The sequence below is a fragment of the Rhodoferax sp. GW822-FHT02A01 genome, from assembly GCF_038784515.1.
Classification (GTDB): Bacteria; Pseudomonadota; Gammaproteobacteria; order Burkholderiales; family Burkholderiaceae_C; genus Allorhodoferax.
In genome coordinates this window covers 2048488-2163830 of the sequence record NZ_CP152376.1, presented here as the reverse complement: position 1 = coordinate 2163830, position 115343 = coordinate 2048488, and the positions used below count along the sequence as shown (strand labels likewise).

Annotated in this window: 99 protein-coding genes, 1 tRNA gene and 2 pseudogenes (2 of these 102 only partly in view); 42 read left to right on the top strand and 60 right to left on the bottom strand. The window is 55.1% G+C overall.

The window, feature by feature from the left end:
• Positions 1-1772: the 3' portion of a diguanylate cyclase gene (locus AAGF34_RS10165; RefSeq protein ID WP_342620486.1), read on the top strand. It extends 1018 nt beyond the left edge of the window; 1772 of the gene's 2790 nt are visible here — the last part of the coding sequence; the start codon falls outside the window, past its left edge; the stop codon is at positions 1770-1772.
• Positions 1773-2115: 343 nt separating this feature from the next.
• On the opposite strand, the gene AAGF34_RS10160 is transcribed toward AAGF34_RS10165, so the two are convergent.
• The 4 genes from AAGF34_RS10160 to AAGF34_RS10145 all read right to left on the bottom strand — a co-directional run bounded on the left by AAGF34_RS10160 (position 2116) and on the right by AAGF34_RS10145 (position 7415).
• Positions 2116-4566 carry an EAL domain-containing protein gene (locus AAGF34_RS10160; protein ID WP_342620485.1) on the bottom strand — a complete coding sequence of 817 codons (2451 nt, stop codon included), beginning with the start codon at positions 4564-4566 and terminating at the stop codon, positions 2116-2118.
• A 92-nt stretch (positions 4567-4658) separates the two neighbouring features.
• Positions 4659-6407, bottom strand: a complete 1749-nt coding sequence (locus tag AAGF34_RS10155; RefSeq protein ID WP_342620484.1) for a methyl-accepting chemotaxis protein — start codon at positions 6405-6407, stop codon at positions 4659-4661.
• 2 nt (positions 6408-6409) lie between these two features.
• Entirely contained in the window at positions 6410-6976 is a 567-nt protein-coding gene (locus AAGF34_RS10150) for a chemotaxis protein CheW (RefSeq protein ID WP_342620171.1), read from the bottom strand.
• A gap of 37 nt (positions 6977-7013) precedes the next feature.
• A complete protein-coding gene (locus AAGF34_RS10145) occupies positions 7014-7415 on the bottom strand; it encodes a response regulator (RefSeq protein ID WP_342620170.1) in 402 nt (133 codons plus the stop codon).
• Positions 7416-7764: 349 nt separating this feature from the next.
• Between AAGF34_RS10145 and AAGF34_RS10140 the strand changes: the two genes are divergently transcribed.
• The 4 genes from AAGF34_RS10140 to AAGF34_RS10125 all read left to right on the top strand — a co-directional run bounded on the left by AAGF34_RS10140 (position 7765) and on the right by AAGF34_RS10125 (position 17272).
• Positions 7765-7986 (top strand): hypothetical protein, encoded by a 222-nt coding sequence (locus AAGF34_RS10140; protein ID WP_342620169.1) that lies wholly within the window; start codon positions 7765-7767, stop codon positions 7984-7986.
• 645 nt (positions 7987-8631) lie between these two features.
• The gene (locus AAGF34_RS10135; RefSeq protein ID WP_342621073.1) at positions 8632-10446 is read left to right on the top strand and encodes a PAS domain-containing protein; all 1815 of its coding nucleotides are present in this window, start codon (positions 8632-8634) and stop codon (positions 10444-10446) included.
• A gap of 171 nt (positions 10447-10617) precedes the next feature.
• Positions 10618-12864 carry an EAL domain-containing protein gene (locus AAGF34_RS10130; protein ID WP_342620483.1) on the top strand — a complete coding sequence of 749 codons (2247 nt, stop codon included), beginning with the start codon at positions 10618-10620 and terminating at the stop codon, positions 12862-12864.
• A 769-nt stretch (positions 12865-13633) separates the two neighbouring features.
• Positions 13634-17272 carry an EAL domain-containing protein gene (locus tag AAGF34_RS10125; protein ID WP_342620482.1) on the top strand — a complete coding sequence of 1213 codons (3639 nt, stop codon included), beginning with the start codon at positions 13634-13636 and terminating at the stop codon, positions 17270-17272.
• A 58-nt stretch (positions 17273-17330) separates the two neighbouring features.
• On the opposite strand, the gene AAGF34_RS10120 is transcribed toward AAGF34_RS10125, so the two are convergent.
• From AAGF34_RS10120 to AAGF34_RS10105, 4 genes are all read right to left on the bottom strand, one after another.
• A complete protein-coding gene (locus AAGF34_RS10120) occupies positions 17331-18194 on the bottom strand; it encodes an HDOD domain-containing protein (protein WP_342620481.1) in 864 nt (287 codons plus the stop codon).
• 180 nt (positions 18195-18374) lie between these two features.
• The gene (locus AAGF34_RS10115) at positions 18375-20537 is read right to left on the bottom strand and encodes an EAL domain-containing protein (RefSeq protein ID WP_342620480.1); all 2163 of its coding nucleotides are present in this window, start codon (positions 20535-20537) and stop codon (positions 18375-18377) included.
• 2 nt (positions 20538-20539) lie between these two features.
• On the bottom strand, positions 20540-21841 hold the full coding sequence (locus AAGF34_RS10110; protein ID WP_342620479.1) for an HD domain-containing phosphohydrolase: 1302 nt from the start codon (positions 21839-21841) through the stop codon (positions 20540-20542).
• Complete coding sequence (locus AAGF34_RS10105; RefSeq protein WP_342620478.1) at positions 21841-23346, bottom strand: ATP-binding protein; 1506 nt, start codon at positions 23344-23346, stop codon at positions 21841-21843. Before AAGF34_RS10105 ends, AAGF34_RS10110 begins: the two co-directional genes overlap by 1 nt.
• Before the next feature lie 690 nt (positions 23347-24036).
• Between AAGF34_RS10105 and AAGF34_RS10100 the strand changes: the two genes are divergently transcribed.
• The 8 genes and pseudogenes from AAGF34_RS10100 to AAGF34_RS10065 all read left to right on the top strand — a co-directional run.
• A complete protein-coding gene (locus tag AAGF34_RS10100; RefSeq protein WP_342621072.1) occupies positions 24037-25047 on the top strand; it encodes a substrate-binding domain-containing protein in 1011 nt (336 codons plus the stop codon).
• The gene (locus tag AAGF34_RS10095; RefSeq protein ID WP_342620477.1) at positions 25007-26779 is read left to right on the top strand and encodes an ATP-binding protein; all 1773 of its coding nucleotides are present in this window, start codon (positions 25007-25009) and stop codon (positions 26777-26779) included. Before AAGF34_RS10100 ends, AAGF34_RS10095 begins: the two co-directional genes overlap by 41 nt.
• A gap of 127 nt (positions 26780-26906) precedes the next feature.
• Positions 26907-27770, top strand: coding sequence for an HDOD domain-containing protein (locus AAGF34_RS10090; RefSeq protein ID WP_342620476.1), 864 nt, complete (start codon positions 26907-26909; stop codon positions 27768-27770).
• Positions 27771-28356: 586 nt separating this feature from the next.
• Positions 28357-31206, top strand: a complete 2850-nt coding sequence (locus AAGF34_RS10085) for an EAL domain-containing protein (protein WP_342620475.1) — start codon at positions 28357-28359, stop codon at positions 31204-31206.
• 458 nt (positions 31207-31664) lie between these two features.
• Positions 31665-32630, top strand: coding sequence for a substrate-binding domain-containing protein (locus AAGF34_RS10080; protein ID WP_342620474.1), 966 nt, complete (start codon positions 31665-31667; stop codon positions 32628-32630).
• Between the two features lie 57 nt (positions 32631-32687).
• Positions 32688-34694 (top strand): EAL domain-containing protein, encoded by a 2007-nt coding sequence (locus tag AAGF34_RS10075; protein ID WP_342620473.1) that lies wholly within the window; start codon positions 32688-32690, stop codon positions 34692-34694.
• Between the two features lie 580 nt (positions 34695-35274).
• The gene (locus AAGF34_RS10070) at positions 35275-36003 is read left to right on the top strand and encodes a transporter substrate-binding domain-containing protein (RefSeq protein WP_342620472.1); all 729 of its coding nucleotides are present in this window, start codon (positions 35275-35277) and stop codon (positions 36001-36003) included.
• A gap of 150 nt (positions 36004-36153) precedes the next feature.
• Positions 36154-36881 (top strand): annotated as a pseudogene (locus tag AAGF34_RS10065) (IS6 family transposase); the annotation flags it as partial.
• A 589-nt stretch (positions 36882-37470) separates the two neighbouring features.
• On the opposite strand, the gene AAGF34_RS10060 reads toward AAGF34_RS10065, so the two are convergent.
• From AAGF34_RS10060 to AAGF34_RS10050, 3 genes are all read right to left on the bottom strand, one after another.
• Positions 37471-38985: an IS66 family transposase gene (locus AAGF34_RS10060; RefSeq protein WP_342621033.1), complete on the bottom strand. Its 1515-nt coding sequence runs from the start codon at positions 38983-38985 to the stop codon at positions 37471-37473.
• 81 nt (positions 38986-39066) lie between these two features.
• Positions 39067-39399 (bottom strand): IS66 family insertion sequence element accessory protein TnpB, encoded by a 333-nt coding sequence (gene tnpB / locus AAGF34_RS10055; RefSeq protein ID WP_342616766.1) that lies wholly within the window; start codon positions 39397-39399, stop codon positions 39067-39069.
• Entirely contained in the window at positions 39396-39803 is a 408-nt protein-coding gene (locus tag AAGF34_RS10050; RefSeq protein WP_342616765.1) for a transposase, read from the bottom strand. Before AAGF34_RS10050 ends, tnpB begins: the two co-directional genes overlap by 4 nt.
• A gap of 697 nt (positions 39804-40500) precedes the next feature.
• Between AAGF34_RS10050 and AAGF34_RS10045 the strand changes: the two genes are divergently transcribed.
• The 3 genes from AAGF34_RS10045 to AAGF34_RS10035 all read left to right on the top strand — a co-directional run bounded on the left by AAGF34_RS10045 (position 40501) and on the right by AAGF34_RS10035 (position 46333).
• Positions 40501-41541, top strand: a complete 1041-nt coding sequence (locus tag AAGF34_RS10045) for a GGDEF domain-containing protein (protein WP_342620471.1) — start codon at positions 40501-40503, stop codon at positions 41539-41541.
• Between the two features lie 77 nt (positions 41542-41618).
• Positions 41619-45140 carry an EAL domain-containing protein gene (locus AAGF34_RS10040; protein ID WP_342620470.1) on the top strand — a complete coding sequence of 1174 codons (3522 nt, stop codon included), beginning with the start codon at positions 41619-41621 and terminating at the stop codon, positions 45138-45140.
• A 533-nt stretch (positions 45141-45673) separates the two neighbouring features.
• Positions 45674-46333: an adenosylcobinamide amidohydrolase gene (locus AAGF34_RS10035; RefSeq protein WP_342620469.1), complete on the top strand. Its 660-nt coding sequence runs from the start codon at positions 45674-45676 to the stop codon at positions 46331-46333.
• 194 nt (positions 46334-46527) lie between these two features.
• Here the strand turns inward: AAGF34_RS10035 and AAGF34_RS10030 are convergent, their stop codons facing one another.
• Entirely contained in the window at positions 46528-47787 is a 1260-nt protein-coding gene (locus AAGF34_RS10030; RefSeq protein WP_342620468.1) for a trypsin-like peptidase domain-containing protein, read from the bottom strand.
• A gap of 501 nt (positions 47788-48288) precedes the next feature.
• Between AAGF34_RS10030 and AAGF34_RS10025 the strand changes: the two genes are divergently transcribed.
• Positions 48289-49341, top strand: a complete 1053-nt coding sequence (locus AAGF34_RS10025) for a hypothetical protein (RefSeq protein WP_342620467.1) — start codon at positions 48289-48291, stop codon at positions 49339-49341.
• Here the strand turns inward: AAGF34_RS10025 and AAGF34_RS10020 are convergent.
• Positions 49338-50402 (bottom strand): GGDEF domain-containing protein, encoded by a 1065-nt coding sequence (locus tag AAGF34_RS10020; RefSeq protein WP_342620466.1) that lies wholly within the window; start codon positions 50400-50402, stop codon positions 49338-49340. The genes AAGF34_RS10025 and AAGF34_RS10020 overlap by 4 nt on opposite strands.
• Before the next feature lie 338 nt (positions 50403-50740).
• Between AAGF34_RS10020 and AAGF34_RS10015 the strand changes: the two genes are divergently transcribed.
• From AAGF34_RS10015 to AAGF34_RS10005, 3 genes are all read left to right on the top strand, one after another.
• Positions 50741-51004, top strand: a complete 264-nt coding sequence (locus AAGF34_RS10015) for a KTSC domain-containing protein (protein ID WP_342620465.1) — start codon at positions 50741-50743, stop codon at positions 51002-51004.
• 525 nt (positions 51005-51529) lie between these two features.
• Positions 51530-52936, top strand: a complete 1407-nt coding sequence (locus AAGF34_RS10010; RefSeq protein ID WP_342620464.1) for an AAA family ATPase — start codon at positions 51530-51532, stop codon at positions 52934-52936.
• Entirely contained in the window at positions 52933-54438 is a 1506-nt protein-coding gene (locus AAGF34_RS10005; protein WP_342620463.1) for a VWA domain-containing protein, read from the top strand. The genes AAGF34_RS10010 and AAGF34_RS10005 overlap by 4 nt, the downstream gene beginning before the upstream one ends.
• A 605-nt stretch (positions 54439-55043) precedes the next feature.
• Here AAGF34_RS10005 and AAGF34_RS10000 read toward each other — a convergent pair.
• Both AAGF34_RS10000 and AAGF34_RS09995 read right to left on the bottom strand, forming a co-directional pair.
• Entirely contained in the window at positions 55044-57992 is a 2949-nt protein-coding gene (locus AAGF34_RS10000) for a PAS domain S-box protein (RefSeq protein ID WP_342620462.1), read from the bottom strand.
• A 595-nt stretch (positions 57993-58587) separates the two neighbouring features.
• The gene (locus tag AAGF34_RS09995; protein ID WP_342620461.1) at positions 58588-59007 is read right to left on the bottom strand and encodes an Lrp/AsnC family transcriptional regulator; all 420 of its coding nucleotides are present in this window, start codon (positions 59005-59007) and stop codon (positions 58588-58590) included.
• Between the two features lie 140 nt (positions 59008-59147).
• Between AAGF34_RS09995 and AAGF34_RS09990 the strand changes: the two genes are divergently transcribed.
• Positions 59148-60221 carry an ornithine cyclodeaminase gene (locus AAGF34_RS09990; RefSeq protein ID WP_342620460.1) on the top strand — a complete coding sequence of 358 codons (1074 nt, stop codon included), beginning with the start codon at positions 59148-59150 and terminating at the stop codon, positions 60219-60221.
• A 2-nt stretch (positions 60222-60223) separates the two neighbouring features.
• Positions 60224-61165: an arginine deiminase-related protein gene (locus AAGF34_RS09985; RefSeq protein WP_342620459.1), complete on the top strand. Its 942-nt coding sequence runs from the start codon at positions 60224-60226 to the stop codon at positions 61163-61165.
• Positions 61166-61335: 170 nt separating this feature from the next.
• Here the strand turns inward: AAGF34_RS09985 and AAGF34_RS09980 are convergent, their stop codons facing one another.
• Positions 61336-62148 carry a hypothetical protein gene (locus AAGF34_RS09980; protein ID WP_342620458.1) on the bottom strand — a complete coding sequence of 271 codons (813 nt, stop codon included), beginning with the start codon at positions 62146-62148 and terminating at the stop codon, positions 61336-61338.
• Between the two features lie 584 nt (positions 62149-62732).
• Between AAGF34_RS09980 and panD the strand changes: the two genes are divergently transcribed.
• Positions 62733-63113: an aspartate 1-decarboxylase gene (gene panD, locus AAGF34_RS09975; protein WP_342620457.1), complete on the top strand. Its 381-nt coding sequence runs from the start codon at positions 62733-62735 to the stop codon at positions 63111-63113.
• A gap of 516 nt (positions 63114-63629) precedes the next feature.
• On the opposite strand, the gene AAGF34_RS09970 is transcribed toward panD, so the two are convergent.
• The 5 genes from AAGF34_RS09970 to AAGF34_RS09950 all read right to left on the bottom strand — a co-directional run bounded on the left by AAGF34_RS09970 (position 63630) and on the right by AAGF34_RS09950 (position 66868).
• Positions 63630-64028 carry a phage holin family protein gene (locus AAGF34_RS09970; protein WP_342620456.1) on the bottom strand — a complete coding sequence of 133 codons (399 nt, stop codon included), beginning with the start codon at positions 64026-64028 and terminating at the stop codon, positions 63630-63632.
• A 31-nt stretch (positions 64029-64059) separates the two neighbouring features.
• Positions 64060-64269, bottom strand: a complete 210-nt coding sequence (locus AAGF34_RS09965; protein ID WP_342620455.1) for a hypothetical protein — start codon at positions 64267-64269, stop codon at positions 64060-64062.
• Positions 64270-64509: 240 nt separating this feature from the next.
• Positions 64510-65295 (bottom strand): hypothetical protein, encoded by a 786-nt coding sequence (locus AAGF34_RS09960; RefSeq protein ID WP_342620454.1) that lies wholly within the window; start codon positions 65293-65295, stop codon positions 64510-64512.
• 3 nt (positions 65296-65298) lie between these two features.
• Positions 65299-66561 (bottom strand): MFS transporter, encoded by a 1263-nt coding sequence (locus AAGF34_RS09955; protein ID WP_342620453.1) that lies wholly within the window; start codon positions 66559-66561, stop codon positions 65299-65301.
• Between the two features lie 28 nt (positions 66562-66589).
• Positions 66590-66868 carry a hypothetical protein gene (locus tag AAGF34_RS09950; RefSeq protein ID WP_342620452.1) on the bottom strand — a complete coding sequence of 93 codons (279 nt, stop codon included), beginning with the start codon at positions 66866-66868 and terminating at the stop codon, positions 66590-66592.
• Positions 66869-67209: 341 nt separating this feature from the next.
• Between AAGF34_RS09950 and AAGF34_RS09945 the strand changes: the two genes are divergently transcribed.
• The 4 genes from AAGF34_RS09945 to AAGF34_RS09930 all read left to right on the top strand — a co-directional run bounded on the left by AAGF34_RS09945 (position 67210) and on the right by AAGF34_RS09930 (position 70792).
• A complete protein-coding gene (locus AAGF34_RS09945; protein WP_342620451.1) occupies positions 67210-67398 on the top strand; it encodes a hypothetical protein in 189 nt (62 codons plus the stop codon).
• 36 nt (positions 67399-67434) lie between these two features.
• Entirely contained in the window at positions 67435-67656 is a 222-nt protein-coding gene (locus AAGF34_RS09940) for a hypothetical protein (protein ID WP_342620450.1), read from the top strand.
• A 160-nt stretch (positions 67657-67816) separates the two neighbouring features.
• The gene (locus AAGF34_RS09935; protein WP_342620449.1) at positions 67817-69295 is read left to right on the top strand and encodes a sensor domain-containing diguanylate cyclase; all 1479 of its coding nucleotides are present in this window, start codon (positions 67817-67819) and stop codon (positions 69293-69295) included.
• A 180-nt stretch (positions 69296-69475) separates the two neighbouring features.
• Positions 69476-70792, top strand: a complete 1317-nt coding sequence (locus AAGF34_RS09930; RefSeq protein ID WP_342620448.1) for an HD domain-containing phosphohydrolase — start codon at positions 69476-69478, stop codon at positions 70790-70792.
• Positions 70793-70915: 123 nt separating this feature from the next.
• On the opposite strand, the gene AAGF34_RS09925 is transcribed toward AAGF34_RS09930, so the two are convergent.
• The 24 genes and pseudogenes from AAGF34_RS09925 to AAGF34_RS09810 all read right to left on the bottom strand — a co-directional run bounded on the left by AAGF34_RS09925 (position 70916) and on the right by AAGF34_RS09810 (position 84829).
• Positions 70916-71455, bottom strand: coding sequence for a hypothetical protein (locus AAGF34_RS09925; protein WP_342620447.1), 540 nt, complete (start codon positions 71453-71455; stop codon positions 70916-70918).
• A 10-nt stretch (positions 71456-71465) separates the two neighbouring features.
• Positions 71466-71726 carry a hypothetical protein gene (locus AAGF34_RS09920; protein ID WP_342620446.1) on the bottom strand — a complete coding sequence of 87 codons (261 nt, stop codon included), beginning with the start codon at positions 71724-71726 and terminating at the stop codon, positions 71466-71468.
• Positions 71727-71737: 11 nt separating this feature from the next.
• Positions 71738-73045: a metallophosphoesterase gene (locus AAGF34_RS09915; RefSeq protein ID WP_342620445.1), complete on the bottom strand. Its 1308-nt coding sequence runs from the start codon at positions 73043-73045 to the stop codon at positions 71738-71740.
• Positions 73046-73222: 177 nt separating this feature from the next.
• A pseudogene (locus tag AAGF34_RS09910) lies at positions 73223-73398 on the bottom strand (IS3 family transposase); the annotation flags it as partial.
• A gap of 572 nt (positions 73399-73970) precedes the next feature.
• A tRNA-Met gene (locus AAGF34_RS09905) sits at positions 73971-74047 on the bottom strand.
• Positions 74048-74065: 18 nt separating this feature from the next.
• Entirely contained in the window at positions 74066-74464 is a 399-nt protein-coding gene (gene rplQ, locus AAGF34_RS09900; protein ID WP_342620444.1) for a 50S ribosomal protein L17, read from the bottom strand.
• A gap of 124 nt (positions 74465-74588) precedes the next feature.
• Positions 74589-75578, bottom strand: coding sequence for a DNA-directed RNA polymerase subunit alpha (gene rpoA, locus AAGF34_RS09895; RefSeq protein WP_342620443.1), 990 nt, complete (start codon positions 75576-75578; stop codon positions 74589-74591).
• A 106-nt stretch (positions 75579-75684) separates the two neighbouring features.
• On the bottom strand, positions 75685-76308 hold the full coding sequence (rpsD, locus tag AAGF34_RS09890) for a 30S ribosomal protein S4 (protein ID WP_342620442.1): 624 nt from the start codon (positions 76306-76308) through the stop codon (positions 75685-75687).
• An 81-nt stretch (positions 76309-76389) separates the two neighbouring features.
• Complete coding sequence (gene rpsK / locus AAGF34_RS09885) at positions 76390-76794, bottom strand: 30S ribosomal protein S11 (protein ID WP_342620441.1); 405 nt, start codon at positions 76792-76794, stop codon at positions 76390-76392.
• A 19-nt stretch (positions 76795-76813) separates the two neighbouring features.
• Positions 76814-77179: a 30S ribosomal protein S13 gene (gene rpsM / locus AAGF34_RS09880; RefSeq protein ID WP_342620440.1), complete on the bottom strand. Its 366-nt coding sequence runs from the start codon at positions 77177-77179 to the stop codon at positions 76814-76816.
• A 24-nt stretch (positions 77180-77203) separates the two neighbouring features.
• Positions 77204-77317: a 50S ribosomal protein L36 gene (gene rpmJ, locus AAGF34_RS09875; RefSeq protein ID WP_012348927.1), complete on the bottom strand. Its 114-nt coding sequence runs from the start codon at positions 77315-77317 to the stop codon at positions 77204-77206.
• A gap of 59 nt (positions 77318-77376) precedes the next feature.
• Complete coding sequence (gene infA, locus AAGF34_RS09870; protein ID WP_342620439.1) at positions 77377-77595, bottom strand: translation initiation factor IF-1; 219 nt, start codon at positions 77593-77595, stop codon at positions 77377-77379.
• 18 nt (positions 77596-77613) lie between these two features.
• Positions 77614-78924, bottom strand: coding sequence for a preprotein translocase subunit SecY (secY, locus tag AAGF34_RS09865; RefSeq protein ID WP_342620438.1), 1311 nt, complete (start codon positions 78922-78924; stop codon positions 77614-77616).
• A 23-nt stretch (positions 78925-78947) separates the two neighbouring features.
• Positions 78948-79379: a 50S ribosomal protein L15 gene (rplO, locus tag AAGF34_RS09860; RefSeq protein WP_342620437.1), complete on the bottom strand. Its 432-nt coding sequence runs from the start codon at positions 79377-79379 to the stop codon at positions 78948-78950.
• Positions 79380-79389: 10 nt separating this feature from the next.
• A complete protein-coding gene (gene rpmD / locus AAGF34_RS09855; RefSeq protein ID WP_342620436.1) occupies positions 79390-79572 on the bottom strand; it encodes a 50S ribosomal protein L30 in 183 nt (60 codons plus the stop codon).
• 15 nt (positions 79573-79587) lie between these two features.
• Complete coding sequence (gene rpsE / locus AAGF34_RS09850) at positions 79588-80112, bottom strand: 30S ribosomal protein S5 (protein ID WP_342620435.1); 525 nt, start codon at positions 80110-80112, stop codon at positions 79588-79590.
• An 18-nt stretch (positions 80113-80130) separates the two neighbouring features.
• Complete coding sequence (gene rplR, locus AAGF34_RS09845) at positions 80131-80496, bottom strand: 50S ribosomal protein L18 (RefSeq protein ID WP_342620434.1); 366 nt, start codon at positions 80494-80496, stop codon at positions 80131-80133.
• 11 nt (positions 80497-80507) lie between these two features.
• Entirely contained in the window at positions 80508-81041 is a 534-nt protein-coding gene (rplF, locus tag AAGF34_RS09840) for a 50S ribosomal protein L6 (protein WP_342620433.1), read from the bottom strand.
• 22 nt (positions 81042-81063) lie between these two features.
• The gene (gene rpsH / locus AAGF34_RS09835) at positions 81064-81459 is read right to left on the bottom strand and encodes a 30S ribosomal protein S8 (protein WP_342620432.1); all 396 of its coding nucleotides are present in this window, start codon (positions 81457-81459) and stop codon (positions 81064-81066) included.
• Positions 81460-81477: 18 nt separating this feature from the next.
• Positions 81478-81783: a 30S ribosomal protein S14 gene (gene rpsN, locus AAGF34_RS09830; protein ID WP_313874944.1), complete on the bottom strand. Its 306-nt coding sequence runs from the start codon at positions 81781-81783 to the stop codon at positions 81478-81480.
• An 8-nt stretch (positions 81784-81791) separates the two neighbouring features.
• Positions 81792-82331, bottom strand: coding sequence for a 50S ribosomal protein L5 (gene rplE / locus AAGF34_RS09825; RefSeq protein ID WP_342620431.1), 540 nt, complete (start codon positions 82329-82331; stop codon positions 81792-81794).
• A gap of 2 nt (positions 82332-82333) precedes the next feature.
• Positions 82334-82654: a 50S ribosomal protein L24 gene (gene rplX / locus AAGF34_RS09820; RefSeq protein ID WP_342620430.1), complete on the bottom strand. Its 321-nt coding sequence runs from the start codon at positions 82652-82654 to the stop codon at positions 82334-82336.
• 9 nt (positions 82655-82663) lie between these two features.
• Positions 82664-83032, bottom strand: a complete 369-nt coding sequence (gene rplN / locus AAGF34_RS09815) for a 50S ribosomal protein L14 (protein ID WP_007861702.1) — start codon at positions 83030-83032, stop codon at positions 82664-82666.
• Positions 83033-83221: 189 nt separating this feature from the next.
• Positions 83222-84829, bottom strand: coding sequence for a glycerol-3-phosphate dehydrogenase/oxidase (locus tag AAGF34_RS09810; RefSeq protein ID WP_342620429.1), 1608 nt, complete (start codon positions 84827-84829; stop codon positions 83222-83224).
• A 52-nt stretch (positions 84830-84881) separates the two neighbouring features.
• Between AAGF34_RS09810 and glpK the strand changes: the two genes are divergently transcribed.
• The 3 genes from glpK to AAGF34_RS09795 all read left to right on the top strand — a co-directional run bounded on the left by glpK (position 84882) and on the right by AAGF34_RS09795 (position 87578).
• The gene (gene glpK / locus AAGF34_RS09805; RefSeq protein WP_342620428.1) at positions 84882-86372 is read left to right on the top strand and encodes a glycerol kinase GlpK; all 1491 of its coding nucleotides are present in this window, start codon (positions 84882-84884) and stop codon (positions 86370-86372) included.
• Between the two features lie 29 nt (positions 86373-86401).
• Positions 86402-87220, top strand: coding sequence for a pyrroline-5-carboxylate reductase (gene proC / locus AAGF34_RS09800; RefSeq protein ID WP_342620427.1), 819 nt, complete (start codon positions 86402-86404; stop codon positions 87218-87220).
• Positions 87221-87299: 79 nt separating this feature from the next.
• Positions 87300-87578 carry a hypothetical protein gene (locus AAGF34_RS09795; RefSeq protein ID WP_342620426.1) on the top strand — a complete coding sequence of 93 codons (279 nt, stop codon included), beginning with the start codon at positions 87300-87302 and terminating at the stop codon, positions 87576-87578.
• On the opposite strand, the gene AAGF34_RS09790 is transcribed toward AAGF34_RS09795, so the two are convergent.
• Complete coding sequence (locus AAGF34_RS09790; RefSeq protein ID WP_342620425.1) at positions 87575-88504, bottom strand: LysR family transcriptional regulator; 930 nt, start codon at positions 88502-88504, stop codon at positions 87575-87577. The genes AAGF34_RS09795 and AAGF34_RS09790 overlap by 4 nt on opposite strands.
• A gap of 2 nt (positions 88505-88506) precedes the next feature.
• Positions 88507-89700, bottom strand: a complete 1194-nt coding sequence (locus tag AAGF34_RS09785; protein WP_342620424.1) for a CaiB/BaiF CoA-transferase family protein — start codon at positions 89698-89700, stop codon at positions 88507-88509.
• Positions 89701-89824: 124 nt separating this feature from the next.
• On the opposite strand from AAGF34_RS09785, the gene AAGF34_RS09780 reads away from it, so the two are divergent.
• Positions 89825-92053: a malate synthase G gene (locus AAGF34_RS09780; protein ID WP_342620423.1), complete on the top strand. Its 2229-nt coding sequence runs from the start codon at positions 89825-89827 to the stop codon at positions 92051-92053.
• A 3-nt stretch (positions 92054-92056) separates the two neighbouring features.
• Here the strand turns inward: AAGF34_RS09780 and mmuM are convergent, their stop codons facing one another.
• The 4 genes from mmuM to AAGF34_RS09760 form a co-directional block, all read right to left on the bottom strand.
• Complete coding sequence (mmuM, locus tag AAGF34_RS09775; RefSeq protein ID WP_342620422.1) at positions 92057-92998, bottom strand: homocysteine S-methyltransferase; 942 nt, start codon at positions 92996-92998, stop codon at positions 92057-92059.
• A 130-nt stretch (positions 92999-93128) separates the two neighbouring features.
• Complete coding sequence (locus tag AAGF34_RS09770; protein ID WP_342620421.1) at positions 93129-93818, bottom strand: ABC transporter permease subunit; 690 nt, start codon at positions 93816-93818, stop codon at positions 93129-93131.
• A gap of 3 nt (positions 93819-93821) precedes the next feature.
• Complete coding sequence (locus AAGF34_RS09765; protein ID WP_342620420.1) at positions 93822-94493, bottom strand: ABC transporter permease subunit; 672 nt, start codon at positions 94491-94493, stop codon at positions 93822-93824.
• Between the two features lie 52 nt (positions 94494-94545).
• A complete protein-coding gene (locus tag AAGF34_RS09760) occupies positions 94546-95331 on the bottom strand; it encodes a transporter substrate-binding domain-containing protein (RefSeq protein ID WP_342620419.1) in 786 nt (261 codons plus the stop codon).
• 302 nt (positions 95332-95633) lie between these two features.
• On the opposite strand from AAGF34_RS09760, the gene AAGF34_RS09755 reads away from it, so the two are divergent.
• Positions 95634-96101, top strand: coding sequence for an Lrp/AsnC family transcriptional regulator (locus AAGF34_RS09755; RefSeq protein ID WP_342620418.1), 468 nt, complete (start codon positions 95634-95636; stop codon positions 96099-96101).
• Positions 96102-96134: 33 nt separating this feature from the next.
• Here the strand turns inward: AAGF34_RS09755 and AAGF34_RS09750 are convergent, their stop codons facing one another.
• A complete protein-coding gene (locus AAGF34_RS09750) occupies positions 96135-96392 on the bottom strand; it encodes a hypothetical protein (protein ID WP_342620417.1) in 258 nt (85 codons plus the stop codon).
• Positions 96393-96590: 198 nt separating this feature from the next.
• Here AAGF34_RS09750 and AAGF34_RS09745 point away from each other — a divergent pair, with 198 nt between their 5' ends.
• Positions 96591-97502, top strand: a complete 912-nt coding sequence (locus tag AAGF34_RS09745) for a diacylglycerol kinase family protein (protein ID WP_342620416.1) — start codon at positions 96591-96593, stop codon at positions 97500-97502.
• Here the strand turns inward: AAGF34_RS09745 and AAGF34_RS09740 are convergent.
• Positions 97493-98203: a transporter substrate-binding domain-containing protein gene (locus AAGF34_RS09740; protein WP_342620415.1), complete on the bottom strand. Its 711-nt coding sequence runs from the start codon at positions 98201-98203 to the stop codon at positions 97493-97495. The genes AAGF34_RS09745 and AAGF34_RS09740 overlap by 10 nt on opposite strands.
• Positions 98204-98415: 212 nt before the next feature.
• Between AAGF34_RS09740 and AAGF34_RS09735 the strand changes: the two genes are divergently transcribed.
• The 7 genes from AAGF34_RS09735 to AAGF34_RS09705 all read left to right on the top strand — a co-directional run bounded on the left by AAGF34_RS09735 (position 98416) and on the right by AAGF34_RS09705 (position 105980).
• Complete coding sequence (locus AAGF34_RS09735) at positions 98416-99909, top strand: AMP nucleosidase (RefSeq protein WP_342620414.1); 1494 nt, start codon at positions 98416-98418, stop codon at positions 99907-99909.
• 15 nt (positions 99910-99924) lie between these two features.
• The gene (locus AAGF34_RS09730; protein WP_342620413.1) at positions 99925-100848 is read left to right on the top strand and encodes an ATP-binding cassette domain-containing protein; all 924 of its coding nucleotides are present in this window, start codon (positions 99925-99927) and stop codon (positions 100846-100848) included.
• Positions 100845-101651 carry an ABC transporter permease gene (locus AAGF34_RS09725; protein WP_342620412.1) on the top strand — a complete coding sequence of 269 codons (807 nt, stop codon included), beginning with the start codon at positions 100845-100847 and terminating at the stop codon, positions 101649-101651. Before AAGF34_RS09730 ends, AAGF34_RS09725 begins: the two co-directional genes overlap by 4 nt.
• Before the next feature lie 72 nt (positions 101652-101723).
• Complete coding sequence (locus AAGF34_RS09720; RefSeq protein WP_342620411.1) at positions 101724-102476, top strand: metallophosphoesterase family protein; 753 nt, start codon at positions 101724-101726, stop codon at positions 102474-102476.
• Entirely contained in the window at positions 102473-103960 is a 1488-nt protein-coding gene (locus AAGF34_RS09715; protein ID WP_342620410.1) for a bifunctional serine/threonine-protein kinase/universal stress protein, read from the top strand. The genes AAGF34_RS09720 and AAGF34_RS09715 overlap by 4 nt, the downstream gene beginning before the upstream one ends.
• 127 nt (positions 103961-104087) lie before the next feature.
• Complete coding sequence (locus tag AAGF34_RS09710) at positions 104088-105101, top strand: serine/threonine protein kinase (protein WP_342620409.1); 1014 nt, start codon at positions 104088-104090, stop codon at positions 105099-105101.
• A gap of 9 nt (positions 105102-105110) precedes the next feature.
• The gene (locus AAGF34_RS09705) at positions 105111-105980 is read left to right on the top strand and encodes a Rossmann-like and DUF2520 domain-containing protein (RefSeq protein ID WP_342620408.1); all 870 of its coding nucleotides are present in this window, start codon (positions 105111-105113) and stop codon (positions 105978-105980) included.
• On the opposite strand, the gene AAGF34_RS09700 is transcribed toward AAGF34_RS09705, so the two are convergent.
• Positions 105899-106693: a phosphatase PAP2 family protein gene (locus AAGF34_RS09700; protein ID WP_342620407.1), complete on the bottom strand. Its 795-nt coding sequence runs from the start codon at positions 106691-106693 to the stop codon at positions 105899-105901. The genes AAGF34_RS09705 and AAGF34_RS09700 overlap by 82 nt on opposite strands.
• A 22-nt stretch (positions 106694-106715) precedes the next feature.
• Positions 106716-108281 (bottom strand): glycosyltransferase family 39 protein, encoded by a 1566-nt coding sequence (locus tag AAGF34_RS09695; RefSeq protein WP_342620406.1) that lies wholly within the window; start codon positions 108279-108281, stop codon positions 106716-106718.
• A 68-nt stretch (positions 108282-108349) separates the two neighbouring features.
• Here AAGF34_RS09695 and AAGF34_RS09690 point away from each other — a divergent pair, with 68 nt between their 5' ends.
• Positions 108350-108541 carry a 4-oxalocrotonate tautomerase gene (locus AAGF34_RS09690; protein WP_342620405.1) on the top strand — a complete coding sequence of 64 codons (192 nt, stop codon included), beginning with the start codon at positions 108350-108352 and terminating at the stop codon, positions 108539-108541.
• A 31-nt stretch (positions 108542-108572) separates the two neighbouring features.
• Complete coding sequence (locus AAGF34_RS09685) at positions 108573-109355, top strand: class II glutamine amidotransferase (RefSeq protein ID WP_342620404.1); 783 nt, start codon at positions 108573-108575, stop codon at positions 109353-109355.
• Positions 109356-109359: 4 nt separating this feature from the next.
• Here AAGF34_RS09685 and gshB read toward each other — a convergent pair whose 3' ends face one another.
• The 5 genes from gshB to AAGF34_RS09660 all read right to left on the bottom strand — a co-directional run.
• Positions 109360-110304 carry a glutathione synthase gene (gshB, locus tag AAGF34_RS09680; protein ID WP_342620403.1) on the bottom strand — a complete coding sequence of 315 codons (945 nt, stop codon included), beginning with the start codon at positions 110302-110304 and terminating at the stop codon, positions 109360-109362.
• 22 nt (positions 110305-110326) lie between these two features.
• Positions 110327-111538, bottom strand: coding sequence for a benzoate/H(+) symporter BenE family transporter (locus AAGF34_RS09675; protein ID WP_342620402.1), 1212 nt, complete (start codon positions 111536-111538; stop codon positions 110327-110329).
• 11 nt (positions 111539-111549) lie between these two features.
• On the bottom strand, positions 111550-113418 hold the full coding sequence (locus tag AAGF34_RS09670) for a potassium transporter Kup (protein WP_342620401.1): 1869 nt from the start codon (positions 113416-113418) through the stop codon (positions 111550-111552).
• Positions 113419-113551: 133 nt separating this feature from the next.
• A complete protein-coding gene (gshA, locus tag AAGF34_RS09665; protein WP_342620400.1) occupies positions 113552-114841 on the bottom strand; it encodes a glutamate--cysteine ligase in 1290 nt (429 codons plus the stop codon).
• Positions 114842-114931: 90 nt separating this feature from the next.
• A protein-coding gene (locus tag AAGF34_RS09660; protein WP_342620399.1) for a glutamate-5-semialdehyde dehydrogenase crosses the window boundary here: on the bottom strand, positions 114932-115343 show its 3' portion. The gene runs 869 nt beyond the window's last position; the window shows 412 of its 1281 coding nt (coding positions 870-1281); the start codon falls outside the window, past its right edge — the gene reads right to left on this strand; the stop codon is at positions 114932-114934.

Sequence of the window (115343 nt, the reverse complement as noted above, 5' to 3'; positions counted from 1 at the left end):
GTATGCGCGCATTGATCGACGCAACCAACGAGTCCGTCCTGCTGCTGGATCCGGAAGGCAGGATTCTTGCCATCAACGCATTTGGCGCGAGCCGGTTTGGACAATCCCCGGAAGAAATCAATGGCAAGAATTTCTTCGCGCTCATGCCGGAATCCCTCGCAGATAAGCGAAGAGTCCTGGTGCAGCAAGTCTTTACAAGCGGGCAACCTCAACACTCACAGGATAGACGGGGCTCGGTGTTCTTCAGCAACAGCCTCTACCCGGTCAAAGATGCTTCGGGCACGGTGGAAAGTGTCGCCATCTTTGCAAAGGATGTAACTGAGCAGCACCGAACCAAGGAAGTGGATACCATTTTCAGCGCATTGGACAACGTCCTATTGAAGTGGCAGACGAATTTGGAGTCCATTGCGCAGATGTTTTGCGAAGAGATTCTGCCCGTCTTCGATCTGATGGCGGCTTGGGTTGGTCGTGCAGACAAGGACGGCAAACTTGTGATGTTGGCCAGCGCGGAAGGGGACGAAAAGGGCATGCTTAGCTCCTTGCGTTCAGGCAGCATGCGCTGGAAGGGCGATCCATCTTGTTGTGCCTTCGCTGGAGAAGTAATCCAAAGCGGGAACTGGAAGATCGTGATGTCCGATGATCCGCAATGCCAGTCCTGCAGTTCGCGCATTGCCTCCGAGCAGACACGCTCCGTGATTATTCTTCCGGTGACCTTGCGTGGCGCAACCTGGGGCGCGCTTGCCCTGTATGGGCGTGATGCTCACCACTTCGATGGTGAGGAGTTGCCGCAGCGCCTGGCGACCATCGCCACGCGTTTGGGCTACGCACTGGAATCTGCGATGCAGCAGGAATGGCTGACATTGATGGATACGGCTCTGGCTGGTGTGGGCAACTCCGTCTTCGTCACCGATGCCAAGGCCAACATACTGTGGGTCAACCGGGCCTTTACCGAGCTATCGGGCTTTTCGAGCGAGGAAATACTCGGCAAGAACCCAAATGTGCTGAGCTCGGGCGCCCAGGACGCTGCCTTCTATCAGCATTTCTGGCAAACCATCAAGGCCGGAACGACGTGGCATGGAGACGTTGTCAACGCCCGTCGTGATGGAACCCGATACACCGTCAGCCAGACAGTGACACCTTTGCTCAACGCGGAGGGACAAGTCAGCCACTATGTTGCCATTCTGGAGGACATCACCCAACGTCGGATAGAAGAAGAGCGCATAAGACATTCGGCCAACTTTGATCTGCTGACCGACCTACCTAACCGCAGCCTGTTTTTCGATCGCCTAGGACAAGCCATGGCACACGGTCGACGAGATGGCACACCAGGCGCTTTGATGTTCCTGGACCTTGATCACTTCAAGGAAGTGAATGACCAGCTCGGCCACGCTGCCGGAGATAGTCTGCTAGTGGCGGCTGCTAAACGCCTGCGCGAGCAAGTACGGGAAAGTGACACAGTGGCACGCCTGGGGGGTGACGAATTTACCGTGATATTGCCAAGCTTGCGTGACGATACGGATGCTGTGCGAGTGGCCGACAATATTATTGAAGCCCTGCGCAAGCCTTTCGAGATTGCAGGTACGCAGGTGCTGATTGGAGTCAGCATTGGCATCGCGCTTTTTTCAAAGCATGGCAACACGGTCGAACGCGTTCTCAGTGCTGCCGACCACGCCATGTATTTGTCGAAAAATGCCGGACGCAACCGCTACTCATTTGCCACGATCGAAGCTGCATCTTCAAAAATGAAGCATGAGTCGAATCAGCAAAGCTGAAGGTTGACTGTTCAAAGTGAGGTCATCTCACTTGCGAATCGCCAGCTAACGACCACGAGCAGGCTCTTGTGAATGACTGGTTTCGACGTTCCTCTTGGCTGTTTGTTCTTGGTTATACGCAAGTCACGAATGTTGCCTCGAAGTGGCGCTTCTTCGACTCAAGAAAACCAATCACAAAACATTTCCAATTGCTCACATTTTTCTTCAACCAAGTCACCGTCAACGCACCTTAAGCACTTGGTTGAGTAGTTGAACGTTACCGGTTTGAGCAAGGAATTGATACGCGTTCCGATTTTTTGTTGATCGATTCTGCGACCACCAATAGATGCCGTTGACAGCGAGGTCAGACGGATGAAACATCAATACTATTCGCAGTCAGATCCTCGACGGCCCACAGCAGGGCTTCAAACTCATCAATGGGCAGAGGCTTGCCAAATAAATAGCCCTGAAAATTGACGCACCCCTTGTCCAACAACATACGCTGGTGGTCAATGGTCTCAACCCCTTCAGCAATTACACCCATGTCCAGGCTCGAAGCCATGGCGATGATGGTGTGAACAATTGCGCGGTCTTGTACGTCCGATACGATGTCACGAACAAATGACTGGTCGATCTTGAGTTGCTCAAGCGGCAAGCGCTTGAGATACTGCAGCGATGAATATCCCGTACCAAAATCATCGAGAGAAAACATTACCCCCAACTTGTTCAATGTCTTCATTTTTGAAATTGTGTCGTTGATATCTTCGAGCAGCATGCTCTCCGTCAATTCCAACTTCAATCTCTGTGGATTGATTCCGTGGCGCTGCATCGCCTGCACCACTTGATCAACGAAATCGGCTTGTTGGAACTGCTTGGCACTGACGTTGATGGCCAATGCAAGGCCTTGTGTGAGTTCGATCTTCTCCCAAGCTTTCAGTTGAACACAGGCCATGTCCAACACCCATTGGCCGATTGGAAGAATCAACCCGGACTCTTCGGCAATGGGAATGAATTGGGCGGGTGGCACCAACCCCTTTTGCGGATGAACCCAACGGATCAATGCCTCGGCGCCGAGTGCACAGCCTTCGCTGTTCACTTGAATCTGGTAGAACAGCTGAAATTGGTTCTTCAATAGCGCTTGACGAAGTTCTCCTTCAAGGCTCACACGGGCACTGATGCTCTCTTGCATCTTCCGATCAAAGAACCGCAGTCTATTTCGCCCTGCCTTCTTGGCTTGGTACATGGCAATGTCGGCTTGCTTCAGCAGCTCTTCTACTCCCTGGTCAAGGTTGCTGAATAGCGCAATGCCCATGCTGGCAGTGCTGTGGTGCGAGGCATCTCCCAGATCATAGGAAATGCTGAGGCCATCCAGAATCTTCTGACCAATACGCCCGGCTTCAGACGCTGCTTCGACTGCGTCGGCGCTCAGGTCCTCCAGCAGCACCACGAATTCGTCGCCTCCGAATCGCGAAACCGTATCACACGCCCGTACACCCCCACTGATGCGGGCGGCCACCTGCCGCAACAGCAGGTCTCCCATTTCGTGCCCCTGGGAGTCATTGAGATCCTTGAAGTTGTCCAGGTCGATGAACAGCAATGCACCGGTGTGTCCGTTGCGGGCGCTGGATGCCAAAGCCTGCTGCAATCGGTCAATCAGAAGGCGCCGGTTGGACAAGTTGGTGAGTGAATCGTAAAACGCAAGCCGCTGGATCTCCTCTTCCGCAGCCTTATTCTTGGTGATATCAACCGAATTGCTGACGTAGTTGACGATGCGGCCATTTGAGTCCTTCACTGCGGTGATAGTCAGCCGTTCCAGAAAAGCCTGGCCATTCTTGCGGCAATTCCAAATCTCACCAGTCCAACTCCCAGTCGTGTGGACCTTACTCCACATTGCTGCAAAGAAGGCAGCGTCGTGTCGACCCGAATTCAGGATTCTCGGGTTCTGACCAATGACTTCCTCTTCCATGAAGCCAGTGACTTTTGTGAATTCTTCATTCACTCTGAGAATCTTCCCGTCAGCATCTGTGACAAGAATGCACTCCTGGACATTGAATGCCGTTGCCAATATGCGCATTTGATTGTCGAACCTGGCGTCAAGCAGCGACGTGATAAGCGTTGTGACGAGAAAACCAAAGGCAACCGCGCCCACCACATAGCCGAATCCACCCGTGCCATAGCCGTTGGCCGATCGACATATGCTGCCCAACGGAAACTGGGCAGCAGCCATTCCTGTGAAGTGCATGGTGAAAATGGCAAGACCCATCACTATCGAAGACAGTATTTGCCATTGCAGCACCCGCTCCTGCTGATGTGAACGCATCCAGAAAAAAATCCGCAGCGCCACAAAGGATGCGCCGATTGCAATGGCGATTGAAAGCACAACAAGCCATGGGTTCCAGACTATTGCCGGATCCATTTGCATTGCGTACATCCCGACGTAATGCATAAGCGAAATGCCAAGGCCCATGATGGTTCCGCCGACGAATAGCTGTCTGGAATTCAGTGCCTTGGTGCTGGCGATATAGAGTGCCACACCGGAGACGGTTATTGCAGCAATCCACGAAACCAGGGTAATGGACCAGTCGTAGCCCAAAGGAATAGGCAAACTGAAAGCCATCATTCCAACAAAGTGCATGGCCCAAATGCCCGACCCCATGACCAGTGACCCACCGGTAAGCCAGACAATTGCGCCTTTTCCACTGTGCTGAGCAACCCGTCGCGACAGGTCAAGGGCTACATAGGAGGCGAATACGGCGACGAGCAATGACAACGCAACCAACTGTGGGTCGTAACTGCTAACCAAGAAAAGTGGCATTTTGGACGCCCTTCCAACGATGAAGTCTCTGTTTCCCTGATTTTTATTTATTCACTTGCCGCAGCGCCTGTCGGATTCTGGCACGCCGTGCATCAAAAGCTGGACCAATCGCCTTCGGCTTCGGCTGTGGCAACGACCTTTTTCTTGGCCTGAGCTGCAATCCGGGGCGCTTGGCTGGCTGAGACGGCTGCCGACTGCTTGGCGCCGACTGCGCGTGCATGTTCCACGTGTCGCACGGGCGCCCGCTGCACTGCAGCAGTCCGGAAGTGTTGCTCGCTTTGGCCGGCCAGTTGGAACACGCTGACTGCCTGCACCAGGTCCTGCGCCTGACCCTTCAGGCTCGACGCCGCCGCGGCCATCTCTTCCACCAATGCGGCGTTCTGCTGCGTTGCCTGGTCCAGCTCCGTCACCGCCTCGCCCACCTGGCCGACGCCCGCAGCCTGCTCTGCACTGGCCGCGCTGATCTCCCCCATGATGTCGGTCACCCGGCGGATGGAGCTCACCACTTCCGTCATGGTCTCACCAGCCTGATCCACCAGAATCGTGCCCTGCTCCACCCGTTCCACGCTGGCATTGATCAGCATCTTGATTTCCTTGGCCGCTTCGGCTGAGCGCCCGGCCAATGAGCGCACTTCGCTGGCAACCACCGCAAAGCCGCGACCCTGGTCACCTGCGCGCGCAGCTTCCACCGCCGCGTTGAGCGCCAGGATGTTGGTTTGAAAGGCAATGCCGTCGATCACGCTGATGATGTCGCTGATCTTCTTGGAACTGTCGTTGATGCCCTTCATGGTGTCCACCACCTGAGCCACCACCTCACCACCTTGGACAGCTACGGTCGAGGCGTTTTGCGCCAACTGGTTGGCCTGGCGCGCGTTGTCGGCGTTTTGCCTGACCGTCGAGCCAAGCTCCTCCATGGATGCAGCAGTTTCCTCCAGCGCGCTGGCTTGCTGCTCGGTGCGGGCGGAGAGGTCGTTGTTGCCCGAGGCAATCTCGGCACTGGCGCTGGAAACGCCTTCGGAGCCGGAGCGAACCGTTGCCACCACGTGGGTCAGCGCGGTCTGCATGCGGGCCACCGCAGCCATCACACTGACGGTGTCGCCACTACGCACCTGCAGTTGGCTGGTCAGATTGCCGTCGGCCACCTTGCCCACCACCTCGCACAGCACGTCAGGCTCCCCCCCCAAGGCACGTGTCAGACTGCGAATGATCAGCACGCTGGCCACCCCGGAACCTATCAGCGCCACACAACATGCCAGGATCAGGTAGTTGCGCTGGGCCGCATAGTCCTGCGCGGCCGCTTGCACCAATTTGACCGCGTGATCGGCCGTGTAGCTGGAATACTCATCCGAGACCTTGACCAGCTTGGCCAGGAGCGGGCGGCATTCGGTGTTCATTTTGGCAATGGCCTCGTCCTTCTTGCCTTGCAGCGCCATGTCGACAATGGACAGGGCCACCGGCGCGTAGGACTGCTCGATCTTGTCGATCTCCCCAATCAACCGGCGCGCCTCCTCGGAGACGCCTGGGGCTTCGGCCAACTTCTTGAGCTTGGTCATATTGGTTCCCACATCGGCGTGCGCCTTGGTGACCACTTCTTTTTCTACCGCGAGGTCTTCGGGCTTGGTTACCAATACCAGATTGCGTGCGGCAACCGCACGCAGGTCTATTGCTTCCCGCACAAGGTGTGCCGTGTTGGCCCGCGCGCCGATGCCGTTGACGTAGTTGTCAAAGCGCTCCTTGGCGTCTCCCAGTGTGATGATGGCCATGCCGGCGATCAGCAGCACCAAGGCGCCCAGGCCACCAAATGTCAAGGTGAGCTTGGCTCGTACAGTTAAATTATTCATGATCATTGTCTCCTTGTGTCTATCGATCCAACGTTTGCTGAAACCAGCCCCATCTCTTGGCTGCTCATGAGCTTGTCTATGTCGATCAACATAAGCAAGCGTTTTGACAGTGTCCCTATCGACAACAGGTGTTCACTGCCGACACCAGACGAGAACTCCGGTACTGGGCGCATCTGCTCCGGGGTAAGCGTCACCACGTCCGACACACCGTCCACCACCATGCCCACGGTCCTGTGCCCGATGCTCAGCACTATGCACACGGTGAGCTCACCGTACTCCACCCGCTCCAGATTGAACTTCACCCGCATATCGAGCACCGGCACGATCACGCCACGCAGATTCAGCACCCCCAGCACAAAGGCTGGCATGTTGGTCATGCGGGTGGGCTTTTCAAATGAACGGATTTCCTGCACGCTAAGGATGTCGATACCGTATTCCTCGTCGCCCAGCTTGAAGCTGAGCCACTCGCTCGGGACGCTTGGTCCTTCATTGGACTGTGCACTCCGTCCGCCGCGCAGCGATGGTCGTGCAGCAGAAGAGTCGGGTGATGTGGTTGATGGTGTTTGCATAAAGTCTTGTTGGAAGAAAGTTGGGCGTTGCTGGAACTCACGATGGGTTGCTTGAGGTAACCGAAAACGGGCTATGAACCAGTTGATGTGCAAGCGAAATTAAGCGCACGGGGCTGAATGGCTTGACCAGATAGGCACTGGCGCCAGCCTTGAGCCCTTCCTGTACTTCCAGGTCGTCCCCGCGGTCGGAAAGCATGACCACCACAGTCTTGTTAAGCTGAAAGTCCAGGCGAATCAATTTGCAAAGTTCAATGGCCTGAATTCCGGTGATGCCACATCCCACCAACACCAGATCGGGACACAGGGAATACACAAGCTCCAGCCCGGCTGGGCCTTCGCACGCTTCGGCGACAGAAAAGCCGCTGAACTCCAGGGCCATGCGGATGAACCACCGTGTGGAAGGGCAGCTCTCTATGGAAACGGCGGTAAATGATTGCATGCCCGAATAGTGCAGGAGGCCCGCGTAAACCACCATCGGAATGGGCTGTATCGAAGACAGAAATTTCCGTCAATGATCGGAATTTTCCGAACCATGATGCCTGGACAGCTTGGAGACAGTGTCCACATTGCTTAGCAGCGAAGGTACATTCTTTATGCTGGCTTCTCTCTTCCTGAATCTATATATTCCTGCAATCAGTTGAGTGAACTTTCCTTAGTCAGACAAACCAGCTGGACTTGTCTTCGTGAGCATCCAGGGGTTTCTGCCCGCAATCAAAAATACTTCAGCACTTGAGGCCTGACGGTAAGGCTACATATGCCCAATAGAATCCCACAATTGCCGACCACAAATGTCTGAAGGAGTTAAACAAATGAGACATACAGATGCGAGGATAGAACTTAACTCAATAGCGGAGGCTCTTGCCCAATTAAGGGACACATTGGTCGAACTTTCCCTTGCTCTCAAAGATCAGCTGGCGGACTCGCCATCAGCTTGGCGCGAGGAAGTTACAACTCAAGCGGATTTGCAGCTTGCAGATATTTTGAAAAATGTGCGCAGATCCGATAATTAGATGTTGGGAAAATTGCTTTTTTTACAATTAAGCTATTGGAAGTAATTAAAACGACGTCATCGAATCAAGTATCTTAAAAGAATGAATCGCGCAATCGCATTGTCGAGTAACCGCCACAACTTGGCTTTCAAAATTCATTTTTGAAGGCCCAGTTCATTAAGTGCGCGCCCAAACTCTTTCAAGTCAATTCGAATATAGAAAACCATAAGTTGCCCGCGCAAGCGGGCCATCATCCTCTCGCTAGCCGCTTGTGTAGCGCTCGTTCCATTGCTTTACCCATTCGGCAACGGCTTCGCCAGACAATTCAACAACGTCTAAGTGCTCCTGACCAGAAGTTTCACAGTGGATATTGTTGCTACGTAGGCACAAGTCATATTCCAACGTTTTGATGATTTAACGAGATGGAGTATTGACAATGCACATCTCCTCTGTGCAAGCGACAACTGTCCATATAACCTTGGGGCTATCGCTGACCTTTGAATTCGTTTGATGTCGCTATGCCCTAATGGGTATTCGTACCGTGCTTGTTGCTGTGAAGGCCCCTCAGCGATACATTTCCTACAGGAAGTGGTGCGTAAAGAGCAAAGAAGTTCAGGCTGATTTTCAAAGACTCAAAACTGCAAGGAGGTTGCCATCGTGAGTAGCATGATCCCCCGTGACAAAAAGCCAACGCCAGGCGACTCATCCCGGTCGACCAAATCGCCTTCCGACCAATTAATTCCCCAAGAATCGGAAATAGACGAACGAGACTTGCTTCGAGCGCTCCTGGAAAACTCTCCGGATCACATCTACTTTAAAGATACCCTCTCGCGCTTTATCAAATGCAGTCGAGCGCAAGCCCTCGAATTTGGAGAGCAGTCCCCTGATGATTTGATCGGAAAGACGGATTTCGATATATTTTCAAAGGATCACGCTACTCCTGCATTTGAAGATGAACAAGAGATCATTCGGACCGGTCAACCAATAGTTGGCAAAGTGGAGAAGGAAACCTGGCAGGATGGCCGTCAGGAAACGTGGGCCTGGACAACAAAAATGCCTTTGCGAAACAAGGATGGAAAGATTGTTGGCACGTTTGGCATATCAAAAGACATAACAGAATTCAAAAACACTGAAGCGGAGCTGGCCTACCAAAGAGATCTCTTTTCCATTTTGATGGATAACACGCCAGACTCCATTTTCTTCAAAGACACGCAGTCACGGTTCGTCAAAATCAGTAGATCCGAAGTCAACAATTTGTTGCGCCTTGCCACCAGCCGATACTTGGCAGCACGCACGGGCGACGAAGCGAATGCTTTACCAGTGCACCTGACCAGTGCAGAAGAGTTTGAAAAATATGTCATCGGCAAGACCGATGCGGATATTTATGGCACGGAAAGAGCTGCAGAGTTTGGCAACGACGAAGCGGAAATTCTTCGCACTGGAATTTCAATTGTCGAAAAGAGCGAGAAAACAGAACATCCCGATGGGCGCGTCGTCTGGTATCTCACCACAAAAGGGCCATGGCGGGATAAAAGTGGCAAAATTATCGGCACGTTTGGTACATCCAAGAATATTTCGGAGTTAAAAGCTGCACATGCACGCATTGAAGAGGTGCAGGCCCAATTGTTGGATTCAGCGCGGATAGCCGGCATGGCAGAAATCGCCATCAATGTTTTGCACAATGTTGGGAACGTTCTCAACAGCATCAATGTCTCCGCAGGACTTATAAGTACCCAGCTGGCCAGTTCCAAAATCATTGGATTGGAGCGTGTCGCAAATCTGATGGAGGAGAACGCCAGTCATCTCGGGGATTTCATTGCGAATGATGCGCGAGGCAAATTGCTGCCAACCTATTTTCGACAACTTACGGAGACGTTGCGACTAGAACACGACGCCATATCCAATGAGCTCAACTCGTTGCTGAAAAATGTGGAACATGTCAAACAGGTGATTGCAACGCAACAGTCCTATGCCAGTTCAAAACGCATGGTTGAAAGCACAAATCTAATCGATCTAATCGAAGATGCTTTGCGCATGAATTCTGTATCTCCATCGCACCTTAAGACTGAAGTAGTCAGGGAGTACTCTGAACTTCCCGCTTATGCCCTTGATCGACACCGTGTGCTACAAATTCTGGTAAATCTAATAGCCAATGCCAGGCAGGCCCTTAGTGCAGATGGGGTGGTACATCCAACTATGACCCTGCGCACCTATATGGAAGAAGGAAAAGGTAGGCTTGTACTGCATATTCAAGTCAGGGACAATGGAGAAGGAATTGCACCCGAAAACTTGAAACGGGTGTTCTCTCATGGTTTCACCACTCGACCAAACGGACATGGTTTTGGATTGCATAGTTGTGTTGTAGCCGCTCAGGAAATGGGCGGAACGCTCAGTGCGCAAAGTGATGGTGTCGGCAAAGGAGCGTCATTCACTCTGAGCATTCCCATTCGATCATCTGAATTTGAAAAATCCGGCAACTAGAGCAATAAATCAACAATATCTCACGTATACAGGGGCAGTTCTAGTCGAGCAACATCTGCGAATACATCATGTGAGCATGGTTAATTTGAATTGATATTATGGTGATATGGACGGGTGGATCGGGTACATCTGGAGACCTGCACTTCCTAAGTAATATAGCAAGGACACATCATGAAGATTACAGAAAATAGAAGAATTCTTCTAGCCGATGACATGCCATCCATTCACGAAGATTTTCGAAAAATACTGTGTCCAATTCTACGTACGAACAACCTCACAGATATAGAAGATGCATTGTTCGGGCCAACTGAGAAGCCCACGGTTTTGGAGTTCACGCTGAGTAGCGCATTCCAGGGGCAAGAAGCAGTTTCTATGGTTGAAGAGTCGCTGCGTCAGAACACCCCCTACGCTATGGCTTTCATTGATATGCGTATGCCTCCGGGATGGGATGGAGTCGAAACAATCGAACGAATTTGGCAATTGGATCCGAAATTGCAAATTGTGATTTGCACAGCGTACGCGGATCAGTCATGGATTGAAGTCTTCAGTCGACTGGATGCACGGGATCGTCTATTGGTGTTGAAGAAACCATTCGATCCAATTGAAGTTAGTCAACTCGCGAGTACGCTGTCCAAGAAATGGCAGGTTACGGAGGAAGCTGAGTTCAAAATGAATGATCTTGAACAGGCTGTTGAGGAACGGACAAGAGAATTGTCGGACGCCAACATCATTGTGCAAAATAGTCCTACGATTCTCTATCGACTTCGTGGAGAGCCAACTTTTCCGCTCATTTATATTTCTCACAACATTACAAAATTTGGCCACAACGCTTCTGCGCTGCTACAAGTGTCCGATTGGATGGATATCTTGGTCAACGACGCTGATCGATCCAAGGTGGTAACTTCGATGGCTCGAATGTTGGAGAAGGATGCACAAGGCGCCTCAATCGAGTTCAGAATGCACACAGGTGATGGTGGCCAACGATGGGTGGAAAATCGCTACATTCCGGTGCGCGATGGCGAAGGCAAGCTCATTGAAGTTGAGGGGATCATTCTTGACATCACTGAGCGCAAGGCTGCAGAAGAAAGAATTGCACAGCTGGCCCGTACTGACAATCTGACAGGCTTGGCAAATCGTGCCACGTTTACTGAGCGCCTGCACCAAGCTTTTGCAGCTGCACGTCGCGGTGCGACACCATTTGCGATTCTCTATATTGATCTGGACCACTTCAAACCTGTCAACGACACCTATGGCCATCCGGTCGGTGATTCGCTGCTGAAAGAGGTCTCTCAGCGACTTCGAGCCTGTACCAGGGATTCTGACCTCGTCGCCAGGCTGGGGGGGGACGAGTTTGCCATTTTGCAAGGGGAAATCAGTGAGCCGGCCAACGCTGGTGCATTGGCCACAAAGATATTGAGTAACGTTGCGCTGCCTTTTGTACTGAATGGCATCGAAATCAGAATCTCCGCGAGCATTGGCATCTGTCCATTCCTGAATGAAAGCGCAGGTGCTGACGCCATGGTTGTACAGGCCGATTTGGCGCTTTACCGATCCAAGGAGGAAGGGCGCAATCAGTACCGATTCCATTCCAATGAACTGGACTTGGCCGTTCAAGAGCGAGTTTCAATCGGAGAGGATTTGAAAAATGCCATTGAGCACAACGAACTCGAGCTCTACTATCAACCTCAGATTGAGTTATCGACAAACAAGATTGTTGGAGTAGAGGCGCTAGTCCGGTGGAATCACCCGACGCGCGGACTCCTCAATGCAGGCTCCTTCATTGCCATCGCAGAAAAGACAGGTTCAATCGTTGCTTTGGGGCAATGGGTATTGAATCAGGCCTGTAAGCAAATGCGCTTGTGGCGTGACTCCAATTTGGCACCGCAGGTTATGGCCATTAATCTGTCCCTTGTACAGCTCGAACGAGGCAAGGAACTAGTGCGTAACGTGATCGAGACGCTAGAAAGATGGCATCTCAATCCCGGTGACTTGGAGTTCGACGTTACCGAGGCGATGCTGGCCCAGATGACATGGACGCGCAATGGCGTCATTCCGCAGCTACGGGAGCTGGGTGTAAAGATCGCCATTGATGACTTTGGTACTGAATACTCCTCCTTCAACTACCTTCAGGCTTACCGAGTAAACCACTTAAAGATCGCACAATCGATGCTTAGGGATGCCTCAATTGATCCAACAAGTGCCAATACTATTCGCGCGATTATCAATCTCGCAAGAGAAGCAAAAATTGGTGTGATCGTTGAAGGTGTGGAGACAGAGGCACAACATTCATTTCTTAGTTCCACCGGTACCGCAACCCAGGCTCAAGGGCACTATTTCAGTAAAGCGGTGAACGTTGCTGAATTCAGCGAACTTTTGCAGCAGGAAATTGATGCCCACGTTAACTACATTTCGAAATGAACAGTGAGATGCCTAAACTGCTGTGTTTCAACGTGACCCGTTATGACCTATAACGTTGGCATTGCGTGCGCCTTCCAAGCGAATCCTGACTTGAACATCAGCCGTTGAATGGCGGATTCAACCGATTGCAGATTTGCAATGAGAAGAGAACTTGGCAGACGTGGTCAATAAGACGGAAGGAATCCAGACGATGGCAATTTGTCGCTATCGTGTAACACTTTGTACACGGACGTAAGTACGTTTCAAGCAATTCAATTGCACATGATGGCAAATCGGCATGTGACTGACCGACTTGATTCACCTATTCAATGTCAACCTGCCAACCGCTAGTGAGCGGTCGTGCTCAGATGGTGCAAGGACATAAGACTGGCCGATCACCTGTGTCCCCCTGTAAGTACGACGGGACAAGTCTGTAAGTGCCCATTCAGAAACCACTGGATTCCCGTTGCAATGTGCTTTTCAAGCCCGAATCTTGCTCCATCAGCACGGAATCGAACACTGCGTTCATTTCAATGACTGCCTTGCCGCTCATTGCTATTTTTTCACATATATGGAATTTCACCTTTTCCACGAAGGAACAAATGAAATTGTTGATTTGCCATCAACATCTATCTATCCATTAGACATAAGCCGTTTGGAGAGATCGAAGTTGCCCATACGCTATTCGCAGAGATCACTTGACTTATGACGACGAGGCCTATTCAATCAACTCTTGACTAAAGTCAATTGTTGGTGCAAACATTTGTCACTCATTGCCGAGGCTATAAGCATGAATGAGGTCGGCGAGAATTACATCTCGACCAAATTGGCAGACCGGAAAGAACGCCGTCTGCTGCTAATCTTTGTCCTGGTCTCCGCTGGCATATTCGCTGCAGCGGCACCTTTTGCCAAAGTTGCACTGCCCCCCTTCCCTACTTTCATCGCGCTGTATCTCTCAGCGATGTGCATTGTTGATTTGATTACTGCTGTTCTGCTGCTAGGACAGTTCATCATGCTTCGTCAGCGCTCGTTGCTGGCCCTGGCTTGTGGTTACTTATTCAATCTGATCATGGCGATTTCACAGGGACTCAGTTTTCCTGGTCTTTTCGCGCCACAGGGGCTGATTGGAAACGGTTCACAGACGACCGCGTGGCTTTACTTTTTTTGGCACGCTGGTTTCCCGTCCTTTGTGGTCATTTATGCCGCCTTGAAGAAGCAAATAACAGCCTTGGATTTCACGACCAGCAAGATTTCGTCGTTTCAGATCAGAACAGTAGTCACAAGTGCCGCGATCACGGTGGGTGTTGCCTTGTCGTTGGTTTTTCTAGCAACTCACAGTGCAAGCGCACTTCCCGCGCTTATGCTGGGGAATGATGATGCCTCCACAAAGGTGGTAGTTGCAACGATCACTTGGCTAATGGCCGCCGTCGCGCTTTTTGCGCTTTGGGTACGCCGTCCACACATGACATTTGATCTTGGACTGATGGCCGTCAATTGGGTGTGGATATTTGATATAGCATTGGCGTCCGTTCTCAACCATGGTCGGTACGACCTGGGCTGGTATGTTGGTCGAATCTACGGATTGGTTGCATCTAGCTTCGTACTGATGGTGTTGTTAGCAGAGAATGGAATTCTCTATGCGCGACTTGCAGAATCGCATGGCCGAGAATTGAAGGAACGGCAACGGGCGCAGAGTAAATCCGAGCAATTGGCGTCTTTGAATGCAACACTCCGAATGCTGTATCGGGTGGCTGGTGATCTGAACAGGGGAGTTGGCGAAGCTGAGGTTTGCAAGCTTGCTCTTCTGGGAATTCTGGAGCTCCCAGAGTTCCGTTCTGGCTGGATTTCCCTCGATGAAGATGGCACACGTGCACGCAACTTTGGGGCTCCGGAATCGGCAAACGTGCAGGAGGATAGTCTGTCGTATCCTGTGACGCGTCTCCCTCTTCTGGCAAATGGACACAAGCTGGGTTCCATCAACTTGATCGGCATGGAAAGCGTGGAACTGTCTGATGAGATCCTGGGCATGCTGCATGCGATTGCAAATCAGTTAACCGTCGCTCTGCAACGCTGCGAACTACTTCTGCATCTAGAGACCCAGGTAGCGCAACGCACAGAGTCCTTGCAATCTGAGATACAAGAACGCATCAAGACGGAACAAAAGGTTATCAACCTGAATCGGCTGTATGCTGTACTGAGTGGCATTAATTCCACTATCGTGCGTAGCCATGATCGACTGGAACTCTTCGATGAGGCCTGTCGGATCGCCGTTGCGCTAGGCAAGTTTGAGCTGGCGTGGATTGGTACCGTGGAGTCCGAAGGCAGTCGCGTGCGACCGGTAGTCTGGAAAGGTTATCATGCCGTGCCCGATGACTGGGAAAAGGCTTTTGCGGCGGCACAGATTGAAACCGTTGACGCTCATATCGGCTGGATTGGTCAAGCACTTAGCGAACGTGGTGTAGCGCTGTGCAATGACTTAAGTGCTTCAAGTGAGGACACTTTCCCTCCGAATTTAGTTGCCAATGGTTGTCATTCTCTTGCTGTTCTTCCAATGCGGGTCGGAGGAGGTGTAGCCGGAATACTGGTACTTTGCTCAAGCGAGCCTCAATTCTTTGCCGATGCAATGGAGCTCGATCTTCTCAAAGAAGTTGCCGGCGACATTGCATTTGCACTTGAATACATTCAAAAAACCGAGCAGTTAGATTATCTGGCCTACTATGATGCGATCACAGGGTTAGCTAACCGGGCATTATTTCAAGACCGAATCACTCAACTGCTTCTGGATAATTCCCGTGCAGACGGGGAAAGATCATCCTTGGGGTTACTGCTGATCGATATTGAACGTTTCAAGGACATCAACGACACGTTTGGACGCCATGTTGGAGATGTTCTCATCAAGAGAGTGGCCGGCCGCCTCGCTGAAGCACTCAATGGAACTGACCGATTGGCGCGACTTGGAATCACCCACTTTGCAGTCATAGCAAGCGGGCTGAAAGAGGAATCTGACATTGCACATTTATTAGACAATACGATTCTTCCACAATTGAATCTCGCTTATTCGATTGACGGGAAACAATTGCATCTTACGTTTCGCACAGGTGTTTCCCTATTTCCAAACGACGCAGAGAATGTGGAAACCATGTTTGCCCATGCGGAAACAGCGCTCCAAATTGCGAAGTTGAATGATGAGCGATACATGTTCTACGCATCGCCCATGAATGCTCGCGTTTCGCAACAGTTGCTGCTTGAAAATCGTTTGCGCCGTGCGTTGGAACAGGGTGAATTTGTTTTGTACTACCAGCCCAAAGTCAGCATGTCCGATGGAAATGTTGTCGGATTGGAGGCTTTGATTCGTTGGCAAGACCCTGAATATGGCCTGATTCCACCTGGCGAGTTCATACCGGTCCTGGAAGAGACTGGAATGATTGTGGAGGTTGGCAGATGGGTTTTGCAAAAAGCTATGACCGACATAGAAACCTGGATAAAAGACGGAATAACGCCTCCTCGGGTAGCCGTCAATGTGTCCAGCATGCAGTTGCGACGTAAAGACTTTGTAGAGACGCTAAAGGACGTATTGACTGGACGTCGCTATACAGGGAACCTACTCTACTTGGACCTGGAACTTACGGAAAGTGTTCTCATAGCCGATGTCGAGACAAGCATACAAAAACTTAACGCGATTCGCGACATGGGCATGAAGCTATCGATAGATGATTTTGGAACGGGGTATTCATCTCTCAGCTATCTAAAACGCCTTCCCATTGACTATTTGAAAATCGACCAAAGCTTTGTGCGCGACATTACTACCGACCCAAGCGCTGCGTCCATTTGCATTTCCATCATCGATTTGGCCCACAACCTGAAGATGCGTGTTGTTGCCGAGGGGGTGGAGACAGAAGCTCAAATGAACTATTTGCGTCGTCATCATTGTGACGAAATGCAAGGGTACTTATTTAGTCGACCCATCTCGTTCAAAGAGTGCACCCAGTTGATGATTGAACAAAGAAAATACGAATTTCCGCTTCAATCGGTTGATGAGCGTAGAACTCTGCTGATCATTGATGATGAGGCGAGTATATTGGCCGCACTAAAACGACTCCTGCGCCGAGAAGACTACAATATTTTGACCGCAGACAACGCTTCACTGGCGTTCAATCTGCTGGCCACGCACAATGTGCAGGTGGTAGTTTCGGATCAACGTATGCCTGAAATGAACGGCACGGAATTTCTGTCGCGAGTCAAGGAACTCTATCCACATACCGTTCGAATTGTTCTTTCAGGATATACGGATTTGGATTCCATTACCAGTGCAGTGAATCAGGGAGCAATATACAAGTTCTTTACCAAACCTTGGAATGATGACACCATGCGCGAAAACATTCGCGAGGCTTTCGTAGCATACGAATCAAGGCTAGGTCGCAAACTGTAAGCCACTGAAAGTGGCCTTCTTGAATCGGCGAAAATGCAAGTCCATTGAAAAGCACCTGTCACAGGTTGACTAACATTGCGAGCTTGTTGTACATGCCTTGCATGTCCGCAAAATCCTTCACCAGTTTCTCCTTTGTACCTGCTAAATTCGTCCAGGCAGCTTCGGAAATTCTTGGCACAGAGGACTGCATATCGGATTCCAGATTGAGTGCATGCGCAACAGCATTTGCCAGATGCACCACCTCCATCAGTGGCGTGCTGGTCGTAGGAACCTGCGCAGACTCGGCATAGTCCGCTAGCCTGTGATGACCACCAATAGCATCACAGATTTCCTTCGGAAAATGCCAATGACTACACAGTGCTTCCCCAATAGCGGCATGGTCGAATCCAAAAATACGCTGCTCCGCGTCCATCATCAAGATGTCTTCCTTTTGATGCAGCATTCTGGCTTCAGCATATAGTTCAGGGTATGAAGATGCCAGCGCCAGCTTGCCCACATCATGCAATATTCCAGCCAGAAAAGCCTGATTTGGATTGATCTGATTGCGGCGACCTAAAACATAGGCACATATCCCGACAGAAATACTGTGCCGAAACAAAGTCTGCATCAACAATTGATCTTGTTTTCCAGGGAACTTTTGTGAAGTTAGTAATATGGCCACCACGATCATGCGTAGGTTGGATATGCCCAGAACTACAACTGCTTCGTGAATAGACTGAACTTGATTCGCTCCTCCATAAAATGGGGAGTTTGCCAACTGGAGCAAGCGTGCGACCAAAGCCTGATCGCGAGCGATTGCACGCTCCAGGAGAGATTGCTCCGCATATTCGTCGTCCAGATAGCCTAGTACTTGTTGTACCGCCTCAGGTATGCTGGGCAATTGGCGGACCATTTGAATGGCCTGTTCGAGATTGGGGGGCATCAAGACCTCAACTGAGTTAGGTACACGGTCAAAGCATTCATCAAAGATGTGCTTGCGGACCCCGTACCAGCGAGTCGAAATCGAAATTCGATTTGATCTGTAGACGGACCGGCTTCGTCACTCCTAACTTCAGGTAGGGAAGCCAATTCCGAAAGATCTGTAATCGCTTTGCTCTCAGAATCATTCATGGCGGTCATTTATAGAAAGGAAGGCAAACACAGTGCCTCTGTGTTGCTTTTGTGTTACCAGGTGACGGCCCACGACGCGCCAGCCCGCACCGTTGGCGTCAATCAGTTCGAACTGATGAGCAGATCCATTTGGCCATGCAGGTAGCTTGGGAAGCAGCAAGCTTGCAATGTCTGACTGGAAATTGAGTTCTGCAAAGGCGGCATTGCGCAGAACAATCAACCCTTCGGAATCCACTCCAACAATGGGTACCGGAATCCAGTGCAAGGTTTCCTGCGACGCGGACAGCGCAGCCAATCCCACAACGGACTGATGCGATTGTTCGTCAAGTAACCTCGCAAGAGTTTGGTTTTTGAAGAGAAGTTCTTGATTCTTGGATGCCACCTCCGCGGTCAGGCGATGGTTTTCGTCACTCATCTCCTTATGTCGAAAGGCCTCTGCTATACACTCTCTCAATAGCTGCTCATCCCACGGTTTACTCATGAATTTGTAAATGGCACCTTGATTGATTGCATTGGTTATCGACTCCATGTCCGCGTAACCTGACAGAACCAAGCGCATGGTTTCTGGGTACAGGTCTTTGGTCCGACGCAGAAACTCTTCACCTGTCATGTTTGGCATTCGTTGATCGGAAACGATGACGTCCACATCGTTGGCAGCCAGGATCTCCAAACCCTGTGCGCCAGAATTTGCACTCAAAATACGATAGCCTTCTCGGCGCAATAGCCTCTTCAGCGCCGATAAGATGCTGTCTTCGTCATCTACCAGCAGCAATGTTCTGGTTTTGGCGGGTCTACCTAAAGTTGATGCCGCTAGAACCCAACCAGATTGGAGTAGCGCAAGAGCATCGTGTGAAGGCATGGGCTTCCCAATGAAGTATCCCTGTACCATGTCGCAATGCTGATTAATGAGAGTGGACAACTGCGCATCCGTCTCGATCCCCTCCGCAACCACAGCCATCTTCAAACTATGTGCCATGCTGATGATGGCCCGTGTAATCGAAGCGTCGTCCGGGTCGGTCGTGATGTCCTGCACAAACGCTCGGTCCACTTTGACTGTATCGATAGGCAGTCTTTTCAAATAAGCCAGACTGGAGTATCCCGTACCGAAATCGTCAATGGACAATTTGACGCCGATTTTCTTCAGTCGGAACAGCTGGGATTCCGTACGAATCACATCGTGCATGAGCATGCTTTCAGTTAGCTCCAGCTCCAGTCGATCTGCGGTAAGGCCCGTATCGGCCAAAATGGTGGCTACCAATTCTGGAAACAGAGGATCATTAAGTTGGCGCAGTGAAACATTCACGGCCATTTTCAGACGCTCAAAATCAAACGCATCCCAATCCTTGAGCTGCTGGCACGCCGCGCGAAGCACCCAGGCGCCGACTCGCTCAATAAGCCCCGTGTTTTCTAAGGTTGGGATGAATTCCGATGGAAGGATTACACCTTTTTCTGGATGCTGCCAGCGTATCAATGCTTCAAAACCACTTATTTCTCCGGTTTTGCACGAAGCCTTGGGTTGGTAGTAAACAAGAAATTGATGCAGTTCTATGGCCTGGTAGAGTTCGGACTCCAGATTCAATCGTCCGCTAAAGTTGCGATTCATATCGGGCGCGTACGATATCCAACTGCCACGCGATGTCAATTTTGCACGGGCCAATGCAGCTTCGGCGTGTCGTAGCAATGAATACTGGAGTTGAGGGCCATCAGGGCTCTCATGCGCCACGGCATGACTTTGTTGAAAGGCCAAGCCAATGCTTGCTCCCAGGTAGACCTCCCTTCCGGCTATGAGATAGGGGTGACGAAGGGCCTCGATTAAAGCAGTTGCAATTTGTTCAATTTGACTGGGCACTGTTTGAGAGGTAAGTAATAGCCCGAACTTGTCACCTCCGTAGCGCACCAGATAGTCCTCAGACTTTGCATATTTGGCAATGCGATGTGCTGCCTCTACCAGCAGCACATCTCCAGCAGACAATCCCAAAGTTTCATTTAGCGCCGACAGTTGATCCAGATCGATGCATATCAAGGCGGCTTGGGAATCTGCCTGAAGCTCATTGACACGCCTAAGCAAGCCTTCTCGCCCGGGCAGCCCAGTCAGGGCATCGATTCCATGGATGCGCCCTGGCTCACCTGTTGGCGTTAGATTCAATTCGTTCATGGTTACGACTTAGCTCGCGATGTCAATTTAATCGCCACACGCAACTCTTCTTCGTCCTTTGATTCTCGCTGGCGCAGCAGCGATATCAACTTTTCGGTCAATACGTGTTCCGCACTCAGCAAAACGATTCCATCTCGGGTAGTCAGGTCCTTGGCAACGACCATACCAGGACGCAGCTCATCAACACCAAGTACCACCGAAGCAACTTCGTTGTTGGGAGTGGCTTTAATCAATACCTGCAAAAAGACGTCCACCACTTCCGGATTGAACTGATTGCCACGTCCATGCAAAATCATCGAACGAGCCTCAGCCGCCGTGAGTTTCGATGTGCTCAAATTCCCGGACTGCATGTCCATATAAGCTTCAACCACAATCAATATGGCCGCGGACAGGGGGATACGGTCACCTGCCAGTCCATCAGGAAACCCTTTTCCATCGTGCCGCTCGTGGTGCCAGCGAATGAGGCTCGCTACTCCCTGCATATCCTCCTGTGAGAGAAGCGCTTGTTCCCCCCAAGCCGGGTGACGTCGATACTGCAACATCTCCTCTTCTGTAAGGCGGCCCACCGGGCGAGTAAGAATGCTGTCCGCCAATCCGATCAGTCCAATGTCATGCAGGAGACCCGCGACAAAAATTTCCTGCTGCTGCTTTTCATTCAAACCCATGGTCACTGCAGTGCGTCTAGCCAAATCTGCGACCTGACGCGAATGTCCCGAAAGACTGCGTCCACGCAATTCCATGAGACTGGAAAAAACCTTGATGGAATTGAGGTAGTTGCTCTTCAGCTTTGCGTGCGCCACCTGCAGCTCTGCGGTACGTTCCTGAACCCGCACTTCTAGCCCTGCATTGAGAACTTTGAGCTCTTCATTCTGTGCTGCAATCTGCTTTTCCAGCTGACGCTTTTGCAGCTCCAAGGCCTTTCGTTCCAGAGCTTGTTTGACAATTAATATCAAATCGTGGTCATTCCAAGGCTTGGTAATGTAGCGGTAGATCTCGCCACGATTGACCGAACTCATGATGTCGTCCACATCTGCATAGCCCGTCAGGAGCAAACGCGTGGTGTCCGGCCACCGACCCCGCACTATTTCCAGGAAATGCGCACCATCCATTTCTGGCATTCGCATGTCTGAAATAACCAAATCAATGGCATTTGATTCCAGGATGCCGATTCCGGCCACACCACTTTCAGCCGTAAAAATCTGAAACCCATGGGGACGCAGCAACCGTCTTAGTGACGACAATATATTCATCTCGTCATCAACGCACAATATATTCATCGGAACTGATACCGTGGATTCCAACATCACTGCTTGGTCTCCTTGGACTGGACAACCTGATCACTCTGCACCAGTGGCAACGTAATGCGGAAGGTTGTTCCCTTTCCAACTTCAGTATCTACTTCAATTCTTCCGTGGTGTTTCTGAATGATTCCATAAGACAGTGAAAGTCCAAGACCTGTGCCCTTGCCCACAGGTTTAGTCGTGAAAAATGGATCGAATATCCGTGGTACGACATCCTTTGGAATACCACTACCTGTATCCGCTATTTCTATCCAAACACTGTTATCGATCTTGAGATCGGCTGCGCCTTGAAGCTTGGCATTGCCTACACCAGATCGAATGTATATTTTTCCTCGATTGGGACCAATCGCGTGCGCGGCATTGACAACCAGATTCATGACAACCTGATTTATTTCAGACGGCATGCACTGAACTTCCGGAATGTCGCCATATTCCTTTACGACATCTGCCTTGTACTTGACTTCGTTGTTCACCACGTTCAGCGTAGACTCAATTCCTCGGTTGAGATCGGCAAATTGCCATTGCGGTTTAGCATCCACGTGCGAGAAGTCTTTTAGGTCTTGCACAATCTTTCGCACTCTTGCAATACCTTCTTTGGACTCCCTCATCAGATTCGGAATATCTTCTTTCAAAAAATCAATCTCCATTTCCAGTTTCTTGGCTTGCAGTGCTCGCAACGCCTCCGGTGCAATCTGCACGTCACATGCCATTTCATATGCTCGCAACATCTGAAATAATTTCTCCAGATATTCTTCCAGCATTCCGAAATTGGAGAATACGTATCCGATTGGATTATTGATTTCATGCGCCACCCCTGCCGCAAGCAATCCAATGGATGCAAGCTTCTCTGACTGCACCAGGTGTTCTTGAGCTGTTGAAAGTTTGTCATTGAGGGCGCTCAGTTCCAAATTCCGATTCAGCAGTTCCAACTCTACCGACTCACGACGCACTACATCTTGTCTCAAAGCATCATTGACTTCGGCAAGTTGGGCGGTGCGCTGCGTCACCATGTCTTCAACTTCCAGCTGGGCCTTCATCAATGCTGATTCAGCAACCTTGCGCTCCGTAATATCCTGAAGTGTTTCAATGGCCCCAACAACGACTCCATCTTCGTCTCTTAGTGGTGCGGCGGTGAAAAACAGCCAGCGGCCAGACGTGCCGAGATTAGGAAAGAATCCTTCTGCTTCATATGCATCAGGAATGACCAGGGAATTTCGATATCGATTCTCATACAAATCGGCAACAATGCTTTCCATGGACCCATCCACTATCAGATCAGCCATGATGGGTCTATCAACTCCATACAGTATCTTTCCCAGATCGCTGGTTCCTATGACGGATTCGGCGGGAACTCCAAGCAGAGTGGCACAGGCTTGGTTGTAGTGCGTAACAAGGTGCCTGGAATTGACAACGAATGTTGCTATTGGACTACCGTCAAAAAAATCAGCCGGGTCCAACGCATCAAGTCCCCGTGTAACACTCGTTGTAGCGGTTCCGGGTTGGTCCATAGCCTGTCCTTCAAATACACATGACGTTACCAGCAGCCAATTTGGTAATTGCATCGCAATTGCAATTCACAAAGAGCCAAGTCCCATCGCTTGATAGTACTCAATTGCCAAAGGAAACGCGAGAACTTTGCGACAGAATGCGATTCACATTTAATCAAATTTGGCTTTCATCCTGCAGTCGGCCTTACTTCAAATCGAAGGTGAGAACCGAATCACCAAATGAACAATTTGCAAAATTCATTCTTCGATAGCTTCTCCCTTCGTGTGTCAGTTCAACAGCTGGAGGCACAATTGCGTTTCCTGAGGCGGGTAAATCTATTCGAGGTTGCGACAGCCCATTCACAGTTGCTTGCTCGCATGTAAAAACCAGGTACCGCAATGGATAGGCCTACAGCACGTGTCGAGTCCTATCCTGCGTCTGCCTCAGCTCAACAAAGCCGCGCTAGTGTTGCGACAGGGGTGTAGATACCTGCATTGACAGCGACATTGAAGGCGTTCAACATTCCAAGCATGAACAATCCTAGTGCCAACACCGGCGTGTCGCTTAGGCACTCGTTTCTGCGTCGAGTCTTACGCGGGTTTCCCTATATTGGCCTTTGTTCATTACTTGCCTGTCTCTGCCCCGTGTCCGCTATTGCCCAGACGCCTAAGTCAGAGTCGCCCGCGGCTGTAGTGCCTTCGGTTGCTGCAATGCGTCAAAGCGTCGCTACCGCCAGCACGCCAACCCCTTCCTGGAACGGTCCGCGCACAGGACCAACCGGTGCCACCCAGAAAAATCTAGCGATCATCTGCGACGATCTTCGCAATGGCGGAATCCTCGGAGTTGCACAAGGCGTTCAGGAAGCTGTCAGATCGCTTAAATGGAACGTCAAGGTTTTTGACTCCGCTGGAAGTCCCTCTGGCAGAGCAAAAGCAGCCGCAGAAGCCCTGGCCTCAAAGCCGGACGGTCTTATTCTGGTAGGCACCGATGCAAAGGTCATGGGCCCGCTGGTGCGGCCGTTTTCCTCACTGGGAATACCCATCGTAGGTTGGCACGTCAGTGCCAAAGCCGGTCCCGTGGTCAATAGTCCCATTGCCATGAACGTTTCCACCGATCCGTTGGAAGTTGCCCGCATCAGTGCCATGGCCGCAGTTATTTCAACGAAAGACCACGCTGGCGTTGTGATCTTTACGGATTCGAACTTCGAAATCGCAATGGCCAAGGCCAACGCAATGGCCGACGTAATCCGTGCCTGCGAGCAATGTACTTTGCTCGGAATCCAGGACGTCGCAATATCCAAGAGCGCCGAACAAATGCCTGCGGTTACCCGCAACCTGCTCAGCCAATTTGGCAAACGCTGGACCCACGCTCTGGCGATCAATGACATCTATTTCGATTATGTGGTGCCCGAGCTGATCAAGGCTGGATTGCCCAATGACTCCATCAGCCTGCTCTCTGCTGGTGACGGAAGCTCTGCCGCCTTCATGCGCATCCGAGCCAAGGCGTTCCAAACTGTCACCGTCGCTGAACCTCTGAACTTGCACGGGTGGCAGTTGGTTGATGAATTGAATCGTCTGATGCAGCATCAGGCGGCAAGCGGCTACGTGATCCCTGTGCATCTGGTCAATTCCAACAATATCAATGTTGATGGCGGTGCACGTTTCCAGTATGACCCGGACAATGGATATCGCGATATCTACCGGCAGATTTGGAAGCCATAAAACGGCCTTGATGTTCAGCTTTCGCCTGCAACGTTCCGCCCTGCCGCATTCGTTGCGCAGTCAGTTCATATTGGCCTTGTCGTCTCTGACGCTGCTTTTTGTTGCCGCCGGGCTGACTGCCATCTATACACTGCGAGATACGATCGAGAGTACCCAGCAATTGGCCGGCGACCGCTTGTCGCGTATGCAGCAGGCGCAAAACGTGGTTGAACGTGCTTTGCTGATTGAACGAACCTCCGGCCAGATGCTGAGTGCCACGTCGCAAGAGGAGCTACGTGAGCGCTACGCGGGGATTGGGCAACAATTGGATTTGCTGGATGGACTTGTGCAGCAGTTGGTAACCGGCAGCGACGATGTTTCAATTTTGGCGCTACATCAGTCTGCACAACTCTTTCGCAATACCGCCAACATTGTTGCTAGCCTGCAAGACACGACATTGCTGGCCGGAGCTTCAGACACGCTACCGCGAACGCAAGATCGCAACGCGCAGGAAGTCAATTTGCAATACTTCAAAGGTGAGCTTCAGCGGCAATCCAGTTCAATGGCCGACTCGGCACAGGCATTGTCATTGCGACTGACCCAGGACTACCGCAATGCGGTTACCCATTTGACCGAATCCGCACAAGTTCGACTGCGCTGGGTCTTGGTATTGCTTGTCTGCAGTCTGATTCTTTCATGGCTTATCTCCCACCTTTTCTTAGGTCAGCACGTGGTAGGTCGACTGTTACAAGTCAGCCACTATCTGCGACTGGATGATGGTCAGACGGCACAGGCGCAAGTGCCAGTTACCGGTGGTGACGAAATAGGCCAAATGGCGCGCGCCGTTGAACTATTCATGAATGATCGCCAAAAGTTGTACACCACAAACTTAACCCTAGAACAAGAGCGTGCACGGCTGGCTGACGTTATCAAGAAGCTGGAGCAGACGCAGAGCCAGCTACTCCAATCGGAGAAGATGGCCGCCATCGGGCAGCTAGCAGCTGGCGTCGCCCACGAGATAAACAACCCAATCGGTTTTGTCATTTCCAACCTGGGAACTTTTAAAGGTTATGTTGCCGATCTACTCGACATCTTGTCTTGCTATGAATCCAAGGAAGGCGAATTGGCAGAGGAAACCCGTGCAAAGATCCTGGCGTTAAAGAAAACAATAGATATCCTCTTCTTGCGAGAGGATGTTGCGAACCTTCTCAATGAATCTATGGACGGTATGCAACGCGTCAAACGCATTGTGCAAGACCTGAAAGATTTCTCTCATGTTGACAGCTCAGGCCTACAGATGGCCAATCTGGAGCATGGACTGGACACCACCATCAATATGGTACGCAGTGAGCTAAATGACAAAGTTGAAGTGTTGAAAGAATATGCCAATATTCCAGAGATTGAATGTCTGCCAGCAGAACTCAACCAGGTTTTTCTCAATCTGATAGTCAATGCTATCCAAGCCATCCCGAGCCAAGGTACCATTACATTGCGAACAGGCGCTGACCAAGAAAGCGTTTGGGTGGAAGTTCAGGATACCGGCGTTGGAATTCAGGCTGAGAACATTGGACGCATTTTCGAACCATTCTTTACGACTAAAGCAATTGGTCAGGGCACCGGCTTGGGGCTATCTCTGTCCTATGGCATAGTTCAGAAGCATGGTGGCCAGATCTCCGTACGTAGCCAAATTGGCATTGGCACAGTTTTTCGAGTTACTTTGCCAATGCATATGCATCACACATCGGAGAGTTAGGCCAAGAAAAGATTGAACTGATTGTTCAAGACTTTGACGCACCTTCTGACGAAAAAATTTTACTCTTTTTTGGGTTTGCAGTTTGCTTTCCAGTGTTCGCAAAACCATAAGTTTGAAGGAGTTGTCAATGGACATTTCGCCCATTTTGGCCCACAAGCTAGCCCAAGCCGTTGAAGAAATGCCTGCATTTCCCCAGAGCGTTCGAAAAGTCCTCACTCTCTCACAGGACATCAATTGCTCACCAAAAGAGTTGGTGCATGTAATTGATAAAGATCCTGTGATTACCGTCAAGATATTGCGCGTAGTGAACTCTTCTTATTACAGCATTCCCACCAAGATTACGTCACTTCACCATGCGGTTGTCTACTTGGGTTTCAACACGGTGAAGAATCTGGCACTTGCCATTGCGGCAGTGGGCGTTCTGCCACGCAAGAATCTAGCGGACTTCGACGTGCAGCAATATCTGCTGCACTCTTTGACCACTGCAGGTATAGCAAAGCAATTGGCCGATCGTTGCCCAGAGGTGGATCCAGTTGATTGTTTTATTGCAGGCCTCTTGCACGACTTTGGGAAAATTGTCTTGGCTCTCTATAGTCCACAAGAGTTTCGAATGGCGGTAGATATGAGTCAGGAACAAGGGGAGTCTTTGCATCTGACCTTGCGGCAAGTCATCGGTGTGGACCATTCCGAAGTCGGTGCCATGTTGGTTGAAAAGTGGAGGTTTTCGGAAAGTCTAGTGGAAACCATCCGGCATCAGTATGGCCCAGAAGTATTGGATACAGATTCCATTGCCTGTGTTTTTGCAGGAAATCAGATAGCCAAGCGATTGCACATAGGGTTCTCCGGCAACGCCTATATTGAAGAACTACCAAGTAAGTTAGCTTCAAGATTGGGCGGCGGATTGGATGCTTTGCAAGCCGCATTGGGTACCCTGAAGTCGCTACATGCCGACATGCCCCTTGTCGCCGCGCTGAATGGATCCGCTTACTGAATAATTAGTGCTTACTAAGGTCTTTAGCCGAAAAATGGGAGTTGCACTTGAACTTGAGCGACACCATCGGCATGGTGTAAAAGTGTCACGAGGCAAGTGGCATCACAACTTGCACATGTTTTTGAAAATGTGTGCAATTCCGAGGAGTGTAAATCAGAACGCTCGTTTTCGCTCACAATATTTATTCACGCTTATTCAAATAAGCATTTGAATAAGCAAGCAATAAAGGATCTAGGAGAAGAAATCCGCCAAAGTCGCTCCAATATTACCTAGGCACCCACTTTAAAAGTATTCGATTACCATCGCTTCGGGCACAAAGACGGGTGCCGACCGATACAAGGCAAAGTGTAACCGTTGCGTGTACGCTTCAGACTCCCAACATTGACTGCAACTTGGGATTTTGGCCGCGACATCGATTTTGAGTCAGATCAATCAGGAACTTCTAATTCCCATATCGCCCGGTTTCTGTTGTCACTTGCGAGTTTTGATTACCCATCAATGTATGAAAAAACATACCTACCTTCTTATCCCAATTTAATTATGATGTAAGAATGTCGCATATCGCGCATTTTGAAGCCCAATCGAGATGAACCTTCTTTCGGTAACTCAGCCGCTGAATCTCATAAGCCTGAAAGCGTTCATCGATGCTTGCCCTGTTGCTATAGGGGTATCACGCATGTCCGATTCGGCATATGTCGCCGTAAATGAAGCATTTCTCGTGATGCATGGCTACAACCATGAAGAAGTCATCGGACACACCAGTGAAGAGTTGCAGCTTTGGCGCAATCGCGAAAGCCGCTCGGCTGTTTTAACTCAGTTACAAAGAACAGGAAGCGCCCGTAATTTTTTTCATGAATATAGACACAAGTCGGGGCGCGTCGGTCAAGCCATTGCCTCCGTAGATTTATTCGATTTGGAGGGTATCGCCCATCTCATTGGATTTCTGGCCGATATAAGTGAGACAAGTCAATTGAGTTCCACGTTGGCTGAGACAGAGTCAACCTATCAGGCGTTGTTTCAAAACATGCTCAACGGCATGGCCTACTGCCGCATGTTGTACGAAGATGGTATGGCCAGTGATTTCATCTACTTGAAGGTTAACAAAGCCTTTGAAGAGCAGACAGGGCTGAAGAATGTCCGAGATCGCAAGGTCAGCGAAGTCATACCAGGAATACGAAGCAAAGACAAAGCGATTTTCGAATTGTATGAACGTGTCGTGAAAACCGGGGTGGCTGAACGTACTGAGGTGCTTATCTCTGCGTTAAATCAGTGGTTTTCCATTTCAGTGTTCAAAGTGCAAACAGACCACTTTGCAGTTGTATTTGACGTTATTACGGAGCGCAAAAATGCACAGCTTGCGTTGGCAAACAGTGAGTATCGTTTGCAACGTGCCATGGAAGCCACCAATGTTGGCTTGTGGGATTGGGATCTTCGGAGTGAAGTTGCCTATCTGTCACCCAAGTACTATGAACTGACCGGCTACGGGGCCGATGAAGTCGTTCCCAATTTAGACTTTTTCAAGAGCACGATCCATCCTGATGACCTCGCATCAGTTATGCAAAGCATGTCATCGCATCTTCGTGGCGAATCTGAAGTGAGCATATTTGACTACCGACTGGTAAGAAAAGATGGCCAAGTCTGCTGGATACTGGGCAATGGACGCGTTATCGACAGAAGTGCTGAAGGTAAACCATTGCGAATGATTGGTACCATTACCGACATATCTGACCGCAAAATATCAGAACTGGCACTGACGGAAGCATCTGTAGTTTTTACCAATAGCTTCGAAGGCATCATGGTAGTGGATAGCCAGGTTAAGGTAGTGAGAGTCAACCCAGCATTTACGCGTGTCACCGGGTATGCCGAGGAAGAAATCATAGGAAATTCACCCAAACTTCTTTCATCCGGTCTGCAGGGACCAGATTTTTACAAAGCGATGTGGGAGTCCATCCATACCAAAGGCAATTGGCGGGGAGAGATTTGGAATAGACGGAAGAACGGTGAAGTCTACGCGGAGCTATTGGCCATTTCAGTTGTACGTGATGCACTAGGAGCAGTTCAGTACTACATAGGAGCATTCTCCGATATCAGTCAAATCAAGTCCCATGAATTGGAGCTTGATCGTGTGGCACACTATGACCCACTTACTGGAACTCCCAACAGGCGCTTGTTGGCTGACCGCATGGAGCAAGCGATATTTAGAGTAAATCGACGCCAATCAAGCCTTGCAGTGTGCTACATGGACCTTGATGGATTCAAAGATATCAATGACCGATTTGGTCATGGGGTGGGTGACCAAGTTCTAATTGCTGTATCCAATAGCCTCAAGCATATTTTGAGAACCGAAGACACATTGGCTAGACTGGGGGGCGATGAATTCGTCATGCTTCTTGATGACATTGGTACTCCAGAAGAGTGTGTCCTCGTTTTAAATCGCATACTAAATGCCATCAAAACACCGATTGCGATAGACGGGAATGACATTCTCATTTCCTGCAGCATTGGAGTCAGTCTGTATCCGCTGGATCATGCAGACGCAGATGCACTGCTACGCCATGCCGACCAAGCCATGTATCAAGCGAAGGCAGCGGGACGCAACTGCTTTCAACTCTTTGACCCAGAGAGTGATTTGAAGGCACAAGCGCATCAGCAATTTGTGGAGCGAATGCATTGCGCGCTGAGCGCACATGAATTTTGCCTTTACTACCAACCCAAAGTTGATCTGACCAATGGCAAAGTGTTGGGCGTAGAAGCACTTATTCGATGGGATCATCCTCAAGAGGGAATTCTTCCTCCTGCAGCGTTCTTGCACCATGTCGAAGGTAGTACCCTTGACCACCCGTTGGGTCACTGGGTCATGTGCTCCGCACTGGAACAGGCGTCGCAATGGAAACGACTGGGACATGAAATTCAAGTAAGCATCAATGTCGGAGCTCAGCACTTGCTTCATCCAGATTTCTTGAAGCATCTTCGATCTACGTTAGATCTTCATCCAGAACTGGCCGCTGATTGCCTGGAGTTAGAAGTTTTGGAAAGCGTAGGCATTAGCAATATGGATCAAACTATTGAAGTGCTCAAACAGTGCCATCAAATCGGAGTGAAGTTGGCACTGGATGACTTTGGTACAGGCTATTCATCTCTTACCTATTTGCGCAAACTTCCGGTGGACACCATCAAAATAGATCAAAGTTTTGTTCGCGATATGTTGGTGGATGCAGAAGATTTTGGTATCGTGGAAGGTGTCATCAGTTTGGCCAGAGCATTCAACCGAAAGGTGATTGCAGAAGGGGTAGAAACAATCGAACACGGGCACGCTCTAACTCGATTAGGTTGCCATTTGGCCCAAGGATATGGCATTGCTAAACCGATGCCTGGGAGTCAATTTCTTACTTGGCTCCAGGATTGGAGTGAGCAGCGTGCCTGGGCAGAAATCTAGTACGACATCTTAGATCGAAGACCTGAAGTCTAATCATGAAGTCAAAATCGTGACGAAGACGATCAACAAATCTGTTAAACGGTCAATGCGAGTTAAATTCGTCGAAATCTTTGCTACGACCAAAAGTGGAATTGTCATGAGCAATGACGACGACATCCGCAAGCCAGTGCTGATCGAAGGGGCGTGTTTCGGGTCTGCAGCAGAAACGCATAAGACAAGAGGTCGAAGATATGCCCCAAGCGCTGGAGATCATGGGTCACCTCTACCGGGGCTCCAACCATTCTGGAAGACTGCTATCGCAGATCCCATTCTTCAGTATCTGTATTGACTTCTATCGCATACCAGCGGGACAGAACACTTGAAGAACGCGTGCAAATTCTTTGGAAGCCTCAAATGTAGCAACTCAAACACATTGATGCGAAAATGACATCCGCTTGGATCATAAATAAAGGACTACTATGCGTTGGAAAGTCTTGGCAACTTTTTGTGCATCACTGGCTTGCATGTTTGGCAGTGCGAGTGGAGCGACTACTGCTCAAAATGTTGTGTTCATTCCCAAATCCAGTGACCATCAGTTTTGGGAGCTCATGCATGAAGGGGCCAGTCGTGCGATGAACGAGTCGGGTAGCGGCACGCTTACTTGGCGTGGCCCGGCCCATAGCGGTGATGTCGATGCCCAAATCAGGATTTTGGAAACATATACCCGGGACGGCGCTGACGCCATCGTTCTGGCCCCTATAGACCGGTACAAGCTAGAAGCTCCGGTCAAAATGGCCACCGAAAAAGGAATCCGGGTGGTGGTAGTGGACTCTGAACTTGGCGGAGAGAATCATTCCAGCTTTTTCGGCACAGACAACGTTGCCGCAGGTGCTTTGGCGGCCGAACAGATGGAAAAGCTGCTTGGCGGTAAAGGTAAACTGGTGGTGGTACGCACTTACAAGGGAAGTGTCACTGTTGAGAAGCGCGTAACCGGATTTACCAAGCATCTAAAAGCCCACGCCCCGCAAATCCAGATTGCAGCAGACTTTTATGCGGGTGACGCTGTTGGCGACATCTACTCCATAACGAAGGAGACACTGAGGCGCATTCAGCATATCGATGCGGTCTTTGCACCCAACGAGACAACTGCGCAAGCAAGCCTGCGTGCTCTGCGTGACCTGAACTTGGCAGGGAAGATCCGTTTTATTGGGTTTGACGCGACACCACTTCTGCTGGATGCTATTCGCCTCCGCGAAGTGGACGGTCTGGTACTGCAGAATCCGCGCCAGATGGGCTACCTCGCCGTCAAGGCTGCGCTTGAATCACCGGTTTCAGCCTCCCACAGATCTCCCACGGTAACCTACATACCCGCAACCATGGTTACATCGGAAAATGTGGCCCAACCAGCGATCCAAGAACTGCTCGCCCGGGATAGACCGCAGTAGCTCAGCCAGTATCCGTAATTTGTCATGATATTTCTATCCCAGTGGATAAGGGGCCGCTTGACGGTCACGTTGGTGTTGACCGTCATCATTGGCATTGTGCTGCCCACGGTGATCGCCGTTGTGACTCTGCTCTGGTTTCGCCAGTCCAAAGTCGAGCAAGAAATGGTTGATATCCTGCAAGAAAAGTCTCTTGTGCTTTCGGCCAGCTTGGCTGAGCCAGTATGGAATTTCAACATGGAAACAATCTCGCTGCTACTGCGAGCATCCATGGCGGACTCTCAGGTTGTGCGGGTGTCCGTATTTGACACGCACGACAAGATACTTACCGAGGTAAAGGATGATTCGCGGCGCATGGGGCGATCTTATGCAAAAGTTCAAAACCTGAATCACATAAGCGGGGCAGCAAGTCGCGCGAACTTTGCCGGCAAAGTGGAGGTGGAAATCGACTCCGGCAATAGGCAAAGTGAATTCCGTCACGAAGTGCAGTTCTATTCTATGATTCTGGCCCTTCAAATTGCAAGTTCTATGGCGTTGTTGCTCTATGTCCTTAGAGCTCGGGTGCTCAAGCCTGTCGCTGGACTAACACAATTTTCGGATCAGTTGGCGCAAGGCAACTTTTACAAACCATTGGCTTGGTCGCGCCCCGATGAGCTGGGCACTTTAGCCCGGCAAATGGACAACATGCGCATGGTCATGGTAGACGACATCGCAAAGCGCAAAGAGGCCGATGAAACCATCCACAATCTGGCGTTTTATGATCCGTTGACGCAATTACCTAACCGCCGCCTGTTGCGCGAACGACTGAAGATGGCCGCCGTGGCGAGTGAGCGATCCGGACAGTACTTTGCATTGCTGTTCTTGGATCTGGACAACTTCAAGACACTCAACGACACGTTAGGCCACTCTGTTGGTGATGAACTTTTGATCCAGGTTGGAATTAGCCTGATTGAGAGCGTTCGCGCTGACGATACCGTGGCGCGTCTGGGAGGTGATGAGTTTGTGGTCATCTTGCAAAGAGTCGGTAGCGAGCCAGACGCCGCAGCTCAGCTGACTCGGCAAATCGCCGAAAAAATATGCAAAACCATTTCCAAACCCAGTCTGCTGGCCAGCCAAATGCATGTTATCAGCACCAGCATCGGAGTGACGTTGCATTGCGGCGCCCGAATGGATATCGATGTATACCTCAAAGAGGCCGATCTTGCCATGTATCAGGCCAAGGCTGCTGGACGAAATTGTGTGTGTTTCTTTGATGAACAAATGCACACCACACTGTTACAAAGTGCCAACTTAGAAGCATCTCTTCGAGATGCAATTCGAGGTGAAGAGTTCCTATTGCTGTATCAGCCACAGGTGATGCAAACTGGACATATCATGGGTGCAGAGTGTTTGGTTCGTTGGATGCACTCCGACCGCGGTTTAGTGTCTCCCAACGAATTTATACCCATTGCAGAGAAGACAGGACTAATTTTGCCACTGGGTCAATGGATCCTTGAGCAAGCGTGTACCAAGCTAGCGATTTGGTCCCGACACGAATTGCTGTCGCAGCTGAGCATCTCCGTCAACATCAGCGCCTGCCAACTTCATCAACCTGACTTCGTCGATGTTGTGCTTTCGACTGTGACACGCAGTGGTGCCAATCCGCGGCGGTTGAAGCTCGAATTGACGGAAAGTCAATTGATAGACAACACGGAAGACATTATTGAGAAGATGCAGCTTCTCAAAGAAAAGGGAATTGGCTTTTCATTGGACGACTTCGGTACAGGCTACTCTTCGCTGTCGTACCTACGGCGATTTCCGCTGGAGCAGCTCAAAATTGATCAGAGCTTTGTTCGTGATGTACTCGTTGACACCAACGACGCCGTCATTACCAAAATGGTGATCGCATTGGCGGAGAGTCTAGGATTGGCCGTCATTGCTGAAGGAGTGGAGCACGAAGCACAGCGCGAGTATCTTGCGCGTCACGGCTGCAATGCCTACCAGGGTTATTTGTTCGGCAGACCAATGCCAGATACCGAATTTGAGCACATGGTACTCGTCGACAATGCGGTCACCAGCAACTTGTAGGCATTTCCCGTTTGAATGACTGACCCAACGCTGAGGTGAATCGAATCGCCTAATGGCAGTACACGTTCGCTCAAGTAACGTTCTATCTAACAGTATTCAGAAGGACATACGCAGGGCGTGAACAGACGCTGAAGGAGCAATCGGTCGGGCGCACTGACCCTTGTACGGCATGCTTTTCATTTGGTTGATAGCCCGTGCGGCGCAATGAGGTAGGCCGGAAAATGACTTTCGCTTTTCCTATTACAAGGGGTTTTCGACTGCTCACCTCATTGGGAGAATGGCAACCACTTTACGCTGGCTATACGTTGATGGCTGTTTTGCAGCTCTTGTTGCGATGAAGATTGGTCGTGGCACTGTCGCCTTTTGACGTCAGTTGGGGAAAATGGTAGAGCATGGGCCAGTTTACTAGTCCGGCGACCACGAATGAAGCACGCATTTGAAATCGGGAATGCCGAGCGAAAATCCACCAAAATCTGATACTGTGAAAAATCCTTGAATCTTGCCGTTATTTGCTATTTGCACCAAGGCCGAGATTCCATCAATATAAAATTCCAAGTCAACTCATCCAACATACCGCTGCATGTCACTCATACAGGTTATCCGTTTCGCTGGTCTGTTCGTCGCAAATGTCGGTTGTGCATTGGCACAATCTGTACCAATCCATTTACTGTACGCTGAGCGACCTCCGTTCATGAGTCGGTCACTGCAAGGGGAGGTGATTGGAATCACTGCCACGCCTGCTATTCAGGCCTTTGTGAAAGCAGGTATTGCATATGAACTTATAGAGGCCTCACCTGCGCGCCGCTTGCTGGAAATACGGGAAAACAAAGACCGTGTTTGTTCCATCGGCCTGTACAAAACACAAGAGCGTGAAAGCTACGGAAAATTTACCAAGCCCATATCGCAAGACTCAGCAATGGTGGGCTTCGCGAATGCAAGCTTCCACCCACCCAAAGGAGTCAGTTTGGACGCCATTTTGGCGGATGCCAATACGACTGTGCTCATAAAGAATGCCATTGTCTACGGGCCCTATTTGGAGCAGAAATTTGTGACGATGAAGGCCATTCGCATGCCAACTAGTGCTGAATATGGTCAGCTCATCAAAATGATTCAACTCGACCGCTCAAAGTTGACCTTTCTACCCTACGAAGAAGTGATGTATTACGCAAGGCAGGAGGGATTCAAGGAAAGTGATTTCAACATCATTCATTTCAAAGGAATGCCAGCTGGGGAAATGAGATACGTCATGTGCAGCATGTCTGTCGAGGATGAAACGATTGCTAGACTAAATAGCTTCATAAGGAACTAGTAGGATGAGGCGAATATCTCCAATAAATGCCAGCAAGTCATTTTGATATTCATCGAACTTACTCATATAAATGAACGATTTGTGGGCCTCTCCCAAAGATAGCTCAGGGAGGTTCTGTCGGGGTAAGCGCCGGTACGTGAGAATGCCGGGATGCAAGACATGACCGAAACCGCGATGATCCTCGAACTGCGCAGGGTACTCAAGCGACTGCACCATCCTCTCGAAGTGATGCTGGTATGCGCCCGTTGGTATGCGCCCGTTGGTATGCAGCCTACCTCTTGAGCTTTCGCCATTTGGATGAAATGATGCAGGAGCGTGGCGTCTTCGTGGACCACTCCACCGTGCACCGCTGGGCTTTGAAGATTTTGCCAGTCATTGCGCTTATCTTTCGTCGCCGCAAGCGCCCAGTCGGTACCAGTTGGAGGATGGATGAGACCTACATAAAAGTAGCCGGTCAGTGGAAGTACCTGTACCGCGCAGTCAAGAAGAGCGGCGACACGGTAGACTTCTTGCTCACCGCCAAGCGAGATTTGGCAGCTGCGCGGCGCTACCTGGAGCGCGCCATCAATCTGCATGGCCTGCCTGAAAATATTACCATAGACAAAAGCGAGGCCAACACCGCTGCCATTCGCAGCGTCAATGCCGATGCCTGCGTTGATGTTGAACTGGGCCAGTCAAAATATCTCAACAATCTCGTCGAGCAAGATCACCGGGGAGTCAAACGAATCACCAACCCGATGCTGGGTTTCAAATCATTCTGGAGCGCGCAAAAACTGATTGCTGGAATCGAGACCATGTATATGGTGAAGAAGGGGCAGTTGCGCTGCCCTAATGGAAAGCCCATGTCCGCAGCAACTCAGTTCTACAGCCTTGACTCTGAGTTTTTGCCACCATACGCAGAAATTCATTCACTCAACGTTATTGCGACAAAGCCAAGCAATCGTGTCTTCTATCTTACGTACAAATCAGAACGTTACTTTCTGGCGTTCCATAACGACCCACGCTACGATCGCAATCATTTGGAAACCGTCACCAAAGTACTCGGTAACCTACCAGAAGGCTCAAAGCTGCAGTTTTTCCTGACTCGCAAGGCGTCATTGAGTAGGGAAACGCCGTTGCAAACTCTAGCTGCGGGGCGCGTTGCAAAGGTCAAAGATGTCGCCACCGCCTTCGCTGAAGTGCCGACGGAGACCTGAGTTTTATGCCCCTTCAACCACCAGCCGCCAAGCCATCAGGAAGTGTGAAGGACATGAGCCCGCAAGTCGCCTTGCATCGGTCTCGAATTGGTACCGATTGCTTCGCCCATTACTCTGACTAAGCAGGGGCGATCCACCAAAGAACTCCGTTTGACTGGTTTTGCAACGATGAGTCCGAATCTAGTTTGAATGTGAGGATCGCTCCATAGACGTTGCACCGTAAGCGCGCGGCCAACCCATGTTGACCGCTGAGAGCTGCCGCGGTAGTCCGTCAGGTGGTAGTGGATTGCCAGCGATGCGGCAATAGCTCGCCGATCTGGCTGGCCCGTTGTGTAGGCAGCCGGGTGAGCACATCTTTCAGGTACGCATAGGGATCATGCCCATTCATGCGTGCTGACTGGATCAGGCTCATGACTGCCGCAGCCCGTTGGCCTGCGCGCAGACTCCCGGCAAACAACCAGTTGTTGCGGCCAATGGCAATGGGGCGGATTTGGTTCTCGATCCAGTTGTTATCCGCGGGAAGCCGTCCGTCATCGACGAACCGGGTGAGCGCCTCCCATCGCCGCAAGCTGTAGTCCAATGCTTTGGCGGTGGCTGAACTGGCGTGCACCTTCTGGCGCTGCAAGCCCATCCATTCATGCAAGGCATCGAGCACGGGCTTGGCCTTTTGTTGGCGGATGCGCTGGCGTTCCATTGCATCCAATTCCTTGACCTCGCGCTCGATCTCGTAGACCAGTGCAAACTGTGCCAGCGCAAACTCGGCGATATAGCTCTTGCTGGCGGCGTGCAGATCGAAGAACTTGCGCCGCGCATGGGCCAGACACCCCACCTCCGTCACACCGCTGGCGATCAGTGCTTTGTAGCCGCTGAAATCATCGCAGGTGAGACTTCCGCGCCAGTCCTCCAGGAACTTGCGTGCATGCTCGCCAGCCCTGGACTCGCAGAAGTCATACACCACGGCCCTCATGTCCTCGAAGGCTCCGGGCGCATAAGCCCATAGGTAGGCGCGATGCGTCTTGCCATCGCCTGGCTTGAGCATCGACACTGGCGTTTCATCAGCATGCAGTACACGATGTTGCAGCATCTCAGCCTTCAGTGCATCGACCAGGGGCTGCAGGCGCACGCCACAAGTTCCCACCCATTGCGCCAGAGTGGAGCGCGGGATGGCCAAACCGGCCCGACCGAAGATGCTCTCTTGGCGGTACAGCGGCAGATGGTCCGCGTACTTGGCCACCAGCACCTTGGCCAGCAGTCCGGCGGTGGGGATACCCTTGTCGATAACGTGCGCTTCGATCGGCGCCTGGGTGATGGTCTCGCACTTGGCACATGCCCACTTGCCGCGCACATGACGCTCCACGGTAAAGACGCCGGGCACATAGTCCAGCTTCTCCGCTACGTCCTCGCCAATGCGCTTGAGCTGGCAGCCACATTGACACGTGGTGGAGTCGGGTTCATGGCGAATCTCCCGGCGTGGCAGGTTGACCGGCAACGGTTGGCGTTTGGCCTGCCGCTTGTCCTGCGCAGGAGATACCGGCAGGCTTAGCTGCTCAATCTCTGCGGCCACGGCTGCCAGGTCCGCATCGATCTCGTCTTCGAGCAGGCTGCGCTGATCGGCGCTGAAGCGTTCAGACTGGGCGGCGAATTTCATGCGCTTGAGCAGCGCGTTCTCGTAGGTGAGTTTTTCGTTGAGGGCCTGGCTGTGGCGCAGTTCCGTGAGCAGTCGGGCTGTCATCGCGCGCAACTGCTCGGCGTTCAGGTTCTCCAGGGATTGCGGCTCCACCACCATGACCACGACTGTGCCAGAGTCGCTGTGTGCAGGCCATTGGCGCATGCCCCAATTGGCAGGTAGGGCCTATGCCGCCCGCGATCACACCACGGTAATGGCGCCGGCCTGTCCCACGCGTTTCCAGGGTAGGCCCAGCACCAAGGCATCGAGCTGGACTCGGTCCAGACTGCAGTGGGTGTCGCAGTCAGATGCCCATATGAACTTGCCCTGGTGTAGCCGGCGTGCAGCCAGCCAGATGCCAATGCCGTCATGCACCAGGATCTTGAGCCGGGTGGCGCGCTTGTTGGCGAACACATAGGCATGGTGAGGCTGTGCGGCACCGAAGACAGCGATCACGCGGGCCAGCGCTGTATCGGTTCCAGCGCGCATGTCCAGCGGTGCAGTCGCCAGCCAGACTGAGTCGATGCGGATCAACGCAGCAACTCACGCAGCACTTGTGCACATTGCGCAGCGCCCGTAAGTGGCCAGCGCACGCTCACGGTGGCACCGCCGCGCTGGATTTCAATGTGGATGGTCTCACCGGTGTGAGCAGGCTGCGGTGCCTCTGGTAGGTGCTTCATCGCTATGGCATCCGCATTGCCTGCCCCTGAAAGCTGCAGCGGCACGAAGGTTGCTGCCGTCTGTTGCAGCTCGGTCAGCACCCTGCGTTGGCGCTCCTCGCGTATCCAGCGGTGCACCATGTTCGGGTTGATGCCATGGCCCAGCGCAATGCCCGCCAGGGATGCGCCTGGCTGGCGACACTGCTCCAACACCGATGCCTTGAATTCCACGCTGTACTCGCGCCGCTTGAGGCGCTGCACTGTCGACACTTGATCCATAGTCTCCACGATCTCCTTCGTGGGGACGATGCCTGATCACCAAGGTCGATTCAATATGGGATGGCCGGACGCTTACGTTGCACCGTGCCTCTACGAAGGAAAGACGTTTTCAACGTTTCTTGGAGGTGCCAGTCCGATTTTCTCGAGTGTCAACTGCCTCAGTGACAGCGTCCAACACTGTGTTCAACATTTGATGAGTCTGCGCACGTGCCGATGGTATAGCTGGCCAACAAACCGTCGAAACATTCCATCATGATAAGGGGTTACACACCTTGCCGGCCGGAATCCCGAACTCTGTGATGCACCAGCCAACTTTTCGCATTTATTTCTAAGACGAGCCCGACGAGGTAGGGATTTCCTTACATCGTGTCGACCCCAATGCTTGCAAACTCTGAGTTGATCCAGAGCCTTGTGATTGTCGAGTCGCGACTGCATATTGGAGCTGCAGTTCTACTTCTGTCTGTTCGTTGCCAAGCATCCATTGCATGAAGTCCACATTTGTGAAACTTCAAATCATCTTTGACATATGTCAGAATCCAAGAAGCTTTAGAACATAAAATTTTTCCGCTTCACGGGAAAAGATAATCCGTTGGAAAACAAGATGCACAAGAAAACAGCCCCGGTTCTCCTTCAAGGTGACACTGACAGCGTTGCTGCACGCCGATGCCACAGATCAACTGCAGAATAGTTGGCGTGAATGTACGACCTCGTTGATAACCTTGCCGATCTGACCGCCCTGAGAGATCGGGATGCGCTGGATGTTGCCCTGGCCAACACCATCAGTGATTTGTTGCTTCCACTCTGCGCAAGTATCTGTCGTGCTGTCGGTGATCAGGGCAATGAGCGTTGGCGAATTTCGGCCCAAATACAAGCCGGGACGTCAGGTGTATTTAGCGACGCGGCATGGATGCCTTTTGACCAACTTCCTCTGCTAGCTAAATTTCCCATGCGACAGTTGGCAATATCGGGGCAAATTCAGGAGTCCGACGACGGCCAGCATATTGTGGTGTTTCCACTTGGAGGAACGCCAGGAAATACTGGAGTACTTGAGATACGCTTGGATGCGCCACTGTCGGCGCAAAGGCGCGATCTGGTAAGTGGCATTCTCAGGCTGTATCGCAACTTCTCTGCACTTCTTGACTATGGTGAACGCGATTCATTAACCGATCTGCTGAATCGTAAGACGTTTGATGGAGCCTTCCTGCGCGCCACCCTGGAGCAGAAAAATGGCAGCGCAGAAGACAATAGCCACCGCCAGCAAGAACGACGGGACACTGAGGCGTACGCAACTTATTGGCTGGCGATGATTGACATCGATCATTTCAAGCGCGTAAACGACAACTTTGGACACCTCATCGGAGACGAGGTGCTGTTACTGCTGGCGCGCCTGATGCGTGCTCATTTTCGCTTCAATGATCAGATCTATCGGTTCGGTGGAGAGGAGTTTGTGGCGCTTGTGCGCTGCCACAGTGAAGCGGAGGCCTCTGCCTTGCTGGATCGACTGAGAATTACTACACAAAACCATGTGTTTCCCCAGGTAGGTTCCATCACTTTGAGCATTGGCTTTTCGGAAGTCAGGGCTGGTGATTCTCCTAGCGCAGCCATCGAACGGGCAGACAAGGCTGTTTACTACGCAAAAGAGCATGGACGCAACCAAGTATGCAGTTATGGTTCCCTGGTATCGAATGGTGGATTGGTCGAACCAACTACCAATGTTGGTGATGTGGAGTTGTTCTAGGGCTCGCAGTGTGATCGACGGAATATCCAAATCAATAAATCTGTCAAGCACTCAAAGATTCAATCGCTAATTTTCAAATGGCAACAGATTCACCTCGGCCTATTCTGCATTCCTGGCAATTGGGCCTGGTGGTCGCGCTATGTGGCATTGCGGCAAGCGCACTCATGGTACGTAAGCAGTCTGACTCCATCGACATGGTGGAAAGTGCACGCTTCACACAGGCTGCGAATTCTCTGAACGAGACTTTGGCAAGCCGAATTGCAGGATATGTCGAAATCGCACTTGGCTTGCGCGGACTATTCGTCGTTGATCCTCTAGTGGATCGACGCTCCTTCAACGAAGCTGTAACACATCTCGATGTAAACAGCCGCTATCCCGGTATCAAAAATATTGCGTTTACACGGTATGTAGCGGCAAAGGATAAACGGCGTTTTGAAGCTAAGGTGCGCGCTGACACCACGCTCAATCCACGGGGTTACCCAAACTTTGCGATCCATCCGCCAGGCGACCGCAGCGAATATTATGTCGCAGACTATCTATGGCCTGCAAATGGCAATCAAAATGTGCAGGGTCTGGATATTAGCGCCCAACCTGCCAACCTTGCATCCATGCAGTTTTCAAGACGCACCGGGCAGCCCGTAGCCAGCGCGCCATTTGATTTGATCCAGGAGACAACAAGTCGAAGTGGATTTGTCATTCGGGTACCGGTCTTCGTGGGCAAAGGCAACGGCGGCCAGGAGCCAAAAGAAGAAGATTTTCTGGGGTCAGTCTCCATCACGGTCAGGGTATTTGATCTGTTCCAGCAACTGCAGAGTGAAGGGCATTTCGAAGGACTGCGCGTTGCCGTCACCGACATGGGATCTCTGCTCTCCAATTCGAGTTCAGATGCCAATACGGGTTCCCTCATATTTTCGAACCTGCTAAGTGGCTCGGATTCGGGCACAGCCATCAGCCGGATGATTAATGTGCATGGTCGCAAGTGGCAGCTTCAGTTTCAGCCAGAAAGACACTTCTTATCAGATGCTGAACGTCGTACACCACTGCTGCTAGGTCTGGCAGGTACACTTATTTCCGTCCTGTTGGGAATATTAGTCACGCTGCTGGCCCGTGGCAGGTCGCTGGCCTTAGCTCAGGCACAGGCCTCTGGAGAAGCGTTGAAAGACAGCGAGCAACGGTGGAAATTCGCCGTAGAGGGTTCTGGCGACGGCCTTTGGGACTGGTACATTCCCTCAGATGTTGTCTACTTCAGCCCGCGCTGGAAAAGTTTGCTTGGATATGCGGATGGAGATATTGGCAATCAACTCGATGAATTCAAGACGCGCATTCATCTGGACGACCGAGAACATGAGGAGGCCAGTAAACAGGCGCATTTGGCTGGAGAAACACCCCTGTACGTCAGCGAGCAGCGTCTTCGGTGCAAGGATGGTAGTTGGAAATGGATTTTGAATAGAGGTGTGGTGGTTCAGCGTGGCCACGACGGCAAGCCCTTGCGAATGATTGGAACTGTGCGTGACATCACCGACAAAAGGAACATTGAGGAAAACCTGAAGAGAAAAAACGATCTACTCACCAGCATCATCAACAATTTCCCCGGCGGAATATCGGCGGTGAATGGTGATCTGACTCTGCTAGCACATAACGAATTATTCGCCAGGATGATGGAGTTCCCCGCATCACTGTTTGAAATTCCAAATGTGGGAATGGAAGATTTTGTTCGCTACAACGTTCAACGTGGTGAGTATGGGCCGGGAGATCCGCAAGAGCAAATTTCTTCACGAATCAATCTTGCTCGAAAATTTTTGGCGCATCGTTTTGAAAGAGTACGCCCTAACGGTACGGTGCTGGAAGTGAGTGGGGTTCCGCTGCCTGGGGGTGGCTTTGTCAGCACCTACATTGATATCACCGAGCGCAAACATGCGGAGGCGCAACTGCGCATTGCCGCCGCTTCCTTTGAGTCCCAAGAAGGGATGATGGTCACCGACGCCAACCAAGTTATTTTGCGTGTAAATCGCGCGTTTACCAAAATCACAGGTTATGCCCCAGAAGAAATAGTTGGCAAAAAACCCTCAATTCTCAAGTCAGGACGACATGATTCCGACTTCTATCACGCCATGTGGGAGAGTATTAAAAGTACCGGTGGCTGGCAGGGGGAGGTCTGGGACAGGCGCAAGAACGGAGAAATCTACCCAAAGCTGTTAACTATTTCAGAAGTCAAGGCAGTTGACGGAACGGTTACTCATTACATCGGTACCCAATACGATATCAGCGAGCGCAAGCAGACAGAAAAAAGAATTGCCGAACTGGCATTTTTTGATCCCCTCACGCACCTACCCAATAGAACCTTGCTGCTAGATCGTCTTGCACAATCCATGACCAATGGACATCGCAATGGTTCCTATGGTGCTGTCTTGTTCATAGACCTGGACAACTTCAAAACACTGAACGACACGCTCGGGCATGACAAGGGGGATTCGCTGCTCCAACAGGTGGCTTCAAGGCTTACCTCCAATGTTCGCGAAGGCGATACGGTGGCTCGCCTGGGTGGTGACGAATTTGTCGTTGTGCTCGGCAATCTAAAAGGCAGCATTGAAGAGGCCGCGAGTCAAGCCGAAATGGTTGCCTCAAAAATACTCAATGCTTTGTGCCAAACATATCCGCTTTCTGACACGACTTACCGCAGCACAGCAAGCCTTGGTGTCACGCTTTTCAGCGGTCATGAAACCTCCATTGAGGAACTCTTAAAGCAGGCCGATCTGGCCATGTACAAGTCCAAGAACTCGGGCAGAAATGCGATCCGGTTTTTTGACCCATCGATGCAGACCGCAGTGCTAGAAAGGTCGGCCTTTGAAGATGACTTGCGTTCAGCAGTGGAAACGAAGCAATTTATTCTTCACTACCAAGTCCAGGTCGAGCGAAATGGGGAGATTACAGGATGCGAAGCGCTGGTCCGTTGGCAGCATCCCACTCGTGGAATGGTCTCACCAGCGAATTTCATTTCCGTTGCAGAGGAGTGTGGTCTGATCATCCCATTGGGACATTGGGTGCTGAAAACGGCCTGCACGCAATTGGCGACCTGGGCAACGCAGCCGGACATGCGTCACCTGACACTTGCAGTCAATGTCAGCGTGCAGCAATTTCTACAATCTGACTTCGTCAATCAGGTGCTGGCTGTCATTGAAGCTACTGGTGCCAACGCCTCCCGACTCAAACTGGAGCTCACAGAAAGCCTGCTTGTCGACAACGTCAATGAGATCATTGAAAAAATGGTGGCACTGAAGACCGCGGGTGTCAGCTTTTCTCTGGACGACTTCGGCACCGGCTATTCATCTCTATCCTATCTCAAGCTACTACCTTTAGATCAATTGAAGATTGACCGTTCGTTTGTCAATGACATACTTGACGACTCAAATGACGCGGCCATCGCAAAGACGATCGTGGCACTGGCCCAGATTCTGGGTATGGAAGTCATTGCCGAGGGAGTAGAGAATCAAGCGCAATGTGACTTTCTTAGAACGTTAGGCTGCTATGCGTACCAAGGTTACCTCTTTGGTCGTCCACTTCCCGTTGAAGCGTTCGAGAGCCTTGTTAGGGCACCTTGAACATTACCCCATATGAGAGTAGATGTATTAATACCTGTAACTAGCGCCAAATGATGAAATCGACCAAATTTTGACGACTCTTTGATCAGACCAGTTCACTGTCGAATGGGTTTTCAGGTAGTCGATGTGAATTTACCCTCACGATCGGGATTCGAACTGCTCAGGTTGCTTCATCTACGACGATCCCCGGGTGATCAACCTGACTATTGAGTGACAAGGTGGACGGATTGCTCTTCGTTGGACGTTGTTGATTAACGCATGCTTCCACACTGCAACTCCTTGGAGAGAGTTTTCTTAATGCACACGACCTTTGGTAGCGTCATTCTTTATGCAGGTTACCTTCGCGCCGACCTCGGCTACACGACCAATGACTTTGTGGCCAGGCACCGCGAGATAATAGGTATTGCCCCAGTCGCTGCGCATGTTGCGCAGGTCACAACGCATCTAGAACAATTAGATGTCCGTGAATTGAGCAATGATAATGCGGTGCACATAGTTTATTAATCACCTGTTTAATTACTAGAATTACTTCTGTGTCCACCGATAATATCAACACAATCCCTGGCATTATTGTCTACCAACGAACTGATGTCATTCACGTTCAGAGTCAAAGAATTTTGACAACACTATCTTCTTCATTCTCAGGAGGAGGTTTCAATCGGGTTCGCCATATCCTCAATGCCAGTGTGGGCGAGAACTTTTGCTCAGAAACACCTCAGATCGACTTGCATGCCATTGCCGCGCGATGCGGAGTCACGACTCCATATGTTGGTCTCCTAACAGCGGTACCAATGCGCAAGCTACGAATGGTATTTACGCGCGAAGAAGCGTTGCGCGTCGGAGTACTGGTTACGGCGGGCGTTGGCAATGCCAGCAGCGCAGGCATCTCGAAGCCATTTTTGTCTTCTCCAGGCACGATCAATATCATCGTGCTGCTTGATGCAAAACTCACTCGTGCAGCCATGGTGAATGCAATAATTACCGTAACCGAAGCCAAGTCGGCTGTTCTGAATGAACTGGGTGTTCGTACATCGGGTGGAGACCTAGCCACTGGTACGTCTACTGATACTGTCACTATTGCCATGACAGGTCTTGGTACTTCAATGCAGTATGCAGGCCCCGCCACTACTATTGGGTGGCTAACAGCTAAGAGCGTGCGAGAGGCGTTGCGCGAATCGCTGATGGCCACATAAATGGAAAGCACACGCCCTCGATGGGCGAAAGCACAATGGGCAAAACGCCTTTAGTTTGATGCGCTTGCTTCTCCGCGCTCAGCGTTTCAGTTGAAATTCCACAATGCATGTACCAAAGCATCTGCTTGATGCTTCAGCGCACTTGTTTAGCTAAGCATAAACAACTGCTAAGTAGGTCTTGAAAAGAGAGCCTCCTATTTGGAATTCACGTGTGGGATTTTCGGACTATCTTCATGGATTTCGATCGTCGCATTTGATGTCTGTTTTAGCAATTCAGATACCACCTCTATAGGTACGCCGATGTTGGAACCGGTGAAATTTTGCAATACCGCACGATTGACAGCGACGACCTCTCCGCGCAAGTTCACTACCGGCCCCCCACTCCCACCGCCAGTCGTCTGCGCGTCATACGCGATAGCTGCATCGGTTGTCTGCGCAATGATGCCGCGACTTACCAAGGGTTTCACTAAGCCAACTTTAGCCAAGATTTCGAGTGCACGGCCATCGTCCAGATTGGGGACGTTTTCCAGTCTCGCTAAGAACTCATCGCCTGCACGTGCTATCAACGCGTGTATGCCTGTCGGGTAACCAAACAGCAGCGCCACATCACCAGGCAAGGGATTTTTCTTTGCCAGCGGTAAAGGCGACACTGACAGTGCAGCACCACTGCCACGTAAGAGGGCCAAATCGTGCGAATCCACCGTTAGTGTCATGACTTCAAAAGGGTTTTCCTGTCCCGGCAAAAAGCCGCGCATTTCAAGCATGACGGGTTTTACCCCAAGCTCTTTCATAGCCTTTTCTGCAATGCCGTTTTCCCAAGGCAATGCTACATGGCGGTTTGTCAGCAACGACCCATGTTGATCGATCACAAAGAACGTTCCCATGAAAGTGGAAACATACACGGGCCCCATGCCCGAAATGGTCAATCGTGGGCTACCGTCACTGTCGCGCATTGGTTTTCCAAGAGCCATACGTACGCGAACCGGTTTTCCACTGGTTGGGTGAATCAATACAAACCGTCCTTGAATGAGGCCCACCGATGCACTCACCTGGGCTACTACCGGAGCCAATGAGCCACTCTCAATTGCATCTACGCGCGCAGACTCACCGTCCAAATTGCGTTTAACCGTGTCTCGTAGAACATCCATTTCGCTACGCAGTGGGCTTTCACTTCGCAAGCGGCGCAGCTCCTCACTCACTACCGCAACTTGTCGGTCCGCTGCATTGAGTTGGTTTACCAACTGCGTCGTGCGCCAATATTGCGCGCCCACTACTACACATAGCAGAGCAACGACAGGAAGAATACTTCGTAAAGCGAGGCGCCAGTGGCCTCGTCTGATTCTTGCCACCTTCGCGTCTGCAAGAACTCTGGTATGCCATTTTTCATGTGCAAAGGAGTCTCCGCCTGCATCACTTAAAGGCTCTGCGGGAACATTTGATTCAGTGACGTCCATGTCAGCCCCCATTGGATTCATCGTCACAAGAAGCCCAACCGATGATTCTTGGCTCTTTATCGAAGCAGTTACGTTGCAATACGCCGGTTAACCCAGGGCAATACTAGTTCTGAATAGATGAAGATTCAACCCAATGAGATTTTCGGTTGGCTAAGCGCAGCAACCCAAGACCCAATTCATCGGGAGCAAAGCTTTCAGGTGACCGCCACACCTATGCCTCACGCTCGCGCTCCATTTCAAATGGGCTCCTGGCCCGGTTCAGAACCGTGGTCTGGCTTGCTGTAACGTTGGACGGCTCATTCTCCCGCGATATGTGACGGGGCCTGAGCAGCTTGGCGTTGATAGCGTTGAAAAAAGTACGGCACCCCCTTCCGCCGAGCTTCTCATGAGCAACGCCCTGCCGAAGGCGCAGACCTCACAAAATCTCCAGTCCGGTTCTACGAAAATGCCTGGGCAATTGCAGTACCCTCAGGGATGCACCAGAGACCTCTACACAAATAAATGGACGCTGATTTTTTAAAGAAGTTTTTACCGGATGCGTCCTTTCATTTGCCTCATTCCGATGGGTTCCTTAAGATTGTCCATGCGTATTCCCATCAGCCGCTAGCTCTGTTAGCGCTGTTTCTGACAGCGTCTTTTTTCATGATCTGGCGTCTACAGGCCATGGAACACAAGGGCTTCGAGGGCACTGTGCTCGGTACGCTCATCATGCCCTACTGTTCTGGGTTCCCAAATTTGGTGTTTGCCTTTGTAATGAGCCGTTCGGCCAGCAATGGCGGCCAAGTGATTGAGAACTGCCTCGTGAACAACGTTACCAATCTGACGTTGATCATTGGAACTTCCGCGCTGATGGCCCCCGCGGCGGGCGTTCAAAAGCAAAGCGCGAAGAGCAAGGGTAAATCATCCACCGCAATGCAACGCATTGGTGGGCTCGAAGTACTTTTCAGTCTGACCGCCTTATTCTTGTTTACGGGCACTCTATGGGCTCTAGCCAAGGACGGCATTGTTGATTTCTATGACGGAATCGTATTGATCGCCCTGTTTATCTTTTGGCAGGTATTGCATGTCTTTGAAATCTTGAAGGACAAGATCAGAAAGAATAAGACTTTCCAATGGACCATCGTGCTTGACCTGATGGCAATTGCTGTCAGCGCCTGGGGCATCTACTACTCAACTGATGAACTCGTAACATGGGTGTCCGGGGCGGGGAGTCGGTACGTCGGCTTTTCAAATCTCGGCTGGATTAGCGGCCTGTTGATGGTTTTGCCCAATGCACTGATTGCCTTGTACTATGCGCACCGGGGTCGACAAGACATCGTTCTGAGTTCACAAATTGGTGATGCACATGTCTGCATTCCGATGTGCATTGGCATATTTGCAGTCTTCAATTCGATTCACATCCCTGGTATGTTCCAAACGGGCATTTACGTCATCCTGGGTGCGGGCGTGCTGCACTTCTTGACTGTGGCCTTCCTCAAACGAGTGCCGCGAATCTTCGGAATAGGGTTGCTGGGAGCGTATGGATTCTTCTTTTACAAGGGAATTGTGCATTAGTTGGCACTGGCAAGGGCCTGGCCCAGGGTGACCCGATTGCGACCATCTTCCTTGGATTGATAGAGTGCTGCATCGGCTATTGCCAGCAACTCCTTGCTGCTCGTGACGCCGTCGTATTGAAGCCGGGCAACGCCAAAAGACATCGTGACAGGCAAGGACTCACCATGGATCGGGTTACCGCTGGGCCCAATCTTCTTAAACGGGTGTCCTGCAATAGATTGCCGCAGTCTCTCAACAATGCTCAAGACTTGCCGCGCATCGGAATCCTCATAAATCAGCAAGAACTCCTCACCGCCATAGCGGCCAGCCACGTCAAGATGCTTGCGTGTGAATGAGTCAAACAGCATTCCCACCTCCTGCAAGACAGAATCACCCTGGATGTGACCGTACTGGTCATTGATTTTCTTGAAAAAGTCAATGTCAGCCAGAACAACAGCTCCCAGGCCAGAATTCTTGCGCTTCTGGCGCTGAAACGCTTTCTCAAATGCCTCCCGTATGGCGCGGCTGTTCATCAGTCCGGTTAAGCCATCTATGCTTGCCAATTTCTCGAATTGTGCTTTCATGAGTACGGCACTGAGCATGTTGCACATGACTTCACAAGCGCGCACTTCGTATGTCTGAATGTCAGACTCTTCCCCAAAAAAGTCACCTGCCAGAAGGTATCCATGGCCCAGACTCTCGGGCATGTAGATCGATCCAACGATATCGCATCCCCAGCCTGGAACATTGACGGCCGACACACTCCGACGTTTAAAGGCCATGACCTCGTTGATGAATTCCGCCGGGGGATTGTTGATATCCAGGCATATCTTGCTGCCTTCTTCTAAATCCGGGCGCTGGTGCTCTGAACTGCAGACGCCCACCACTTCCAGTATCAGGTCGTTTTCAATGGCATTGGCAATCTTGTACAAGACGCCAACGTGAAAGCCCATCACGTTATTGACAATTTGCAGTGGCTTATCAAAATGGCCTTGCCCCTGCAGCGACCTGCTGCTCAATTCGTGACTCAGCTCGCCGAGTTGATTCAACAGGTATTCTGCAGAATGTGTCGCTTTGGGCATCGTTTCGTTTCCTGAATTTGCGCTATGGTATCGGATGCCAGCGGAGTGGAGTACACGCGGGTGCCATATATGGACTCGTGCATTTGGCTGGATCCGTCCCCAAGAACTGTGGGTGGGTCTGTGGAAAACTCTTGAATAACCTCTGCGAACCCGCATGCCTACAGCGTTTGCGGCTTGTGCCCAAAAAGGATGCGGATCGTTTATGCGATTGTGGTAGAGCATTTCACACCAAGAGGCCTAGAATCTCGCTCACCAGGTAGCACACTCAAGCCGATTTGGATCAGGCGAAAAAGAAGTTCATGATGCAGATCAAGAAATTCACGAGCGGCCGAATCCGAATGGCCCACTTCAATCCCGAGTCCGGGCAGCTGGATCTGCATTGGGACAATAAGTCGGTGCTTGCCTACAAGCATGTTCCTCAGGAGGTGTACCGCAGATTGTGCAGTGCCCCTAATCCGGCAGCCTATTGGGAAGACCGCATTGCAGAGGAGTACCCCAGAGGCATACCTATGGCATTTCCTGCATCGTCAGAAGCCAAGAAGAATTTCGGCGACCTGTTTGGCTCCAGCGATGACGCCAATGGAGAGTCGGCAGCAGGATAGGCAATAGAAGAAGAGTGGCTGCAACAGCGTGCTTCTGACCCCACAATCGGCTAGGGCAGCGGTCTAAACATTTCTTTGATGACGACTTGGCTTATGGCACGCAGAAGCCTTAGGTTGCCGCCTTGATATCGGTATTTTTGATCCGGTAGCCTGATGCCTTCTTTCTCGATATCCACAATGATGGCATTTGAGTTGCTGCGGCGACTAATGCCAGATATTCTTTGCGCGAGACCGTTCAACTCAGGGTCGCAATGTTGCCAGGTATCGCAACAGTTGCGCTTTGGCGTTTCATTGATTTGTCAGAGATGCGGGCGCTTGCAGGTTGCAGCATATTTTGAAGCCATCATTCATAGCGTTGATTCATATGCAAATTTGTCCTCTACAAAAGGTACCTATGAGTTCGAAATCCGCGGCCGCTTGAGTCAGAGGTGATTGGTACGCCTTGGGCTATGCGCTTCTTTCGGTGCTGCGGTTTTTTTGCGACGCAATGTTCACTTCATGCTGGTCCGTCTCTACAATTTGTCAATGGATTCAGCGCTCATCGGAAAAATTGAGGCACTCACGAAGGCTCTGGAGAAGGGTCTAGTTGAGCGACAGCGGGCCGTGCGGCTTTGCCTGTTGACGGCGTTAGCCGGCGAGCACAGCCTCCTGATCGGTCCGCCAGGTACGGCCAAGAGCGAGCTGGCTCGACGCTTGCATACTGTATTTCGTGATGCTCGTTATTTTGAGCGCCTGCTGACGCGCTTCACCGTACCGGAAGAGCTGTTTGGCCCTCTATCCATAAAGGCTCTGGAAGAAGACCGTTATGAACGGCACATTGCCGGTTATCTGCCAGATGCAGTGGTTGCCTTCATTGACGAAGTCTTCAAGGCCAACAGCGCCATCTTGAACGCGCTGCTGACTCTGCTCAACGAGCGCGAGTTTGACAACGGTGCCGGCCGCCAGCGTTGCCCTCTGGTCAGTCTGGTGGGTGCCACAAACAACGTGCCGGAAGACGAGGTCTCCGAAGCATTCTTTGACCGCTTTCTGCTGCGTCTGCCCGTGGCAGCAGTATCGGCAACCGGATTTGGTGCCTTGCTCAAGGCGGGCCCGCCGCGCCAATGGCAGCCTCCGTCTGCCGACCTGACCCTGACCACGTCCGAACTGCAGGAACTTGCCAACGTCGCCGCCACGGTGAAACTACCGGAGACGGTGGTGGCCTTGTTGGCAGAACTGCGCGCTTATCTGGTCGCCGAAGATTTGCGGGTGGCGGTGTCCGATCGGCGCTGGGTGAAGATCATTGGACTGTTGCGGGTGGCTGCTGCCACTGAAGGGCGCACCGCGGTGGCGCTATGGGACCTGTTGCTGCTGCCGTGGCTGACCGCGCCTGACGATGTCCGGCAAAGTGCTGTAGCCGATTGGCTGACCTCACGTCTGGGGGTTCGCCAAGCCTTTGCACCAGCCCGCCTGACGCTGATCGTGGAGGCATTCGAGCGAACACTGGATGCCGAGCAGAAGGCCAATGATCTGGATTACGACGAGGCAGGGCGCTTGCATTTCTCGGCCACGGATATTGCCGGTGAAATCGGTGACGCCAAAGGGGGTGCCGCGGCGCTGCGGATGCAGTACAACCGCCGCCGCCTGTATGGCGAGACACATATACGGGCACGACGCGTTCAAATGGATGACTTGTTGGCACGCATGGCTGCCTACGTCCAAGAGGTCACGCTGCATCAGTCCGATCTACAGCTTTATGCCGCTCGCAGCGTCTGGCTGGAGCCGGCGCTGATCCAGAGAGCGCAGGATCATCTGGCAACCACCCGTGCGGCCGTGACACAGTTGGCACAGCGTGCCGCCACCCTGCAGGAGGGCTTTGCGCAGTTGCCCCGGCTGGCGGTGGACAACGCCAAGGAACCCGAGCCAATACTGCACGATCCGCTGGATGTAGCGTGACTCAAACCTTACCCGTACCCGTGCTGTTTGCGGTTGGCGAGGGGCGTTTGGCCGGACTGGATGCCTTGGCCCGCACGCTGTGGCGGCCAGCCCTGACCCAGGTGCATGGCACATTGGAGGACCGCTTGCAGGGCCTGGTCCAGCTGCGAGGCATTCTTGTGGATGCCACGCACAAGGATGAGCCGCATGACGCTCTGCTGGGTGCGCCGTGGCCGCCTGAGCCGATTGCCCGGCCTTTGGCGCGGGTGTTGCGGCAACTGGAGTTGCAGCGATTCTGCTCGGCCCAACCTGAACTCGCAGATACGGTGCTGCGGAGTCTGCTCTTCCATCTGGACTTTGTGACGCATTTTGAGGATCGAGGCACCACCCGGGCTGAGGCCATTGCCATGGCGGTATCTGCCTTCGCCGACGAATGGACGGAACGCTCAGGGGAGATGGATGAGGTGGTACAGGTCTTCGGCATGTTGCCGCAGGACTGTAAGAGCAGTCGGTGGGACCGGTTGCTGGGCATCCTCAAATCGACGGGCTGGCAGGAAGTCCTGCGCAGCCACCGCTTGCTGGTAGCCCTTCCCGAATTGACCCGCTTGCTGCAAGACCTCGGACGCAGCCGACCTGTCGCAGAGTCCCCCAGCCGCCCCCAGTCCTGGGTAGAGGCGATGAAGGAGGTCGTGGCGCTACAGGATTTACAGTCCACGGTGCGGGTACCCGACTTGCCCGGGCAGACGCAGGGCATTCACCGGGGTGACCAGATTGCACGCATGGTGCCTTCCGAGTCGATGTTGCTTGGGCATCCTCGCCTGCGGCTGCTATGGCATGCGCGACGGGCGGAGCGGACCCTGTTGTGCTACGAAGACGATGACCAGATGGCCGGCGTACGGCGCCATAAGGCGCAGGTCCGGCAACCGCACCAGGGACAGCTACCGGCACCCGAATTCATCGCGGGACCTGTGCTGGTTTGCGTGGATACCTCGGGGTCCATGCAGGGCGGAGCTGAGGCGGTGGCCAAGGCCGTGGTACTGGAGGCAATGCGAGCAGCCCACGCCCACGGACGCCGCTGCCATGTGTTTGTGTTTGGTGGCAACGACGAGACCATCGAGATGGAGTTGCCCTTGGATAGCGCCGGGCTCGAGCACCTGACGGACTTTCTGGGGCAGTCCTTTCAAGGCGGTACTGACATCAGTGGCCCCCTGGAGCGTGTTATCTCCAAGCTGGAAGACACCGCCTGGCAGCAGGCAGACCTGCTGATCGCCACAGACGGTGAGTTTGGTGTCACGCCAGCGGTGGCGGCGCGGCTGGATGCAGTGAAACGCAAACTGGGACTGCGGGTGCAGGGGGTGTTGATTGGCGACCGCGAGACGCTGGGCCTGATCGAGGTCTGCGACCACATATTCCCGGTGCGAAACTGGCGCAAGTTCGGCGGCCTGAACGTGGAGTCGCCCGTACACACCAGCAGCCTGACCGCCCTGTACTTTCCCGCAGCAGTGCGTCGGACCGGGGTCTGAAGTACGAAACTGCAACGCTGCGTGCACCCAACATCCCATGCGTAGTGCCAATTACCGCCAATGCTAGATTTGGAAGGTGCGCGGTCATGGTCACCGTAACGATCTGAGTCTTGTCTCCCATCTCTGCCCAAAGAAGGTGACCAGTGCGGCGCCAAAGGCCCTCATATGCTTTGTCCCCTGCCGCCAATAGTCCGGTGTGAATCTTGTGTGCACTAAGTAACATTAGCCAAAATGACCATTGCACGCAAAGGAATTGACATGCAGGTCACAGTCACGGAAGCCAAAAATCGTTTCGACGCCATATGTGCTCTAGCGAGAGCATGAGCCAGTGTTTATTGAGAAGGATGGCCGCATTGACACGGTCATCTTGTCAGCAAAACAGCTTTCAGAAATGCAAGCCACTCTCAGTACTGAGTCGGCATGGCTCCGCCCCCGACTGGGAGTGTATCGAAAATTTCAAATTTGAGGGATTCAATTTGCATTGAAATCACCAGCCGGTTCCAATGTCCGCCACATCAGAAGCGATTCTTGTCGAAGTTGAACGAGCACGGTCTGGCCATGCGCGGCAACCTTGACTCATGATGTGTCGCCCTGAATACCGAACATCAAGTGCCAGGCGGTACGTCTAACCAAAACGTATCACGACCGGCGGCCTTGGCTTGATACAGCGCACGATCAGCCCGAGCAACTAACGCAGCAGGATTCAATTCATTGCCCTCGCAGAGGGTAATGCCAATGCTTGTTGTAGCGTGGATCTTATGATCGCCTAGCTGCATTGTTGCCCGTATGGTTCCTACCAGCTTTTCAGCGATCATCTGCACCTCATTTCGGTCGCTCAGATCCTCCAAAATGACGACAAATTCGTCGCCAGCCAAACGAGCAGCCGTGTCCGTAATGCGGATGTTCGACTTCAGGCGATTTGCAAATTCACACAGCACAAGATCACCTACGCCATGCCCGTAAGTGTCATTGATGGATTTGAAGTGATCAATATCCAGGTACATGAGAGCCATACGTGAACCGGTGCGTTGACAGCGTGCAATGGCTTGCCCAAGCTTCTCATCAAACTGCCGCCTGTTTGGTAGGCCCGTAAGCGGGTCTATACGAGCGATATCCTTAAGTTCCTTCTCCACCCGCTTTACGTCCGTCACATCCAAGCTAAGCACATATGCGCCGTGTGCTACGCCATCAGGCCACACGTCAGGAATAAAGATGGTTCGCAGGTATCGGTGAACCCCGTTCTCATTAATTTCAGAATCGAATTCAATGCGCTCGCCCGCAAGCGCCTTTCGTAGGGCATCCCTACGTTTTTCATAGCGGACGTCGCCGAGGACTTCATGGATCGAGCGCCCAGTTGCCCATTGCAAATCAATTCCCAACCAGTCTTTGAATGTTGCATTGAGAAACTGCAGTCGCTCCTCCGTATCGACATAGGCAATTAAAACCGGCAGATTGTCTGTCACCGCACGGAGCTGCCGCTCACTTGCCTCAAGGCGCGCTTGCGCCTGGTGTTGTTCTGTACGATCAAGCACCATGCCAAAGATACCTGTGACTGTACCTTGAGCATCTCTGTCTGGCACGTAGTGCACGTACAAGTTGGTTGGCGAGCCAGGAATTATGTTCGTGAGTTCAAATGACACATCCTTGCCAGTCATTGCCTCCGCCATATAGGACTTAACCCCAGCAAAAACCTCTTCGCCAAACACCTCGGCGACTGTCTTCCCAACAGTGGAGCCCTCTTTCAAATGGAACCATGTTTGGTATTTGTCGTTCGTAAAGGTATACCGATAGTCCATATCCACATAGGAAATGAGTATGGGCAAATTGTTGGCAATTAACCGCAAACGCTGCTCGCTACGCGCCAGTGCACGCTCTACCTCTTTGCGCTCTGACACATCGTAGTTCGCACCTAGCACACGGGTTGCATTGCCTTGCTCATCTCGAATCACTTCTGCGCGGGAATGAACGTGGCGAATTCCCCCATTGTCTTTAAGTACGCGAAAGTCAAAATCGATAGGTTGATATGTCTCAATGGCCTTCTGAAATTCAGTTACGCTTCGCTGGTAATCGTCCGGATGCAGCTTGCTTGACCACTCTTCAAGAGTGCCACCAAAAGATGCGCGGGTACCGCCGAAGATTTCGAACATGGTGTCGGTCCATTCGACCTTCCCAGTCTTTAGATCAACTTCCCAGATGCCTATGCCATTGACGGACGTTGCCAAAGACAAACGCTCCTCTTTCGCGATCAACGCAGCTGACAATGCCTTCTTTTCGGTTACATCCTGAATGATGGCCAATGAGTGCTCTGGTTGCCCAGACGAGTCACGTTCCAATATTGCAGAAAGCACTACGTCGATAACCGTTCCATCTTTCCGAACCATCTGGTACTCGATATCCTCGATCTGACCAGACTCGAAAAATTTAGGCAGTACATCGTTCGTCGCGTAGTCTCGCGAGGCCGGGGTGAGAAAGTCCGTGGAGCGCTTACCGACTACTTCTTCTCGGGTGTATCCCAAACTTCGGAGCCACATATCGCTCACATACAGTATTCGTCCCTGTCGATCGATGGAATGCAGCATTGCCGGGGTGGACTCATACAGAGTCCGCAAGCGATTCTGGCTTGCCTTCAAGGCAAATTCGGCCTGCTTGCGATCCGTGATGTCCCTGCCTACGGAATGTAAGGCAATGACTTGATTGCTATCGTCTCCGATGGAGCGATTGGACCAGGCCATCCAGCGTTCTTCACCTTTTGCAGAACGCATTTGATTTTCACCATACGCAACCCCGGGCCCTTCGCAAAGCTTCTGCAAATGGGATGCAACAGCGTCCCGATCCTTTACTGAAACATAGTCAAGCAAGTTGCGTCCAACCATGTCTTTAGGCGTCAGTGCGAAATGCTTGGCATATGCTTCATTGACATAAGTCAATTCGCCGCTTGGTAGCGATAGAGAGACAAGATCAGTTTGGTCTTCAACGATAGCGTGATAGAGCGCTTCTTGCGTACTTATCTCCTGTGCCTTTTCTGCAGTTCGTGCGTGTAGCTGATCCAATTCCAAGGCGCGTTGGCGCATATCCAGTGCTTTTGAAGCAACAAGCGCGAGATCCGACAACGCCTTGCGTTGCACATCATTTAGCACACGTGGTTGGGTATCGATTACGCACAAGGTGCCAACGCTTTCGCCCTCTGACATGACCACCGGAACTCCAGCATAGAAGCGAATATGCGGTTGCCCGGTGACCAGTGGGTTTAAGCAAAACCTGGGATCTTCCATGGCATCAGGGACCTCCATAAGATCCGTACCCAGAATTGCATGGGCACAAAAAGCCACTTCTCGGGACGTTTCGGCTGTTCCTTCCAGCCCAATGTTGGACTTGAACCACTGCCGATCAGCACTTACTAAGCTCAGTAAGGCTATGGGAGCATTGCAAATGGCAGATGCGGTACGCGTCAGAGCGTCAAATATTGGTTCCGGCTCGGAATCGAGCACTTGCAGTGCCCGCAATCGAGCCAGTCGCCCTTCTTCATTGATGGGTCGTGGAGCGGCGTAATTCATGCATTATTTTCTTCTGGCGCCCAACGCGCGCGTTACTTCCTTGATGGTAGATCAAATTTCTTCAATCGTGTGTCAGAAATACGTGGGAGGTAGATTCTCAACACATCTACTGGAATACCATAAAAAATCTGTCGGGTAATCTACGAGCAGATGAGTTCACCAAGGACGTGGGTATAACTTTTACATGCTATAGATGCGATGTCTGCGTCACAACGTGTGTTAAGTGAAGTGCCAGGCACTTCCACACATTTCCAAGATCATGGACTTTGGCGGCGGTCACAGAGATTTCAAATCATCACATCCACATGCCCAGCGCCTTCGTGTAGTCCCGGCCACGCCTGAAAGGCGATCTGAAATGGACTGTCGCACAAGCAATAAGTCCAATTGATTCATATCTCTTCTGGCAATGCCGCTTCAAGTCAATCAATGACTCTCATGGACATAGTTCTGGCGACCATGTACTCCGTGACGTCGCGAATCGCATCCAATCATGTTTTTGGGAACGTCGATTTTGCCGCGGGCCTAGACGTGGTCAAACGCTGTACAGCGTTCTGATTAGCTTGTCGATCTTTGGCGTATACCCTATCGAGGTAGGCTATCGATAGGTTGCAAGGTGGATGTTGGTCTCGGTGCTGCGTATTCCTTTGATCAAACGAACGCGCTCCAGGATCTTCGACAAATCGGCCATGGAACTCGCCTCAATTTCGGCCAGCAGATCCCAGCGCCCGTTGGTGTCATGCAGCGCGGCCACACCCGGCTCTCCAAGCAGGCTAGCCGTAACCAACTTGGTTTGATTGCCTTCAACCAATACACCCATCCAGGCTCGTATGACACCTGGCTCTGAATCCGGGCGCAACTTCACGGTGAACCCTTGAATAACCCCGGAGTCCTCCAGCTTGCGGATCCGGTTACTCACCGTGCCGCGTGAAACCTTGAGCTTGAGTGCCAAGTCCGCCACGCTCATGCGCGCGTTCTGGCGTAGCAGGGCAATCAAGGAGCGATCAATCTCATCCATATGTGAAATGTCAAATGGTCAATAAGGTATGCCATATCGGCAATATATGTGCATATTGTCACATTTTTGTCGATTTTCATTGACGTCTGTCATGGGCAAACTTCTCTCAGGTCACAACACAACGATTTGAGAGACTTGCCATGCACACACCAGCCACACCAATGCCCTCCGTGGCAACCCTGTTCCTTAGCGCTCCCGAAATGGTGCGCCTTATTCGACGCAAGGGATTGCAGCAATGCCTTGTCGGCATTTCCGACAACATCCGGGACGACTTTTTGCGCTGGAGTGACTTTGACAAATCTGCCCGCGTTGCCAATCACTCGGCTGAAGGTGTGATTGAGCTCATGCCAATCTCAGACAACACTTTCTACAGCTTCAAATATGTCAACGGCCACCCCAGGAATACGCGTATAGGGTTGTCGACGGTGATGGCTTTCGGTGTGCTGGCCGATGTGCAAACAGGCACACCTCTGCTGTTGAGTGAATTAACGCTAACGACAGCCTTGCGTACTGCCGCCACTTCTGCACTGGCCGCCAAGACACTAGCTCGCCCGGACAGCCGAGTGATGGCACTTATTGGCAACGGAGCACAAAGTGAATTTCAGGCACTGGCATTTCGGCATCTCGTAGGAATTGAGGAGGTTCGGCTGTTTGACGTCGACACAGCGGCCACGGCCAAGCTGATCCGCAATCTGCAGCATACGGGCTTGAGGCTTGTTCCCTGCTACAGCGTAGCCCAGGCCGTAATGGGCGCCGACATAGTCACCACGGTAACGGCAGACAAGACCCATGCCACGATTTTGACGGGTGACATGATCGAGCCTGGCATGCACATCAATGGCGTAGGTGGTGACTGCCCAGGGAAGACAGAGCTGCATGCTGATGTGCTGACGCGCGGTAGCGTATATGTGGAATATGCACCGCAGTCCCGGGTCGAGGGAGACATTCAGCAAATGCCTTTGGATTTCCCAGTAACGGAGCTTTGGGAAGTGCTCGCTGGTCAGAAGCCAGCGCGCTCGCACCGGGATGAAGTAACCATCTTTGACTCTGTAGGGTTCGCTCTGGAGGACTTTTCCGCGCTACGCTTCATGTACGACACTGCGCGTGCGCTGAGCCTGGGAGAGAGGATTTCCCTTATCCCGCAACTCGAAGACCCTAAAAATCTATTTGGGACGCTGCAGTCCCACGTTAAATCAATGCGTCGGGTGGCTTGATCATGCGGCCCCTTCTATTGCCTCAGACTCCATCTTCTGTCGTGATGGTGCGCCCTCACTTTTTTGCACCCAACCCTCAGACTGCATCCGACAATGCGTTTCAGCGCAGCAGCTCCTGCGCAAGTCCGAGCGAAATCTCCGGTAGAGCGTATGAAGAAGTAACCCGCGCGGCCCACATTCTGAAGAGTCACGGCGTAGCGGTTCATCTATTTGAAGACCAGATTCAAGATAGAACGCCTGACTCTGTGTTTCCCAACAATTGGTTCTCCACGCACGCTGGTGGACACGTAGCACTCTACCCCATGTACTCGCCCAATCGACGGCGGGAGCGCAGGGCTGACGTCATTGAACTGCTCAAGGCGCGGTATCGTGTGCAGGATGTCATTGACTATTCGGGCCTGGAGCCAGACGGACTCTTTTTGGAGGGGACGGGAGCCATGGTTCTGGACCACATCGACCGGGTCGCCTACACAGTGCAATCTAACCGCGCAAATCCAATTGCGTTGGAGCGATTCGCCACGCACTTCAATTACGAGCCTATGTCGTTTGAAGCTTTCGATGAAAAAGGCAATGCTGTCTATCACACCAATGTGCTGATGTGTATTGGCACGGCTTTCGCAATGGTGGGTTTTGAACTCATTCCAGACGCAGTGCGTCGCACTGAAATCAAGACGCGTTTGCAAAACACGGGGCGCAACGTCATCGACTTGAGCGCCTATCAAATCGGAGAGTTCGCGGGCAACGCGTTGGAGCTCAACGGGTCCAGTGGCAGGATACTAGCAATCTCTTCGCGCGCTTTGGCCAGCCTGTCTTCGGAACAAGTGGAAGTCATCGAGAAAAGTGCCACGATCATCCCATTACAAGTGCCCACCATCGAGTTGGCCGGTGGCTCGGTCAGATGCATGCTCGCAGGAATACACCTATGTAGGCGCGACGAGATTTAGTCTTCTAGTTGCCCCTGCAGGTCACACCCACAATTGGAGGAAGTCGCTATTCCCAACGGGCAGGTCAAAGCCAAGCGCTTGGGTAATGCACTTGGGGAAGCTATGCAGCCACGTCACAAAAAAGGGGCCCGCATGCCCCTTGTCTGATGGTCTGACAAGAACGTTTGTGTTTATGCCGGAGCGGTGGCCTCATCGACCGTGGGTGCTGATACTGCTGGCTCCGCCACTTTGCTCTTCTTCGCCGCTACTTTGGCCTTGCGAGAGGCTTGGGGTTTCGCTACTTTGGCCACCGGCTTCTCCACTTTGGCTGCCTTGGCTTTCTTGGCCACAGCCTTCGCCCTCTTCACAGGAGCTGATTCAGCTACGGCATCTACCGAATTAGAACCAAGTTGATAGATTCCGCGACCAACCAATTTCACCGAACCCGTGGCTTGCAATCTTTTCAAAGAAATACCCACAGAGCCCAAGGGAAGCTTGGATCCCGCCGCCATCGCCGCACCTGTAATGGCCGTGCCCGCATCCGCCTTCAAGACACCTTGCAAATAAGAAAGCAGCTTGCTGTCATTTGCGGTGAGCGCACCGGGAGTGGTAGATTTGCGCCCAGCTTTCCTAACTGCCTTCACTTTCTTAGCCGCCTTGGCAGGCCTTGCAATGACGTCAACGGCAGCAGCGTTGGAAATAGACCTGCGCTTACTCACTGCGCGCAGAACAATCACATCCTCGGCCGGGCTAGCCAATTCATTGGCCAACGCATAGAGCTTTTGAAGCTGCGACTCCACAGCAACAAGACCTTGACTCAGGCCAGAAAGAGACTTGAATCGCTCAATCACTTGATCCGAATCAGTACCAAACGGCTGGCTGCTCAGATTGGCAATCAATACTTCGCCTTGCGCTCGCACCATATGCCCAATGGCTTCGGAAGCATTGCGGGCGGCCTGACCAGCCTTTTGGATGAACGATAGGTCTTTCTGGGATAACGACATACAACTCCGAATAGCGGAAATAAAACAATATGAGAATACTATACCTGTACTTAGCTGGCGACCATTTTTTTAGGGCCTTTCTCAAGAGATCTATGCTCGCGCATCAGTCTCTTGAAAAGATTAACGAGTGCTTAATATTCCTTCCTTCCATAGAAAAGTGCAGCCCACTGCCGACTGTATCTGACAACTACCAAATGAATAGAACTTGCTCGTTGCACACTCAGTTTGCTGGCCGTTTCCGTGGTCCAGCGCTATCGGCGCCGTGGACTGGTATTTCTATCTGAAATCGCACCGCGCTAGCGCGCAGGTCAATTGCACTGCATGAACTACGTGTATTAGCGAGTAGGCTTGGAATGGTCCTCGCATCCTTGAATTGTGATCATGACGCTCTCGCTTTAGATTGAAGAGGATAGAGCGTCGACGGCTACCCAGTATCGGTAAACTTTGAGTACGAAACTTTTCTTTCAATTCTAAGGTGTTGACTTTTTGTAGTCACGCGTGCATCGCTTACTCTCGAATGTTGTTATAGACTTGCGCCGTCGTTGGAGCCAGCCGATCGGCTTTATTCTAAGTAGAGAGAGACCATGTTTCGTACCCTTTTGAAATCCAAAATTCACCGTGTTGCCGTCACCCACTGCGAGCTGCACTATGAAGGATCGTGCGCAATCGATGAAGACCTTTTAGACGCCGCCAACATCGCTGAAAACGAGCAGGTACACATTTGGAACATCAACAACGGTGAGCGCTTTATAACCTACGCCATCAAGGGGCAGCGTGGTAGCGGCATGATTTCCGTTAATGGTTCCGCTGCGCGTCGTGCGGCTGTGGGTGACTTGATCATCATTGCTGCATTTGCCCAGGTGCATGACGACAAAGTGGAAGGCCATTCCCCGCAGCTGGTGTTTGTAGACGACAAAAACAAGCAAACTGATTTGCGCCACAAGGTGCCCACCCAACAACTGTAAGGGCGGTGGTCTTTGTGGATCCTGGTCACAAGTTTGTTGATTCAACTTCGCTTTCCCCTGCCCAAAAGCCCGAATGAGACGAGTTGTCTTAGCTTGGACTCCAAATCCCTGTCTGGGTGCCCGGCCTTCTGCAGTCTTTGTACCAAGGCCACCAGAGATGCCACCTGGTGGTTGAGAATGTCTTGCCTTCGCATTGCTATGCCCCTGCCTGCATGGGCAGCATGCCCATTCAGAAAGGTAGCAATTTGGCTTTGCTGGCTTAGCGCAATTCAGAGATCTTTTGGGATTTTTTGAAGATTTTTGAAGTCTTTACGGACTAAATCTTCCGTCCAAAACGGATGGTGTGCACCCATGCCCGGCCGCCCTGCTCGTAGTTGTTCTGTAAATTGGGGTATGGGCAGGGTAACTTCCCATCACGTATGCCTAAAGGGTAGCTATCGGTCATCGTGACCGTGGCCCCAGTCTGTTTGACCGAGTCCACAATGCGTCCGGCCATTCAAAATCGATGGTTGCTCACTACAGCCACACCCCACTATGCGGCATCCGTATCTCATGCACGGAGCCGTTACCCAGGAAGAACACTTCCAGCACGAAGCTGATGACAGACACAAAGATGCTGGCGAAGAAGGCCGTCCAGAAGCTCGACACCTGAAACCCCCTCACCAAGGCCGATACCAGGAGAATCATCAGTGCGTTGATGACCAGCAAGAAAAGTCCGAAAGTGATGAAGGTCAGCGGCAGGGTCAGGACGATGAGCAGCGGCTTGACGATGGCATTGGCCAGGCCCAGCAAGAGCGCGGACACCAACAGGGATGACAGCCCTTCAAACCGCACTCCCCGAAAGACATGGCTGGCCACCCACAGTGCCATGGATGTAATGCCCCAATGCAGAAGGAATGGTCGCAGTTCGTTCATGGTGTGATCGGATTCCTGTAGCGGCCCTGGACTAGGGCTTGTCGTTGACCTGTTGGGGCACCTGCTCGTTGTGGCGGGTTCCACTTCTCCACTCGTCAATACTGCCAAAGGTCAGACCACATCCTACGCACTGGTGCTGCCCGCTGGGTGTCATGTTCCCGGACGCATCCCGCTCGATCACAGGCTTGTAGCTGGTTGCACCACATCGGTGACATTTGTTGAGTGTGTTTGTCGTTCTCATGGCCCTGCGGATGGTGTATCCGTTATTGTGTGGAACAGCATCTGGTGGCTGTTGTCTCCAGTTCAACGTCTCGACCGTCGAATCCGACTACCAGCGGCTCCTGTTCCATCCACAGAACCTGTGTGCTGAGCTGGGGATAACTTCTGTGTATGTTGCGCCAAGGCTCATGCCTATTGGCTTTGCACGGTTTGCTTAAAAAGAATGCAGATCGTTTTGGGTGCTGCGTTCTTTATCAAATGTTCACTTGCGCCACTTCTTTTTGGCCTTGGTGGCCAGGGGCAACTCGCCTCGCAATCGGCGCAGGTCTTCCTCGGTGAAGTCTTCGCTCTCCTCATTGCGATGTGAGTCGTTGCTTGCGTTATCTGCCGCTTGCACGGGTGCGTCGCCCTCGATATGTTCTCTGCGCCCCTGGGGCCCCTTGGGTCCACGCGGTGGGAGCTTCTTGCGTGGGCCGACATTGGCCTCTTTGGGAGGGCGGGGTTTTTCTTCCTGAAAGAAGGGCTGCAGGTGGGGCAGTTCTGAATCCACATCCAGCCGGTAGAAGCGCCCAGTGGCGAGCTTGATGGTCAGCACCTTGCCATTAAGGGTTCCGTGACCCGAGGCGATATAGCCCCCCGTGTTGGTCGCATGGCCAAACAGCATGACGGTGCGGCCCCATTGTTCACGGGGTACGCAGTCAAACACATTAGCTGCCTCTACGTCAGGCATTTTCTCGACCAGCGTGAACTTGCAGTCGCGCGGATCGTAGAAGAGTGCTGCACTGCCCTTCTTCAAGGTGATAGCGCCCACCGCTTCGCTTCTCTGGATGCGGTCATCGAGCTCGGCCAGGTAGAAGTTCTGGAAGGCCTGTACTGCTGGAGGTAATGGGCGTTGTGTAGACGCCTGCACTTCAGCTTGTGTTGCTTCTGGTGCGCGTGTTGCATCTTCTGCCTGCGCAGCTTCTCGTTCACGCGCAGGTGCCTGTACGAACGTTTGCTCGGACGCTTGCACTGTCAGTTGCTCCGGCGCTTCTTTGAATTCTTCCACGGTTCAAACCTTTCTGCGATGCTTTTGCATCAGACGGGCAAAGTTCTGCGAGACCACAGTCACTCCGACTGCTCCCAACACAATGGCGCCTGCGGTGCCGATGGTGGGAATCAACGCCCCCTCCAATGCGATACCCGCGGACTGTCCAATGAAATACGACGCTGCAAACGCTGCAACCGCTGCACCACGGCGTTCTGGGGCCATCTGGGTGGCGTTGATCTGCAGCGTGTTGTGCAGCATGTAAAAGCCTAGGCCCGACACAAAGCTGGCAGGTATGGCCCACCACCAGCTGCTCGAAACTGCGACGATGATGTAGGAAGCAGCCACCAGCACACCACCCCAGCGGCACAGTCCGGTCTCCCCCAACCTGTGCACCAGGAACCTGGCACTGAGCGCAAAGCACAGCCCGCCAAAGCCAAACAGCATCACGATCTGCCCGGCCATGGCCAACGGAATGCCGTGGACCTGGTGCACATGGGTCACCATGAAGGCGAAGGCACCGAAGATGCTGGCACCTTCCGCAAACACAGTGAGCAGCACCACACGGGCCCAAGGCACTGCCAGCACCTGTGCAAACTCGGACACCATGCGCTTCATTGCGGAGCCTTGGGGCGGGCTAGTCTTTCTGGCGGCATCCGGCAGATGTTTGTTCATCCACAGCAGTAAGAAGCCCCCCAGCGCAAAGTAGACAGCAATGCCTTCAAAGGGGGTACGCCAGTGCAGGTGGTCGGCCGCATAGCCACCCAGCAGCACCCCTGCGGACACGCCCAGCACCTGGCCGATCATGAAGCGGGCCAATATGGGCTGGCGGCGCTCATAGGACGTCACATCGCCAATCCAGGCCATGGCCAGCGGGATGATGGCTGCGGCCGATGCGCCGGCAACGGCGCGGGCTGCCAGCAGGAATTCAAAGGAAGGTGCCATGGCGCAGGCCGCAGTTGTAATGGCACAAGCAATCGTGCCCCAGGCAATGACGCGGTATTTGCCAAAGCGATCTCCCAGGGGGCCAAAGATCAGTTGGGAGAAGCCATAGGCAATGGCAAACACGGTGATGACCAGGGCTGCATGGCCCAGGGTCAGCGAAAACTCTTTGGCCAAGCCTGGCAACAAAGGATCCGTGACCCGCATGGAAATACCGCTGCCAAATGCGGAGATGGACAGCCCCAGAAGCGCTCCGCGGGGCAACTGGATGTCGGGTGGGCTGGCTGGCATTGCGAAGCCGCCCGGAGCCTGTATGGCCGCCTTTGAAGACATGGCTTCGCTCATGGGATCTGCAACACTGTGAAGTAAGGAATCAATTGAGTCTGGGCCCTTGTGATTTGAGCTCTTCCATCAGGGCATCGGGTGCACCGCCTTGAGCCAGATGACTTTTGTACCAGACAGTAAGGATGCTGGTGACAACCGGCCCTGGGTTCTGCAGCACCTTGTCAAAGTTCAGGCCGTTGATCTGGCAGATCAGCTTGACCAGGTCCATGTCCAGATCAATAGCGTCGTCGTCGCAGCGACGGACTTTGAGATCGGAGAAGGTGTAGCCCTCGGGGAGCTTTAAAGTGAGAACGGAATCGGTACTCATCAATAGCGAATCTGCGTTGCAGAAGCAACCATACAAAAAAAGTGGAACCTGTCAGGTGTATGCGCTGGACTAGGTGCATCAGCGAATCACCATCGCGTGCACGGTTACTGACCAGCTCTCTCTGTGATTAGACGCCTAAGACTGCCCAATTCACATTCTGGGAGAATTATACGAACATTTCGTTTTATGACTTAGCGAGAGAAATGGCTTTGCTGCAATAGCGAATTCTGAAGAAAATCTCGCTCATTGTGCGATGCAAATTAGATAGGTAAGCCTCGATACTGGTCTGCTGGTGACATCACAAGTCTTGCGAAATCACGTACCACCGCAGTGAGTGTGGGTTGACCCTGCGCGTCCTGATGGAGATTGGGGTGCATTACGCCCAAGGTTGGATCACGCGCTTCGGCTTTGATGCGGACAAGCACCCAGCCCATCTGCCAATGCTCCTGGGCGCAGGGGCAGTAACTCCCATGCAAATGGTCGGTACCTACAGCGTGTTTGCCAATGGTGGCAAGCGTTGCAATCCCTGAATCATCAGCAAGGTCACGGATCAGATGGGGAATGTTTTGCAACAAACCGAGCCGCAACGCTCAGACGAATGCAACCAACTGATAGATGAGTGCAACGCCTTTGTGATGGAACGCTTCCTCAATGAGGTAACCCGCGCTGGAACTGCGGCCAAGGCGCAGGCCACACTCAAGCGCACAGATCTCTACGCAAAGACCGGCACCACCAACGATTCGGTGGACACCTGGTTTGCAGGGTTCCAACATCCGATCTGGTCTTGAGGCTCCATTCAATTGCAACTTCTTGAGTTTTCGTCCAATTTGCCACCATCAGCCCCAAACCATGGTGTAAATTCCCTTATGCAACACGGTGCATATTCAATGTGCCCGTCGATGCTCAAAGTGGCATTTATTACGGTTGAGGAGGCATTCGTTGAGAAGCTTGAAAGCATTGCTTCCAAAGCCAGAGTGGGCAAGTTATTACGAACTTGTGTATTGGCTGGTAGGCCTGTTTCTGGTTAGCCTTTGGTGTTTTGTAGGATTTTGGTCCTGGTGGGAGCGCAGCAGTGTTTTGGCAGCAACCACGCTGGAATTGGAGCAGTTGACGGCTGCCGTTCAGGTACAGACCAAAGGCCTTTTCAAACAGGCGGAAACCTCTCTGGTGGCTGCCAGCCATTGGATCGCAAACCACCCCAATGAGGATCCAGCAAAGACGGCAGAATTCATTGATTTGGTGGACCAGCTGCGCAAGACTTCTGAAGGTCTGCTGGATCTGCGCATGGTTACCCATACTGGTTTGCTTCGCTACATCCCGGATCAAGGTCAGACCAGGCAAACCAATGTTTCAGACAGGGACTACTTCCAGGCACAAATGGTCCCCGCAACCCGCGGACTCTTCATCGCCAACCCGGTTCTCAGCAGAGTGACGAACAAATGGGGCATCCCGATATCCGTTCCTGTAGAAAAGGGAGGGGCCGATACCGCCGTATTGTTTGTCGCCATCGAATTGGAGCGAATCGCGGCCACCTTTGAATCGGAACGTCCCAAGCCAAATGGAACGATTGCAATATTGAAGGCGGATGGAACGATCATGTTTCGAAGTCCTATGGAAGGCAAGGTCGTTGGCAACTCCATTGCCAAAAGTGACTCCTGGGTTCAACACCTGAGCGTGTTCCCCAAGGGCAGCTATCTTTCTCCCGAAAGCCCCTTTGATGGCGTAGCGCGAATTGTTTCATATTCCCGTGTTCCAGGGTACCCTTTGCAGGTCTCGGCAACGCAAAGCAAAGACGATGTATTGACGGCTTGGCGACTTCACACCTTGATCCTGTCAGTTGTTGCATTGGTTGTCTCACTGTTCTGTCTACTGCTTGGGAAGGCACTGATAAGTGCCCTGAACTCAGAGGAAGATGCGCACAGTGAATTGGAGAGGCTGATGCTGACGGATTCTCTTACCGGAATTGGTAATCGAAGAATGCTCACGCGTTGGCTGGAAGAAGAGATTTTGCGCGCGCACAGGTACGATCGCGCATTGACAGTTGTCTTCATTGACCTTGACCATTTCAAAGGCATCAACGACACGTACGGACACAGTGTCGGCGATGAAGTTCTCGTTGACGTAGCCGAATGCATACGTTCGCAGCTCAGGCAAAGTGATCATGTGGGTCGTTATGGTGGAGAAGAGTTCGTGGTGCTGCTCGTAGAAACCACGTTGGCTGAAGCGCTGCCGCTGGTGGAGCGTATGCGAAGTGCTGTTGGAGGCCTCAAGATTCCTAAAATAGGTGAGCCAATCACCGTTAGCGCGGGTATCGCACAACTCCAGGCTGGCGAAGCCGCTGGGTCACTGCTGCAACGCAGTGACAAAGCGCTCTACCTAGCCAAAGCCAGCGGACGAAATAAGACTTGCACAGCAGATGGGCTCTAGCATCTGGTTAACCACTTGGGACTGAATGGCACAGAACAATAGGGATAAGGTTATATCGGCATAACAAGATTAACAACAGAATTTGCAGTGCCTCTTTATAGAATCGAACACAACGTCCATGTTTCTGGACTGAGGCTTCAAAGAAGCTCGCTATGAACTGGCAATAGCATTGGGTATCAAATGAGCGATTTTGAAGAGATTCAAACGGACAGCAAGCACTTTACAAAGGCCGTAACAGAATTCGGGGAGAAAAAGCTTGTCTTGGCATCGGCCCCCATTTTCAATGACAGGGGTGTAAAAGTTGTTGAGAAAGGGGCGGCAATCAACGCCGACATGTACGAGCGGCTGATGCAACACAAGTTATCGGAGCCAATTGAGAATCTGGTATCGAGCGGTTCTACCGTCGATGGCAAGTTTCTTCGTGAAACTGCAGAGAATCTGTTCCTGGAAGTCCCCTTCCTTGCCCGCGTAGCTGGAGAGTCTGGCATGAGAGACCTGCTGCTGGACGTCATTTCCAAAATCTCACTACCACCCCCTATTGCATTCCAGCTGACGTTATGTAGTGAGGTACAACATGACAGTTTCATTCACGGGGTGCAAGTCGCATTGATTTCAGCTTGGCTTGCCAAGACACCCACGTCATTGCGATTTGATGTCAACATGGCAGCGACTGCGGGACTGGTACACGATTTGGGCATGCTCCACCTGGATCCGGTCTTGTTGCAGCCAGAACAGGGACTCAGTCGTACCCAGCGACGCGAGCTGTATACGCATCCTCTGATTTGTGCAACGCTAATGAGGCGCCATCAAGAATTCACCAAGGAGGCAGTTCGTGCGGTAGAAGAGCACCATGAAAGTCTGAACGGCGCTGGCTACCCACGCAATTTGTCAGGTGACTCGATTAGCCCCTTGGGTCGTGTTCTTGCTTTGGCAGAGTTGGTTGCCGCCATGCTATCGCGTGAAAGACGCGCACCGGAAATGCGGCTGTATGTATTGCTTCGTATGAACATGCACCGTTACGACAACATACATGTTGAAAGAGTGATGCGCCTGCTGCGACCGGATCAGGACGCCGCAGGCGCAATAGACTTGGTATTGGCTGACCCCGTGCAGCGGCTGCTTAACATCGAGGACGCTATTGCCAACTGGCCAAGCGCGCTCATCATGACGCCCGGCCTGTCCAAAGAAAGGCTATATGGACTCAACGCGTTGGCAGCACAAACAGCACAGCTGCGACGCACTTTTGCTACGGTGGGCGTGGCCCGTGAGCAACTGCTGCAAATTGGCGATGGAATGCAAGACGATACCGTGAAAGTGGAATTGTCCTTGCTGGCCATTGAAGCGGCTTGGCAATTGCGTGCCATGGCCAGGCAGGCTCGACGTCGATGGCGCGCAGGACATGACGAGGCATACCCGCCCGAATTGCAGGCGTGGCTGAACAATGTGGATGCACTGACAGAAGAAGGTACAACGCATTCAAGCGAAACAGCCGAGTAAGCCAGTTGAAATCGGGGCCCGCAACGCCATTGGCAGCACCCTGCCCTGTTTGCGCTGGGCGCATCCATTCTGCATTCAAAAAGGGGCCATGTCTCTTGGCCCTTCCGGTTTATAGTGAAATCCTCAACGCCGTTTGCGTAGCCCCATTACCCAAGCGCTGTAATCTTCTGGCTCGTTGAGTGAGGTGATGGTCATGCGACCATCCTCAGCTTTCATGCTGAAACTCAAGTCACCAATCGAGATGCTTGGCGCAAAAACATCGAATGACGATACCTTGGATGTTTCCAATTGACCATTAACCATCACCGCCACCTGAAAACTTGCCGAGGCTCCTGTCAACCCCATAAACGTCACTGCCACGGAAACCGTTCGTGGCTGTCCTGGATTGAGGATCACCGCTTTCAGCGGGATTTCCTGGTACGTGGTCGGCATTCCTACTCCGATCAGCTTTTCATCTAACCTCTCAGAACAGATGAAACCGGATTCATCGACCATCGCATAGATCTTGTTGAATGTGCTGCCGATGGCGATCAAGTCAAACTTCTGCCCTGCGCTCGAAATAAATGTTCCGGCAATGGACAGTTGGTCCTGAGGCGTAAGTTTTATATCCGGGGTCAGGGGACTGGCATCAATGATCTCAATTTGCTTTTCGGTGCGATACACCTTCGTCCCTTCAGTCAATGAGACGTAGTACACGGACCTCGCGTTCATTGTTCACGAGACTGAAAGCTGCGTCCTCTTTTGCAAACTCATCTCGGAACCATGTCATTTCTGTGTTTGGAAATCCGTAGTACTGCAAGACCAGGTCGAAGATTTTTCTATCGTTGATTTCACCGATAATTCGCTCGGCAGATGCGGTTCGGGCCAGCACGATCTCGCTTGTAGTTTGAAGACCCAGTTCTGCGTAATAGTCCGCGAAAATTGTTTTGTCCATCTTTCTCCCTTTCAGTTTTGTTCGGCTTCAAATACGGCTTTAGCGAGCTGCTCCAATATGCCACGTTCATGCGCTCGAAAGAATGCACGCCTGAATCGCTCAAAATCAGGCTGCTTCATATCATCCTCTTCCAGCAAATCAAGTCGACCTGCAATTTCTGATTTTTTGCTGAAGCTGAGTCGATAGAAACGCAGACCCACATCTCTAAGCTGGTTCATCTCAAATCCCTTCACAGGTAGAGCGCCAACTCCATCCGACTGGAGGATGGTTTGACCATTTTTAGGTCTCTGACCGGCATTCTCTATAGCAATAGGCGATGGATGCCATTCTTCAAGCGGAATTTCGTGCTTCCAAATGTCCTTGCCTTTAATCTGTTTAGCACGAAACCCACCTGGTGCTGTTTGCCAGACCCGAACATGCGCCTTCAATTTTAGAAGGCGTGCATTTTCCACACCATCCACGCACAATTCCAAGAGGTTATAACCAGGCTCCCAGCCAGGCTCATTTTTTTCTGGGTGAACCGCGCTCGCTGTTAAACGCAAGTAGTCCACCTCTCGATTTATTCGATTCGTATGCACATGACCAAACATCTGGATCTGAGCTACGTCATTGAGATGATCTGCAAGTTCTTGCGACTGACGAATCCAAGTTAGATCGTGGTGAGCCATCACCAAATTCACCACACCAGTTTCCCTAGGAATCTGGAAGCTGGCCGAATCGACAAAGAGGCTACCCCGTACATCATGGCTACTGGATACGAACGTTGTATTTATCCCCCAGAGTCTGAGTAAAGATCCGTCATTTAAAACGACGTCCCTCTTTGCGCGAGTTCGTTCTGGAGGCAGTAAGTCACAGAAGAATTGAAACGCGAATGCATTGAAATTGTCGAGGCTCTCATAAAGCAGCTTTGCAGCATCCGGATCTCTCAATTGTTCGAAAATGAATTGCGTTGGATTTTCAGCAGTTTTAATATTCCGATGAATGTTCTGCACCATGTTTTTGTCGGCCTGCGTCCTAACGACGTCGTGATTTCCAGGGCAGACGAAAACTTTGTCTAAACTCCCCCCGCATGCTTCGCACAATTCGCCAAGCCAATCCGTGGCAAAAGCAAATTCATCGGGATGGCCTGCAAATGCAATATCACCCGAAATCACGATTAGATCCGGAGGGCCCAATGTCTTGCATTGGCCAACTATGTCCCGCAATAGCTCGTTGCGAAGATGGAAGTTCGGATCTTGAGCTGTCTCAATCTCCATCTTGCGAAAATGGATATCTGAGAGGTGCAGTATCAGCAATGTAGACCCCAGTTGCCCGAGCATACTGCCTAGCCTCTCTCCACCTCAGGAATAAAGGCACGATAGTTGCAAATTGGCAGTTAAAGTAGGTAATGAGCGTTCTTCTTCGAGAATTTTAGCGTGTGCGCCCTCGACTTTGCGAGACTGTCGAATTATTCTGAAGTCTGGCCCGATGGGGGTGCGGCGTAAACCTTGGACTGGTTAAGTGACAATCCCAAGGCTTGCCCGATATTCCATGGGGCTAAGCCAACCCAAGGATATCTTGATCCTCTTCTCTTCTCGTTGTACCAGCGGATATAGGCGTCTACAGTCTGGATGAATTGGTCAACAGATACACCCTGCCGGTTCCGAGGATAGAACAGCTCTGTCTTCGTTTGCAAAAGGAATCGTGTTTGTTGGCTAAATTGAAGGAACTTCCCGTGAGGGTTTGCCGAAGTGGGCAGCGGGCGCAGTCCAAGCGCTCTGTGTAAATTTTCTCTGGGTGCAGGTCTAACTGCCAAGCGTCGTGTCAACACCAACTAAATCAAGACTTCAGTTAAGGCATGCAAAAGAATGGTCGGAATCAGGCATTGCCTATCATTCCCAAGGTGCCCTGCCACAATGCCTTTCCTAGTGGCATTGGCGGAATGGACGACTCATTCGGCACCAACACTCCTGGGGGAACTAGGCCCAGCCAAGATCAAACATGTCGTTGTGAGTCGCTTCCGCTTCACAACGCAGAACCCCGGCTTAAAGCATTCTGTCACCAAGCTGATCACTCCACCTGAATTTCTAGTCAAACGAACGGTATCGAAACATCTCCAGACCTGGCTATGACCTTATGGTCACATCTCGTGTGATCAACAACTCGGTTGGCTACAGATTGGCTAGAATTTGGCTACGGTTTGGCTACAAACAAAAAAGGCCCACCTAAGTGAGCCTTAACTGTTGCGAAAACCCGCATGCTTGTTGGTTGCGCGAGAAGGATTTGAACCTCCGACCTTTGGGTTATGAGCCCAACGAGCTACCAGACTGCTCCATCGCGCGGTAAGCTAGTAGTATACCTTATTCTGCAGCGATTGCGTCAGCTTCTGCAGCAGAAGTTTCAGGGCGATCCACCAATTCAACCAATGCCATGGGCGCATTGTCACCAACGCGGAAGCCCATCTTCAGAATACGTGTGTAACCACCAGGACGTGTCTTGAAACGGGGTCCCAGGTCATTGAACAACTTGGTCACGCTGTCACGGTCACGCAGGCGGTCAAACGCCAGACGGCGGTTGGCTACAGTTGCTTCCTTGGCCAGGGTGATCATGGGTTCAACCACGCGGCGCAATTCCTTGGCCTTGGGCACAGTGGTCTTGATGACTTCGTGCTCGATGAGCGAGTTCATCATGTTGCGCAGCATCGCGAGGCGGTGCGATGTGGTGCGATTGAGTTTGCGTAGTCCGTATCCGTGGCGCATGGTAATTTCCTTCAGTTATGTTGGGCAGCCGTATCAGGTACTGCCCTAGGCGCGTTACCCCGGGAGGGGCAGATTTAATTAAAAGTTGCTAGCAAAAGCGCTAGTTAACGCTCTTGGCGAAAACTTAGCGTTTTTCCAGTGCAGCGGGCGGCCAGCTTTCGAGCTTCATGCCCAAAGTCAAACCGCGGGAAGCCAACACTTCCTTGATTTCATTGAGCGACTTGCGACCCAGATTAGGGGTCTTGAGCAACTCATTTTCGGTACGCTGAATCAGGTCACCGATGTAGTAGATGTTCTCGGCCTTCAGGCAGTTGGCAGAACGAACTGTCAACTCCAACTCGTCCACTGGACGCAGCAGGATAGGATCGAACTGCGTATTGCCACGCGGGGCAGGCGCATCGAATGCAGCCAACTCGCTACCTTCGAGCTGTGCAAATACAGCCAACTGCTCGACCAGAATCTTGGCCGATGCGCGCACTGCGTCTTCAGCAGACACGGCGCCGTTGGTTTCGATCTCAACCACCAGCTTGTCCAGATCGGTACGTTGTTCGACGCGAGCGCTTTCCACGGTATAGCTGACACGCTTGACCGGAGAGAACGACGCATCCAGCACGATACGGCCGATGGACTTGTTGGGTTCGTCAGCATGACGGCGCATGGTTCCAGGCACGTAGCCACGACCCTTTTCAACCTTGATCTGCATGTCCAGTTTGCCGCCATGCGACAGATTGGCAATGACATGACCGGGGTTGATGATTTCCACGTCATGAGGAGTCTGGATATCGGCCGCAGTCACAACACCTTCGGAGTCCTTACGCAGGCTCAGTGTCACTTCTTCGCGGTTGTGCAGCTTGAACACCACACCCTTGAGGTTCAACAGGATGTTGACCACGTCTTCCTGGACGCCATCAATGGAGGAGTACTCGTGGAGCACGCCAGCGATGGTGACTTCGGTTGCTGCAAATCCGGGCATGGACGACAGCAACACGCGACGCAGCGCATTGCCCAAGGTGTGACCGTAACCACGCTCAAAGGGCTCCAGGGCCACCTTGGCACGGTTCGTACCGAGCTGTTCTACGCTAATGGATTTTGGTTTCAGCAAACTGTTTTGCATGCAGACTTCCTCTCAATACCCCCGACTCGTTACATCGGTAAGGCTGGTGAAGCACCCTGACTAAAGTGCCCTTCAGTCAGGGAACGAATTCAAATACTCAGACGAATTAACGTGAGTACAACTCAACGATCAGGGATTCGTTGATGTCAGCACCGAACTGGTCACGATCGGGCACGGCCTTGAAGGTACCTTCAGCCTTGTCAGCATTCACGTCCACCCAGGCAGGCATGCCAACTTGTGCAGCCAATTGCAGGGCTTCCACCACACGGTTTTGCTTCTTGGACTTTTCACGCAGAGCGATCACGTCACCAGCCTTGACCATGTAGGAAGGAATGTTCACGGAGTTGCCGTTCACGGTAATGGCCTTGTGGGACACCAGCTGACGCGCTTCGGCGCGAGTGGAGCCAAAGCCCATGCGGTACACCACATTGTCCAGACGCGATTCCAGCAGGAACAGCAGATTGGCACCGGTGTTGCCGCGACGGCGATCAGCTTCTTCAAAATAGCGGCGGAACTGACGCTCCAGCACGCCATACATGCGCTTGACCTTCTGCTTCTCACGCAGTTGCAGACCGTAGTCAGACGTACGGGCACCAGAAGTGCGACCGTGCTGACCAGGCTTGGAATCGAATTTGGCCTTGTCGCCGATGGAGCGTCGTGCGCTCTTCAGGAACAGGTCGGTGCCTTCACGGCGGGAGAGTTTGGCCTTGGGGCCTAGGTAACGTGCCACTTGAACTTCCTTTTATGTCATCTTCCGCACAGAAATGCGGGAGCCACCATCAAGAGATGGTGGCGGTGGGCTTGTGAATAATTAGATGCGACGACGCTTCTGTGGGCGGCAGCCGTTGTGCGGCACCGGTGTCACGTCAGCAATCATGTTGATGCGAATGCCCAATGCGGCCAAAGCACGCACAGAGGACTCACGTCCAGGACCAGGTCCCTTGATTTCAACGTCAAGGTTCTTGATGCCCTGCTCAAGTGCTGCACGTCCAGCCACTTCGGAAGCAACCTGTGCTGCAAACGGAGTGGACTTGCGAGAGCCCTTGAAGCCTTGGCCACCCGACGATGCCCAGGACAACGCATTGCCTTGGCGATCGGTGATGGTGATGATGGTGTTGTTGAACGAAGCGTGCACGTGAGCGATACCGTCAGCAACGTTCTTGCGGACTTTCTTGCGAACGCGCTGTGCTGCGTTATTGGAGGGAGCTTTTGCCATAGTGGTTTCTCAATCCCGATTATTTCTTCAAAGACGCAGCGGCCTTACGCGGGCCTTTGCGGGTACGTGCGTTGGTACGCGTGCGCTGACCACGCATGGGCAGACCGCGACGATGGCGGAATCCACGGTAGCAACCAATGTCCATCAAACGCTTGATGTTCATGGTTGTTTCACGACGCAGGTCACCTTCGATGGTGAACTGAGCGATTTGATCGCGAATTTTTTCCAAATCCGCGTCGGTCAAGTCCTTGACCTTCTTGGAATATGCGATGCCACAAGCTTCGCAAATTTTGCGTGCGCGGGTGCGACCAATTCCGAAGATAGCCGTCAGGCCAATTTCAGAATGCTGTTGCGGCGGAATATTGATGCCAGCGATACGTGCCATTTTCGTCCTCTAAAACTCTTGCAATTAACCCTGACGCTGCTTGTGGCGTGGATCTGTACAGATCACGCGCACAACGCCCTTGCGTCGGATAATTTTGCAGTTACGGCAAATTTTCTTGACCGAAGCCGAAACTTTCATATTTCTCTCCTAAAAACCTTCGCCATGTTCCGACTTTGAATCGCGCGGAACCTGCGATATTACTTTGCTCTGAAGATGATGCGTGCACGGGTTAAATCGTACGGCGTCATCTCAACTGTTACCTTGTCACCGGGCAGTATCCGTATGTAATGCATTCGCATTTTTCCGGATATGTGCCCCAGCACCACATGGCCATTTTCCAATTTCACACGGAAGGTGGCGTTTGGTAGGTTTTCGACCACCTCGCCCTGCATCTGTATGACATCGTCCTTTGCCATCTACCACCCCACACTGCCCTAAGAAGACTTGAAATTCGCCTTCTTCAACAGTGATTCATATTGCTGGGACATCAAGTAGTTCTGCACTTGGGCCATGAAGTCCATGGTGACCACCACAATAATCAGTAGCGACGTTCCACCGAAGTAAAACGGCACGTTGTATTTCAATATCAAGAACTCGGGCAACAAGCACACGAAGGTGATGTAGACCGCACCTGCCAAAGTCAGGCGCAACAAGATCTTGTCAATGTACTTTGCAGTCTGGTCACCCGGGCGAATGCCTGGAATGAACGCGCCGCTCTTCTTCAGGTTGTCTGCAGTTTCACGGCTGTTGAAAACCAGCGCCGTATAGAAGAAGCAGAAAAACACGATCGCAGCGGCATACAGCATCACATACACGGGCTGGCCTGGGCTCAGTGTGCTGGAGATATCCTTCAGCCAGCGCATGGAGTCACCAGTACTGAACCAGTTTGCCACCGTCGCCGGCAACAAGATGATGCTGGAAGCAAAGATGGGAGGAATCACACCTGCCATATTCAGCTTCAGAGGCAGATGGGAAGACTGTCCACCGTAGACCTTGTTGCCAACCTGCCTGCGGGCATAGTTGACCAGTATCTTGCGTTGACCGCGTTCCACAAACACCACGAAATACGTTACCAGCGCAACCAATACCACGATCAGCAGCGACACGATGATGCTCATCGCACCAGTGCGCACCAGCTCGAGCAGACCGCCAATGGCATTGGGCAAACCTGCCGCGATACCGCCGAAGATCAAGATCGATATACCGTTGCCCAGACCACGCTCGGTGATCTGCTCACCCAGCCACATCAGGAACATCGTTCCTGCCGTCAAGGTAACCACCGTAGTCAGACGGAAACCGAATCCCGGGGCGATCACCAGACCTGCAGAAGACTCCAGCGCAACTGCAATACCCAGAGACTGGAACAACGCCAGACCCAACGTGCCGTAACGCGTGAACTGCGTAATCTTGCGACGACCTGCTTCGCCTTCCTTTTTCAGCGCCTCAAACGAGGGCAGCACATAGGTCAGCAGCTGCATGATGATGGATGCCGAGATGTACGGCATGATCCCCAATGCAAAGATCGTGAAGCGAGACAACGCACCACCGGAGAACATATTGAACAAACTCAATATGCCACCCTGCTGCCCTTTGAAGAGCTGCTGCAACTGCGATGGATCGATACCAGGCACAGGAATGTGCGCTCCGGTACGGTACACCACCAGCGCAAGCAGCAAGAAGACGAGCCGGCGACGCAAGTCACCGAACTTACCTGTCTTTGCAATATCAGCTGCGCTAGTTGCCACGTGGATATCCTTCAGTCAGCAATTCAGGCAACGCTTCCGCCAGCTGCTTCAATAGCAGCCTTGGCACCAGCAGTAGCACCGATACCGGTCAGCTTGATAGCCTTGGTGATTGCGCCGGTGTTGATCACCTTCACAACCTTGGCAATCTCACCCACGGCACCAGCTTGCTTCAAGGTCAACAGATCCACTTCAGCAACGCCCAGGGCTTCCAGGGCAGTCAAAGTGATTTCCGCATTGAACTTCAGCAAATGTGACTTGAAGCCGCGCTTGGGCAAGCGACGATGCATAGGCATCTGTCCGCCTTCGAAACCAACCTTGTGGTAGCCACCGGAGCGGGACTTTTGTCCCTTGTGACCACGACCAGCCGTTTTACCCAGACCGGAGCCAATACCGCGACCAACGCGACGCTTGGCGTGTTTTGCACCCTCTGCGGGTTTGATGTCATTGAGTTCCATCATCAACCTCTTAGAGAACCTTGACCAGGTAGCTGATCTTGTTAATCATGCCGCGCACTTCAGGAGAATCCTTCAGTTCGCTGACGCTGTTGAGCTTACGCAGACCCAGGCCGCGCACGGTGGCACGGTGGGACTCTTTGGTACCAATCGGGCTACGCACCAATTGGACTTTGACGGTTTGTTGTGTAGTCATGTTTGAAATCTCCGATTACGCGAAGAGTTCTTCGACAGTCTTGCCACGCTTGGCAGCCACTTCAGCCGGTGTCGTAGACACAGACAGGGCATCCAGAGTCGCACGGACCATGTTGTAGGGATTGGTAGAACCGTGGCTCTTGGCCACGATGTCGGTGATGCCAACCACTTCGAATACGGCACGCATTGGGCCGCCTGCAATGATGCCGGTACCCTTGGGAGCCGGAGCCATCATGACGCTGGCAGCACCGTGGTGACCCATCACCTTGTGATGGATGGTGCCGTTCTTCAGGGAAACCTTCAGCATGTTGCGACGGGCTTCTTCCATGGCCTTCTGCACAGCAGCAGGAACTTCCTTGGATTTACCCTTGCCCATACCGATGCGACCATCACCGTCACCCACCACGGTCAGTGCAGCGAAGCCGAGAATACGACCACCCTTCACAACCTTGGTGACGCGGTTGATCGCGATCATCTTCTCGCGCAGACCGTCCTCAGGACCCTCGGCCTTACCTTGCATTTTTGCTTGAACTTTAGCCATTTGTGTATTCCGATCTGCTTAGAACTGCAAGCCAGCCGCACGTGCGGCATCAGCCAACGCCTTGACACGGCCGTGGTACGCAAAACCTGCGCGGTCGAATGCAACCTTCTCGATACCAGCAGCCTTGGCCTTCTCAGCCACACGCTTGCCAATGATCTCTGCTGCTGCGACGTTTCCGCCCTTGCCAGTAGCACCCAATGCCTTGCGCACTTCGGCTTCTGCCGTGGAAGCAGAAGCGATCACCTTGCCACCGTCGCCAGAGATAACGCTGGCGTAGATGTGCAGGTTGGTACGGTTCACGGTCAAACGGGCAACACCTTGTGTAGCGATACGGATACGCGTCTGACGGGCTCTGCGAAGACGCTGCTCTTTTTTGGTCAACATGATGCAGCTCCTTATTTCTTCTTGGTTTCTTTGATCGTGATCTTCTCGTCCGCATAACGGATGCCCTTGCCCTTGTAAGGCTCGGGAGGACGAACAGAACGGATCTCAGCAGCAATCTGGCCAACGCGCTGACGGTCAGCGCCCTTGATCAGGATTTCTGTAGGTGTGGGGGTGGCCACCGAAATGCCGGCAGGCATGTCAATGTTCACGGGGTGCGAATAACCCACAGCCAGGTTCAACTTGGCGCCTGTAGCCTGGGCCTTATAACCCACGCCGATCAGGCTCAGCTTCTTTTCGAAGCCTTTGGTCACGCCGACCACCATGTTGTTCACCAGCTGACGCATGGTGCCAGCCATGGCATCTGCTTCGCGGGATTCGTTAGCAGGGGCAAAGCTCAGCTTGCCTGCGTTATTGGCCACATTCACCAGGGTGTTCAGTGTCAATTGCAGAGCGCCACCAGTGCCTTTGACACTGATCTGGCCTGCATTGATGGACACATCCACACCTGCGGGAATGGTGACGGGAAGTTTGCCTACACGGGACATCTTAAATACTCCTCAATGTGGCTTAGGCGACGTAGCACAGCACTTCGCCACCGACACCGGAAGCGCGCGCCTTGCGATCAGTCATCACACCCTTGGGTGTTGTCACGATAGCCACACCCAATCCGTTCTGGACTTGGGGGATAGCATCGCTGCCACGGTAAACGCGCAGGCCGGGACGACTCACACGCTCAATGCGCTCGATCACAGGGCGACCGGCGTAATACTTCAGTGCGATTTGGAGTTCAGACTTTCCACCTTCGGTAGAAACCTTGAATCCGTCGATATAGCCTTCGTCTTGCAGCACTTGGGCAATCGCAATCTTCACTTTGGAAGAGGGCACGGACACTGTCGTCTTTGCCACCATTTGCGCATTGCGGATGCGTGTCAACAGGTCGGCGATGGGATCACTCATACTCATATTGGATTCTCCTGTCGCTTACCAGCTGGCCTTGACGATGCCAGGGATCTCACCGGCAAAAGCCATTTCACGAATCTTTGCGCGTGCCAGACCGAAGTGCTGGAACGTGCCACGGGGACGACCGGTGATGGAGCAACGGTTGCGTTGGCGTGTGGGGTTTGCGTTGCGGGGCAACTTTTGCAGACCCAGACGGGCTGCAGCACGCTCTTCGTCAGAACGCTTTGCGTCACCAGCAATTGCCTTCAGTTCCGCATATTTCTTAGCGTACTTGGCAGCCAACTTGTCGCGTTTGAGCTCGCGCTCGATTAAAGCCATTTTAGCCACAGGTCACCTCAGTTCTTGAACGGGAAACGGAAAGCTGCGAGCAGTGCCTTGCACTCTTCGTCAGTCTTGGCCGTCGTGGTGATGCTGATATTGAGGCCGCGCAAGGCATCCACCTTGTCATATTCAATCTCAGGGAAAATGATCTGCTCTTTGACGCCGATGTTGTAGTTACCGCGACCGTCGAAAGCACGACCAGAGATACCACGGAAGTCACGTACACGGGGCAGAGCCACGGTAACGAAACGATCCAGGAATTCATACATTTGCACGCCACGCAGGGTCACCATGCAACCAATGGCCTGGCCTTCGCGGATCTTGAAACCGGCGATAGCTTTCTTGGACTTGGTTACCACGGGCTTCTGGCCAGCGATCTTGGTCAGGTCGCCCACGGCGTTGTCCATGACCTTCTTGTCGGCGACCGCTTCGCTCACACCCATGTTCAGGGTGATCTTGGTCAGGCGAGGCACTTGCATGGGCGACTTGTAGCCAAACTTGGCTGTCAGCTCAGGCGCTACTTTTTCGCGATAGTGTTGTTGAAGACGTGCCATGCTTATGCCACCTTGATTTCTTCGCCGCTGGACTTGTAAACGCGAACGCGCTTTCCATCCGCCAGCACCTTGATACCAACACGGTCCGCCTTGCCGGTAGCCGCATTGAAGATGGCTACGTTGGATTGGTGGATAGGCATGGTCTTCTCAACGATGCCGCCGGTTGTGCCTTTCATCGGATTGGGCTTGGTGTGCTTCTTCACCAGGTTGATGCCCTCTACGATGACGTGAGAGTCATCCTTGCGCAGGCTGATCTTGCCGCGCTTGCCCTTATCGCGACCTGCGATAACGATGACTTCGTCGCCTTTGCGAATCTTGTTCATGGCGGGTCCTTACAAAACTTCAGGAGCCAGGGACACGATCTTCATGAACTTCTCGGTACGCAATTCACGCGTAACCGGTCCGAAGATGCGGGTGCCGATGGGCTCCAGCTTGGCGTTGAGCAACACTGCTGCGTTGCCGTCGAATTTCACCAAAGAACCGTCGCCACGGCGGATGCCCTTGGCCGTACGAACCACCACAGCGCTGTAGACCTCGCCTTTTTTGACGCGGCCGCGCGGAGCAGCTTCTTTGATGCTAACTTTGATGATGTCGCCAACACTTGCATAGCGACGCTTAGAACCACCCAGCACTTTGATGCACAGGACGGACTTAGCGCCGGTGTTGTCGGCAACTTCCAATCGAGATTCAGTTTGGATCATTTCAAATATTCCCAACTTGCACCTGAATCAACATCTGCCTCATGGCAAACCATCTCATCAAGTCAGTCTTGGGCCCGCTGTCCGCCGCTCAAACCACTCAAGCGACCTTCATTTGGGCAGAACCTTCATACTTTTTCAAGCGAAGCCCACAATTATGCCCACGCTTTTCTGGGCGGTCAACAACTTTTTTCAGGGGACTTGCAAATAGTGGCGCGCCAACTGGATGAAATCGTCCAGTTTGGGGTCCATTCCCGCTTCTTCCTGCAGTATTTGGGCCACGCGCGGCGCCAGTTCTGCCGCCAGCCTGGCGTCCAGGAAGAGCATGCGGCAACGGCGGGCCAGCACATCTTCCACCGTGACGGCGTATTCGTGGCGCGCGGCAAAACGCACCATGGCTTCTGTCAGCCCCGCGGCAAGAACGACGCCAGCCCCCGGCAAAGCCTCCACCAGGTTTTTTTCGCTTCCGTACGAGTGCCCGCCCTCTGCCTGGCTGACCGAGACCGGGGTGAATTCCGACCCGAATTGCGCCCCGACCAGGCGTAAATCCGTGGTCTGACCTTCCGGACGTGCGGGCAACAAGTGCTTTTCTGCACATTTTTTAAGCACATCCTCCGCCATGGCGCGGTAGGTAGTCCATTTGCCGCCGGTGACGGTCACCAGCCCGCTGCGGCTGACAATCACGGTGTGCTCCCGGCTGATGGCTTTGGTGCTTTCGCCGTCCTCATCCTGGGGTTTGACCAAGGGACGCAACCCGACCCAGATGCTCTTGATATCCTTTCGCGTAGGTGCACGCTTCAGGTAGCGGGCCGACTCCTTCAAAATGAACTCCACCTCTTCCGCAAATGGCTGCGGTTCGCGCGCCAGATCATGGCGCGGCGTATCGGTAGTGCCCAGAATGACCTTGCCCAACCACGGCACGGCAAACAACACCCGTCCATCCGAGGTTTTGGGCACCATCAGTGCCGAATTCGAATCCAGGAAGTCCCGGTCCACCACGATGTGCACGCCCTGGCTGGGTGCCACCATGGGCTTGACCGCACGACCACCGCCCGCGCTGTGCGCGGCGCTGTCCATCTCGCGCAGAGAGTCCACCCAGACGCCTGTGGCATTGACCACGCAGCGCGCCTGAACCTGGTACTCCGCACCGCTGAAGGTGTCCTGTGCCACCAGGCCAGAAATCTTCCCCTCCTTATAGAGAAGCTCCTTGACGCCACAGTAGTTGACCAGCAGGGCCCCCTTGGACGCTGCCGTGCGCGCCAGGGCCAAAGCCAGCCGCGCATCGTTGAACTGGCCATCCCAGTACAGAACGCCGCCTTTAAGACCCGCGGTGCGGACCGTGGGCAGTGCCTTGGCAGTGGCGAGCGCACCCAAAAAGCGGGTCTTCCCAAGCCCTGCCTTGCCAGCCAGCACGTCGTACATGGTGAGTCCGGCACCATAGAAAGGCGCTTCCCACCACCGATAGGACGGCACCACAAAGGCCAGCGGCTGCGCCAGGTGCGGCGCGTTGTGCAGCAGCGTGGTGCGCTCGTGCAAGGCTTCGCGCACCAGCGAAATATTGCCCTGGGCCAGATACCGCACCCCACCGTGCACCAGCTTGGTTGCCCGTGATGAGGTTCCCTTGGCAAAGTCGTGCGACTCCAGCACCACCACCTTGAACCCACGCGCCGCTGCGTCCAGTGCCACGCCCAGGCCGGTGGCACCGCCCCCCACAACTGCCAGGTCGTACACCACATCCTCTGCCAGACGTGCCATCAGCTCAGCGCGGTGGGTCAAAAGAGGTGACTGGGGAGTTAGCATGCGTGTTCTTTGAAAGTGGCAGATCTGCCCCGATTATCACGAAAGGAATGCCATGTCTTACCTGCTGGCCCTGGACCAGGGCACATCCAGTTCGCGCAGCATTGTTTTCGATACACGCGGCACGATCCAGGCCATGGTGCAGATGGAATTGCCGCAGATCTACCCCCAACCCGGCTGGGTGGAGCACGATGCCAACACGATTTGGCAGATGCAACGGGCCACCGCCTGCCAGGCCCTGGAGAAAGCGGGCATCACCGCCGCGCAGGTCCACGCCATCGGCATTACCAACCAGCGCGAGACCACCGTGGTCTGGGACCGCAAGACTGGCACCCCGATTCACCACGCCATCGTCTGGCAAGACCGCAGGACAGAGCCGCTTTGCGCCGAGCTGCGCGCCCAAGGTTGGGCGGACCCCATCCGCAGCAAGACGGGCCTGCTGTTGGACGCCTACTTTTCGGGCACCAAGCTCAAGTGGCTGCTGGACAACATACCCGGCGCGCGTGCCCGGGCCGCCAACGGGGAATTGGCCTTCGGAACCGTGGACAGCTGGCTGATCTGGAACCTGACCGAAGGACGGGTCCATGCCACCGACGTGAGCAATGCCTCACGCACCATGCTGTTTAACGTACATACCAACCAGTGGGACACCGAGCTGCTGGCCGCACTGGATATTCCAGTCAGCCTGATGCCTTCGGTTCAACCCAGCGCCTCCCACTTTGGTGAGGCGAGCCCCTCCCAACTGGGTCGCGCCATCCCCATAGGCGGTGTTGCCGGAGACCAGCAGAGCGCGCTGTTCGGTCAGGCCTGCTTTCGCGCCGGCATGACCAAGAACACCTATGGCACCGGCTGCTTCATGCTGATGCACACCGGCACGGCCTTTCAAACCTCGGGCAACGGGTTGATCGCCACCAGCGCTGCCCAAACCACAGCGGCACCGGAATTCGCCCTGGAAGGCAGCGTATTCGTGGGTGGCGCCGTCGTGCAATGGCTACGTGATGGCCTGCACGCCATAGACCACAGCGCACAGGTGCAAGCCTTGGCAGAGAGCGTGCCCGACTCCGGCGGCGTGATGGTGGTGCCCGCCTTTACCGGCCTGGGCGCTCCATACTGGAAGCCCGATGCGCGCGGCTCCATCACCGGGTTAAGCCGGGGCAGCACGCTGGCACATATTGCGCGTGCCGCGCTGGAGAGCATCGCCTTCCAGAGTGCTGCCCTGCTGCAAGCCATGGCACGCGACGCCGCCAGCGCAGGCAGTGCACCCGTATCCGAACTGCGCGTGGACGGCGGTGCCTGCGTCAACAACCTGCTGATGCAATTCCAGGCGGATCTGCTGGGCATTGCCGTGGTGCGCCCCGTCGTGACGGAAACCACAGCACTTGGCGCGGCCTATTTGGCTGGCCTCACCACAGGTGTGTACCAGGGCACGGAAGAACTCAGTGCCCTGTGGCGCGCCGAGCGCCGGTTCGAGCCCACCATGTCCCGTGCGCAGGTGCAAGAACACATGCAACGCTGGGAGCACGCGGTGCACCAAACCATTTTGTAAAACCATTCCCTTTCCACAAGACGATCTGTATGACACAAACCATTGCATTCATAGGCGGCGGCAACATGGCCAGCGCCATCATCGGCGGCCTCATCAAACAGGGCATGACCGCCAGCGACATCCTGGTGGTGGAACCTTATGAAGAAGCACGCACCAAGCTCAAGGAGCTGTTCGGCATAGATGCACTGAGCGCACCCGGCCCCGAACTGGCACGTGCCGGCCTGATCGTGTGGGCCGTCAAACCCCAGACCTTCAAGGACGCCGCTCTGCAAACCAAGGCGTACACCGCCAACGCCTTGCACCTGAGCGTGGCCGCGGGGATTCGCAGCGACAGCGTCGCCGCCTGGCTGGGCAATGAACGCATCATCCGCTGCATGCCCAATACCCCGGCGCTAATCGGCAAAGGCATCACTGCGCTGTATCCGCGCGCCGGGGTCAACGCTGCTGATCGCCAATGGGCGGGGGAAGTGATTGCCACCACGGGCCAGTTCCTCTGGCTGGAGCGTGAAGAGCAGCTCGATGCGGTGACCGCCATCTCGGGCTCCGGCCCGGCCTATATGTTCTATTTCATGGAAGCCATGACCGCTGCCGGGGCAGAAATGGGCTTACCTGCAGAGCAGGCCTACCAATTGGCCGTGGCCACCTTCATCGGCGCGGGCGAGCTGGCGCGGGCATCCACCGAGTCTCCCGAGGTGCTGCGCCAGCGCGTCACTTCCAAAGGAGGCACCACCTATGCAGCCATCACCTCCATGGACGAAAGCGGCGTGAAGGCGCTGTTTGCCAAGGCGCTGCATGCAGCCCGCAACCGCGCCAAGGAAATGGGCGACGAATTCGGCAGCGCTGCCTAGGTTTGTCACACAGGATTCACTCGGAAGGGTGAAGCTGCAACCGCGGCATGTGCCGTGGTTCAGCCCAAAGTGAGTACCTATGAACGACCAGACCATTCTTGACGCGGAAGTTGCGGTGGACGAAGAATTTGAAACCATCGGCGACTACCACCGCATAGCCGCCCACCACTTCACCGTGGCAGCAAAACACCACCTGGCGGCTGCCGATGCCGATGACGAAGGCGACGATGAAGCCAGTGCCCGCCACACCCTGTTGGCCTATCGCCACCAGCTCAATGGCGTGCAAGCCGCCGAAATCGCCACGATGGAAAGCGACACCCTCGAAGACGCGTTCGACGTCCCCGCTGAAGAACTCTAAGACTGGCGCGCCACCGCCTGCCAATAGTCGGGCATGGCGTAATGGTCCTTGAGGAATTCGATCCATAGCCGTACCCGCAGCGGCATGTGCTTGCGCTGCGGGAACACGGCGTAGATGCCATTGGGTGGTGCCGTAAATTCCTCCAATACAGCCACCAATTTGCCTGCTGCGACTTCTGCCTCCACTTCCCAGGTGCTGCGCCAGGCAATGCCATAGCCGGCCAGGCACCAGTCATGTAGCACCTGCCCGTCCGAGCAGTCCAAGGGGCCTGCAGGCTTGAGATAGTTCACCTCACCGCCCGGCATCTGGAAAGCCCAGCCACGCGTTTGCGAGGCGTCGCTGGACAGCGTCAGGCAGTGGAAGCGCGGCAGATCCGCGGGTGAACGGGGCACACCATGGCGCGCCAGATAGTCGGGCGTGGCCACACACAGCCGCCGGTTATCCGCCATACGCACGCTCACCAGTGAAGAGTCCGGCATGTCGCCCACGCGCACGGCACAGTCAAAGCCCTCGCCTGCAATATCTATCACCCGGTCGCTCAGGTTGAGCGAGATGGTGACTTCCGGGTGGCGCTCGTAGAAACGGGGAATGAGCGGCGCCACATGGCGCCGGCCAAAACCCGCCGGCGCCGTGATGCGCAAATGGCCACTGGCCTTGACCCCGCCGGCACTGACGCTGGCTTCGGCGTTGGCCAGGTCCGACAGCAGCCGCTGGCAGTCCTCCAGAAAGGCGCTGCCCTCGTGCGTGAGCGTGATGCGGCGCGTGGTGCGCACCATGAGCTTCACACCCAGTCGCTCTTCCAGCGCGTCCATGCGCCGCCCGATGATGGCCGGGGCCACTCCCTCCACGTGGGCAGCGGCGGTCAGGCTGCCGCGCGCCACCACCGCCACAAAGGACTCCATCTGCTTGAGTTTGTCCTGTGACATGGCTACTCGGGCAACAGGATGCCGTCAGCGCGCATGGCGGCAATGTCCGATTCGGAATAGCCCAAGCCCAGCAGCAGTTCGCTGCCGTGCTCGTCCAACTTGGGCGGGTCCAGGCGCAACCCCAGACGTTCACCATCCAGCTTGAGCGGCAGCAACGGCACCTGCGTCTGGCGCCCGTCGGGCAGGGTCATGGGCGCCAGGCCGCCGGTCTGCTGCAGGTGCGGGTCCTCAAACAGATGCTGCGGGTCGGTGATGGGGGCGAACGGCAGGCCATTCTGTTCAAACACGGCTGCCAGTTCCGCGGCAGTGTGGTGTGCCAGACGCTCGCGCAGCAGGGGTATCAGCCAGGCGCGCGCCAGTACCCGGTCGTTGTTGGTGGTCAGGCGCGTGTCGGCATGCAGGTCGTCAAAGCCGAAGCCCTTGCAGAACACCGCCCATTGTGTGTCGCCCACCACCGCCAAGAAGATCTGCTCCTGGTTGCGCACGCTGAACACGTCGTAGATGCCCCAGGGCGATATCTTCTGCGGCATAGGGTCGGGCGCCTTGCCGGTGATGGCGAACTGCATCATGTGCTGGGCCACCAAGAACACATTGTTCTCAAACAGCGCGGACTCCACTTCCTGCCCCTTGCCGGTGTGCTGGCGCTGCATCAGCGCGGCCATGGCACCGATGGCGCCAAACATGCCGCCCATGATGTCGTTCACGCTGCTGCCCGCGCGCAAGGGGTCGCCGGGGCGCCCGGTCATGTAGGCCAGCCCGCCCATCATCTGCACCACTTCGTCCAGCGCGGTGCGGTGGTCGTAGGGGCCGGGCAGGAAGCCCTTGTGGCTGACGTAGATGAGGCGCGCGTCCAACTTGCTCAGGGTGGCATAGTCCAGGCCCAGTTTTTGCATCGTGCTGGCCTTGAAGTTTTCGCTGACGATGTCGGCGGTGGCAATCAGGCGCAGCACCACCTCCCGGCCCTTGGCACTCTGCAAATCAATGGCCAGGCTCTTCTTGTTGCGGTTGAATAGAGGGTAGAAGCCCGCGCCACTGCCCAGCAGCTTGCGGGTGCTGTCACCGCCCAGGGGCTCGACCTTGATGACCTCGGCCCCCAGGTCTGCCAGCACCATGCCACAGGTGGGGCCCATCACCATGTGGGTGAACTCGACCACGCGGATACCGGCCAGTGGAAGGGGTTTGCTGGGAGTGGTCATGTGCTACTACCTTCTTTTTTGTCACGAATAGATTGATATTTTTCCATATAGTGAATGGATAAGTATCGAATACAGTAGGGCAATCGGTTCAATCTCTCGGTTTTATTTTTCAACAGGGCATTCCATGGCAACCTCCTCCAGCACTCCCCGCACCCAGGTCCATCGCCTGCAGGTGGCAACCAATCTGCACCAGTTCATTGAATCCAAGGTACTGCCCGGAACGGGCGTTACGCCGGAGGCTTTCTGGAAGGGCTTTGACGCCATCGTGGCCGATCTGGCGCCCAAGAACATTGCGCTGCTGGCCGAGCGCGACCGCCTGCAAACCGAGCTGGACGCCTGGCACAAGGCCAACCCCGGCCCCATCACCAACATGCCGGCCTACAAGGCTTTCTTGGAAAAGATCGGCTACCTGGTGGAGCAACCCAAGAAGGTCAAGATCACCACATCCAACGTAGACAGCGAACTCTCCAAACAGGCCGGCCCGCAGCTGGTGGTGCCCATCACCAACGCCCGCTACGCACTCAACGCCGCCAACGCACGCTGGGGCAGCCTGTATGACGCGCTGTATGGCACCGATGTGATCAGCGAAGACAAAGGCTGCGAGAAAGTCGGCCCCAAGGGTTACAACCCCAAGCGCGGCAAGAAGGTCATCGAATACGCACGCCACGTGCTGGACCGCACCGCACCCCTCAAGAAGGGCTCGCATGTGGGCTCCACCGGCTACCGCATCAAGGACGGTCACCTGGTGGTCTCTCTGGCCGAAGGCGGCACGTCCAAGCTCAAGGACAACGACCAGTTGGTCGGCTTCCAGGGCGATGCCAAGAACCCCTCTTCCATTCTGCTGGCGCACAACGGCCTGCATCTGGACTTGCGTCTAGACCGCACTACGGTCATCGGCAAGTCCGACGCAGCCGGCGTGAGTGACCTGGTGCTGGAAGCCGCACTCAGCACCATCCTGGACCTGGAAGACTCCGTGGCCGTGGTCGATGCCGACGACAAGGTGCAGGCCTATGGCAACTGGCTGGGCATTCTGCAAGGCACGCTGGTGGAGTCGTTTGAAAAAGGCGGCAAGGTGCTCACCCGCGGCCTCAACGCCGACCGCATCTACACCGCGCCTAACGGCAAGAAAAAGGTCACCCTGCACGGCCGCTCGCTGATGTTCGTGCGCAATGTGGGCCACCTGATGACCAACCCGGCCATCCTCTACACCGCAGCAGACGGCAGCACCCGCGAAATCCCCGAGGGCATTCTGGACGCCATGGTGACCACCACCATCGCCCTGCACGACCTGCAGCGCACCAAGAAAGACGCCATCCGCAACTCGCGCAAGGGCTCGGTCTACATCGTCAAACCCAAGATGCACGGCCCCGCCGAAGTGGCCTTTGCCGACGAGCTGTTTGGCCGCGTGGAAAAAGTGCTGGGTCTGCCCAAGAGCACCGTCAAGCTGGGCATCATGGACGAAGAGCGCCGCACCAGCGTGAACCTGAGGGCCTGCATTGCCGCAGCCCAAAGCCGCGTAGCCTTTATCAACACCGGCTTCCTGGACCGCACCGGCGACGAGATGCACACCGCCATGCAGGCCGGCCCCATGATCCGCAAGGGCGACATGAAGACCAGCGCCTGGATCAGCTCCTACGAGCGCAACAACGTGCTGGTGGGCCTGTCCTGCGGCCTGCGCGGACGGGCACAGATCGGCAAGGGCATGTGGGCCATGCCCGACCTGATGAAGGCCATGCTGGAGCAGAAGATTGCCCACCCCAAGGCCGGTGCCAACACCGCCTGGGTGCCCAGCCCCACCGGCGCCACGCTGCATGCGCTGCACTACCACCAGGTGCTGGTGAGCGACGTGCAAAAGGGCCTGGAAAAGATCAACGCCAACAAGGAACGCGACACCTTGCTCAATGGCCTGCTGACCATCCCCGTAGCGGCCGCCCCCAACTGGACCGACGCCGAGAAGCAGCAGGAGCTGGACAACAATGCCCAAGGCATTCTGGGTTACGTGGTGCGCTGGGTGGACCAGGGCGTGGGCTGCTCCAAGGTGCCCGACATCCACAACATCGGCCTCATGGAAGACCGTGCCACGCTGCGCATCAGCAGCCAGCACATGGCCAACTGGCTGCACCACGGCGTGGTCAGCAAAGCCCAGATCACCGAGACCTTCGAGCGCATGGCCGCCGTGGTGGACAAACAGAACGCCGGTGACCCGCTGTACCAGAACATGGCTGGCAACTTTGGCACCAGCATGGCCTACAAGGCCGCCACCGACCTGGTGTTCAAGGGCCTGGAGCAGCCCAGCGGTTATACCGAACCGCTGCTGCACGCCTGGCGGTTGAAGGTGAAGGCGGCTGCGTAAGCCTCAGGCGGTAACCAGCCGACGCACCGCGCGGATGTCATCCGGGCCGGTGCGGCAGCAGCCGCCAATCAGCCGTGCGCCCTTGGCTTGCCAGCGGTGGGCTTGCTCTGCGTAGGCTGCGGCCTGTGGGCTGACGCCGGCCCAGACCTTTCCCTCGGCGTCGTAGTGTTCGCCGGAGTTGGGATAGGCCAGCACCGGCTTGCTGGTGTGGGCCTTGGCCTGTTCCACTAGGCTGGCAACATACTCCGGCGCGGTGCAATTCACGCCGATAGCCACGATTTGCGGATAGGCCTCCAGCGCGGCCACACAGTCGGCCAAGCGCTCACCCTGCGCGTTGTGCTCACCGTCTTTGCAGGCAAAGCTGATCCAGGCCACCGTGTCTGGCTGCTCGGCCAGCACATCGGCAATGGCCAGGGCTTCGTCCAGGCACGGAATGGTTTCACAGGCCAGCAGGTCGGCACCCGAGGCGGCCAGCACCTGCAGACGCTCGCGGTGGAAGTTGGCCAGTGCGGCACGGTCCAGGCCGTAGTTGCCACGGTATTCCGAACCGTCTGCCAGCATGGCGCCATAGGGGCCAACGGACGCCGCCACCAAAGGGCGGATGCGACCGACGCGGTTGGCGGGCTCGGCCCAGAAGGCATCGCGTGCCTCCTGGGCCAGCTTGACGGAAAGGCGCATCAGGTCGGCCGCCTGCGCACGGCTCATGCCACGGCGGGTAAAGGCCTCAAAGGTGGCCTGGTAGCTGGCCGTGGTGGCCACGTCGGCACCGGCCAGAAAATAGTCTGCGTGCACGGCGCGAATGAGCTCGGGCTGCTCGATCAGCAGCTTGGCGGACCAGAGCGGATCATTCAGGTTGGCGCCACGGCGTTCCAGCTCGGTAGCCAGTGCGCCGTCCAGCACCATGAGACGGTCGTTTGCGAGAAAGATTTCAATGGGGTTCAACATGCTTGCATTCATTCAAAAACTGGCGGTCAGGTTATCCAAAGCGCATGCATGACGGCTGCAATATGCGCCCCTGAGCCGCGGGCGGGAAGCGCGCAAACGCATAAAGCGGCGGGCTGCGGGCGCCAACGGCTCAATACAGCTTGTGGCGTTTCTCGAACAGGTGCACGCCCGCAGTGATGGTCAGGGTCATGCCCCCATACACCACGCCGGCCAGCACCAGCGCATCGGTTGTGTAGGACTCGTTGGACAGGCGCCGGGCGATGCCGGTGAGGTCAAACACCGTGATGGTGCTGACCAGGGCCGTAGCCTTGAGCAGGGAGACGGCTTCATTGCCCAAGGCCGGGGCTGCAATGCGCAGGGCCTGGGGCAAGACGATGCGCCGCAGCATGTCCAGGCGCCCCATGCCATAGGCCGCAGCCGCCTCCAGCTGACCGTGGGGAATGGCCAGGATGGCGGCGCGCATGTCCTCTGCCATGTAGGCGGCAATATTGAGCGTCAGGGCGATAAGGCCGCAATAGAAGGCGTCTTCAAACAGCACCCAGAAGGGCGATGCACGGACCCATTCGAACTGGCTGAGTCCGTAGTACAGCAGGAACATCTGCACCAGCAGCGGGGTTCCACGAAACGCAGCGCCATAGCCTCGCACCATTCTGCGCACCCAGGGGCCGCCTTGGGTTGCGCCCAATGCCAGCCCCAGCGCCAGCAACAACCCCACCACGGACGACACGGTCCACAGCTCCAGCGTGATGACCAAGCCATCCCACAGTTCGGCGCTGTTGTCGCGCAACACGGCGAGATAGTCGGATAAGAGTGCTTCCATGGGCTAGCGCAGATAGGGACGCTGCGCCCGGCGTTCCAGGGTGGAGACCAGCGGTTCCGTCAGGGCCAGGAGCACAAAGTACATCACGGCCGCAGTGAGCAGAAACAGAAAAGGTTCATGGGACGCCTGCGCCGCCATATTGGATTTCTTCAACAAGTCTTCCAGCCCGACGACGGAAACCAGCGAGGTGTCCTTGAGCAAGGACTGCCACAGATTGCCCAGGCTTGGCAGGGCGATGCGCCAGGCTTGCGGCAAGCGCACCAGGAAAAATGTCTGCACCGGGGTCAGGCCCAGGGAACGCGCTGCCTCCAGTTGCCCGCGCTCCAGCGCCACGAAGCTGCCGCGAAACACTTCGGACGCATACGCGCCCAGCACCAATGCCAGTGACACCACGCCAGCAAAAAATGGGCTGATATCCAGGGCGCCATCCCAATAGGTGTTGATGGCGTTGGACAGGCCAAAGTAACAGACCAGCACGACCAGAAACTCAGGCACGCCACGCAACACGCCAGCCAATACCGCCACCGGGCGGCGCAGCCAGGCATGGCGGCTGAGCTGGCATGCCGCAAACACCAGCCCCAACAGCAGCCCGCACACCAGGGACGTGCAGGCCAGTTGCACTGTCATCAGCGCACCTTGCAGCAACTGGCCTGCATAGGCCTGCAAAACATCCATCACACCTCCAGGGGAGCGTCGTCACAGCCCGCAGGCCGTGACGACGACCCAATTACTTGACCGTGGGGGCAATGCTAAAGGGGAATACCTTTTTGTTCTCTGCCGCAAACGTGCCGTCGGTCAGCACCTTCTTGATGGCAGCATTCAGACGCGCCTTCAACGGGTCGCCCTTGCGCACGGCAATGCCGGTGCCTTCGCCGAACATTTCCACGTCATTCAGCGGCTGGCCGGCAAAGTCAAATCCCTTGGCCTTGCCGGTCTTGACCAGCCACTCATACGCCACGGTGGTGTCGGTCAGCGTGGTTGCGATGCGACCAGCCTCCAGGTCCAGCCAGATGGCATCCTGGTTGGGATAGGACTTGGTGGAAATACCGGACTTGCCCTTGGGCAGACGCTTCTTGAGGTATGTCTCGTGGTTGGAGCCGCTGTACACGCCCACGGTCTTGCCGCGCAAGGTGGCAGGATCTTCGCTGATGCCGGAGCCTGTCTTGGCTACGTATTGCACAGGAGCCAGGGTGAAGAGGTCGGTAAAGTCCACCACCTTCTTGCGCTCGTCGGTGATGGACATCTGTGCCAACACCGCATCGATCTTCTTGGCCTTGAGCGCCGGAATCAGGGCATCGAAGTCCATGGTCACGTATTCGCACTTGGCCTGGATCTGTTTGCAGATCACATTGCCGAGCTCGATTTCCATGCCCTTGAGTTGGCCCGAAGCATCCTTGTATTCAAACGGGGGGTAATCCGACAGGGTGCCTATGCGCACCACATCTTGTGCATAGGCCACGCCTGCGGCCATCAACAAACCACCCAGCAAACTCTTCAAAATCTGACGCTTCAATTTCAATTCCTCCAGATACGGCTGCAACAGCAGCCTCAACCAACCCGATCAAGGGCAACCATCAAGCACGCACAACCCGTCCAAACGCCTATAGGCAGCATGAAGTTGCATATAGACAGCAGTCAGAACGGACTCGCCTAGCTTGACCAAAATTGCGCTTTTGAGGCGCAAAGGAAGCTCAAGTTTCCTAAAAAGAAACGCCGCGGAGCCGCGTTGTTGGTCTGCTTTTTGCAGAAAACCCGCGCCAAATGACCGATAGACGCCGAATGACGTCGCAATCGCCAGTTGCCTACAATGAAACGATGGAAACCACCTTGGACCCGTTCGACCGGAAGATTCTGGAGTTTGTACAACGCGACTGTCAGGTCAACGCGGAAGTAATTGCCGAGGCGGTAGGGCTTTCGGCCTCCGCAGTACAGCGTCGGCTGCGCCGCTTGCGTACCGACAAGGTCATCACCGCCGAAGTCGCCGTCGTTGACCCGCGCTCCTTGGGTCCGCACATGCAGTTCATTGCCGGCATTGAGCTCAAGGACAACTACGAGGCCTTGCCCCGCATCCGTGCCTGGGTCCAAAAAGAACCCGAGGTGCAACAGCTCTTTTACGTGACAGGCGCGGTGGACTTGGTCATGGTCATCCTCAGCAAAAGTGTCAAGGAATACGACGCACTGTCCGCCCGGCTAATGGCGGAGGTACCGCAGGTCATCCGCATGACCACCAACGTGGTGATCGACGCGATGAAGTTCGACATGTACGTACCCGTCAGCGATTGAGGCCCCAAAAAACCGGGCAGCCAACTTGCGTGTCTAGCCCTTGCCCTGCTCGCCAAACGCGAGCTTGTGCAGCTCCACCAGACTCATCAGGGCGGTCACCACCTCGGGCTTGAAGCCCATGCGCTTCTGCCCTTCGTTGTAGCCGTTGAGCACCAGGCCCTGGATGTACTCCACGCAGTCGCGGTGGCCCCAGAATTTTTCGATGGCCAGTGCCACACGTACGTGACGCTCCGCAACTATGGCCAGATTCCAGTCCACACGGGCCTGCAACGGGCGCTCGTGCATAGCCATGGGACGGGTGTCCAATTCCTCGTCCTCCCACTGAAGAGTAGGAAAGCCGACTTCCGGCTTCGGTGATTTTCTGTGTATGGACACCAACGCACTCCGACAAATTGGTCAATTTATGCCCCGCACTCTACCCCAAGCCGTGCAGAATGCCCCGAAACACACTTTGACAGACAGCAAGAGTCTCTGGTTTACTGCCGCCGCATGCAAACACCGCACCTTTTGATCAATCCCCATGCCGGTGGAGGCAGAGCACGCGCGCTGATTCCGGCCCTGCAGGCCTGGGCCGCCGCACAAGCCACTCCTGCCACCGTCAAGGTGGCCGATACCGTGCCACAAGCCCTGGACTGGCTGCGCGCTCTTCCGCGGGGCGCCACCGTGGCGTTGGTAGGCGGCGACGGCACCATCAACCAGTTGCTGCCGGCGTTTCTCTCCAATGACTTGACCCTGGGCCTGATCCCACGCGGCAGCGGCAACGACGTGGCCCGCGCACTGGGGATTGCCGGCCTTTCCTGGCAGGCTGCGTTGCAACTGATCGAATCGACTCCGCCGCGCGCCATGGACGTGGGCTGGATGCGCACACCCACAGAAGAGCGCCCATTTCTTTCCAGCTTGACCGTAGGTTTTGACTCAGCGGTAGGCTTCAAGGCCTTGCATGGCCCGCGCTGGCTGCGCGGCTTGCCACGCTACCTGTTGGCCACCTTGCGTGAGTTGTCTGCGCTGCAGACGTGGGACATGCGGGTCACCCTCGATGGCGAGGACCTGCACAGCGGCACCACCCTGTTTGCATCGACCCTGAACACGCCCAGCTATGGCAGTGGCATGCCCGCGGTCCCCCATGCGCGGATCGACGATGGCAAGCTGGACGTGCTGATTGCCGGACGGTTCAACGTGCCACAAACCCTTGTCATGCTGCCGCGCCTGCTGCTGGGGCGCCATTTGAACCATCCGCGCGTTCTCAATCGCTCCTTCCACACCATGGCCGTTGCATCCGATCAACCACTGCCACTGGCAACGGACGGTGAATACGTCGGCGAATCGTCCACACTGTCAGTGAGAGTAGCGCCCGCCGCCTTGCGCGTGGTGCGCAGTAACGGCTCAAGGAATCAACGATAGGTCACCAGGATGGCGTCCCACTCCCCCCGTTTTTTGAGATTTGCCACCGCAGCGTCAAATTGCGTGACGCTGACGGGTGTGAGCTTGCTCATCGCGCAACGGGTTTCAAATTTGTCGGCGACCATTCTGTTGCTCACAAAAGCGTTGAGCTCTGGCTTCTTCAATAGCTGATAGTCCAGAAACAATTGCTCTGAAATGAAGTAGTCCACCCGGTTGGCCATGAATCGGGCCAAGTTGGTGACTTCGTTCTCGGCATCATCGCGTGCCAGCAGGCCGGACTGGAACTGTGTTTGAAGTTCCGGGTACACATAGCCAAGTACCGTACCCACTTTGCCGCGGGTCAGGTCTTGCAGGCTGCGAAGCTTCTGCCCCCCCTTGTTCCTCACCAGCAGATTGGCGGTGGACAGGAACCCGCTACTCCATTGCAACTTGTCCGGCTCCTTCAGCCAGACGGGACGGGTGTGGCACAGCACGTGCATGCTGCCGCTTTGCAGGACTTCTTCGACGCGCTTGCGCGGAATGGACTGAAAGACCGCGTCATACCCAAGCTCTCGGGCTATGGCGCTTTCCAGATCAACGAGGATTCCACCTTTTGCTCCGGGCTGGTCTGCCTGGCGCTCCGCAATCACCAGCGGCGCAGAGATGCTATGGTCCAGCACGAATCGCAACTCCGCCGCATTGGCGCTTCCGATGAACGCCAATAGCACTGCCAGCCATAGTGGCCGTCTATAAGTGCCGGGTCGCCTTGCTGAGAAAATCCGCATGTCTTTTGCTTGAAGGGAGAAAAGCTGAAGTACTGGAGGCTTTCAGGTCATTATCTCTTCGCTGTCCTTTCCTGCATGATCAAATCCTGACGGCGAAAAGCGCACAGCAGCGGCAACAGACTCATGACCAACAAAGGCACAATAGACGCATGCCCATACGTCCTCCCTTCATAGCCCCCCAGAGTTTCACCGATGCCGCTGAGGCGCTGGCCCAGGTGCGCCGCATCTATGACGCCAGCATCGAGCACCTGCGTATTGCCATGCAGCGCTTTGTTTCCGGTGACGAGCAGATGGACCACGTACGCGCCTGCTACCCCATGGTGCGCATCCACACCGACACCGTGTCGCGTGTGGGCACCTCGGACGCAGCACGTCTGAGCTTTGGCTTCGTGGCTGGGCCGGGCCGTTTTGAGACCACGCTGACCCGCCCCGACCTGTACAGCGACTACTACCTGGAACAGTTCCGCCTGCTGCTGGAAAACCACGGTGTGGAGCTGGAGGTGTGCACCAGCTCGCAGCCTATCCCCGTGCATTTCTCGTTTGCCGAACACGACCATCTGGAAGGCAACCTGTCGGCCGACCGCCGCGCGCTGATGCGCGACGTATTCGACCTGCCCGACCTGGCCGCCATGGACGACGGCATTGCCAACGGCACTTACGAACCCAAGCCCGGCGAAGCGCTGCCACTGGCCCTGTTTACCGCGCCCCGCGTGGACTATTCGCTGCACCGCCTGCGCCACTACACCGGCACCGGCCCCGAGCACTTCCAGAACTTCGTGCTGTTTACCAACTACCAGTTCTACATCGACGAGTTCATCGCCCTGGGCCGTGCCGCCATGGCCGACCCGAACAGCGAGTACGTCGCTTTTGTGGAGCCCGGCAATGTGATCACCCGGCGCGTAGGCCTGCCGGCGCAGCCCGTGGATGCCCTGGGCAAGGAGCCGCCGCGCCTGCCGCAGATGCCGGGCTACCACCTGGTGCGCGAAGACCGCGCCGGCATCACCATGGTCAACATCGGCGTGGGCCCGGCCAATGCCAAGACCATCACCGACCACATCGCCGTGCTGCGGCCCCACACCTGGATCATGCTGGGTCACTGCGCCGGCCTGCGTAACACGCAGCAACTGGGTGATTACGTGCTGGCCCACGGCTATGTGCGTGAAGACCATGTGCTGGACGAGGAGCTGCCGTTGTGGGTGCCCATCCCCGCGCTGGCGGAAATCCAGGTGGCGCTGGAGCAGGCCGTGGCCGACGTGACGCAAATCCAGGGCGCAGCACTCAAGAGCATCATGCGCACCGGCACCGTGGCCAGCACCGACAACCGCAACTGGGAACTGCTGCCCGACAACACGCCGCAGCGCCGCTTCAGCCAGAGCCGCGCCGTCGCGCTGGACATGGAGTCCGCCACCATCGCTGCCAACGGTTTCCGTTTCCGTGTGCCCTACGGCACCTTGCTGTGCGTGAGCGACAAGCCGCTGCACGGCGAGATCAAGCTGCCCGGCATGGCCAACCATTTCTACCGCGAGCGGGTGGACCAGCATTTGCGCATCGGCATCCGCGCCCTGGAGCTGCTGCGCGCGCAGGGCGTAGACCAGTTGCACAGCCGCAAGCTGCGCAGCTTTGCCGAAGTGGCGTTTCAATAAAACAGGGAAGCAGGCATGGCGGAAGACTTTTTCAGCGTCAGCCATCTGGTCAAGCGCTATGGCGATACCGAGGTGGTGCGCGACCTGTCGTTCTCGATTGCACCGGGCGAGTGTCTGGGCGTGATCGGCCCCAACGGCGCAGGAAAAACCACCACCATCCGCATGTGTCTGGGCCTGACCGCTCCGGACAGCGGCACCATCCACGCACTCGGCCTGCAGATGCCGCGGGACGCATTGGCCATCAAGCAGCAGCTTGGTGTGGTCACGCAGATGGACACGCTGGACCCGGACTTCAGCTGCGCCGAAAACTTGCTGGTCTATGGCCGCTACTTCGGCTTGAAGGACAAGGTCATCAAGGAACGCATTCCCTCACTGCTGGACTTTGCTTCGCTCAGCCACAAGGAAGGCGCCAAGCCGGGCGAGCTGTCGGGCGGCATGAAGCGCCGCCTCTCGCTGGCGCGCGCGCTGGTCAACAACCCCAAGCTATTGCTGCTGGACGAGCCCACCACCGGGCTGGACCCGCAGGCACGCCATCTGATGTGGGAGCGCCTGCAATTGCTGCTGCAACAAGGCAAGTCGATTCTGCTCACCACCCATTTCATGGACGAGGCCGAACGCCTGTGCTCGCGCCTGCTGGTGCTGGACCATGGCAAGAAGATTGCCGAGGGCACACCACGTGACCTGATTGCAGCGCATCTGGAGCCCGATGTGGTGGAAGTGTTTGGCAATGGCGCGCTGGCGCTGGTGGACAGCCCCATGCGCGGGCTCGCGGCACGCGTGGAGGTCAGCGGCGAGACGGTGTTCTTCTACACCCACAACGCCCACGACCTGTTGCAGGCATTGGGTGCCCATCCCCAGCTGCGCACACTGCACCGTCCTGCCAATCTGGAGGACCTTTTTCTCAAACTGACCGGGCGTCAAATCCGGGAGGACGCATGACTGGTATGTGGCGCGCCCCAAGAATCACACTGCGCTTCTGGCCGGTGTTCCTGCGCAACCTGCTGGTCTGGCGCAAGCTCGCCATCCCCAGCCTGGTAGGCAATATTGCCGAGCCGCTGATGTGGCTGGTGGCGTTTGGCTACGGCATGGGTGCGCTGGTGGGCAAGATCACAGTGCACACGCCCGAGGGCGAGGTGGCCGTGCCCTACATCCTGTTTCTGGCCAGCGGCTCCATCTGCATGAGCGCCATGCAGGCGGCATCGTTCGAGGCGCTGTACTCGGCCTTCTCGCGCATGCATGTGCAAAAGACCTGGGACGGCATCATGAATGCGCCGGTGGGGTTGGACGACATCGTGTTTGCCGAAATGCTGTGGGCCGCCTTCAAGGCGCTGTTCACAGTCACCGCCATCATCGGCGTGATGCTGGCGCTGGGCATCACCCACTCGCCCAAGCTGCTGCTGGCCTGGCCGATTTTGTTTGGAGTCGGGGTAACCTTCAGCTGCATGGCGCTGGTGTTCAACGCCATGGCCAAGGGCTATGACTTCTTCACCTATTACTTCACCCTGTTCCTCACCCCGGTGATGTTCCTGAGCGGCGTGTTCTTCCCGCTAGAGCAACTACCGCAGACCGTGCGCCTGGTCGCCGACTGGCTGCCATTGGCCAGCGCCGTGGCCCTGGTGCGCCCGCTTTTCATGGACCAGTGGCCGCAGGAAGCGGCGCGCCATGTGCTGGTGCTGGCCGCGTATGCGGGTGTATCGTTCTGGATTGCCCTGGCACTGACCCGCAAGCGTTTCGCCAAATAAATTGCAAACTCCGCGTCAGGCGGCTGGGGCATGATGTGGTCATAACAAATCGAACATCGATTCGGAGACTGCATGAGATTGGCGTTGATGTCGGATATCCACGGCAACATCCAGGCGCTGGAGGCCTGCTTGCTGCACGCGCGCGCCCAAAAGGCGCAACGCTTTGCCTTTCTGGGCGATCTGGTGGGCTATGGTGCCAACCCCGCCGAAGTGGTGGACCGTGTGATGCTGCTCACCGAAGAAGGCGCCACCGTACTCAAGGGCAACCATGACGAGATGGCGGTCACCCCGCCCACGGATGTGAAGCACGTGGGCAGCAGTACCGCCGCCTGGACCCACCTGCAGCTCAGCCCGCTGCAGCGGGCCTGGCTCAACGCCCTGCCTTTGAGCGCCCAGCTCGACAAGATTCTGCTGGTGCATGCCAGTGCCGACGGCCCCGAGCTGTGGCGCTATGTGTACGACGAGCGCGCCGCCACCGCCAGCCTGGATGCCGCAGCCGACTGGCCCGGTGTGCGCTATGTGTTCGGTGGCCATGTTCACGAACAAAGCCTGTACTACCGCGGCTCCACCGCCGGTCTGATGAAGTTCATCCCTCAGCCCGGCGTGGCCGTGCCGGTGCCGCCCCACCGCCAGTGGCTGAGCACGGTGGGCTCGGTCGGTCAGCCGCGCGATGGCAAGACCGAAGCCATGTACGCCCTGATCGATACCGAGCGCTGGCAGCTCACTTTCCATCGGGTGGGGTACGACTACCAGGCGGCAGCCAGCGCCATCCGCGCCGCAGGCCTACCGGAATTCTTTGCGGAGCGACTGGAGAAGGGCCGATGAAACTGCTGCAGCCTGGCGCTGAACTGGACGGCTTCACCATAGAAGACTGCATCCACTCGGGCGGCATGGCCCATATCTACAAGGTGCACTACAGCGACAACCGGCCCGGCCCCGGCTTTGACATGGCCATGAAGATCCCGCGCATGACAGCGGGCGACGGCGCTGAAAACATCGTGAGCTTCGAGGTCGAGAGCCAGATCATGCAGGTGCTCACCGGCAGCCACGTGCCACGCTTTGTGGCCGCCGGAGACCTCAGCCGCGTGCCCTACCTGGTTATGGAGTACGTACACGGCCGCACGCTGCAGCACTGGCTGGACTCCGAAATGCCGCCCTCGATCGGTCAGATCATCCACCTGGGGCTGGCGATGGCGCACGCCGTGCATGCCTTGCACCAGCAGAACACAGTGCACCTGGACCTCAAGCCGGCCAATGTGCTGATCCGGGAAGACGATAGTGCGGTGCTGCTGGACTTTGGCCTTTCGTGCCATGCGCACTATCCCGACCTGCTGGCTGAGCAGTTGCGCAAGGCCGTTGGCTCACCTGCGTGGATCGCGCCCGAGCAAGTGGTGGGCGTACGCGGCGATCCGCGCAGCGACATCTTTGCCATCGGCGTCATGCTCTATCAGCTGTGCACCGGCGAATTGCCTTTTGGCGAACCGCAGACGGCTGCGGGCATACGCCAGCGCCTGTGGATGGACCCAACCCCGCCCCGCAAACTCAATCCGGAAATCCCGCCGTGGTTGCAGGAAGTGGTGATGCGCTGCCTGGAGCCCGAGGCGGCCCTGCGCTATCCATCCGGCGCGCACCTGGCCTTTGACCTGACCAACCCCGAGCAGATCCGCGTGACCGAGCGCGGCAAGAACATCAGGGGCACATCGTTTCGCACCCATTTCAAGCGCTGGATCAAGGCTGCGGGCATGCACTACCAGCCCAGCCCGGTGCCCTCGCAGCAGATCAACGAAGTACCCATCGTCATGGTCGCGGTGCCACACAACGATGTGACCGACGCCACGCTGTACTCCCTGCGCCAGGCGGTGGCCCGCTCACTGGGTACCCGCCCGGGCGCACGCCTGGCTTGCGTGACGGTGATCTCGCCCAACCAGACCAGTGCATCGGATGAGCGCAAGAGCGAAACCAATGTGCAGCGGCGCTACCTCACCAACCTGCGCCAATGGGCCCAGCCGCTGGACCAACCGGACCAGCAAATTTCGTTTCATGTGCTGGAGTCCAGCGACGTGGCCCAGGCCCTGCTGGACTATGCACGCGGCAACAACGTCAGCGTCATCGTCATGGGCGCGGCCACGCATGGCCTGAAAACCCAGCGCTTTGTGGCCACGGTGCCGATCAAGGTCGCCATGGATGCGCCCTGCACCATCATCCTGGTCAAGCAGGCGCTGCCGTTCGAGCATCTGGGCAGCACACCGGCAGAGCGCAGTGCGTCTGCCGGCGGCTATTCGGATTCGGACGCTGACCGGTTTTCCTGAAGCTGTCGCCGCCGATTCACACCTGGTTTTGCGATGCGCGGACCATGCGGTTTCTGCGGCTGCAAGACCACGACGGCGGTCCGACATCGCGCCATCATGGTTTCCGTGCAACTGCGACAATGGTCCGATGACCCACGCCTTTGAAACTCTAACACCCGACTTGGTACTGGACGCGCTGGATAGCGTGGGGCTGCGCGGTGACGGGCGTCTGACGGCACTGTCGTCCTACGAAAACCGCGTCTACCAGGTGCAGCTGGAGGACGGAACCTCGGTGGTGGCCAAGTTCTATCGGCCCGAACGCTGGAGCGACCCGCAGATTCTGGAAGAGCACGCTTTTGCCGCGGAACTGATGGCGTTTGAAGTCCCCGCCATCGGCCCGCTGGTGCTGAACGGCCAGACCCTGCACCATTTTGGCGGCTTTGCGTTCAGCGTCAGCCCGCGCCGCGGCGGTCGCCCACCCGAGCTGGACGACGGCGAGGTGCTGGAGTGGATTGGCCGCTTTCTGGCGCGCATCCACACCGTGGGCGCGCGCAAGCCCTTTGTGGCACGCCCGGCCCTGAATGTGCAGACCTTTGCCGAAGAACCCATGCAGTGGCTGCTGGCGCACGACATGGTGCCGCTGGATGTGCAATCCGCCTGGACACGGGGTGTGGAGAAGGCCATTGCCATGGTCCGCCAGCACGACACCCTGAATGCCGACGCCAAGCGCAGCGACATCCGGGTGCTGCGCCTGCATGGCGACTGCCACCCCGGCAATATCTTGTGGACTCCCGCCGACGCCGCGCCCGACCTGGGCCCGGGGCCGCACTTTGTCGATCTGGACGACGCGCGCACCGGCCCGGCGGTGCAGGATTTCTGGATGCTGCTCAGCGGCGACCGGCAGCAACGCACGCGACAACTGGGCGCGCTGGTCGATGGCTACGAGCAGTTCCGCGAATTCGACCGGGCCGAACTGGCATTGATCGAGCCATTACGCACGCTGCGCCTGGTCCACTACAGCGCCTGGCTGGCGCGGCGCTGGACCGACCCCACCTTTCCGGCCAATTTCCCGTGGTTCGGCAGCAGCGACTACTGGCAGGGCCAGGTGCAGATGCTGGAAGAACAACTCGAAGCCATGGAAGATCCGCCGCTGGTGGTGTAGGGTCGCGCCATGCAGACGCTCAACATCATCGGTGCCGGGCGCGTGGGCCAGACCTTGGGCCGGCTGTGGCAGGCCAGCGGCGCCTTTGCGGTGCAGGATGTGCTCACCACCAACGCAGCCAGCGCACGGGCCGCGTGCGATTTCATAGGCGCCGGTACGCCCAAACCCGACCTGCGTGCCATGCAGCACGCCGATGTCTGGATGCTGGCCGTGCCCGATGCGCACATCACCCAGGTCACGCAAACGCTGTCCGAGGCAGTCGCCCTGTCTGCTTCACCAACCGGAGTGACGCCTACCATTGCCTTCCATTGCAGTGGTGCGCAGTCCTCTGACAGTCTGGCGGTACTTGCTGCGCTGGGCTGGCAGACTGCCAGCGCGCATTGCATCCTGAGCTTTGCGTCTGCGGAAGTGGCAGCCCGGCAATTTGCCGGAACAGCCTGCGCGCTCGAAGGCAATCCGTCTGCCATTGCCCTGCTGCGTGCGGCGTTTGAAGGCATCCAGGCGCACTGCTTTGAAGTGGCCAGCCAGGACAAGGTGCTCTACCACGCCGCCGCGGTGTTTGCCACCAACTTCCTGCCGGTGCTGCAGTCGGTCGCCGAAGACGCTTGGCGCGCCACAGGGGTACCGCAGGAGCTGCTGCCCCATCTGCGCGCTACGCTGTTGTCCAACGCAGTGGCCAACATCACCCGCATGGGGCCAGCGCAGGCCCTGACCGGTCCGGCAGCGCGGGGCGATGTGCAAGCCATCGCACGACAGGCCGCCGTGGTCAGTCAATGGGATGCGCAGGCCGGCGCCGCCTATGAGGCCCTGAGTGCCTTGGCGTTGCGTATCGCAAAGGTCAGGACCGAGGCCGAGCCCACGAAGGCCAGCACCCACTGAGCCGGGCCGTTCTCGGCAAAGTCCAGCTGATCGGTGGTCAGCACGTACACCGCAAACGCCACCAGCATGGCCAGCAGACGCATGGCCCAGTGGGTGGGTGCATGCCAGCGCTGCGGCACCGTGGTCAGCAACACGCCCCCCAGCAAACCAGACAGCAGCCCCAGGCTGATGCCCACGGCCACGTCACCCGGCCAGTGCGCGCCTACGGCAATGCGCGACAAGGCGGTGCCACAGGCCAGCATCAAGATCCACCAGTGGCGTTTCCGCTGCGCCGGTGTGAGCGCAAAGTAGATCGCCGTGGCCACTGCAAAGGCGGTGGTGGTGTGACCGGAGGGCATGGAAACGTTGTGCAGCACCTCCCCCACGATGCGTATCTGCGCTTCGTCGATCTCGGCTGCCGGGCGCGGGCTGACCAGGAGACTTTTGCCAGCGCGCGCAAAGGCGGTGGCAAACGGAGCAGCGCAGATCCAGGCCCACATCAGGCGCGGCGCGGCCAGCAGCAAGGGCGCAGTCAGGCCCAGAATGCCCCAGCCATTGCCCATCAGCGAAAACCCGGTCCATACCGAAGCCGCCACCGGTGCGCACAAGTGGTTGATGAAGAGAAACATGCCCGGTTCCCACACATGCAGCCACAACGGTGCGGACACGACAAGAATCAGCAGTGGCAGCAGCCACAGGCGCGCTGAAAAAATATGAAAGGGCAATGTGCGCATGAAGTTTGTGTAAATGCCAGCCCTAGGGCAGAGACGCCGCGCCTGCCGCCTTTTGCGCGGCAGCCGATTGGAGCCGCGGCTCGGGGGCACCTGACCAGCCGCTGCAGGCATAGAAATCAAAATGGGCCAGGTCATACCCCAGCCGCTGGACGTTGAGCCGGTCCAGTATTGTGCATTGGGCGAAGCCGTGCGCGCCCAGTGGCGTTTCATAAGGCAACTGCGACCAATCCACAAGCAAGGCGCTGCCACCCGGCGCCAGCTTGCCCGCCCACAGGTCAAACTGGTCAAAGCGGTCTTCCAGCACGTGTACCTTGAGCGGGCGCGCATACCAGCCGATGCGGCTGGCCAGCGTCCAGTTCTGCACGGCCACGGCGTCCAGGGCGTGCTGCGCTGCCAGTTGCCGTGCGCGCTCGCCAGCCTGATCCCAACCATGCAAGTCGGCAAACGGGTTGGGCGCGTCGGTGGACTCGGCGCTGGCCGTCTTGCCCGCCATGAATGGCATGCCCGCACTGAGCATGATGGCGGGCAGGGCCACACAGGCCAACCCCTGCAACACCACCAGAACGCGCACCGCGTAGGCCTTGCCGCGGGCCACGCTTTGGGCCAGACCCATCCCGGCAAACGGCGCAAGGGCCACCCAGGCGGGTGCCGTCCAGTGCGGCAGGCTGGTGCCACCTCCCGACAGCGCTGCCAGCACGGCGAAGGGAATGAGGAAGAACAGCACCAGCAAACGCTCTGCGGGAGCCACACCACGCAGACCCGAGGCGCCCCAGCACAGCAAGGGGCCGAACGCCAACAGCTGCACCAGCACAAAGCGCAGCACATGCAGGCCGCGCCAATCGCCGCCCGCGCCATGCTGGGTCTGGTAGGCAAACGACACCCAGTGGTTCTGCAGGTTCCAGACCAGCACCGGGCTCACCATCGCCAGTGCCAGCAGCGTGGCCACCCACAGCCAGGGCTTGCGCAGCAGCGCCAGTCCGTGCCCGTGCAGCAGACACAGCGCCACGGCCGCGGCGCTGAAGATGGCGGTGTACTTGCTCAGGCCCGCCAGCCCCAGCAGCGCCCCCAGCAGCAGCCATTGCGCGGGACTGTCCGCGTGCCGGGGCTCCAGCAGCCGCAGGGTTTGCAGCATGAGTGCTGCCGACAAGAACATCAGCAAGGTGTCGGGCAGCAGGCCAATGCCCAGGATGTGCATCAGCGGCGCCAGCAGCAGCGCCACCAGACTCCACCAGGCCGCCTGCAGCTGCAGTGCAGACTGTGCGCACAAGCGCAGCGCCAGCCGGTAAACCAGCAGCATGGTGCCCAGCCAGAGCAGGCCGGGGATGAGCCGCAGCAACACCGTTGGCGCATCCAGTGCGACCAATGGCCACTGCACCCAACCCACCAGCGGCGGATGGTCAAAGTAGCTCAGTGCCGGGTGTACGGCATAGAGAGCGTAGTGGGCCTCGTCTACCGAGAGTCCCAGGTTGGCGCCCAGCAGCGCGTGCAGAACAAATACCAGTGCCAGCCATGACCGCGCAGGTGCTGCAAGCGCAATGGGAGTTTGCATATTCGATTTATTCAGGCGCAAGGCGGCAGGTCCGTTCATACAATGTCTGCAGTCTAAACCGCGCGCGTCAACGCTTTGGCCGCCCAAGCATTACATCAAGGATAACCATGCCGACCTACCACGTAGAACTGTTTGAAGGCCGCAGCGTCGAACAAAAGCGCAAGCTGGCCGAAGAGATCACCCGCGTCACGGTAGAGGTGCTGGGCACCGCGCCGGAGGCCGTGGAAATCATCTTCACCGACGTCAAGCGCGAGAACTGGGCCACAGGCGGCAAGCTCTGGTCCGAACCGCGAAGTTAACCCACCCAACAACCGGGAGTACACTGAACCCATGTGTCAATTGCTAGGGATGAACAGCAGACTGCCCGCCAGTCTGACGCTCAGTTTCACCGGTTTCTCGCAGCGCGGTGGCTGCACCGACCACCACTCCGACGGCTGGGGCATCGCCTTCTTCGAGAGCGAGGGGCAAAACCCGGGTCGCGCTGCCCGCCACTTTGTGGACAAGGAAAGTGCGGCCACTTCCCCCATCGCGCAAATGCTGCGCAGCTACCCGATCAAGAGCCACAACGTGGTGGCCCATGTGCGCAAGGCCACGGTGGGCGGCGTCACACTGGAAAACTGCCACCCGTTTGTGCGTGAGCTTTGGGGCCGTTACTGGTTCTTTGCCCACAACGGCGACCTGAAGGACTTCAACCCGCCCCTGCACGGCAATTTCAAACCCGTGGGCAACACTGACAGCGAACTGGCCTTTTGCTGGCTGATGCAGGAGCTCAACAAGTCCCACGCCAGCGTGCCCACCGTCGAAGAATTGAGCCACACCTTGCGCGACTTGGCACCACGCATCGCCAAGCATGGCACCTTCAACTTCCTGCTCAGCAACGGCCAGGCCCTGTGGGCGCATGCCAGCACCAAGCTGCATTACGTGCTGCGCCAGTATCCATTCAGCGAGGTGAAGCTCAAGGACGAGGATGTCAGCGTAGACCTGTCCGAGCTCAATGGCCCGGATGACCGCCTGGCCATCGTGGTGACCGAGCCGCTCACCACCAACGAGCATTGGGTGGCAATGCAGCCCGGAGAATTGCGCGCGTTTTGCGACGGGGCACTGCTGGTTTGACCATTTAGCGCAGCGCCTCCTCCAGCGCGTCCATGAACATGGCCGGCACATCAAAACCGGTCTGGTCGGTGATTTCCTGAAAGCAGGTCGGGCTGGTGACGTTGATTTCGGTGAGGCTGTCGCCGATCACATCCAGCCCCACCAGCAGCAATCCACGCGCCGCAAGAATGGGTCCCAGGGCTTCTGCAATGGCACGATCGGCTTCGCTGATGGGCTGGGCCACACCCTTGCCGCCAGCAGCCAGGTTGCCGCGTACCTCGCCACCCTGTGGAATGCGCGCCAGGCAATAGGGCACGGGCTTGCCGCCAATGACCAGCACGCGCTTGTCACCATCCTTGATGGCGGGCAGGAACTTCTGCACCATGATGGTCTGCGCGCCATCGGCATTCAGCGTCTCGATGATGGCGCCCAGGTTCAGGCCATCTTCCTTGACGCGGAAGATGCCGGTGCCGCCCATGCCGTCCAGCGGCTTGAGGATGATGTCTCTGTGTTCGGCATGGAAGGCGCGCACGGCGGCCGCATCGCGGGTGACGATGGTAGGGCCTATGAACTGCGGGAACTCCATGATGGCCAGCTTTTCGGGGTGGTCACGCAGCGCACGTGGCTTGTTGAACACCTTGGCACCTTCGCGCTCGGCCTGCTCCAGCAGATGGGTGGCATAGAAGAACTCGCTGTCGAAAGGCGGGTCCTTGCGCATGACAATCGCATCGAAGCTGCGCAGGGCCACGGTCTCACTGGCCGTCACGTCAAACCAATTCTCTTTGCCGCCCGTGAGGTGGATGTTGCGCACCAGGGCCTGCACCACACTACCGCGTTGCCACACGATGTGCCGGGGCTCGGTGGCCGCCACCGTGTGACCCCGGCGTTGCGCCTCGCGCACCATGGAGAAGGTGGTGTCCTTGTAGATCTTGAAGGACTCCAGCGGATCGGCAACAAAAAGAATGTTCATACGGCTCTTGTGAAAAACGGGTTCAACGGGTTTGTGGCGCTTTCCAGTGCTGCACCGCCAGTGCCACGGCACCGGCCACCACCCCCCAGAACGCAGAGCCTACACCGGCCACGGTAACCCCGCTGAGCGTGACCAAAAAGGTGATGATGGCTGCCTCGCGATCCACATCCTTGTCGAGCGCCACACGCAAGCCACCGGCAATGCTGCCCAGCAAGGCCAGCCCGGCAATGGCCGCCACCAGTTCCTTGGGGAAGGCGGTGAGCACGCCGATGATGGTGGCACCAAACAGGCCGACCAGCACATACAAGCCGCCGCAGGAGACGGCCGCCGTATAGCGGCGCTTGGGGTCGGCGTGGGCCTCGGGCCCCATGCAGATGGCCGCGGTGATGGCACTCAGGTTGAGCGAGAACGCGCCAAAGGGCGCCAACACCAGCGTGCATAAACCAGTGAGCGTGATGGTGCGCGATATCGGGATACCGGCATCGCCTCCGTTGGCCCGCTCATCGCCGTAACCCGCAGCCTTGATGGCGGCCACACCGGGCAGGTTCTGCGACGCCATGGTGACGATGAACAAGGGTAGTGCCAGGCTGACGAAGGCCGATACCGAAAACACCGGCGTGACCCACACCGGCAGTGTCAGGCCGTACTGGATGTCGGTCTGCAGAAAGCCATGGTTGAACGCCACGAACACGATGGCCACCGCCAACGTCAACGGCACGGCGTAGCGCGGCAACAGGCGCTTGCCCACCAGATAGGTCAACAGCATCAGTACCACCAGCGGCAGGGAAGTCTGTGCCGCAGTGAAGGCCGATAGGCCGACGCGTGCCAGCACGCCCGCCAGCAAGGCGGAGGCGATGGCCACCGGGATGCGGTCCATCAGCCGCTCAAACCATCCGGTGGCGCCCGCCACCACGATGAGCGCAGCACACATCATGAAGGCGCCCACGGCATCGCCCATGTGGAAGCCTCCCGCCATGCCAGCGCTGGCCAGCACCGCCGCACCCGGCGTGCTCCAGGCCACCATCACCGGTTTGCGCCACCACAGCGAAGGCACCAACGTGCACAAGCCCATGCCCAAGCCGATGGCCCACATCCAAGAGGCCATCACCTCCGGTGTGGCACCAAATGCCTGAGCCGCCTGGAAAACGATGGCAATGGAGCTGGTAAAGCCCACTAATACGGCTACAAATCCTGCGCTGAAGGCGGAGATGCTCCAGTCCTTGAAAAACTGCATAGAAAAAGAAACTAGATTTCGATCTTGCTGCCCAGCTCCACCACGGAGTTGTTGGGCAGGTTCAGGAAGTCTGCCGCGGCACTGGCATTGCGGTGCATCTGCGCAAACAGCTTCTCGCGCCACGGAGCCATGCCTTCGCCCAGCGTGGGCACCACGGTATCGCGCGAAAGGAAGTAGCTGGTGGTCATGGCATTGACATCACAGCCACGCCCCTTGATCTGCTGCAGTGCCTTTGGAATGTCGGGGTCGTTCTTAAAGCCATAGTTGACAGTGACCTGCCAGCAGTCGTGCCCTAGCGAGTTCACTTCCAGGCGCTTGTTCATGCCAACCCAAGGGATCTCATGGCTGCGCACGGTAACAAACAGATTAGTCGTGTGCATGACTTTGTTGTGCTTGAGGTTGTGCAGCAGCGCGTTGGGCACGGTACCCGATTCCGCCGTCAGAAAAACAGCTGTACCTTCCACACGCACTGGCGGGCTTACAAACACCGCCTCCAGGAAACTGGGCAAATCAATGGCATCGGCCGCCAGCTTCTGGTTCATCAGGCGACGTCCATCCTTCCAGGTGGACATGATGACGTAGAGGCCCACGGCCATGGCCAACGGAAACCAGCCACCCTGGGCAATCTTGAGCGAGTTGGAAGCAAAGAACGAGGCGTCAATAACAAAGAAAAGCCCGGTGGAGGCAATGCACAGCCAGAGTGGGTATTTCCAGCCATAGCGCACCACGAAGAAGGTCATGACGGTGGTGATGATCATCACCAGGCTGACCGAGATGCCGTAGGCCGCGGCCAGTGCGTCGGATGAACCAAACATGACAACCGCCAGCACCACGCCAAACATGAGTGTCCAGTTGACCGCCGGAATGTAGATCTGACCGGTGTCCTTGATGGAGGTGTGAAGAATGGTCAGACGCGGCAAAAAGCCCAGTTGAATGGTCTGCTTGGTAGCCGAGTAGGCACCGGAAATCAAGGCCTGCGAAGCAATTACCGTGGCTGCCGTGGCCAGCACCACCAGCGGTATCAACGCCCACTCGGGCGCCATCAGAAAGAACGGGTTTTGTGCGGCCTCCGGATCGGCCAGCACCAAGGCACCTTGACCAAAATAGTTCAACGCAAGGGAGGGCATGACCAGACCAAACCATGCAATACGGATAGGTTGCTTGCCGAAGTGCCCCATGTCTGCGTACAGCGCTTCAGCGCCCGTCAGACACAGGAAGACAGCACCTAGGGTAATGAAGGCCAACGCATGGTGCTCCACCATGAAGCCAAAGGCGTAGGTTGGCGACAAGGCCCAAAGAACAAACGGGTTTTGCACGATCTGCACCAGCCCCATGACACCAATGGCAATGAACCAAAGCACCGTGACGGGACCAAAGAACTTGCCAATGTCACCTGTGCCACGTCGTTGCACCAGAAACAGGCCGGCCAGCACCATCAACGAGATGGGAACCACATAAGGTTTGGCCGAGGGCGTGATGATCTCCAGACCTTCGACTGCCGACAGCACGGAGATGGCCGGTGTAATGACTCCATCCCCGAAGAAAAGCGCCACACCGAATACCCCCAGAACAATCAGAATGCCGCGCACGCGCGGGGTGTCCTTTGTCGACAGCGAAGCCAGCGCCAACAGCGCCATGAGGCCACCTTCGCCATTGTTGTCGGCCCGCATGATGAGCACGACGTACTTGATGGAAACAATACCCGTAAGCGCCCAGAAGAAGAGCGACAGCACGCCCAGCACGTTGGTAGGGGTGATGGGCACGTGCCCGCTGACAAATACTTGCTTGAAGGCGTACAGCACACTGGTGCCGATATCCCCATAGACCACACCGATAGCGCCCAGAGTCAGGGCGGCAAGAGACGATTTTGATGCTGACACAAGTTGCCCCGGCCCATGAAGGACCGGTATCCATTCCGTTCGGGAGCGCTATTTTGCTCTCGCTCCCCTTGGGCGCAAGCTCTAATGCAGCAAATATTTGCGCCGCCTTGTTGCGGCGCAACAACTACCAGACTCAATCGTAACGTTCGGCTTGCGGGTCGGTCACTTCCAGCTCATAACTGGCCGCCAACATGGCCAGACGCCCCACTACACCGTACATGTAGAAGCGGTTTGGTGCGCTGGCGCCAGGCCGTACGCCGGGCTGCGGCAGATGGGTGCTCTCGTTGAATGCCAACGGGACAAAGCTGGACCCGGGTGCATTCAGGTCTTCGTCGATGCCACGCTCTGCATGGATGCGGTAGAAGCCACCCACCACATAGCGGTCCATCATGTAGACCACGGGTTCGGCCACTGCGTCGTTCATGCGTTCCAGCGTGAGCACGCCCTCTTGCAGGATCAGTTCCTGCTCACCCTGGAAGGGGCTGCCTGCGGTGTTGCGGGCTTTCTTGGCCAGTGCAGCCACATCCTTGGCATCACGCACGGTCATCAGACCCGCGCCACTGCCCCGGTTGTCGGCCTTGACCACGACAAAGGCTTTTTCCTTGATGCCGTATTCCTTGTACTTCTTTTTGACCTTGGCCAGCAGCGCATCGACACGCGCGGTCAGCGCGTCCAGACCATCCGTGGTACCCAGATCGATGCCGCCGCAGCTGTCGAACATGGGGTTGATGAGCCATGGATCCACTCCGATGAGCTTGCCAAAGCGTTTGGACACTTCCTCATAAGTCTTGAAGTGGGTGCTGCGCCGGCGCGTGCTCCAGCTCGCGTGCAACGGAGGCAGCAGATACTGCTCGTTGATATCTTCCAGAATGCCGGGAACACCGGCCACCAGGTCGTTGTTGAGCAGAATGGTACAGGGGTCGAAGTCCTTGACACCCAGCCGGCCCTTGTTGCGAATCACCGGCTCCAGCGTCAGCGTTTCGCCATCGGGCAAACGCAGCGTGGTGGTCTTCTTCACGTCCGGGCTGATGGAGCCAAGGCGCACATTGAGCCCCGCCATGTGGAAGATGCGGCGCAGTTGGGCCAGGTTGCTCAGGTAAAAGGTGCTACGGACATTGTTCTCCGGCACGATCAGCAGGTTACGCGCCTCCGGGCAGATCTTTTCGATGGCGGCCATGGCGGCCTGCACGGCCAGGGGCAGCATGGCAGGCGTCAGGTTGTTCCAGCCGCGCGGGAACAGGTCGGTGTCCACCGGGGCCAGCTTGAAGCCGGCATTGCGCACGTCCACCGAGCAATAGAACGGCGGCGTGTGCTCCATCCACTCCAGACGGAACCAGCGCTCGATGGCCGGCATGGAGTCCAGCACGCGCTGTTCCAGTTCGTTGATGGGGCCGGTCAGGGCAGTGACGAGGTGCGGAACCATGCGGTGCTTTCAAAAATGCGTTTCTACTTTTTCATCGGGGGAACGCTGTTAGATGGTGCCGATTGCGCCGTGTTCAAGCGCGTTCACCAGCTATTTGCGTACATCCCCGTCGCCCAGCACCACGTACTTGAGCGAGGTCAGTCCTTCAATACCCACCGGCCCGCGGGCGTGGAACTTGTCGGTGCTGATGCCGATCTCGGCGCCCAGGCCATATTCAAAGCCATCGGCAAAGCGGGTGCTGGCGTTGACCATGACACTGGCCGAGTCCACCTCGCGCAGGAAGCGCTGGGCGTGCATGTGGTCGCGGGTGATGATGGCGTCGGTGTGGTGGCTGGAATAGCGGTTGATGTGCGCAATGGCTTCATCCACGCCCGCCACAACCTTGACGCTGATGATGGGCGCCAGGTATTCCTCAAACCAGTCCTGCTCGGTCGCATCGGCCAGCTTGGCTTGGGCCACACCTTGCAGCAGGGCACGGCTTTCTGCGCACACGCGCATCTCC

Bases quoted from the DNA above. Each gene is read 5' to 3' on its own strand.
- AAGF34_RS10160 (WP_342620485.1), bottom strand. From the start codon at position 4,566: ATGCCACTTTTCTTGGTTAGCAGTTACGACCCACAGTTGGTTGCGTTG.
- AAGF34_RS10155 (WP_342620484.1), bottom strand. From the start codon at position 6,407: ATGAATAATTTAACTGTACGAGCCAAGCTCACCTTGACATTTGGTGGC.
- AAGF34_RS10150 (WP_342620171.1), bottom strand. From the start codon at position 6,976: ATGCAAACACCATCAACCACATCACCCGACTCTTCTGCTGCACGACCA.
- AAGF34_RS10145 (WP_342620170.1), bottom strand. From the start codon at position 7,415: ATGCAATCATTTACCGCCGTTTCCATAGAGAGCTGCCCTTCCACACGG.
- AAGF34_RS10140 (WP_342620169.1), top strand. From the start codon at position 7,765: ATGTCTGAAGGAGTTAAACAAATGAGACATACAGATGCGAGGATAGAA.
- AAGF34_RS10135 (WP_342621073.1), top strand. From the start codon at position 8,632: ATGATCCCCCGTGACAAAAAGCCAACGCCAGGCGACTCATCCCGGTCG.
- AAGF34_RS10130 (WP_342620483.1), top strand. From the start codon at position 10,618: ATGAAGATTACAGAAAATAGAAGAATTCTTCTAGCCGATGACATGCCA.
- AAGF34_RS10125 (WP_342620482.1), top strand. From the start codon at position 13,634: ATGAATGAGGTCGGCGAGAATTACATCTCGACCAAATTGGCAGACCGG.
- AAGF34_RS10120 (WP_342620481.1), bottom strand. From the start codon at position 18,194: ATGCCCCCCAATCTCGAACAGGCCATTCAAATGGTCCGCCAATTGCCC.
- AAGF34_RS10115 (WP_342620480.1), bottom strand. From the start codon at position 20,537: ATGAACGAATTGAATCTAACGCCAACAGGTGAGCCAGGGCGCATCCAT.
- AAGF34_RS10110 (WP_342620479.1), bottom strand. From the start codon at position 21,841: ATGTTGGAATCCACGGTATCAGTTCCGATGAATATATTGTGCGTTGAT.
- AAGF34_RS10105 (WP_342620478.1), bottom strand. From the start codon at position 23,346: ATGGACCAACCCGGAACCGCTACAACGAGTGTTACACGGGGACTTGAT.
- AAGF34_RS10100 (WP_342621072.1), top strand. From the start codon at position 24,037: ATGCGTCAAAGCGTCGCTACCGCCAGCACGCCAACCCCTTCCTGGAAC.
- AAGF34_RS10095 (WP_342620477.1), top strand. From the start codon at position 25,007: ATGGATATCGCGATATCTACCGGCAGATTTGGAAGCCATAAAACGGCC.
- AAGF34_RS10090 (WP_342620476.1), top strand. From the start codon at position 26,907: ATGGACATTTCGCCCATTTTGGCCCACAAGCTAGCCCAAGCCGTTGAA.
- AAGF34_RS10085 (WP_342620475.1), top strand. From the start codon at position 28,357: ATGAACCTTCTTTCGGTAACTCAGCCGCTGAATCTCATAAGCCTGAAA.
- AAGF34_RS10080 (WP_342620474.1), top strand. From the start codon at position 31,665: ATGCGTTGGAAAGTCTTGGCAACTTTTTGTGCATCACTGGCTTGCATG.
- AAGF34_RS10070 (WP_342620472.1), top strand. From the start codon at position 35,275: ATGTCACTCATACAGGTTATCCGTTTCGCTGGTCTGTTCGTCGCAAAT.
- AAGF34_RS10060 (WP_342621033.1), bottom strand. From the start codon at position 38,985: ATGGTGGTGGAGCCGCAATCCCTGGAGAACCTGAACGCCGAGCAGTTG.
- AAGF34_RS10050 (WP_342616765.1), bottom strand. From the start codon at position 39,803: ATGGATCAAGTGTCGACAGTGCAGCGCCTCAAGCGGCGCGAGTACAGC.
- AAGF34_RS10045 (WP_342620471.1), top strand. From the start codon at position 40,501: ATGTACGACCTCGTTGATAACCTTGCCGATCTGACCGCCCTGAGAGAT.
- AAGF34_RS10040 (WP_342620470.1), top strand. From the start codon at position 41,619: ATGGCAACAGATTCACCTCGGCCTATTCTGCATTCCTGGCAATTGGGC.
- AAGF34_RS10030 (WP_342620468.1), bottom strand. From the start codon at position 47,787: ATGGACGTCACTGAATCAAATGTTCCCGCAGAGCCTTTAAGTGATGCA.
- AAGF34_RS10025 (WP_342620467.1), top strand. From the start codon at position 48,289: ATGGACGCTGATTTTTTAAAGAAGTTTTTACCGGATGCGTCCTTTCAT.
- AAGF34_RS10020 (WP_342620466.1), bottom strand. From the start codon at position 50,402: ATGCCCAAAGCGACACATTCTGCAGAATACCTGTTGAATCAACTCGGC.
- AAGF34_RS10015 (WP_342620465.1), top strand. From the start codon at position 50,741: ATGGCCCACTTCAATCCCGAGTCCGGGCAGCTGGATCTGCATTGGGAC.
- AAGF34_RS10010 (WP_342620464.1), top strand. From the start codon at position 51,530: ATGGATTCAGCGCTCATCGGAAAAATTGAGGCACTCACGAAGGCTCTG.
- AAGF34_RS10000 (WP_342620462.1), bottom strand. From the start codon at position 57,992: ATGAATTACGCCGCTCCACGACCCATCAATGAAGAAGGGCGACTGGCT.
- AAGF34_RS09995 (WP_342620461.1), bottom strand. From the start codon at position 59,007: ATGGATGAGATTGATCGCTCCTTGATTGCCCTGCTACGCCAGAACGCG.
- AAGF34_RS09990 (WP_342620460.1), top strand. From the start codon at position 59,148: ATGCACACACCAGCCACACCAATGCCCTCCGTGGCAACCCTGTTCCTT.
- AAGF34_RS09985 (WP_342620459.1), top strand. From the start codon at position 60,224: ATGCGGCCCCTTCTATTGCCTCAGACTCCATCTTCTGTCGTGATGGTG.
- AAGF34_RS09980 (WP_342620458.1), bottom strand. From the start codon at position 62,148: ATGTCGTTATCCCAGAAAGACCTATCGTTCATCCAAAAGGCTGGTCAG.
- panD (WP_342620457.1), top strand. From the start codon at position 62,733: ATGTTTCGTACCCTTTTGAAATCCAAAATTCACCGTGTTGCCGTCACC.
- AAGF34_RS09970 (WP_342620456.1), bottom strand. From the start codon at position 64,028: ATGAACGAACTGCGACCATTCCTTCTGCATTGGGGCATTACATCCATG.
- AAGF34_RS09965 (WP_342620455.1), bottom strand. From the start codon at position 64,269: ATGAGAACGACAAACACACTCAACAAATGTCACCGATGTGGTGCAACC.
- AAGF34_RS09955 (WP_342620453.1), bottom strand. From the start codon at position 66,561: ATGAGCGAAGCCATGTCTTCAAAGGCGGCCATACAGGCTCCGGGCGGC.
- AAGF34_RS09950 (WP_342620452.1), bottom strand. From the start codon at position 66,868: ATGAGTACCGATTCCGTTCTCACTTTAAAGCTCCCCGAGGGCTACACC.
- AAGF34_RS09930 (WP_342620448.1), top strand. From the start codon at position 69,476: ATGAGCGATTTTGAAGAGATTCAAACGGACAGCAAGCACTTTACAAAG.
- AAGF34_RS09920 (WP_342620446.1), bottom strand. From the start codon at position 71,726: ATGGACAAAACAATTTTCGCGGACTATTACGCAGAACTGGGTCTTCAA.
- AAGF34_RS09915 (WP_342620445.1), bottom strand. From the start codon at position 73,045: ATGCTCGGGCAACTGGGGTCTACATTGCTGATACTGCACCTCTCAGAT.
- rplQ (WP_342620444.1), bottom strand. From the start codon at position 74,464: ATGCGCCACGGATACGGACTACGCAAACTCAATCGCACCACATCGCAC.
- rpoA (WP_342620443.1), bottom strand. From the start codon at position 75,578: ATGCAAAACAGTTTGCTGAAACCAAAATCCATTAGCGTAGAACAGCTC.
- rpsK (WP_342620441.1), bottom strand. From the start codon at position 76,794: ATGGCAAAAGCTCCCTCCAATAACGCAGCACAGCGCGTTCGCAAGAAA.
- rpsM (WP_342620440.1), bottom strand. From the start codon at position 77,179: ATGGCACGTATCGCTGGCATCAATATTCCGCCGCAACAGCATTCTGAA.
- rpmJ (WP_012348927.1), bottom strand. From the start codon at position 77,317: ATGAAAGTTTCGGCTTCGGTCAAGAAAATTTGCCGTAACTGCAAAATT.
- infA (WP_342620439.1), bottom strand. From the start codon at position 77,595: ATGGCAAAGGACGATGTCATACAGATGCAGGGCGAGGTGGTCGAAAAC.
- rplO (WP_342620437.1), bottom strand. From the start codon at position 79,379: ATGGAACTCAATGACATCAAACCCGCAGAGGGTGCAAAACACGCCAAG.
- rpmD (WP_342620436.1), bottom strand. From the start codon at position 79,572: ATGACTACACAACAAACCGTCAAAGTCCAATTGGTGCGTAGCCCGATT.
- rpsE (WP_342620435.1), bottom strand. From the start codon at position 80,112: ATGGCTAAAGTTCAAGCAAAAATGCAAGGTAAGGCCGAGGGTCCTGAG.
- rplR (WP_342620434.1), bottom strand. From the start codon at position 80,496: ATGTTGACCAAAAAAGAGCAGCGTCTTCGCAGAGCCCGTCAGACGCGT.
- rplF (WP_342620433.1), bottom strand. From the start codon at position 81,041: ATGTCCCGTGTAGGCAAACTTCCCGTCACCATTCCCGCAGGTGTGGAT.
- rpsH (WP_342620432.1), bottom strand. From the start codon at position 81,459: ATGAGTATGAGTGATCCCATCGCCGACCTGTTGACACGCATCCGCAAT.
- rplE (WP_342620431.1), bottom strand. From the start codon at position 82,331: ATGGCACGTCTTCAACAACACTATCGCGAAAAAGTAGCGCCTGAGCTG.
- rplX (WP_342620430.1), bottom strand. From the start codon at position 82,654: ATGAACAAGATTCGCAAAGGCGACGAAGTCATCGTTATCGCAGGTCGC.
- rplN (WP_007861702.1), bottom strand. From the start codon at position 83,032: ATGATCCAAACTGAATCTCGATTGGAAGTTGCCGACAACACCGGCGCT.
- AAGF34_RS09810 (WP_342620429.1), bottom strand. From the start codon at position 84,829: ATGCTAACTCCCCAGTCACCTCTTTTGACCCACCGCGCTGAGCTGATG.
- glpK (WP_342620428.1), top strand. From the start codon at position 84,882: ATGTCTTACCTGCTGGCCCTGGACCAGGGCACATCCAGTTCGCGCAGC.
- proC (WP_342620427.1), top strand. From the start codon at position 86,402: ATGACACAAACCATTGCATTCATAGGCGGCGGCAACATGGCCAGCGCC.
- AAGF34_RS09795 (WP_342620426.1), top strand. From the start codon at position 87,300: ATGAACGACCAGACCATTCTTGACGCGGAAGTTGCGGTGGACGAAGAA.
- AAGF34_RS09790 (WP_342620425.1), bottom strand. From the start codon at position 88,504: ATGTCACAGGACAAACTCAAGCAGATGGAGTCCTTTGTGGCGGTGGTG.
- AAGF34_RS09785 (WP_342620424.1), bottom strand. From the start codon at position 89,700: ATGACCACTCCCAGCAAACCCCTTCCACTGGCCGGTATCCGCGTGGTC.
- AAGF34_RS09780 (WP_342620423.1), top strand. From the start codon at position 89,825: ATGGCAACCTCCTCCAGCACTCCCCGCACCCAGGTCCATCGCCTGCAG.
- mmuM (WP_342620422.1), bottom strand. From the start codon at position 92,998: ATGTTGAACCCCATTGAAATCTTTCTCGCAAACGACCGTCTCATGGTG.
- AAGF34_RS09770 (WP_342620421.1), bottom strand. From the start codon at position 93,818: ATGGAAGCACTCTTATCCGACTATCTCGCCGTGTTGCGCGACAACAGC.
- AAGF34_RS09765 (WP_342620420.1), bottom strand. From the start codon at position 94,493: ATGGATGTTTTGCAGGCCTATGCAGGCCAGTTGCTGCAAGGTGCGCTG.
- AAGF34_RS09755 (WP_342620418.1), top strand. From the start codon at position 95,634: ATGGAAACCACCTTGGACCCGTTCGACCGGAAGATTCTGGAGTTTGTA.
- AAGF34_RS09750 (WP_342620417.1), bottom strand. From the start codon at position 96,392: ATGGCTATGCACGAGCGCCCGTTGCAGGCCCGTGTGGACTGGAATCTG.
- AAGF34_RS09745 (WP_342620416.1), top strand. From the start codon at position 96,591: ATGCAAACACCGCACCTTTTGATCAATCCCCATGCCGGTGGAGGCAGA.
- AAGF34_RS09735 (WP_342620414.1), top strand. From the start codon at position 98,416: ATGCCCATACGTCCTCCCTTCATAGCCCCCCAGAGTTTCACCGATGCC.
- AAGF34_RS09730 (WP_342620413.1), top strand. From the start codon at position 99,925: ATGGCGGAAGACTTTTTCAGCGTCAGCCATCTGGTCAAGCGCTATGGC.
- AAGF34_RS09725 (WP_342620412.1), top strand. From the start codon at position 100,845: ATGACTGGTATGTGGCGCGCCCCAAGAATCACACTGCGCTTCTGGCCG.
- AAGF34_RS09720 (WP_342620411.1), top strand. From the start codon at position 101,724: ATGAGATTGGCGTTGATGTCGGATATCCACGGCAACATCCAGGCGCTG.
- AAGF34_RS09715 (WP_342620410.1), top strand. From the start codon at position 102,473: ATGAAACTGCTGCAGCCTGGCGCTGAACTGGACGGCTTCACCATAGAA.
- AAGF34_RS09710 (WP_342620409.1), top strand. From the start codon at position 104,088: ATGACCCACGCCTTTGAAACTCTAACACCCGACTTGGTACTGGACGCG.
- AAGF34_RS09705 (WP_342620408.1), top strand. From the start codon at position 105,111: ATGCAGACGCTCAACATCATCGGTGCCGGGCGCGTGGGCCAGACCTTG.
- AAGF34_RS09700 (WP_342620407.1), bottom strand. From the start codon at position 106,693: ATGCGCACATTGCCCTTTCATATTTTTTCAGCGCGCCTGTGGCTGCTG.
- AAGF34_RS09695 (WP_342620406.1), bottom strand. From the start codon at position 108,281: ATGAACGGACCTGCCGCCTTGCGCCTGAATAAATCGAATATGCAAACT.
- AAGF34_RS09690 (WP_342620405.1), top strand. From the start codon at position 108,350: ATGCCGACCTACCACGTAGAACTGTTTGAAGGCCGCAGCGTCGAACAA.
- AAGF34_RS09685 (WP_342620404.1), top strand. From the start codon at position 108,573: ATGTGTCAATTGCTAGGGATGAACAGCAGACTGCCCGCCAGTCTGACG.
- gshB (WP_342620403.1), bottom strand. From the start codon at position 110,304: ATGAACATTCTTTTTGTTGCCGATCCGCTGGAGTCCTTCAAGATCTAC.
- AAGF34_RS09675 (WP_342620402.1), bottom strand. From the start codon at position 111,538: ATGCAGTTTTTCAAGGACTGGAGCATCTCCGCCTTCAGCGCAGGATTT.
- gshA (WP_342620400.1), bottom strand. From the start codon at position 114,841: ATGGTTCCGCACCTCGTCACTGCCCTGACCGGCCCCATCAACGAACTG.